Raw genomic sequence first — 115,343 nt, 5'->3', positions numbered from 1 at the left:
AACCACACCATTAGAAATATTGGCAGGAAAATGGTTTGCTGGAACAAAATAATCCCATTTGCTTTTAGCTATATCATATCCCGTATTTAATTTAACGCTTAAATCTGGAAAGAAATGCAGGTTATAATCCAATTGAATATTTCCAATACTTCTAACACTTGTTGTTCTATCGCTAACCTGTTCAAGTTTTGAAACCGGATTGTTATGACCATGTAAAACGGCTGGATTTGATGCAAATTCTTCATATTGCCAATACCCACCATAAATAGAATTTGGATCTCTAACCGACTGTGTAGGGTCAAAATTTACCGCAGTATAAATAGCCGATTCATCTGCTTTTCTCTCTTGTTGACTTATCCCTTTAATATTTAAATTTACTTTAAGGTGATTGTCTAAAAATGTAGGATTAACATTTAAAGTAATGGTATTTCTTTTAAAATTCCCCGTTTTAAGTGTACCATCTTGATCTAAATGACCAAATGAAACGCGATAAGGAAGACTTTTTAATCCGCCACTAAAACTTATGGAATTATCTGTTGTTAAGGCATTTTGATAAATTTCATCTTGCCAATCAGTATTCGCTGTTCCTAAATTAAAATCGGCAACAGGAACTCCCGAAACCAACGAGGCTTTTTGAGCTACCTGTCTGTATTGATCGCCCGTTAAAACACGCTGCTTGTACAAATTAGTTGAAACAGACGCTTTTGTTGTAAAAGACACTTTTAAAGCGCCACTTTTACCATTTTTGGTGGTAATAATGATGACACCATTTGAACCTCTTGAACCATAAATAGCAGCAGCCGAAGCATCTTTAAGCACACTAAAAGAAGCAATGTCGTCTGGATTTAAGGAACTTAAAGCACCAGGGCCGTCAGACAATCCAATAGGAACACCATCTATAACAAAAAGCGGGGTGTTAGATGCACTTAATGAAGCGCCACCTCTTAACAAAAAGGAACTTCCCGCACCTGGTTTTCCACTTATGGGCGTTATTTGAACCCCAGGAACTTTATTTGCAATAAGTTGTTCTGCATTGGTTACAAATCCCTTTTGAAATTCTTTTGAATCTATTTGGGTCACAGCACCCGTTAAATCCTTTTTTCTTGTAGATCCGTAACCTATTAACACAACCTCATCTAGTGCTTGTGCATCTTCTGCCATCGCGACATTTATAAGAGCATTATTTACAGTTTTTTCAATGGAAACAAACCCAACATAAGAGTAAACAACAATGGCTCCTTTAGCAGCTGTAATTTGGTAATTTCCATCAAAATCGGTTGTAGCCCCATTATTGGTTCCTTTAACAACAATATTAACTCCTGCCAAAGGTAGCTTTGAGTTAGTATCTGTAACAGTTCCTTTAACAACAATAGATTGTGCATAAAACAAAAAGGGAGTTAAAAATAGTGTTAGAGAACAGCATAATTTATGCAGTGAAAATTTAGAAATTCTCTTTAATTTTTCATTCATACGTTAAAAAGTTTCAGTTTAATTTAGTTTATAGTTTATGGCTTAGAATGTTTGTAACTCTAAGTTGGTTGCAAGTAACCTATCTAACTAAAAAAATGAGGGTGTGAGTTTCATCAGTAGAAGGGGTGAAACTCGTTATTTTTAACAAAATAACACACAATGGTGCTAATATAGCATATGTATTATGTGATTACTTATTATGTGATTGTTTAAGACTTTAAATAATCGGAAGGATTCTTTTTAAACTTTTGTTTGAATAATTTGCTAAAATATTTTCTATCTGAATACCCTACTTTATAACAGGCATTAGAAACAGAATAACCAAATTCAGCTATTAATTTTTTTGCAACAAACAATCTGTATTCTCTAATAAATTCAATATAAGACAAATCTGTTAATGCTTTTATTTTCTTATACATCACAGAATGACTCATGCCTATTTCTTTTGAAATAATTTCGGCAGACAAATTGTTTGATTCCATGTTTTTATCTAAACTAAGGTAGAGCTTCTCTAAAAACATTTGGTCAATAGAATTAATTGCCAATTCTTTAGGTGTTAATATTTTTTCATTTCTGAATTTATTTTGCAAACGTTTTCTATTGGCCAGCAAATTACTTATTCTGGTTTTTAACAGGTCATCGTCAAATGGTTTGGTAACATATTCATCGGCGCCCGTTTCAAATCCTTCCATTTTATTTTTAGGAGATGTTCTTGCCGTTAGAATGATAATGGGTATATGGCTTGTATTAGGGTTTTGTTTTAACTTTTTTGTAAATTCAATACCATCCATAATTGGCATCATAACATCGCTAATTATTAAATCGGGAAATATTTTTAATGCCGATGCTATACCTTCTTCTCCATTAAAAGCTTGAATAATTGTATAATTATCCATTAATATTTCCTTCAAATAATTCTGTATCTCAATATTATCCTCAACAATTAATACAACTGGTTTCTCTTTACCAGATTTCTCCAATTTTACCGAACGTTTATTTTTGTTCTCTTTGGCGGTAGAAATAAATTCTTCTTCAGTTACAATAACATCATTAGAAAAGTGTTTTTTTCCTTTAACTAATTTAATCTCAAAAGTACTTCCCACATCTTTTTTGCTTTCAACATTTATGTCTCCTTTATGGAGATTAATAATCTCTTTAGAAATAGACAACCCAAGTCCAAACCCAGGTTTGTCTGAAGTCTCTGTAGTTTTTTCTTGATAAAATCGATTAAATATTTTTGACAAAAACACATCGCTCATACCAATACCTGAATCCTTTATAAAAATAAAAACGGCCTCTTTATTCTGTTCTATTTTAAGTTCAATTTTCCCTTTATTTTTGGTAAATTTAAAAGCATTGGTAAGAACATTATATATAACCTTTTCTAATTGATTCTTGTCGTACCACAATTCAAGGCTCTCTACTTCAGATTTAAAAGTGTATTTAATATGTCTGTCTGAAGCAATTTCAGAAAAGGATAAGAATATTTCTTTGCAGTATGAAACAATTTCCCCTTTAGTTACTCGTAATTGCATCTGGTTGCTTTCTAACTTTCTAATATCCAGCAGTTCGTTAACCAAACCTAATAGGTTATTACTGCTCTTTTTAATTAAATGGGCAGCATTGGCATCCTTTTTTTCTAAAATGCTTCCTTTATCAAACAAACGGTTGATGGAACTTAAAATAAGCGTTACTGGAGTTCTAATCTCATGAGAAATATTGGTAAAAAATTGTTGTTTTAAGTTATAAAGTTCATTGTCTTTTTCGTGGGTAAGCTTTTCAAATTCAAGATTCGATTTCATTCGTTCCCAAGCAATGGTATATTTTCTAAATAAATAAAACAGCCCCAATAGAATTATTGAATAGATTACAAATGCCCACCATTTTAACCAAAAGGGCTTTAATATCATTAAATTAACCGCCGTATAATTAGCGCTCCAATCACCACCTGTTTCCTTACTTTTTACTTTAAAAATATAATCACCCGGAGATAAATTCGTAAAAGTAGCGGTCCTATCCTTACCAATTTCTCTCCAATCATTATCAAAATTTTCCATTTTAATAGCGTACTCGCAATTTTGTGAATCTGGAAATTCCAATGCTGCAAATTCAAATGTCACTACGTTTTGATTATGCTCAAGTGCAATATCATTTACATAAGGAACAGCCTTTTTTAAAATACCATCTTTACTTATTTCTAATTCCTTATTGAATAATTTAAAATTCGTGATTTTTACAATTGGCTGGTTTTGCTTTATTTGAACAGTATTCGGATTAAATTTTACAACACCCTGTATCCCACCAAAATAAAGAAATCCTAATTCATCCTTAAAAACAGAATTAATATGAAATTCGCCTTTTAAATTTGAAAAAGAATTAAATGTTTTGGTTTTATAGCTATAGTTAAAGATTCCATGCTTAGTGCTAAACCAAATGTTTCTATTATCATCTTCAATAATTCCAGTTATTGTTTGATATTTAATTTTTTCTTCTAATTGAAAACGTTCAATTTTTTTAGACTTCAAATCCATCCTATTCACACCTTCACCAGATGTACCAATCCACAAATAACCGTTGGAGTCTTTTAATAAAGAAAATACATTATTGCTGCTAATAGAGGCGTTGTTAGATTCGCTATGAATAAAATGGGCAAACTTCCTGGTAGTGGTATTTAATAGGTTTACCCCGCCTCCATACGTGCCTATCCATATATTATCACCATCTTCTTCAAGTGCAATTACGTTATCGTTGTTAACCGTATTGTCTTTACCCTTTCCTTCTCTATAAGAAATAAAATTTTCTGTTTTTGTATTGAAATAATTCAGTCCTCCTCCCCAAGTAGCAATCCAAAGATTATTGTTTTTGTCTTCAATAATATCACGAACATCATTAAAACTAATGGAATTCTGGTTTTCAAATTGAAGTTTGTATTGTTTAAAATTTTCTGTTTTATCATTAAATTTTATCAAACCATTAGTAAAAGTTCCTAACCATAAATTACCATCTTCTGTCTCTGTTATTTTTTGAATATATCTACCACCAATAGATGCTTTATTTTTTTCATTATAATATTTAATCTTTTTTGACTCTTGATTATAATCCGTTAATCCATCACCATCTAAACCTAAATAAAGGTGTTTTTTTGTTTTTAGTATTGATAATACAGGGGTAGGATTTACACCTATTATATCGCCATATAGCAATTCGTTTGTCTGTCTTTTGTCTAAAACATTTATACCATTCCAAGCTGTTCCAATCCAGATATTAGAATCGTTGTCATCAATAATTTTATAAATAGTATTTCCAGAAAGAGAGGATTCTAATTGAGAATTATGGGTGTAATTATGAACCGTTGGTTCTTTACCATTAGGGTATTCTATTTCGAATAAACCATTTCCATCTGTTCCTACCCACAAATTATCCTTTTTATCTTTATTTATAGACCTTACAATTTTTATTTCTTCCTTTAAATTAATATTATCTTTAAAATAGTTAGAAAATGTATTCGTTGTTAAATCAATCATTATCAAACCACTCCCATTGGTTCCAATTAAAATTTTATCTGAGTTTAAAGAAGAAATTACATTTATGAAGTCTGAGAGATAAACTTGATTGGATAATATTTTAGTAAACCTTTCTTTACTTTTTTCAAACAAATACAAACCGTTGCCAAAAGTACCAATCCATAAATTATTATTTTTATCCTCAAAAATGCTGGTTATATTAAAACTTTGTGTTTTACTTTTGTCGAATTGGTAAGGGAATGAGGTAAATTTTTGAGTTTCTTTGTTAAGCATACACAACCCTTTTTCTGTTCCTAACCAAATAAATCCGTTTAAATCTTCGATTAAGGCATTAACATGATTAGAAAGTAACGAATTTGGGGTTTTTGGTATGTTTTTAAACGAATGAAACGTATTGTTAGTTGGGTTATAAAAATTTAATCCGCCTCCAAGGGTTGCTATCCACATGGTGCCTTTACTATCAATTAATAAATCAGAAATATCATTTGCGCTAAGGCTACTATTTTGTTTGTTATATATTTTTATGTCTTTGCCATCGTATCTATTAAGCCCGTTGTTGGTGCCAATCCAAACAAAATCATTATTGTTTTTTACAATGCTAGTAACACGCCCATTTGAAAGACCTGCGAATTGATTAATTTTTTTAAAAACGGGTTGCGACTGTGAGGAACAAATTATAATTCCTCCAAAAAAAAGTAAAATAAATTTAAATAAGACTTTCATTGTTAACTTGTAATGCGATAATAATACAACATTAAAAGTAAATAATGTTCATTTTAATGGCTTTTACTGAGCTTACCTTTTCGATTAAGAATATGGAATTGATTCTGAAACTGTTATTGGCCTAGATTAATAATGTCCGTTTTAATTTTTTTTTAGATTAATAAAACGCATAAAAGTATTTTGCTGTAAATAATGAAACCATGCACATAAATACACTTATAACAGATACAATAAATTATAGATCTATTCTAGTAATTGATACTTATTTCCACATAAACAGGCAAGTGATCAGATGGATAATGACAATCTTTAGAATCACTTAAAACGGCATATTTTATCACATTTATATCAGCACTTAAAAAAATAAAATCTATACGACGTGTAACAGGTTTATTAAATTCAAAATTATTAAAGGTGCCTATGGGTCCAAAAACGTTTTTTGCTGCCGTTTTAGAATCCCTTAATGAATTAGTAATAAATTGAATATTTTCATGCGTTTCTTCCATATTAAAATCGCCCATCAATATTACAGGAAAATTTTTAGTATTTAATTCCTGCATCTTTTTTATAATCAAAGCGGCACTATGCTTTTTGGCCTCAACACCTATGTGGTCGAAATGCGTGTTAAATACCCAAAATGTTTTTTTAGTTGATTTATTTTGAAACAACGCATAGGTACAAACACGATTACAAACGGCATCCCAACCCATAGAAACGTTTTCTGGCGTTTGCGATAACCAAAAAGTTGCCGATTTCAATACTTTAAATTGCGCTTCTTTATAAAAAATAGCAGAGAATTCACCAGATTCCTTTCCATCATCACGACCAACACCTACAAAATCATAATCAGCCAAAAGGCTATCTATGTCTTTCATCTGATTAGGCATAGCTTCTTGAACCCCTAAAACATCTGGCTCATAAAACTTTAACTGACTGATAAAGAAATCTTTCCTGTTTGCCCAACTATTAACACCTTCTTTAGGATAATCAAGCTTTATATTATAAGTCATCACAGAAAGTTCTTGTGCACTTAAAGCCATTGCAAAAAAAAGATTTATAAAAATTAACACTTTTTTCACTTCACAAAGATTTAGTCCACATACAGAATTTTACTTTTTTCTGAAATACCATTTTCACTAAATGCTTCAATGCTAAAATAATACGGCGTGTCACGGTCTAAACAACGCATAAAATGTTTATTGGCATCATAAACCAACCACGACTGATATAGTTTATCTGGCGCAATTCCCCAGCGGATGTTATAACCCTGAGCGCCTTTTACAGGAGTCCAGCTAAAGGCTGCATCTCTCCGGTCGGTTTGTCGGTTTATGGAAAACCCTTTTACCTTTTGCGGTACTTTACCAAGGCCCAACCCAAACACCCTAAACTCCGACATTGCAAAGTTTGCACCAGGCACTTCCACATTGTTATAGCGAATATACCTCGCTTTAATGGGTTTATCTAACACGACATAAGCATTGGGAGCATCTATATTGCTATTGCTCCTATCAACTACCATTTGCCAATTTTTACCATCTTCTGATACTTCAATGCTGAAACGATGCCTTAACCCTTCGGTACGCGTATAAATACCGGATTCATGGTCATGAAAATTAAGCTGAAAAGCATAAATATTACCCGGTTTCAGCATTTCAATTTTCATCCATTGCTTGTTGTTATTGGCTTCGGCCACCCAAAACGTTTTCGGATTTTCATCGGTTAAAACTTTCGAAACAATGTCGCCAATAGCATTTTTTTCAAGTGGCAATTCTGTAATTTCTACGTCATCATCATTTGAAGTAAATTTCATAACCTGTGCCAAGGATGATGATACTGTTGCGTTTCCTCTGTATGAAAGCAACATCCAGCCATTATGCCGTCCTGCTTTTGTAGGATGGCCAGAACCAAAACGTGGATAATCTCCATAGTCTGTATTAGTATACATTAATCCTTCATCATCAAAATAGGTAGGAAACATACATAAACGACGTTCCCACTGCGCATTAGATGCCAGTGCCATAGTTGCAAAATGCCAGTATTGCCCATTGGTTTGTTTAACGGTAATGCCATGTCCTGCGCCATTGGTAAAACCACCTGGTTTAAAGCTCATCGGATTATTTTTCATATAAGTAAACGGACCAAGCGGTGTTTCTCCTATATAAGCACCATCTGCATAAACATTAAACTGTGTACCTGGAGCGGCATACTGCAGATAGTATTTTCCGTTGTGCTTCGTCATGGAGGCTCCTTCCATATAACCTTCCTTTAAAGTGGGATGAAAATTATTTTCGCCAAAACGTTCCCATCCATGTGCTTCTTCGTTAAGATTAATCAATTCTTTTTTAACACCTGTTTCCAGAAAACGGTCATCTTTATCAAGCATTTTTACATGTAATGGGTGCACATTAGAAGATCCCCAATAAAGATACGTCTTGCCATCATCATCAATGAATAATTCAGAATCTTGAATGTTAGTAGATATTGATGCTGTTGGAGTCCATGTTCCTTTTTTTGGATCGTCCGTATAAAGTATACTTCCGTAACCAGCAGGATTACCTGCAAAGTATACTAAGGAATCTTTATAATTAAAAGCGGTTGGAGCGTTACTGCCTTCAAAAAACCATTGTTGAGGCTTAATAAATTTCCAATTAATCAAATCGGCAGAGTGCCAATAGCCAAAAGAACGTGTAACGAACATATAGTATTCTCCGCGGAATTCAATTACAGCAGGGTCGGCTCCAGAACGGTACGATTTATTTTTGCTCGAATTGTAAACCATATAGGTATAGTCTATATCTAAGGGATTACAATAAGTTTGAAGTGACTTTTTTGAATTTGCATTGTCTTCATTTAAAAGACTATCAACATTATTTTGGCCATTTGAATTCCATGACAAAAAAAAGACTAAAAATATGGGTGTTAAAATAAGTTTCATTTTTACAAGTTTAATTGTGTTCATATTTTGTTCCAGTGATCCCACGTAATTTTTCAAATTGTTTGTAAGCTCTATCAACAGATTGTTTCGGAGCTTGTTCAAATTCCTTATCGGTTACTTTATATTTTTCTTGCAAGGCGCTTAGTTTTTCATGAAGTTTCGCTTTAATTTTTTTATACTCAGAATCGTTTATTACATTTTTAAGTTCTTCCGGATCCTTTTCTAAATCATACAATTCCCATTCGTCAATATCATCATAAACATGTATTAACTTATACCGCTTTGTTCTAACTCCATACATTTTTTTCACCATATGAAATGCTGGATAATCATAATAGTGATAATATATAGCATCTCTAAAATCTCCATAATCTTGTTGTTGCCCAAACAAAGGTCGTAGTGATTTTCCTTGCATATCTTTCGGAATTTCGACGCTTGCAAAATCTAAAAAGGTTTCAGCAAAATCGATATTCTGTGTTAAAGCATTAACTACCGTACCTTTTTTTATCCCTTTTGGGTACTTCATTACCATAGGCATACTTAATGACTCTTCATACATAAAACGTTTATCAAACCAGCCTTTTTCACCTAAATAAAACCCTTGATCGGTAGTATAAACAATTATGGTATTCTCAGATAAACCATTAGCTTCTAAATAATCAAGAATTCTTCCAACACCTTCATCAACAGACGCTATCGTTGATAAATATTCTTGCAAATAGCGTTGTCCTTTCCATTCTGCTAATGCTTTTCCAGAAAGATCTGCATCGTGCATAGCATCATTTTTTGGTTGATAAGCTTTATCCCAGATGGCTCGTTGTGCTTTAGTCATTCTATCAAAATCGGTAGTCCAAGGGTTGTGCGCCAATTCATTACTACCTTTTTCTTTGGTCATTTTAAGGTCATGGCCTTCATACATATCTTTATAAATAGTTTGAAGTTGCATTTTTGAAGCCGTAGAGCCTTTGTGCGACGTAAAATAACTTTCAGGTAACGGAAATTGAACCCCGTCATACTTATTTAAATGGCGAAGTGCTGGCATCCAATTTCTATGAGGTGCTTTATGGTGTACCATAAGCATAAATGGTTGTTTAGAGTTCTTTACTTTTCCTAAATATTTTATAGCATCTTCTGTAATAATATCGGTAGCATAACCTTCTATCCTAGTTGTATCTATATGCTGTGTTTGCTTGTTTATCCTAATAAAATCCGGATTGTAATAATTGCCTTGGTCAGTTAAAATATGCCAATAATCAAAACCCTGAGGCAAGCCATCTAAATGCCATTTACCAATCATTCCCGTATTGTAACCCGCTTTTTGAAGTAGTTTTGGAAAGGTTTGCTGACTGCCATCAAATTTGTCTCCATTCATTCTAAATCCGTTAACATGACTAAACTTACCCGTTAAAACCACAGCCCTACTCGGACCACAAATAGAATTGGTGCAAAAGTTATTTTTAAACAAAGCGCCTTCATTGGCTATTCTATCAATATTTGGTGTTGGTGCTAACTTACTTATTGGATGGCCATATGCACTAATGGCCTGTGTTGCATGGTCATCGGCCATAATGTAAATAATATTAGGCCGTTTGGTTTCTTGTGTCTTGTTCTTTTGTATTGGTTTTTGTCCACAAGATTGAAACATAATGGCAATACAACATATGTAGAATAATGGCTTCATAATGTTTTAGTTTGAATAATTTTCGTTTGAATAACCTCATCGTGCAACACGGTTTTATCGAAAAAAGCGAAAATTTTGTCCAGTTGTGAAAAAGGAATTGCCGAAATTTCATGACGACCACCTTTAACAACATTAAAATAATATGAAGTTTCAAATTGCATCAATTTTTCTGCAATAATTGAAGCTCCGTCAAGTATTAAATATCCGGGTTTCGAAATCTCACAATAATGGTGGGAAGCACTGCCATAAGGTACTAATTGGTCATCTGTTCCATGAAAAAGCACTGTTGGCACTGCATTATTTTTGGTTATATAATTTGCATTTACCACGGCACCAGCAAATGCCATGGCTCCTGCAAACTTCACATTTTTATATTGTTGCAAATCATCTGAAAAATATTCCCGCATAAAGACAGCATTTAAAATACCCTCGGCTCCTGCACTACTGCCGCCAGCAATAATTTTAGTTCTATCAATATTTAGCTCTTTGGAATGTTCAACAACATATTTTGCGGCATCCAAATAATCTATGGCTGCCTGTTGAAAGGTTTCTAATTTTTCTTCTTTGGGACAATTACACCCAAAACCTGTTTCTGTCTCCTTCCGAAGCAATCGGTATGATATGGAAATGCCTATATAATTTTGGTTTTTTGCTACATATTCTACTAACCGCATATCGTCAATATAATCACGAGAGCCAATTGCAAATCCACCCCCATGCATCCAAAGTAAAACCGGAAGACTATCCGATGGTTTTAAATTTTGGGGCGTATACACATCTAGTTTTAGCGTGTCATTGACCTTAATGGCGTACGTATAAGTTGTCTTGCTTTGTGCAGAAAGCTTAAAAGCAAAAATTAACACAATAACTATAATCGAATTTTTCATTTAATGTTGTTTTTCAATTAAAATACCACTTATAACAGGATTCCCTTCGATTGGCTTCAAATTAATAATTAAGTCTTCATTTTCAACAATTTTTATAATTGATGTTAGTGTAATTCCATATTTTTCAGGATATTCTTTAGCCATATTAAACTCTTTATGTATTAAAACATCATTAATATAAATATCAAAAACCCTTTGGCCTTTATTTTGAATAGGCGTATCTGAACCTGATAAATTATAAATATTTTCAACAGGTTTGATATTTGGTTCTACAAAAAACAAACTGATTTTATAAGTCCCCTCTGGAATATCTGCTTTATAGGAAGTACAACCTTCTAACATTGTTTGAAACAATGGGTCTGAAGTTGTGTTTTTGATGTTATTGGGAATACCTTGGTTCTTATCCTTAGTCATTCCAAAAGGCTTGCCATCAAAATAACCAAACCATCCTTTTTGATAAACTTGATCTGGAACGAATGTTAACTTTTGAGTTTCATCTCTAAAATAGAAATGAGAACCAAGATTGATTCCGAAACGGTCAAAATCTTTAAAATTGAGCGCATTTATGTTTAGTACTTCAATTGACTTTTCATGAGAAACGTCTGCCGAAACCACTTTAATTAAGTTAATTCCGTTTTTAAAAAGAAAACAAACTGTTGTATAACCGTTTTCAATAGTTACATCCTCCAATTTTTGCCCATTAAGAAATACTGACAGCCTTTTTTGATTAGAAAATATTTGAACCGGATACGGTTGATCATCCATAACTGTCAATCCCGACAAATAATCGCTAGAAATATGAATAAAAGGCTCTTTTTTATCTAGGACCGATTTATACCAATAATAAATTTCCTTAGGTGTTCGATCATATTGCACCAAACCTTTTTGATTAACATGTGGGATGGGGTCGCCACGAAATTCAGAGCCAAAATCGGCAAAATTCCAAGCGGCCATTCCCGTCATAAATGGCCTGTTCATTATTTGCTCGTAATAGGATTGATGTAACTTTGCTTGATAATCCCAAGAAAAATCAAACTTTTTAGGTGTTCTGGTAAAAATCCTAACGTCAGCCCCCGGACCATATTCTGAAAGTAATAACGAGCGATTTGGATAGCGTTCATGTTGATTGTCCAGAAAAACTCCCAAATCTGGAATATCCTTATCGTACCAACCAAAATAGAGATTCCAACCAAAAATCTTTGGTAAATCAGCTATTCCTGTTTCATTGTATACCTCGTTTAAATGACCAGCCATAACCGTGATATGATTTGGTGCTAATCTTCTTGTTAAAACCTCCAAATCATTTGCTAATTTCAATGTTGTAGTTTTTAACTGCTGTTTACTATCCTCAGAAGATTTATTATCGAAAGCCAATCGTAAAAAAATTTCATTCATATATCCTATCATGGCTACAGACGGATAGTTATAATACTGTTTAATATGCTCTTTTTGCATATCTAAACTGGTCGTAAAAAAAGCTTCGGTATCTGTTACTTTATTAACAACTGGTATTTCTGTCCAAACCATAATGCCTAATTTATCACACATATCATACAATTCGCGAGCATGCGGGTAGTGGGCAAACCTTAAAAAGTTTCCACCCATATTCTTAATAATTTCTATGTCTTTTTTTTGAAGCTCAATAGCTACGGCGTTACCAAAACCATTAAAATCCTGATGCCTGTTTACACCTACTAACTTTATAGGCTTACCATTTAAAAAAAAACCTTTTTCGGCATCTACACCTATCCAACGGAAACCTATATTTGCTAATTTAGAATCTAAAACAACTCCTTGTTCATTTGTTAAAACTAATTGCAAATGATACAAATAGGGGATTTCGGGCGACCATAATTTGGGGTTGTAAACTTCTGGTAGTTTTATTTTAAATTCATTGGATGTTTCAGCAGGCAACTTTAGTAATTCGGTTCTAGTTTTTACCAAATTTCCTTCTGCATCCAATAAATCTAAACGCAATTTGGTTTTTAAATTTATTGTAGCTCTATTATTCAAAATACAAGTAACTGTCACTCCTGCTTTTTCTTCGGAAACATTATAATAGTTTACATAAAACCCATCGGAAGCGAAATCGTCTAAACTAAAATGTTGTTTGGAAATCGAAATAAATTCTACATCCCTATAAATACCGCCGTAAAAGGTAAAATCAGCATCTAAAGGCGGAATGTTTTCGTTATGTGAATTATCAACAGTCACTTCAATTAAATTATATGCATCATAATTTATAAATTCTGAAACGTCAAAATTGAACGCTGTGTATCCACCTTTATGGTTACCAATAAGTTTTCCATTTACAAAAACAGTTGCTTCTTGGTTTACTGCATTAAATTTTAAATAGTGTATTCTGCCCTTTTCTTCGGAAGATAGATACACTTTCTTTTTATAATAGCCTAAACCACGCCTATATCCGGGTACGTCATCAAAAGCATCGTTAATATTCCATGTATGAGGAAGGTTTACAGTTTCCCATTGTGTTTCATTTTCCGAAAATTGCCAACCTGAATTGATGATAGTATTTTGCGCAAAATTTTCAAGTGAAAAAACAACACAAAATAGGCTAATGGCAATGTGCTTTACTTTATATAAAATATTTGATTTCAAAATATTATATTTTTAAAACCTACAAGGTTACAAAGCCTTACAGGTTATTGACTATTAATCATTCAAGTGTGAATGTGTGTTTAAATTTAAAGTCAGAACTTGGAGTTATGGCAATTTCAAATTCTCCTGGTTCTACGGTATAGTTCCCCTCACTGTTATAGAATTTTAAATCTTCAGCTGTTATGGTAAAATTCACCACTTTACTTTCTCCCTTTTTCAAAAATATTTTTTGAAAGCCTTTGAGTTCTTTTACGGGCCTAGTTACACTGCCAACTTTATCATGAATGTATAATTGCACAATTTCATGGCCACCTCTATTTCCTGTGTTTGAAATTGTAGCTGAGGCTTTAATTTCTCCGGTAAAACGTAATGTACTTGAAGATAATTCCAAATCAGAATACTTAAAAGTGGTATAACTCAAACCATGACCAAAAACAAATAATGGAGAATTTGGAGAATCGATATAGTTGCTTTTATAATCCTCGGTTGGGTTGTTATCAGGAATTGGTCTTCCAGTGTTCTTCATGTTGTAATAAATAGGTACTTGACCAACATTTCTTGGAAAAGTCACTGTTAATTTACCCGATGGATTGTGTGTGCCAAATAAAACATCAGCTACTCCGGCACCACCCATGGTTCCTGGAAACCACACTTCCAGAATGGAATCAACCAAATTAACTTCATCAGATAAATTAATAGGACGACCATTCATTAAAACCAAAACAATTTTTTTATTTGGGTTGGCTTCACGAATTGTCTCAATTAATTTAGGTTGAATACCAGGAATTTTCAAATTGGTTCTTGATGCTGCTTCACCACTCATATGATGACCTTCTCCCATAACCAATACAATAACATCTGCTTTTTTAGATATATTGATAGCTTCAGAAAAACCAGATTCGTCATCATTTAAAATATCACAACCTTTGGCATAGAGCATTTGATGTGATTTTAAGTATTCTGAAACACCCTCAAACACACTAACCGCTTGTCCTTTACGATCGCCTTGGGCTGCCCAATTCCCTAAAATATCGTATTCATCTTTAACCATTGGACCAATAAAGGCAATTGATTTTGTGCTTTTTGAAAATGGCAAAACTTGATCTTTATTTTGTAACAATACCGATGAGGCTGCTGCTATTTCTCTAGCTTTTGCTAAAAACTCTGGTTTATATTTGGTTTCGGTTTCACGCTTTTTATCAATATATCTATAAGGATCGTCAAACAACCCTAACTTGAATTTTGCTAATAAAATTCGTCTGCAAGCTTCATTAATAGTGGTTTCATCAACTTTCCCTTGTTCTGCCAATTTTTTTAAATACTTTCGGTAAACACTTCCCATCATATCCATATCTACACCCGTATTCATACCAATTCTAGCAGCATCTAAACTGTCTTTAGCGAACCCATGAGGAATCATTTCATTAATAGATGTATAATCTGAAACTACAAATCCTTTAAAACCCCATTCATCCTGTAAAATATCACGTAGCGTAAACTTATTACCTGAAGTAGGTACACCATTCAATTCGTTAAATGCAGACATGAATGTTTCGACCCCAACATCAACCGTTGCTTTAAATGGAGGTAAATACACGTTTCGCAATTCGCCCTCATCCATATTAACGGTATGATAATCACGTCCTGCCTGTGCTGCACCATAACCCACAAAATGCTTCGCACATGCCAAAATAGTGTTGTGTTTTGACAAATCGTCTCCTTGAAATCCTTTTACATAAGCCTTGGCTATTTGACTCACTAAATAAACATCTTCTCCAGCACCCTCTGAAACGCGTCCCCAACGTGGATCGCGAGCAATGTCCACCATAGGAGCAAACGTCCAATGCAAACCTTCTGCCGAAGCTTCTTCTGCAGCTATTCTAGAACTTTCTTCAATCATTTTCAAGTCCCAACTAGCAGACATCCCTAGGTTAATTGGAAAAATGGTACGATGACCATGAATAACATCATAACCAAACAATAATGGAATACCTAAACGGGTTTCTTCAACTGCTACTTTTTGTAAATCGTAAGTACCTTTTACCGTAAATGCATTTAACATAGCGCCCATATTACCTTCTCGGATATATTTGCCGTTGTTAGTTCCAATAATTGGCCCTGTTTGATCCCAACTACCTCCATACATAACTGTTTGACCTATTTTTTCCTGAAGTGTCATTAGCTTCATTAGAGAATCTACTTTAGCTTCATAGTTTTGCGAAAACGAAAAACTTGAAATAAATAAAATAGCTAAAGAGCTAATATTGAAACTGAATTTCATGGTTTCGATTAATTAGTTAATTCAAACTCTGTCATCATTTTAGTATCTGAATTTGTTCCTACAAAAACACGAAACGTTCCTGGTTCAGCCACAAAATCCAAATTAGAATTATAAAATTTCAAATCATTTTCAGTTAATTTAAAAGTAACCGTTTTGGTTTCTCCTTTCTTAATTTCAACTTTTTGAAATCCTTTTAGTTCTTTTACGGGTCTAGTAACAGAACCTACTACATCCCTTACATATAACTGAACCACTTCCTTTCCATCGAAACCTCCTGAATTTGTTACCTCAACAGAAACTTCAATAGTTCCTTGAGCATCTATATTTGTGGTATTTAATTTTAAATTGGCATAATTAAAAGTGGTATAGCTTAAACCATAACCAAATGGGTATAACGGTTCGTTACGAACATCTAAATAATTTGATTTGAATTTTTCGAACTTACCTTCGCTATTTCCTAATGGTCTTCCAGTATTTTTATGGTTGTAAAAAATGGGTACTTGACCCACATTCATAGGAAATGTTGCTGTTAATTTTCCTGATGGATTTACATCGCCAAATAATACATCTGAAATAGCCAAACCTGCTTCAGTACCAGGAAACCAAGCATTTAAAATAGCTGGAACGTTCTTGTTCTCTTCAGTAATAGCCAATGGTCTGCCTGTGAATAGCACCAAAACTACTGGTTTACCTGTTTTTAGTAAAGCATTCAACAAATCTTTTTGTACCTGAGGAATTTGTAAATTTGTTCTGCTACTACTTTCTCCACTCATCTCTGAAGATTCGCCCAAAGCAGCAATAATTACATCTGATTTTGAAGCAATTGCTAATGCTTCATCCATTAATTGCTTATCAGTTCTTCCATCCCTTGGAATGTCCCTTCCAAACATGGTAGCGCGCTTTTCAAATTCTAAATCATGATCTAGATTACTCCCTTTGGCATATAATACATTTACTTGATCGCCTGCAACGGTTTTTAAACCATCTAGAAACGCATTGGCATTTCCAAGCTTTGTTGCCACACTCCAGGTACCTGGCATATTTTCCTTTGAATTTGCTAAAGGTCCTATAAGCGCAATAGTCCCCGATTTTTTTAAAGGTAAAATCTCATTCTCGTTTTTTAAAAGCACTATAGATTCTGAAGCAACTTTACGAGAAAAATCCCTATGTTCTTTAGTATAAATCTCAGTTTTTGCTCTGTCGTCATTACAGTATTTAAAAGGATCATCAAACAAACCTAATTGGAACTTTACAGTTAAAATTCGCTTTACTGCAGCGTCAATGGTGGCTATTTTTACCTTTCCTTCATCTAAAGAATTTTTAAGCGTTGTTAATAAACCTTCACCCACCATATCCATATCTACTCCTGCATTAAGAGCAAGTGCCGACACTTCTTGCAAATCGCCCAAACCGTGTTCGGTCATTTCATTTATGCCTGTATAATCAGTAACTACAAAGCCATTAAAATTCCAATCTTTTCTTAGCAAATCTGTAAGCAACCAATGATTTCCTGTGGCAGGAACACCATCTATTTCATTAAAAGCTGCCATTACCGAACCAACGCCGGCATCTATAGCTGCTTTATAAGGTGGCAAATACTCATTATACATTCTAATTTTACTCATGTCTACGGTATTGTAATCTCTACCGGCTTCTGGCGCACCATACAATGCAAAGTGTTTCACACAAGATAAGATAGTATTATTATTGGTTAAATCGTCTCCTTGATACCCTTTTACCATGGCTGTTGCTATCTGGCTTCCTAAATAAACATCTTCCCCAGAACCTTCTGAAACACGCCCCCATCTTGGGTCTCGGGATATATCGACCATAGGAGAAAATGTCCAATTAATACCATCTGCACTTGCTTCAATAGCAGCAATTCTTGCGGTTTTTTCTATCAAGGGCATATCCCAAGAACAGGATAATCCTAAAGGGATTGGAAATGTTGTTTCGTAACCGTGAATAACATCCATTCCAAAAATTAATGGAATTTTCAATCGGCTTTTCTCAACTGCTATTTTTTGAATATCTCTAATACTTGCTACCGTTTTGATATTGAAAAGACCACCAACCAGTCCTTTTTCAATTTTACCTCCTATATCAGAATTTGTTGCTTGACCTGTTGTAAATTGTCCCGCACTTGGTAAATTTAATTGGCCAATTTTCTCCTCAATCGTCATTAAGCTTAGAATAGAATCTACTTTAGCTTCAAATGGGTTATGATTTGAAGAAGTATTAGACTTATTTTGGTTTGAATTACATGCTACAATTAATGTGGCAGTAATGCCCAAAAAGACATATTTTATGTTCATTAAGTATTTCATTTTTTATAGTTTTGATTTTGAAAAAAGCCAAGTTAATAGCTCTGGTTCCGAAAAAGCTGAATCCCAACTGTTGTGGTTGTCGTCTGCATATAAAGTGAAGTTTGGCTTTCCTCCTGCTTCTAAATACGCAGAAACCATACTTATTGATAATTGCGGATCTACCACATCATCTTTTGCACCATGAAACACCCATAGCTCTGTTTTGTTCGCATAGTCCTTTACCGTTTCAGGATTACCACCTCCACAAATTGCAAAAGCCGCTGCATAGGTATCTGGTTTTCTATAGAGCATTTCGAAAGTACCCATGCCACCCATTGACAAACCACCAATATATACTTTTTCGGTATTAACAAATGGTTTTTTCAAGTAGTCTTCCATTAAAAGCATTACTAAATTTAAAGCTTTTGTGGGCGATGTATTTAATGGATAAACCAATGAAATAGGCTTTGTACTTCTGTCTATTGTTGCGTTAGACCAATAATCGTTTTGTGGACATTGTGGAAAAACAACTATGGCTGGAAATGCGCCTCTATGCATCTCGTCCGTAAACAATTTACTCCCGTGTGCAAGCTGTTTTGTATTATCATTCCCTCTTTCACCTGCACCATGAAGAAATAACACAACAGGATATTGCTTAGATTCCGAAAAATCTTTTGGTAGTAGTACACGATACCTAAGGGTGTCTTTATCTTTTACAAAAAATGCTTCATTGTATAGTTTTTGATGCTGCGCCATTAATACGCTACTTGCAAGCAATAGCAATACTGTAACTAACTTCATATTTTTAGAATACATCATGTTATAGTGTTTTAACATTATTAAATACAAACTCGTGCTCTGGTTCTGTTTTGTAAGTATCCAACCAAGGCGAATACGTTTTAACAGAAATCGTTTTCTCTTTTTTATCCACTTTAATAATTCTCAAATAACCTGAATCTCCCTTTTCAACACCTTTGACATTTTTTTGATAGTTGGCAAGCATCTGAAACACCTCTGTACCATAATCATTTTTTGATACTAATTTACCAACTCCAGACCCTAAAATATGTCCAGAAAAAACCATCAAGATATTTTTATTGGTTTTAATAAGTTTTTCCCAAAGTTGACCGCCATCATTTACTGCATCATCTCCTGTTGCAGCACCAACACCATATTTTTGGGGTAAGTACCAATCATCACCATCATGCAAGCTACTATCATTGTATAAATAGGCGTGTGTATTGATTATTATTTTATGGTTTGGATGTTTTTTGATTAATGCATTTGCCCATTGAATGGTTTTATTTCTAGGACCAAATTCCAATGAAAAGACTAACCATTTTTCATCAATTAGGTGGTACTCAGCGCATGAGTTATCAATGCTATTCTTAGGAAACGTAGCAATGGTTTTGGAATTAGCAACGTACTCATTAATTGGAAAAAAAGTATTGGCCAACGAGGTATTTCTAGTATCGGCAAATTTACCTGCACCACTGCCCATATCATGGTTACCTAGTGCCAAACAATAAGGTATTTTACCATCCAATAATGAAAAACCTTTTTTAGCAATATGCCATTCTTCAACAGAATTATTCTGAGTAATATCCCCAACGTGCAATACAAATGAAAACCGGTTATTTTGGCTACAAACCCACTCCATTTGCTTCATATAAACTTCAGGAAATTCCTCAACATAAGTTTGTGTATCTGGAAGTACAACAAATTCAAATGCATCCTGAGCTTTACAAGAAAACTGTATTATGATTGTTAGAATTAAAAAACAAGAAAATACTTTCATTCAATCTCCATTTTAATAATTAAACCCCAGTTTATTTAAACCGTTTTTAACATCGGTATTTTGCATAAATAAGCTCCATAATAGTCCTGTTCTATGATTTTCAATCATAATAATTTGAGGACCTTGGTCAATGGCTAAATAAGCATCGGCAACCCAATAGTTGAATTGAGGACTAAAAGCATCATAAAACCCCGCAGGACCAAGAAGTTTTTCTTTCTTCTGATAAAGAAAATGCATGACACTCAGTGATTCTGAAGATGTATAGGGAATGGAACTGATGGCCGCTGTTGGCGAAATAACCCCAATATCATTCGAAGGGCTATGTGCCGAATAACCTATAGAACCATCTGTATTTCTAGAATAACTAGCTGTTAACCCCCAACAATTTGCACCATAGTCTACATAATTTTTAGGATTCGACACGCAATATTGACGGTTTATTTTGGTATGATTTACAGCCAAATTCCAATAGTTACAGTACTGGTCGGTTAAATTTTTAGGATTAAGTCCTAAAAACGAATAGTGACTAAAAAATAAAGGACCGCCAAAATTAGAACCGCCAGCATGTTTTAAAACTAATGGCAAGCCATATTGAGTAGTTGAAGACACAATATTTCCATTAGACGCCCAACCATTCTCGTACACTGCTTTAGATATGGTATAATTTGGTGAAGCAGCAGCCAAAACATACGTAATTAAGGTTTCATTATATCCTGTTAGTCTCAAATTAATATCAAAACCATAATTAGGACTCCAATGCCAGTACAATGCATTTTTATTTTGGGTATACCAATTCCACTCGACGCCTTTCCATAAAATATCAGCTTTTTGGGCCGTTTCTTTTTCAGAATCCGAACCATTTTTAAGATATTCTTTTACACAAATTAATCCTTGAGCTAAAAAAGCAGTTTCAACTAAATCGCCTCCATTATCTTTGGCACTAAAAGGCAATACATTGCCTGTGCTTCCATCTATCCAATGTGGCCATGCCCCATGAAAACGATTGGCATTTTCTAAAAAAGTTAAAATTTTATTTAACCGTGCTACACCGGCTTCTCTAGCGACATAACCTCGTTCAATTCCTACCAAAATGGCCATGAGTCCAAAACCCGTACCACCAGTAGTTACAACATTTTGATTTAAAGTTGGATTTTTAGGATGGTATCGTTCTTTTGCCGCACCAGAATTAGTATTTGCAAAATCCCAAAAGTATTTAAAGGTCTCTTTTTGTGTCAAGTCCAACATTTCCGTATCTGATAATGGTTCTACCATTGATTCATTGGACTCAGGAATATAAGGTTCTTGATACCCTGGTCCATCATCTGAACCACATGAAACCAAGAAAAGCACAGGGATTATTATATAATAAAATCTAAACATTTATAAACATTTTAATTAGTGGACGTGATAGTAAAACCTAGTTTTTCTAAACCATTTTTCACATCTTCGTTTGCCATAAAAAGTTTCCACAGAAGTCCAGTTCTATAATTTTCAATCATAACTGGTATTGGTCCTTGATCAATGGCCAAATACCTTGGTAAAAACCAATCATACTCTAAACTAAACGCATCATAAGGGCCGTATTTACCTATTAAAGAATCATGGTCTTTATACATTTTCTTAAGCATTTGCATACTTTCCTTTGGCGTATATGGAAAAGAAGACAGAGCTGCTGTTGGTGCTATAACCCCCAAATCGTTACCAGGACGGTGTCCTTTATATCCTTTAGTAGAATAACTAGAAGTTAGTCCCCACAAACTATCTCCATAACCTTTATAGTTTTTAGGATTATCTACCGCATATTTATAATGAATTTTTGCTTGATTATGAACAAGTTTCCAATAATCGGCATATTTATCAGACAAGCCTTTTGGATTTAATCCAACATAGGAATAATGCGCCCAAAAAAGTGGCCCAACTGGAGATTCGTCATGTTCATAATAATTTAGCACTAAATCTTCACCATAGAATTTTTCAGAAGACACAATTTCACCATCCTTTGCCCAACCTTTGTGATACACCGAAGGCTTTATAGGATGTGTTGGAGATGCAGCCGCCAATACATACATGATTAAACATTCGTTATAACCGCCTACTGGAAAGTCCATATCCCATCCAAATTCTGGGGACCAATGCCAATAAAGCACGTCTTCGCCATTTTTAGTGTACCAATCCCACTCTACCTCTTTCCATAATTTATCAATTTTAGCAACAAGGGTTTGTTCTTGTTCATTCCCTTTTTTATAGTATTCTGAAACTGTTAACAGGCCTTGGACTAAAAATGCGGTTTCTACCAAATCACCCCCATTATCTTTTTTACTAAAAGGTACCGTTTTTCCGGTTTCGCCATTTAACCAATGTGGCCAAACGCCATGAAACCTATCGGCTTTATCAAGAAAATCAACAATTTTATCAAATCGAGCAAAGGCTTCATTTTTATCAATAAAACCTCTTTCAATACCAACTAAAATAGCCATAAGACCAAATCCGCTACCACCTGTGGTTACGGTGTTTTTAGGTGATGTTGGATAAATATCATCCATATGCAAACGCTCTCTTGCTAAACCAGAATTAGGTTCGGCGCCTTCCCAAAAATAATTGATGGTTTGCTTTTGGATGGAATCCAAAATAATTTCATCAGATAATTCAGCATGCTGTTTTTCATTTTCTGAATTTTTAACTTGATTATTTTTGGAAATACAACTGAAAACAATGATGGTTAAAAAGTATATATGTAGTAGCCTCATTTGCAAAAAATTTAAAAAAGTTATAACGCCATCTATCATTTAAGATGATTGGCATGATGGATTAAAAGTCAGCTGCATCAAATAATTTGGTACAGCTGATCTAATACAAACAAACTAAACAACTCAAAAAAATAATGGCTAGGCAACAATGCTAGCCATATTTTTTAATTCATAAGTGCTTGGATTTCTGTTTGGGAAAGCACCTTGTTGTAAAATGCCAATGCATCCATAGAACTTAAATCGGACTTATGATTAAAAATCAAATATCTTGGTGCTCCAGACATGATGGACATGATATCACAACCTGTCCAGTCTAAACCTGTTAAATTGGTCTCTATTTCAAGCACACCATCCATATAAATCATAGCTTTTGTTTGGGATATTGTAAAAGCAATATGAACCCATCCTGAACTATTATTTAATCGTCTTGCAGCAACTGCAGTAGTACGACCAGTTCCATTACCAACATTCAACCTTATGCTTTGGTCGGCGCCTCCTTCTCTAAATAATCTAAATCCGAAATTTAAATTTCCTGGTCCATTAGTAGGAAGAGGAGAAGAAAGATCTGGTGCGCTAACTGTTAATATCCCCGCACGATTGGTGCCCGGATTATTCAAATTATACCAAAAAGTTCCGCTAAACTCGTTTCCTAAAAGGTCTGCTGTTGGGAATGTTAAATATGCATCAACTGCACCAACATAGGCATTGCTACCTTCTTTTGACGCTGTAGTAAACGTTGGTGTTCCAACAACTGTAGCATCCGTTTTGCTATTGGTTTCAATATAACTACCATTGAAAGGCATATTGAATGTTTTACTGCCATGTGCAACCAACCTAGTAACATCATCTTGAGTTAATGCTTTATTGAACAGACGTAACTCATCCATATAACTCAAGTCTGATTTATGACCCCATTCTGTAAAACGTGGTACACCTGACATGATGGACATGACATCACAGCCAGCCCAATCTACACCTGCAAAGGTTCCTTGTTTTACAACTTGACCATTAATATAAACCACGCATTCGGTTCCTGAAATTGTAAATGCCAAATGTATCCAATCTGTTGTTACGGTAGGATCAATTCTTGCGGCCGCACCTCCATCAAACCAGGAATCCCCAGTACCATTGCCAACATTCAACTTGAAGGTTTGGGCTGTACCGTTGCCTTCCCTAAAAAATCTAAATCCACTTTTACGATTGTTTTGTTTATCTGCCGCTTTTCCGTCATCAGGTGGTCCAATAACCAAAATACCTCCAGCAGTTGGTGCGGCATTTACTTTATACCAAAAGGAAGCACTAAACTCGTTGCCCAATAATCCAGCAGTTGGAAATGTTAAATAAGAGTCTGTAGCACCTGCATAGGCATTACTTCCTACTTTGGCATCTGTAGCAAACCCTGGTGCCCCTACTTCTGTAGCTCCGTTTCCACTAATGGCCTCTGAGAAATCTCCATCAAAAGCCATATAAAATGATTCGCCTTCAAAAACAGGCTCGTAAGGTGGTGTATCTACTTTTTCAAATGTTGTGGTCTGTGTCGCGACCACATTGTTGGTATCGGTAGCAGTAATTGTTAATGTATGATTCCCTGTGGATACCTCTTTTGTTAAATCATCAACAATAACCAGTTTACTATCTGCAAACTCATTCATATTTGCAATCTCAGCATCATCTAATTTCACAGTAATATTTGCAATACCAAGATCGTCCTCTACTTGAAATTTAATTGTTATGGATGCTATTGGGTCTTTTGATCTAACCACCGTAGCGCCGTTAGGGCTTGGCGTTGAAAGCGTAATTACAGGGCCATCATAAAGAAAATCACTAAATTCGGGCTGTTCTAGGTTTTGGCAACCAAAAGTTATTATTGCCATAAATACTAAACCTAAATATTTCAAAGTTGTATTTTTCATCTTTCTATACTTTATTAATTAATAATTAGGATTCTGAACAATAACGCCCCCTGATTGATCTATAGCATCTTGAGGAATAGGAAACAAAGCGTGCTTTGGTAAATAACCCAATCCACTTAATACTGTTGAAGCATCGCCCCAGCGCACTAAATCGTAAAATCTGTATTCTTCTAATGCAAATTCCACTCGTCTTTCTTGTTTGATAGCATCTCTTATTTCACCCTGACCTGTGGCAGTAGTATTGGGAAGGCCTGCTCTTGAACGAATTTGATTGATGTAACCAACAACTTCAGATTGTGGAGCTAAACCAGATTCATTACCAGCTTCTGCAGCCATGAGAATAATATCAGCGTATCTTATAATTTTAATATTTTCCCAGCGGTTTCCATTAATTGCTAAAGTGGTGCGAATACTTTTCATGGTATAGGCTTTTTTGTTCCAATATGGTTGTGCTAAAACACTTGGATGAGCAGGTAATACGCCACCACCAAATCCGCCATCGTCTTGACCCGACTCCAGTAGCGTATTAGCTTTTCTCTTATCTCCAGCTTCAAATGCATTGACAAGATTTGTAGTAGGCACATTAAATCCCCATCCTAAATTCCATTCTCCTGTACCTCTAACACCTTGAGATATGAAGTAATTGGTATTGAATGATTCTCCGTTTTCGGTTACTGTTTGCTGAATTTCAAAAATAGATTCAACACCGTTATTACCAACTCTTTCAAACAAATTAACCAAATTAGGTTCTATTGAATATACTTGAGAGTCTATAATCTCTTTGCACTTGTTGTAAGCGTTAGACCAATCATTTTGATAAAGATATAGTTTAGCTAATAATGATTTTGCAAAACCAGAACTAGATCTTCCTGGGAAACCTATCCAACTTTGTGGTAGGTTTGCTTCTGCAATTAAAAGGTCGTTTTTAATAAAGGTATCAATATCTGCAATAGTTGATTTTGGTGCAAAAGCATCAGAAGGCACATCAATAGTAGCTGTAATTATAGGTACCTCGCCATAATCTCTACGCAACTCAAAATACATTAATGCACGTATGGCTCTTGCTTCTCCATCGTTTGCAAGACTTCCAGGGTCTGTTAAGCCTTCTTCTTGAATATTATTTATTACTTCATTACAAGCAAAAATAACTTCATAATGTCCATTCCACCATATATTATTCAATCCAATGGTTGGGATATATTGAAAATCATTAAATGCGGTGCCAAAGGCAGCACCATCACCTGTAGTACTTCCCTTTTGAGAATCGTCTGATCTGATACTTCCAAACCAGAATCGTTCCCAGCCACCAACTCTATTTAATAAGGAGTAAACTCCAAACATGGCAGCTTCTTGTCCGCCAACTCCTAGCTCTTCATTATTGGCAACTTCTCCCAATGGTAACCTGTCTAAAAAATCATCTTGACAAGAAAAAGGGATTGCTAATAAGGCAACTAATGAAAATATTTTTAATTTTCTAATAAGCTTTATATTTTTCATACTATTTTTTTTAAAAGGTTAAACTTAGTCCAAGAGTTGATATTACTGGTATTGGGTAGCCACCACCGTCAACCCCAAAAGATGTTGGTGATCCGCCAGCTTCTGGAGTAAAACCAGATGCTTTGGTCCATGTAAATAAATTCTGAACGTTTGCATACAACTTTAATTGCTGTATTTTTAACTTTTCAAGTATATTACTGTTAATACTGTAATTTAATTGAATATTTCGAATTCTAATATAACTACCATCTTCAATCATGTATGTAGAAGGCAATCTGTTATAATTTGTTGAGAATAATCTTGGTTCCCAGTTTGATGACCCAGAACCATTCCATCTATCTTGAAGGTCTGTTCTAAAGTTAAATTGCGCAAACGAATTTCCGTTACCCCAATTACGATATATTTCATTACCATAAACACCTTGAAAATCTATATTTAAAGAAACATTTTTATATTTTAAATTGGCATAAAAACCGTATGTAAAGTCTGGAGTTGGATTACCAATTAAAGTTCTATCTGCTGGCGTTATCTCACCGTCATCGTTAACGTCTCTGAATTTAAAATCGCCAGGTGCATAAGCACCTAATCTACTAGGAGGCAATGAAGCAATATCTGCATTTGATTGGTATAAGCCATCTACAATATAGCCATAAAAGCTCCCTATTGGTTGCCCTGTTACGGTTCTTGAAGCGGTTCCGTTTGCGAATATAGGTGCGTCTTCAAAAGTTGATAATACTTTGTTGTCGATTGTAGTAAGGTTACCACCAATTGAATAACTAAAATCATCATTAATTTCGCCATCCCAAGACATTTCAAACTCCAAACCTTTATTTTCTATTTCACCGAAGTTATCAAAAAATGTTTGTACACCAGTGTCGACAAATACTAATAGATTTTCGGTTTTTCTATTGTAATAGTTGGCGTTTAACATTAATCTATTAGCAAACCATCTAGACTCAAAACCAGTTTCCCACATTCTTACAGTTTCCCATTGTAGGTTTGGATTTTCTTCAAACTTTTGAACAAAGCCAGGTATAACTTCATTACCAAAAACAGCAGTAGCACCTTGGCTTACCCCTGGATAATATGGGTAATTGGTTCCTCCGGGTAAGGCTTGGTTACCTAAAACCCCAGTTGAGCCTTTAATCTTTAAATAGCTTAAACCTTTAATATTATCCATAAAGTCTTCTTGAGTAGCTACCCAACCAGCACCAATAGACCAAAAATCCTGCGCTCTGTTCTCTGGTGAAAGTTGCGAGGTTGCATCTCTACGGTAAGACATATTTAATAAATATTTGCTATCATAATTATAAATGGCTCTAGATAAAAATGAAGAGGTTGCTCTTTCGGATTGACTTGAATTTGACGTTCTAGTAGATGGATCACCGTAGGGAAATACATTTAAGTACCAAAACCGTTGATTATCTGGAATGATACCTGCGGATGAGCCTGGATCATGTTGCACACTTCCAGAAATGCTTTCTGATGCAAATTGTGTAGTTGTAAAACCTGCCACTGCATTTATATCGTGTTTACCATATTCTTTCGCAAATGAAAGAATGTAATCTTGTTGAAAATTAAACACTGTACTACTAGATTGATTTACCCTTGTAAGTTGATTGCCATTAAAGTTGTCAATTTCATCTGTTTCAGACACATATATTGGTACAATTGGCGTGTAAGATCTAGATCTAAAGTTGTTATAATCACCATATATTGTTGCTTTAAAATTGAAATCCTTTAAAAAATCGATTTCGGCAAACATACTTCCTACAAAACGATAACGCTGAGGAATACTCTTGTTTTTTGTAACCTCTGCAACTAAAAGTGGATTGCCTATTTGTGGCCCACCAATTTGTGCTGGTAACTGATTGTATAAACCATTAAATTCTGGTCTAGCATCAAAATGAATAGGGTCTACAATAGGTGTCGCATTTAATGAAGAGCTAAAGCTACCTGTATTAGGAAGCTTATCTTGAAGACCATTAATGGTCAACCCCATTTTGAAATTATCTGTTAAATTATATTCATTATTTAAGTTAAAAGTAATTCTTTGTAATTCTTCGTCTTTAATTAAACCTTCTTCCATACGGTAACCCAAACCAAAAGATAGTTTGTTTTTTTCAGTAGCGTTTTGTATGCTTAAATTACTGGTTTGTATAAATGCTGATTTATTTGAAATACGTTCTACCCAATTGGTATTACCTGTAAATTTATCATAATGAGAAAATGGAGCAGCACCTTCATTTACAAGTTGCTCATCATAAAGTTCTCTAAAAAGAGTAGCATCAGCCAAATCTGGTGCACCTACAATATTTTTAACACCAATCGACGAGTTGAAATTAACTTTAAACTCACCCTTTTTAGCAGTTTTGGTTGTAATAATAATGACCCCATTAGCACCCCTAACACCAAAAACAGCTAGTGATGACGCGTCTTTTAATACTTCAATAGATTCTATATCATTTGGGTTCACAAAGTCTATATTGTCGGCAAATATACCATCAATTACAAATAAAGGACCTACATCGTATCTACTACTTGTACCTCTAATTCTAATATCAGGAGCTTGCCCTACTTGTCCAGAGTTTACCACACTTAAGCCAGCTACTTTACCTTGTATGGATGCAATAGGGTTGGTAGCTGGCTTATCAGCAACCTCATCCCCTTTTATACTTACAATGGAACCTGTAAGATCACGTTTCTTTGCAGTACCATACCCAACTACTACTACCTCGTCAAGCGTAGCAATGTCCGTAACCATAGATACATTAATAGTTTTTTGGTCACCAATAGTTATGCTAACCGTTTTTAGTCCAACAGAGCTAAACTCAAGGATCTCTCCTCTATTAACTTGTATTGTATAGTTACCATCAAAATCGGTACTAACTCCCCTACTCGTTCCTTTAACAATAACATTAACACCCGGAACAGGCATATTATCCTCAGAATTTGTAACAACGCCCGAAACGGTTAAATTTTGAGCGAAGCCACTAACTGAAAATAGAAAAAATAATAGTAAAATAATTTTTGCTTTCATATGGTTTTAGTTTAATATTTAGTTAGGTACAAGATAAAACCTATTATCACTTTTGAAGCAAAAGCGTTTACGCTTTAAATACGCCATTGAAGATCAAAAGGCTTAATTAGCTTTAATTGACGTATGTTAATTTAATAATAAAGTGAGTTAAATGCAAGTCAAAAACACCACATGACGTAGTAATGACGTAAAAATAATTATGAATAACGTATTTTTTGAAGTAGATTATTCCAGATTTGTCAAATAATCGGACACAGAAATATCATTTTCTAAATCCAGCTTCTTTTTTAACCTGTATCTATGTGTTTCTAAACCTCTTACAGATACATTCATTAAAGGTGCAATTTCTTTATTTGATAAATTCATTTTGATGTAAGCACAAATTTTTAAATCTCTTGGAGTTAAATTGGAATGCTTTGATTTTAAACTCTTAAAAAAATCTTCATGTACTTGGTTAAAATTGTATTCGAAAACTTTCCATTCATCTTTATGAGCTATAGAACTATCAACTTTATTTAATATTTTTTTAAAAGCATATTGATTGTCAAAACCTTCTTTATTATTAGCCAACTCCTTCTTAATATCTTGTAGGGTTTCATTCTTTTTAACCAATGCCAAAGCGGTATTAGCTAATTGCTTACTTTTTAATTTAACTTCATTTTTTAGAGCCTCGTTTTTTAATTGAACTATTCTTTTTTCATTCTCTAAACTTTTCTCTCTAACAATTTCTTGTTGTTCTTTGGCGTACTTTATTTTTAATAATCTTTGTTCTCTATTTATTTTTTGTTTATTATAATAATAAAACATCCCCATACTAATTGCTATAAGGATCAAATAAATGACAATGCCAATAGTATCTTTATACCAAGGCGGCAGTACGTTTAATTGAATTTTAGAAACTTCTGAAGACTTTCCTAGGTTGTTTTTGGTTCGTAACAGTATTGTATATATTCCGTCTTTTAGACTTGATAGTTCTAATTTATTTTTTTCTAACCTTTTCCATTTAGTTGGATCAAGTTCTACTATAGAATACTCAAAAAAATGATTACTTGATTTCGGCGATGATACAGAAACTCCGAAACTACTATTCAACTTTAATGGAATCTTTTTATTTACTTCGAAATCTATTAATCCTTTGTCAATTTCAATATAATCTATTGATGGTTTATATAATTTTATTTTAGAATCTGTTTTACTATCAATAAGCATAAAACCATTATTCAAATTCAATGCAAATATGGAGTCGTTGATCTTTGAAACATTTTCGTTACCTACAATTAGTCTGTTTTCAAAATAGTTATTTGCTAGTGATATTTCCTTTTCATTATCAAGTAAAGATTTAAAACTAATAGCATCATTAGTCGTTTTTAACACTAATTGGTTAACATCTTCTTCAGATATTACATAAGAATTTCTACCAAAGCTTTTATTTAATAAATCATATGGAACAATAGTATCTAATATTGATTCATATTTTAACCAGCCATCATTTGTTTTAAAACAGATATCGTTTTTAATTTTATAAACCCTAATATTAAAATCGGAAAAAAAACCTTTGGTATTATAATTTTTAATATTAGTAATGGTATCGTAATTTTTATCGAATTTAATTTTATACAAACCTTTATAGGCATGAGCAGCCCAAGCTGTATTTTGATTTTCAAAAACCAAATATCTAATGGGTATTGTAGTTTCTCCTAAATGTTTAGATTTCCAAGTGTTATTTTCTTTTTTTAATCGCACTAATCCAGTATAGGTACCTTGAATATATGTGTTGTTTTGTTCTGGAACCTTTTTAATAACCCAACCTCCTGTAACAGACGACACTAATTTTAAAGCATAGTCTTTTACCAAAAAAGTACCCTCATTGTGCCCACAAAATAGTTCCCCTTCAATTTCCTTTAAATTCCACACTTGTCCTTGAGAGCCTTTTATAAATTGTAAATTATTTCTTTTATCCAAATAAAATAAACCTGTGTTACTGCCCAAATAAATGACATCTTCAAACTTAAGAACATCGTACACGGCACCCAAGCGCCCAGATACATCATTAAAAAAGAGGTTGTTATTATTTAAATCAACACAAGCAATACCATTATCTAAGCCCAACCATAATTTATTATCGCTATCTAAATATTGGCTTAAAACAGTATTGTTAATTAGTCCATTTTCTTTATTTATATGAAAAATTACTTTTCCTTCATTATTTGTGAAATAAATACCATCTTTAATAGTCCCAAAGGCCATATTGCCCTTATTCAATAAAGAAAAACCATTTAACAAATGCTGCTTTATAACATCATTAATTTCAAAATCTACAGGTTTCAATATATTGTTTTCATAAATCAAACAACCTTTAATCGATGTTATTAAAAGTAAACTTCCTTTATAATTAGTAATGAACAAGACTTTAGTGTTGTCTAAAATCTTATCCATAATTTTCAAGACTAATTCATTGTTTTTTAACTCATAAATACCATTACGAAGCGTTGCCACATATAATTTATCATCAACTACACTACATGAAATAACAATAGATTTTGGTTTTATCTTTTTAATTTCACCATTAAACATGTATATATATATGTTTAAAAAAGACCTAAAAGCAATACCTTCTTTAAATGGCAAGATCTGCCAAATTTCCTCATTTGGTGAAATTTTTTCTTTTATTGAATCGCTTATAGAAGTATAAATTAATGTGCCTTTAGAATTCTTTCTCCAATATCCAAATTCCTCATAAGACCCTGTGTATATTAATTCTTTATAGGCTAAAACAGATCGAATGGTAGTTTTATTTGGCAGCTCCATAAAATCCCATTTAATGCCATCATATTCTAACAACCCGTTATTATTAGCTACATATAGCATGCCATTTTCTGCTCTTGACACTCCCCAGTTTTGATTCCCTGCGTTATATTCAGATAAAGAATAATTTTGAAAATAAGGAGTAAATTGAGCTATTAATGTTTGCGACATCAACACTATACCGAAAAATAAAAAAGAAAATTTGAAATGTTTTATGAGCATATTCTGGAGTATGAAAACAACTTACTGATAGTACTAATAAAATATGTTGTTACTAACAAAAATAATGAAATTAAAACCAAATTTATTTAATTAGTAAATAGCTTTTGAAAATTAATGGCTTCTTAAACCTAATCCCTAAGCAGGATTTGAACTTTTAAAAAATCTAGCCCAGTTTTATCTAATCTTTGATACCGGAATTAATTGTCAAATTTATTGTTACAAGTTCAATAGAAATAGCTTACACTAAACTAGCGCATTGGTATAAACCAGTAGAAGGATCCGGATTTAAAGCCTTCAATACAATTGCCAACACCATACAAATAAACTATCGTTCAATTTTAAATTACTTTATCAACAGAAATACAAATGCTTCAACGGAATCTTTCAATGCCAAAATAAAAGCCTATAGAGCGCAATTCAGAGGTGTTAAAAATGTAGAATTCTTTCTTTTTAGGTTAACTAAAATTTTTTCTCAAACACAATAATTGGGATTGATCCATTATTCTGTACCCATCGAAATAAAAAAAGGGTCTCAATCTCTTGAAACCCTTGTTATTCCTAGTAGCGGGAACTGGACTCGAACCAGTGACCTTCGGGTTATGAGCTTAAAACTTAGTATTGTTAAAATCAAGCAAAATCATTTAAAATCAATTATTTATAAACTAATAAATATTTTTCATATTAGATTAAAATCATCCAAAATCAAATTATTCTGTACTTATTCTGTACTAGTTTTTAGTATCTTTGTTTTTTCTAAAAAGATAATTATGGCAAGTATCAAAATTGTATTGCGTAAAAATATGATGAAAAAGGACGGCAGTATTCCTTTGGCTATTAGAATTAGCGAAAACTACAAAACTAACTATAAATGGATCGGCCAATATGTTTTTGAAAAGGATTGGGATAAAGTTACAGGGAAAGCCAAGAGAACCCATCCAAATCATAAAAAGCTAAACAACTTTTTGATGAAGAAATTGATAGAGGTTAATGATTTGTATTTTGATTCTAAAGATGAAAGGATAACACCTAAACAGGCTAAACAAAAATTGAAAGGACCAGGTGGTTCTAAATCATTCTTTACAGTTGCAGCGGAAAGGGTTAAGAGTAAATATGATCGCGGAACTTTTTCAGTAGCTAAGTCAGAGCTTTCTATTTTATATAATATTGAAGAGTTTCTTATTCTTAAATCTACTTTACCCAAGAGTGACTCAATTGAGGCAATAAAACAAAGAAGAAAGGACAGAATAAGTAGAGCAATGAAATCTGAATACTCTTTTATAGATGGCATAACTCATTTTAAGACAAATAAGACTTTGAAGTTTCGCGATATAGACCAAGCATTTTTAGAGCGGTATAAAACTTTCTGTTCCGCCTACTTAAATCAGAAAACAAGAACCATATCGAATCAACTAATATTTATCAGAACCCTTTTTAATATTGCTATCAAAGAAGGAACTGTAGCTTCAAAATTTTATCCTTTTGCAGGTGAAAAAGAAAAGATAAAAATTGGTTCGGGTAACAAAATAGGCCTAACAACAAATGAAATTGAGAGAATAGAATCTCTGCACTTTCAGCCTCAATCATCAATTTGGCACACACACAATGTTTGGCTAATTGCTTTTTACTTTGCAGGTATACGCATATCTGATATAGTCAAATTAAGGTGGTCGGATTTCAAGGATAACCGACTTTATTATGTGATGAATAAAAACGAAAAAGCCCTAAGTCTTAAAATACCCGATAAAGCTAATATCATTTTAAGTTTTTATAGAAATAACCAAAAGGAAAATGACGGATATGTATTTCCCTTTTTAAAAGGTGCCAATAATAAAAATGCAGAAGATATTTTTATTAAGACTAGAAATGCCACAAAATTATTTAATAAATATTTAAAACGAATTGCTATAGAATGTGACATCGACAAGAATTTATCAAATCACATTGCTCGTCACAGTTTTGGAAATATTGCAGGAGATAAAATCCACCCTTTAATGCTACAAAAATTATATCGCCACAGCGATTTAAAGACTACTCTAAACTATCAAGCTAATTTTATTAATAGGGATGCTGATGATGCCTTAGATAGCGTAATAAATTTTTGAAAGTAAAGTTTTATTTAAACAAATCACTGACTATGTTGATTAGGTGACTTAAAACGGTAGAAACTTTAATAAATATCAGATTCAAAATTTCAGCTACGCTAATTGAGATTTTAAAATTCAATAAAAAAAGGTAATTCAAAACAAGATTTTATCTTTTCTATAATGAGAGAAGAACCAAACAGTATTTGAAGATGTAGGTAGTTTAAGAGCAAAATATAATGATAAACTTAAAAATTGCTGTTTATTCAATATTGATCAAACTTTATCTTCTTATGTTTCTCGTCATAGTTTTGCAACTAATGCCATGCTTCAAAATGTTCCATTACAGGCAATTTCTTCGATGCTTGGATAAGTAAGCTGAATACAACTCAAATCTATCTTAAATCGCTTCCAAATGAAATTTTAGACAGATACAACGAAAGATTAACTCTCAGTTTTTTAAATGATAAGTACTAAATCCCGATAAAGAATTAAACCAATGATTTAGCGCTTAACCAAATCCAACAGGGTAGTCCAAAATTTGGCCAACCCCATGATTGTTTTGAAGAAATTTGATTAATAAAATTTGCATCGTTTTGGTGTTTTGATATTTTTTTTAATTTTTAAGAACATTGAAATAAATTTTTAAAATTTTTTGTTTTTTAAAGTTTGTTTATGTTTTATACTGTTTGTATATGTTTATTTATACGTACCAGTGCTTGTCCAGCACTTGTCCAGCACTTGTCCAAATTTTGGTACAGCATCGGTACACTACTTGTCCCAATATTGGTCAACCTCCTTTAATTTTATTTGCTCTAATTTGAGCATTTTTAACATCTTAAACATTATTGCTTTTTCTAAAATTATCAAAATCGATTTTGTCCAACTTTAGTTTCAAAATGTCATTTCCAAAATGCCGCTTTTCGTGATTAATTTTATTAAGAAAATTTGTCATAAGTTTTCTAAACTTAAAATTTTCATCTTTTATGCGCTCATACTCCTTTTTGTAATATAATAACTCTTCATTTTCTGCTATGAGTTTTGGCTGACCAAATCCAAAATCATCCTCCACTTCTTTTTCAATAGACGCGGTTTCTTCAAAAAGGGATTGCAAGATGGCCGTAGTGGGTTTGTGGTGTAATTTTTCAATATTCTTAATGATGGCAATCACCGCATTGGAACGTTTGATAATTTGTCCTTTTAGCATGGCAATGGTATCTCCCAAATTATCTTCCGGTGATATTCCATTGATTTCAAAAAAGTCCACCATGTGATGCAAGGTCATGGACTGCGATTTGGAAATGGTTCTGCAATAATTTCTAAAACGTTTAGCCACCGAAGTTTTGATCTTGATGGTTTCAAATTTCTCTTTTTCATAACCTTTGTCCATTTTTTAGTAAAAAATATGTTGATTTTACTGGGTTGCGACGGTTTTTTAGTAAAAAAACATTAAAGTGTCATTAAATTAAAAATCTTCAATCCCACTGATAGCAAGGGATTGAACTAAATATAGAATTATGTAACATCGCATCGCGTGTTACCCTCTTGCTCTTCCTTTTTCGTCCCGCAGGGATCAAAATTCTCAAACAACTTAAGGTATAAAAACCAAGTTACTTTTTCTTTATGCCCGCTCTTTTAAAGATATTGTATTGTTTTTTGAAACACAAACGAGGATTGGTTTCAAATGGTTGGTTTTAGTTGCAAAACTTATGATTTGCAATACATCTTTGGATTTGGACGTCAGATTTTCAAAAAGTGGCTCGTGAAAACAAAAAAATAAGACCCTTTGAAATTCTTCAAAAAGGTCTCATTTTGGTGTGTTCCTATTTAGTTTCAATCATATGTTAAACACACTTTAGAGCATTTTATACCTTCTAGGATTTAAGAAGTATGACTTGTAGATGCAAAAAACATATATTAGTTGCTTTAATCAAAGGTTAAATTTTATTTGCTATCGCAATTTTTTTAATCAGAAAACCTATGATTTTTGAGGAAACAACTATGGGCTTATGTGAACTATTGATCTTATTTTTTTAAATATTAGACAACATAGGGTTACTTTTATACTTTTATTAACTCTTATTTTGAGGTGTCTTCAATTACGACTGCTGGTTTTAACACAGTTGTTTTCTCTGCTGGAACATTAGCAATTGGATTCAATAAACCATAATCATGAATCACTCCAACTAGTTGTATATAGTTTCCAATTTAGTTGCTCAATCGATTTTTGAAGCATTGTTTCTGCATCTTCAATGTTTTGATAAGTTAACTCCGTTAACTCTAATATCAATTTGTCTGTTTTTATTTTCATTTTAACTTATTTATTAAAAGTCATTTTTTCTCCATCGATGGGAATCAATAATTGTGAATCAGAAATACCTTTCTGGTTTGCAAATGTTCTTAAATGCAACCTACTTATTGTTGCAAGATCAAGCGATTCCATATGAGTCGCTACAATTTGAGCATATGGTGCAAATTCGCACACAGCTACGGTTTGCTTTTCGTCCATAATGACAGGTTCTTCATCTCTAACCCAAACGGCACCACATGAGTGTGTGACAATAATACTTGGTTGTAACTTCTCAATTATTTTTTGCACTTCATTATACCATACGGTATCTCCCATCCAATACAATGTCGGTTCATCCTTATGCTGGAAAATATAACCTGACACATTACCCATCATGAATAGTCGATCGCCATGACCATGCTGTCCAGTTGTACGAGTGATGGTAATGTCATCTAAAGTCCATTCGGTTTCAAGAGCTTGAATATCAGTAAATCCTTTATAAGTCATTGCCTTGACATCTTCAGGCTGACAAAGGATCTGTTGTGATTTTGGTATCACTTTCTCCGCTTTTTCATCAAAATGATCTGGATGCAGATGTGAAACCAAAACAGTATTAACACCATTCAGTATTTCTTTAATACTTATCGGCAAATTGGTTGTTGGGTTTTTGGAAATACCTGCAAATGTCGGCTGTGAATATTTTTCACCCAAATACGGGTCAATTAAAAACACCATCCCACCATAATCTAATTTAAGGGTTGCATTTCTTATGAGTTGTAGTTCCATAATTTTAAAGTTTTAAAATTCATTGCTTTTTGTCTGGCACATCATAATTGCCTTATAGAATGATTTCACCGAACGTGTGATTTCTTCTGGCGTCGTAGCCCAAGAACACACACTAACTCGAATCACTTTATTCCCAAACCAAACAGAACCTCCAGCCCAACACTCTCTCAATTCTTGTACATTTTTTAAAACTTGTTCCGTTATAGCATCCGATTCACATCTCACAATGACTTGGTTAAAGACAATGTCATTGTCAATTGTAAATCCTTGACTCAATTTAATTTCGGTCGCAAATTGTTTTGCTCTTTCATGCATATTCAAAATCATTTCATCAATGCCATTTTTACCCAAGTATTTAAGTGTTGCCCACAATTCAATGATTCGCGCTCTTCGCGACATCTCTGGTGTGTAAAACATCCCATCGCGTTCGGCGCTTTGAATGATGTAACTTCCAGTCATGTGTAATGCCGCAGTCATCGCTTCACTATCTTCACACATTACGATGCCACAATCATAAGGCGTATTCAAGGTTTTGTGCCCATCCACTGCCCAAGAATTGGCTTTTTCAATTCCTTTTGTAAGATGCTTTAATTGACTCACTGCTTGTGCCCACAATCCAAATGCACCATCAATATGTACCCATGCACCAGCTATTTGGGCTTTTGAGCATATGGAATCAAAATCATCAAAGGCTCCACTATTCACGTTTCCAGCTTGTAAGATGACTATGGTACCACAATCCAAGTCTGGAATTTCATCTACTTTCATTCTACCTTGAGAATCACCATCCACCCATTCAATAGCATCCTGCCCTAAACCGAGAATCCCAATAGCTTTTAAAACCGTAGAATGGGCGTGCCTTCCAGCAACAATTCTAATTTTGGGAGCATTCATCAATCCTTGTTTATTAACATCCCAGTTTTGATTTTTTAAAATTCTATAACGAGCTGCAGCTAAACCACATAGATTGGCAGAAGAAGTGCCGCTTACAAATCCAGCCGAGGTTCTTGTAGGCAAATTAAATAAATCTATTAACCATTTTTCGACTACAGATTCCAGTTTTGAACCTATTGGAGACAATACGTGCATTGCTGGAGCTTGGTCCCAATAAGTTGCCAAATGTTTTGCTGCCAAACCAATTGGCAACGCGCTACCCGTGACAAAACCAAAATACCTACCTCCTAAAGTGGCAACGGTTGCTGGTTTTCCATACGTATTTAATTGCCTTAAAACAGCTTCAGAACTTGTTGATGATTCGGGTAATTCTTCATCAAAATTCGAAAGATTAAGTAAGGCCTCTTTAGTTGGAAACACGTTTCTGTCAAAGACCTCATCGAGATACTCAAATGCATAATGTTGCGCATTGTAGAGTAGCGTTTTATCCTTCATTTCTAAAAACAATTTTGATTGAATACTTGGTTTCATGATATCAATTTGTTAAAAGTTTACCATATTGTAATAATCCAATTTGTCCATAAAGGCCAATGTGATAAAAACACTGTCTATTAATCCATGAATCAGAATCGTTATCCACAGATTATAATTATATTTTACATAGACCGCTCCGAAAATAATCCCAAAAACGAAGGTTGTTAGTAACCCACTCAAGCCTTGATAGGCATGAGGAAGAGAAAACAAAAGTGCAGATATTAATATCATCGATACCGTTTTGTGCTTATATTCAGGAAGGATGTGTTTGAATTGCATAAACATAAATCCTCTAAATAAAAGTTCTTCACCAATCGCTGCACTAATCCAAATAAACAATAGATATTTTAGGTATTTCGAAGAATCGTGAGCAATGGATTGAAATATGGAATAGTCAGGGCTTTCATTTGCTATCCAATTGATGATGGGCTGAATTATAAAACTAAATATTGGTTCTATGATGACGAAAAGTAATAAAGCAGAACCTATTATTTTTAAAATTCCCAAATCAGTTTTAAACCCAACTTCCGACCATGAATGATGTTTCCAGTATGTGAAAATCAAAATTGTGACTATGATTATAATAAAAGTATAAGGGAAGACCGTCCATGGGTTAAACATCAATCCGTAAGCAATGATTAATTGCAGTAGTGCAAAGAGTGTCTCCTTTTTATGGTTTAACCTTGATAATTTTAGAATGGTTTTCATTTTAATAATGGATAATTATATTTTACTTCATTTTTTAGTGAAATAATTAATGTAAATCATAATGACTCGTTTTTTAGTAATTAACTCTTCTTACTTCACAATTATAACACCCTGGACTAGCATTATGTATATGAATGTATTCTATTTTCGTGTTCTCAAAAATCTGTTCAATTATCTTTTTCGTATCCAACCCTTTTTCGGTTTTCGCAACTTTCATAAAGCCTTTTTTGTCGTAACCTCTAAAAGACAGGAGTCTATGATTTAGCATTACTGGAATTTCATTGTATTGAAACTCTTTCGTCTCGATTCCTTTTCGGACAAAAATGGGCCCTCTAGATTTATAAGGAGAATTTGTTTTATGAAATTCATAAGACACTAAAATTACCTCCTCTCCAATTTCAGCATCTTCCAAACTTACACGACAAGGATACCCAGGCTTTTCATTAACAATCATTCGTTTTATACTTTGTTTTTCCAATTCTATATCAGATTTTTCAAAAAGTGATATAAATTCTTGATGATTTAATGCGTTAATTTTGAATTTCATGTTTTTGTTATTTAATTAGTTATTATAGGTTTAAAGGCATATTAGTTTGTTATATCATGAGAATACTTTTGTGGAAAAATATAATTCCATTTACCAACTATCCCTGTAACTGAAACTTCACCCATTGGCAAAACATTATTACTAAAATCTGCTGTAGAATATGTAGTAACAATAGCACCTAAATTATTTTGCTTTATCACTTGATTCCCTTCAAATACTTGTTGTCCATTTGCACTTTCAAAATAAACACCTACTAGTTTAACTCGTTTACCTTGATAATTCCCAGTATTGAGTTGTTCAATTGTTATTAGTTCAGGTTGTACAACTAAATTTTCAGCATATTTAGCTACTTGTGAGATATTAATATAATCCATTATATATTCACCATTAACAACCCTACCTGTTCCATTTTTTATATTAACTCTTACTTTATCACCTAACTTATAAGTATTTGCTGTAATAAATCGAATCATTATTCCGCTAGTGTTATCTTGTATATAAACCGCTTTTTCGTCAATTACATTTTTGTCTGAAGTAATTATACCTTCAATAAAATAATCAGTTGGTACAAACCAATCGTTTTGATTTTGACTAAAATTTGATTTTAATTCTGCAATTGTGTTTGTTGCACCTGGCTGAAAATCGTCTTCAATTATAGTCGCTGTAAACTCATTATTTTCACCGATTTCTAATGTTTCTGATGTCTCAATTATTTCAAATAAAATGTTGCGATTGTCTAAAATCATATTATCATTTATAGGAATAATTTTAAAGCTAGTGCTTTGTGCATTTTGATTGAACGTTAGATGTATACTATTATCAACTGCTTCAGGAATTGTATAAAAATGCGTTCCATAATTTATACCTGCCGGTGATATAATTTTTATTTTGGCAACTGACCCATTCGGGACTGAACTTGTTGTATTTAACATAACCGATAAACCCTCATTGTTATTCTCATTTATTTGACCTATTGAGGTGTTAAAGTTTAGCTTGTTAGCCCAATTGATTTGTGCTTCAAAAGTTACTTGAGTGTTATTTGTACTACCAATTGAAAACCCAGTAGTTGAATTGCTTAACTTTAGGTTAAGTGTTTTTTCAATTGAATAGTTTTCATTGGTCTTATATATAATAAGATTTGTTGATTGAGTATTAATTAATAGCTCAATTAATACTTTTCCGTTTGAAACTTCTGGAATCGTGATATAATCAGAACCATAAGTTGCATTACCTGATAACTCGATTGTAATAAAACCATCTATAAATGCTTTTGGCTCAAGCTTTAAAGGAATAATAACAGAGTCCATTTGTGGTGTAATAGTATAGTTTTCTTGAATAAAGGAAACTTTTGATGTAGCTCCTGAATTCCCTCCAGAGTTATTGTCATCGTCTTTACTACAACTTAAGATTGTAATAGATAATAAAATTAAAAATAATAGGCGATTAAAATTCATTGTTTTCATAATGTTCGTTTTTTTGATTTTTAATTTTTGATGGTTGATTAAGACTGTTTTTGCAATTATTTGTTACAGTTCTTTAAATATTTATTTGCAGATATTACGTTGAATTTATTTGGAATAATTATTCTAGATTAAAAAAGTAATTTGAAGTATAAGTATGATAAACCATTAGCTCAATATGAACTAATGGTTTATCTAACTAATTGTTCGCTTTTTGATTATACTGTTTTTTCTGCTGTAAATCCAGCGTCATTAACTGCAGCAATTATTTCAGTTTCGTCCATATTACTTGATGTAACAGTTAATGTCTTCTTAAGAGTAAAAAGATCTACTTCCCAATTCCCTTTTCCTAATTTCTCATCCAATGTAGGTGTTGCTTTTGTGATACATCCACTACATTTAATATTTGTTTTAAATTTTAAATTTTCCATGATCTAATTTATTTAATAATTAATAATTGAGTTTTATACCTTCAAAGTTTTTACATAAAAAACAGAAATGAACACTGCAAAACCACTAATAAATGATGCAGCAAGAAATGCTACTCTAAAGCCTAAAATCAATGATTCTTGCGATGTAGTATTTAATACTTCTGCGGAATGGGAAATAGCAGCAGCTATAGCAACTATAATGGCCAATCCTAATGCTGATCCTATCTGATAGCTTGTGTTAACCAGCCCTGAAGCAAGTCCGGAGTCTTCTTGCTTTGCCCCTGAAATTGAAGCAATAGTACCTGGTATATAGGCTAAAGACATTCCAATAGCGCCTAAAAGAGATGCTGGCAACACATGGATTGTAAAGTTTCCATTTTCTGGTACCATACTAAAGAGTATGAGCGATAGGGTTAAAAAAATCAAACCGAGAATTAAATTAGGTTTAAATCCAAATTTTTGAACCAACTTACCTGAGAACCCCACCATTAAAATCATAATGGTAATGGTCATTGGTAATAATGCTAATCCGCTGTGAAAAGCCGAATAATTAAGCACTTGTTGTAAATATAAATTCAAGTAAAACCATAACGGAATCCATGCACCTGCTAATAAAGCCATGACCACATTACCTGCCGAAAGGTTAGGTGTTTTAAAAATCGACAATGGTAATAATGGTTGCTCTTTTTTCTTTTGAATAATGAGAAATAACGCAAAGAGGATAATTGAAACACCAAATAAGCCAAATGTTGATAATGATGTCCATCCATTTGATTCTGCGGTAACAATTGCATATACAATGAGCATTAAAGATACAGTTGCCAAAATAGATCCTAATAAATCCACTTTTCCAGCACGTTTTTCTCCTTTGAGTAGATAGCGTGGAGTTGTTAAAAGTACAATCAAGCCAATAGGAATGTTGATATAAAAAATCCATTCCCATGATATCCATTGTGTAATAACGCCTCCTAAAAACACCCCTGCAGATCCACCAGCCGCTGCCGCTGCACCCCAAAAACCTAAAGCCTTACCTATTTCTTTCGGGTCTATGAACATGGTAAAGACCATCGTTAAGGCTGAAGGGGCTATTAAGGCAGAACCAATTCCTTGTAATGCTCTCGCCACATTCAATGACACATCAGACCAAGCCAAACCAGCAAATAAGGATGCCAAGGTTAGTATGGCAAAACCAGTCGTAAATAGTTTTCGTGCTCCAAAAATGTCGGAAAGTTTTCCTCCTAACAATAAGAAGCCTCCGAAGGCGATAACATAAGCATTAAACACCCACTGTAGCCCTGATTGCGTATACCCTAAATCAGCTTTTATAGCTGGTAAAGCAACACCAATTATTGAGGTATCCATGATGACAATAAACTGTGCCACACATAGTATAAATAAGGCAGCCCATCGCAATGGATAGCTCCCTGCATCATTTGTTGTTTTATTTTTATTTGTTTTCATAATCATTTTATTTATAACAAAACTATAGGATGTTACCTAGATAAGTTTTGCACAATTTTGTGTGTTTTTAATAAAATTTATTGAATTGAAAAATTAAGTTTACCCACTGCTCTTTGAAGCTCGGTTTTGTTTATTTTAAGATTGTAAATAGCATATAAAAAATTTATTTGAGATGTGGTCAACGCGAGTTCTGCGTCAGTAACTTCCAATTTTGAACCTATGCCATTACTATATCTATTTGTATTCATTACATAGTTAACTTCGGCAGCCTCCACAGTTCTTTTTTGAGTTTCATACTGCAGTTTGGCATGATTCCAATCGCTTATAATGGTAGCCAATTCGAGTTTAACAGCATCGTACAAATCTTCTATTTTAATTTTTTCCTGTTCTAATTTTAATTGACTTTGTTTAACTTTTGAAGAAGTTCGACCTCCATTGAAAATAGGAATGGACAGATTTGCACCAACAAAGGTTGTATTGTGCCAAGTTTGATTACTTAATTTCATATCATCAGCTTGAGATTGTATCTGATATTGACCAATTAATGAAACTTCTGGATGTCTAGTTGCTTTAATTGCTGCTAGCCTTTTCTCTTCCAGTTCAATGCTTAGCTTTTGAATTGCAATATCTTGCCGACTCAATTCTTCAACCACGATATCGTCATCCATAACATCAATCGCTTCACTATTTTCAGCCACTAACAAACTGTCTATGAGGTCAATTTCATTTTGTTCATCCCAACCAATTAATTGTTTCAATTGTGTTTTGGATATCTCAATTCTGCTCTTTTGATACGCGACCGAGGTTTTCAAATTTTCAACAACGATGTAACTACTTAAAGTATCTGTTTTCAACCCTTTGCCTTGTAAATAAAGTGACTTAGCATCTTTTAGAGCTTTTTCATTTCTATTAAGACTTTTTTCTAAGAGCACTAATTGATTTTGATTTAGTAATACTTGATAGTAAATTTTAGTGATTTCTTGAATAAGTTGGCTCTCAACATCAGCTGTTTTTTCCTGTTCAATTTTTTCTTCAACTAAAGAGGCTTTTAATGCTTCTTTAGTTCTTTTTGAAAAAAGTGTTTGGTTCAAAGAGACTACGCCATTATATTGCTGAAGCCCTCCTACACTCACATCTTGGACAGCGTTATTGGTTCCAGCAAAACTTCCTGGAAGGAAAATAACCTGACGATCAAAATATTTAGAAACATTTCCATTAAAGGCTAGGTTGGGTAAAAATTCACCTCTAGCTTCTTTTACAGCTTGTTTCGCTCTTAACTCTTGAAGATTTTGAATTTTCAAGACTTTGTTACCTTGAGCAGACAACGCAATGGCTTCCTCTAAACTTATGGTTTTTTGAGCATGTGCTTTAATTCCTGTAAAAAAGACTAACAGGAGCATCACTGCTTTAATTATATGTGTTTTCATTGTAAACGATTTTAGGTTTATGACTAATTTCTAATGAAGGATGTTCTTCTTCAATGACCTCCTGATGCGCTTTAGCGCTTGATAAATAAGAATAGACTGCAGGAATAATAAATAGTGTTAGTATTCCAGCGAAAATCAAACCGCCAGCAATGACAATCCCTAAAGATTGACGACTATTAAAGGTTAATGCTATTGGCAATGCTCCAAAAATCATGGCCAATGAAGTCATTAAAATTGGTCTGAAGCGTTGTACAGCTGCTTGTGTAGCGGCTTCAAATTTTGAAAGTCCTTTTGCTTTTAAATCATTGGCGAACTCTACGATTAGAATACCGTTTTTAGTAATTAGTCCCACAAGTGTGATAATACCAATTTGGCTAAAAACATTCAAGCTTTGATCAAACCAATACAGGCTCAAAATAGCTCCTGTAACTGCCATTGGCACAGTTAGCATTATAATTAATGGATCTCTCAAACTTTCAAATTGAGCTGCCAGAATCATATAAATAATAAGAAGTGCTAATATTAGAGTAAACAGAATATTGCCTTGACTTTCTTCATAATCTCGGGCTTGACCTGCTAAACTTGTTTTAAAAGTTTCACCTAAAACATCATTTTTAATAATCTCCATTTCTTTAATACCTTCTTCAAGACTCACTCCTGGTGCAAGCGCTGCTGAAATGGTTGCAGAAGTGTATTGATCGTAACGGTAAATGGCTGCAGGACTAATCCCTTCATCCATAGTCACTAAATTATCCAACGATATCATTTGTCCATTAGAAGACCGCACATTGATGCTGCGTAAATCACTGATGTCGTTACGCTGTTGTTTTTCAACTTGACCAATCACTTCATACTGTCTGTCATTTCTCAAGAAATAGCCATATCGTTGTCCTGATAAGGATAGCTGTAACGCACGTGATACTTCTTGAATAGACACTCCCATTAAGGCTGCTTTTTGTCTGTCAATATTTATTTTTACTTCTGGTTTATTCATTTTTAAATCGGAGTCCACAAACATTAATTTTGGACTCTGGCGAGCCGCTTGTAAAAATTTAGGAAGCACTTTATTAAGACTATCTAAACTTTGTGTTTGTAGAACAAACTGAACTGGCATTCCGCCTCCGTATCGCGTACCAATAGTAGGTGGCATATAGGGGAAGAGTAAGAAATCTCTAAAGTTTCCTGATGCTGCTCCATATTGATTGTACAACTCTTGAGCAGACATTTTCCTTTCTTTAGGATCGTTTAAGTAAATACTTTGTACTGCAACATTTACTGGAGCAGGTGCTGGAATAAATGAAATCGCCACCATTGAGTAGGTTTGGTATAAACCATCGGTAGATTCGTTCACATATTTACCAACTTCGGTCATCCCTTTTTTCATATAGTCAAAGGATACACCTTCAGGTGCTACTGCGATAAGGCTTATGTTTGAACGATCTTCAAGTGGTGCCAATTCTGAAGGCAGGGATTTTCCAACTACATAAATTAACGCACCTGCGAAAACCAAAAACACCCAAGCCATCCAACGGTTTTTCATAAATACCGTCAATAATCTTTCGTAACCATTATTTAATCTTATAAAAAATGGCTCTGTAGTTCTATATAACCAATTTGGTTTATCTTGTTTCTTCAGGAGGTAAGCACTCAACATAGGCGATAATGTTAATGCTACGAACGCTGAAACCAATACGGAACCAGACACTACAATCGCAAATTCTTTAAACAATTGACCGCTAATTCCACCCATAAAAATGATTGGTGTAAATACAGCTGCTAATGTTATAGTGGTTGAAATGACGGCAAAATATATTTCTTTAGATCCTTTAAAGGCTGCTTGTATTGGTGTCATGCCTTCTTCTACTTTTTTATAGATGTTTTCCAACACCACGATGGCATCATCTACCACCAAACCAATGGCAAGCACTAATCCCAAAAGTGTTAATACGTTTATTGAAAATCCTGCCAAATACATGATGAAAAATGCCGATAGAATCGATACAGGAATTGCCAAAACCGGAATAATAGTTGAACGCCAATCTCTTAAAAACAAGAATATAATGAGCACTACTAATCCGAAGGCAATGAATAATGTCTCCTCAACTTCTTTGATTGACTCTCTAACAGGTTTTGTAAAATCAAAACCAACAATTAATCGGTATTCTTTAGGAACTTCTTGTCGTAATTGATCAAGTCTTTGGTAGAACTCGTCAACCACCTCGATGGCATTGGCACCTCTTTGAATTTGAATGGCAATACCCACGCCTATTCTATTGGAATTATTCGTTCCGTTGATAATAGCTGTACGTTCATTCATTTCACCTAATTCAGCAAAACCAATATCTTTAAGTTTAATAATGGTATGTCCATCTTGCTTAATAATCATATTATTAAACTCTTCGGCAGTGGTTAATCGCCCGATAGATCGTACACTTAATTCATTATTATCGCCTTCAATTCTACCGGATGGTAAATCAATATTCTCTCTCAATAACGCTTGTCGAATATCTTCAGGTGTTAATTGAAATGCTGCCAGTTTGATGGGGTCAAAACGCAATCTCATTGCATATTTATGCTCGCCTACAACAGCAACACGATTAATTCCAGGAATGGATTGAATACGATCTTTAATGATGGTTGAAGCTAAATGACTCACTTCTTTGATGTCTTTTGTATCACTTTCTACTTCGAGAAATGCAACCAAATTATCAGGTGAGGATGCCTTTTCGACAATGGGTGGATCTACATCTGCAGGTATTTGATTTTTAGATTTTGATACTTTATCTCGCACATCGTTTAGTGCATCTTCCAAATCAATATCTCTATTAAATTCTACCGTAATGATACTTACTTGCTCACGAGATTCGGACGAAATGGTTCGTAGCCCATTGGCTTCTGCAATAGACTCTTCCATTGGTTTCGTGATTTTCGAAGCAATTACATCTGGACTTGCGCCAGGATAAAAGGTCACGACTGAAATCACAGGAGGTTCGGTTAGAGGAAATTCTCTAACACCTAAATTCATCCAGCCTACTAGTCCCATAATGACAATTAAGGCAGAAAACACGCCTGCCAAAACGGGCTTTTTTATACTTAATGATGGTAAATTCATGATCTTTTTTTTAGTTTGATTCAATAACAGCAACAACAGGTGTGCCTTCTCCCAATCGAAGAATATTGGAAATGATTACCTTATCCCCGTCTTTTATACCTGAAAGAATTGTTACTTCATTTTCAGTTCTATTTCCGATTTTGACAGGAATAGTTTTAGCTCTGTCGTTATCCAACACATACACGTTATAGCCATTCTCACCTGGAATAAGTGCTTGTGATGGTATCTTAATACCTTTTGCACCAGTTTCTACAGTTGAGAAATTGATTTTTGCTGACATGCCTCCCTTAAATTCATTTTGAGAATTATCCGCAACAGCTTGTACCATTAAACTTCTATTCTGATTGTCTAAACCAGAATTACTAGCTGATATAGTTGCCTTGTATGACTTATTGGAAAGTTGAGTGGTAAATGTTACAATTTTTCCTTTATTAACTTGCAATAAGTACTTTTCAGGTACTGAAAAATTGATTTTTATTTTAGATTGATCTTGAAGATTAACTAATTCTAATCCAGGATATACATAAGCTCCTAAATCGACTTTTGAAATGCCAATTTTACCTGAAAATGGTGCTCTGATTTCAGTTTTACTTATCTGAAAATTTAAGAATTCCACTTGGGCGTGTAACGACTGAAGTTTGGTTTCAATGTCGTCATATTCTTGCTGACGAATGGCTTCAGTTTTTAACAAGCTAGCATAACGTTGCTCGTTTAATTGGGCTAATTTCAATTCTGCGAAAAGCTCTTTTTGTTTCGCTCTAATGTCAGCATCATTTAGTTTATAAAGTAGCTGACCTTTTGAAACATGATCACCATCCTTAAAAGCTATTTTGGTGATTTTTTGAGATACTTCGCTTACAATGGCAACCTCTTGAATTGGTAATAAGGTGCCTACAAGATTTTCCTCTTGATTTAGTTCTAATTCTTTAGCTTCAATAACATCTACCGGAAGTTTCGCAACTTCCATAGAGGTTTCATTGGCGGCTAAATTTGCATCACTATTTTTTGAACAAGAAACTATAGTTATAATTAAAATGCTCAACAAAAGTGAATTCCATAAGTTGATTTTTTGTTTCATAATACGTTGATTTATAGATTAATATTATGGATCAAAATTAGCTAGGAAGCCTATTTTATTTATTGCACATTTACATCAATTAGTTCTAAAATTTTTAGTGGTATTTTAAATGAAAAGGCACTCATTTGAGTGCCTTAACAAGTTGCTATTAATCCTATATTTAGAAGAGGGTTTAGTTGGGTTCTATATCTCTATTCGTGATAAAAAATTAAGTTTATAGTTGATCGATAGCTTTTCTTTTATTTTCTTTTATTTTCTTAAAATGAGATGGTGTTAATCCTGTAATTTTTTTAAATTGAGTGGACAGATGTTGAACGTTTACATAGCCTAACTTATCGGAAATCTCGCTTAATGATAATTCATTATATACAAGTAATTCCTTGGCTCTTTCAATTCGTTGGAGAATGATATATTTTTCTATAGTCACTCCTTGAGTTAAGGAAAAAATAGAACTTATATAACTATAATCAATTTGTAGTTTTTCGCTTATGATACTAGAGAAGTTTTGCTTGATATTGATATTGTCATAATTATGTATCAACTCAATAATGGTGTTTTTTACCTTTTCTACAAGCACTGTTTTGTGATCATCTAATACCTCAAAACCGTGTTTTCGCATTTGATTTTTAAACGCATTTAATTGCTCCTCATTTAATGCCTCTTTAATCTCAAATTCTCCCATCGTAATAGTGTCAGGAGTTATATTGAGACTATTGAGTTCATTGTTAACTACTAATATGCATCTTGGGCATACCATATTTTTTACAGACAGTTTCATAATGTGATTATTTATTATTAATTAAAAAGATTGGTCAGGAAGCCTTTTCTTTATTTCTTCTGAAGTAGTAAAAAATCGAATTATAACACCTTCAGACAAGTTCCATTCTAATAGTATTTTACTTGTTGTGTCATAAGGATTATCATTCCAATCTATGAGATAACAGCCCAATGTTGGTTTTTCTGTTTTAACCTTTTTCGAAGTTTCTACAATCTTGTGATATGTTGCATTACTTATCAGGTTATTCCTGTAGCCATTTAAAACTGACCACATTGAATCATTTAATCTTGAGCTGTGTTCATAAAAACCAAAACTGCGATACCTTGCGATAAACTCTGATTGATTTTCTAAATATCCCTTTTTAGTTGTGATAGTACATCCAATAAAAAGAGTTAATATGATTAAATAGGCTATTGTTTTCATGATTAATGCGATAATCTCTATTTTATATTAAACTGCATGTTAGCCAATTCTCATGCCATTTTCAACGGTCCGTTCAGGGATTAAAAGTATCACCTCTTTATTTTTTCCTACACCTCCAAGAATTAAGCATTCGCTCATGATGTTGGCAATTTGTTTGGGCGGAAAGTTAACTACAGCTACCACTTGTTTGCCGATAAGTTCTTGAGGCTTGTAAAGCGCTGTTATTTGTGCGGAAGTTTTTCTTTTCCCAAACTCACCAAAGTCAACAATCATTTTATATGCCGGATTTTTTACTTCCTCAAAAATATGGGCTTCAAGTATGGTTCCAACTCTCATTTCAACTTTAAGGAATTCATTCCAAGTTAAATTTGTGCTTTCAGAAGTATTCATTTTAAAAATAAATTAAGGTTAGTAAGTAAAAGTTAAACCGGCTCCAAACCCCATATCGCTATCATAATGTGACGATGCCGAGATGTATTTAGTAAGTATGTACTTCGCTCCAAAATTATACTCAAAGTCCGTATTATACATCCCCCAAAGACGTAATCGCTTTGTTACTGGAATATCTTCGCGTTTAAGTTGAACTCTCACATAACCTGTATGGTCCACAGACACATCTGATTTTATAAAAAATGGCAAGGTGTATTCTAAACCTAAATGGGCAACACCTCGTTTATTTTTGGTGCTTTTTTGGTTGAATAAATTCGTTTCGGTCTCATGATTTTCTCTATATCGCCAATCCCAACCTGCATATAAAAATAGAAACTGATTTTTATCCATGTAGCGTCCAAAATGACTTTCGGTTTCATAACCGTCTTTAGCATTCAATCCCAAACGCCAATCTGCTTCAAACTTCCACCGGGTATTCATAAACCATAGTTCACCGTCGCTTCCATTACTTTCTAGACTAATTTCTGAACCAAAATAAAATCGTCGGTCATCATTATACACTTTTCTCAATGCCTTTTTTGGGTTTGGTAATTGTCGATTGGGAGGCGTGTTTTCATAAGTAAAAATCCGTCCCATGCCCGACATCATATGATATAAAATATGACAATGAAAATACCAGTCTCCGTATTCTTCAGAAGCATTAAACTCTATGGTATCGGTTTCCATGGGCATGATATCAATCACGTTTTTAAGTGGCGCATAATCTTCTTGACCATTAATAACCCTAAAAAAATGACCGTGTAAATGCATGGGGTGTCGCATCATGGAATTATTGGTAATAACAATACGAATGTTCTCTCCCGCTTTTATTTTTATTTTATCACTTTCGGATATGGTTTTATTGTTTAAGGTCCAAACATACCGATTCATATTCCCCGTTAACTCAAAATGTAATGTTCGAAAAGGCACATCTGGTAACACCGTTTTTACAGGGGACCTTAACATGGCATAATTAAGTGTAACGGGCATTTCGGTATCTCCTGAATCTACAATTTCGGGATACATCACTGTATTCATGTCCATTTGCTGCAGGCTCATATTCATCCCCATATCGTTCATGTTTCCACCAAGTGTCATCATGTCGTTCATCATTTTCATACCCTCAAAGTATTTCAAACGAGGCAATGGCGTTACTTGTTTTTTCTCGCCTCGACCAAGCCAAAACGATGCATAGCCTGTTCTATCTTCAGCTGTGGCAGTAAACTCGTAGCTTGTATTATTTTCTGGAATGGTAACTAACACATCATATATTTCTGAAACTCCAATTATTAACCGGTCTACTTCAACGGGTTCAACATCTACACCATCGGTAGCCACAACAGTAATTTTTCCACCTGCATAATTTAACCAGAAATAGGTGGATGCACTTCCGTTAATAACGCGTAACCGAATCGTGTCTCCTGCTTTGTAGTTGGCATGTTGGTCCTTTAATCCATTTATCAAAAACTGTTCATAATACACATCGCTCACATCCATGGCGTGCATACGTTTCCATTCGTTGGTGAGTTTTGTTGTAAAATAACCTTCTTTAACTGCTTCAGAATAACTTTGAACGGCATTCTTTTTAATCATATACCAATCAGTCGCATTGTGCAACGAGCGCTCTATTTGATGCGGATTTTCGTCACTCCAATCACTCAATAGAACGACCTCTTCATTTATTGGTTTTTCATTAGGTTTATGAATGACTATGGCACCATACATGCCTATTTGTTCTTGTAGCATGGTATGGGAATGGTACCAATAGGTGCCGCTTTGCTTAATAGGAAATTTATAAATATGTGTTGTATGTGATTTTATAGGTGCCGTTGTTAAATAGGGTACGCCATCTTGTTCATTGGGAAGTAACAACCCATGCCAATGGATTGAGGTTTCATGATGCATTTTATTATGCACATGAATTTCTGCAATATCTCCTTCTGTAAAATATAAAGTAGGAGCAGGCAATTGTCCATTTATGGCAATGGCCTTTTTTTCTTTACCTGTATAATTTACAATGGTATCCTTTACATAAAGGTCGTATCTAACAATTTTTTGGGCATATGTGGATATGCCCAAAAAAAGGAATGAAAATATTAGAAGAATAGGTTTCATTGGTATTAATTTTTAGGTTCGGATTCGCTTCCACAGCTTAACATCTTTGATCCGTAATATGGGTTTTTAATCTCTTTATTAAAACTTAACCAATAGGCTTTTTTCATAGGACAATATTGATAATAAATAGTGCCATTTATTTGAGCATCTGGCTTAACTAAGTCCCATAGTATGGTTGACACTTTTGAAAAGGCTTCACGTTGCTTTTCAATATCATTCGCTTTTACAATCTTTTCCAAGGCTTCAGATAAAGGCTTCAAATCCTTTATATTACTATCGTTATCCAGTGATTTTGATAATTCAATAGCCTTTAAACTCACTTGTTTGCTATCACTTTTTACCAATGCATCTTTCAATTTGATGTAATGATCTAATATAACTGGCACATTGTTTTGTGGCGTTATAAATACTTTAGCTAAAGTCATGACTAAAACGATTACTATTGTTTTCATACTTTATGTTTTAACAATGTGCATGTTTATTTTCTGTTTCTGTATGATGAAATAAGTTCATGTCATCTTCAGAAATATCAGTAACATAATATCCAGCCTTTTCTATAATGGTTATTACATCCAAAACAGAAGTTTCGATTGGAAGCGTTAAACTAGCTTCTCCAGGTTTCGTAGTGATTGACGAAGCATCAGAAATTGTGCTCAAGGCATTGTTCACGCGCATCTGGCAATGTGAACTTTGCATGTTCGGAATTTGAATTTTTAAAGTTTTCATTTTTTTATGTTTTTAATTGTTATTAATCAAATGTTAATTAGAATTCTAAGTCTGCTACTAAATCAAACTCATCATAGATGACCTTATCTTTTAAACCATCAAAAAAGCTTTTAGATGCATAACGTACATCGTATTTTAATCTGTCAACTTTTAAAGCCGCAGTTGCCTTGCTGCCATAAATAGAAATAGTAAAAGTAATAGGGTTTGTTTTTCCTTTAATGGTTAAATCACCCGTTACAGTATAAGAATTTTTACCTGTAGCATGAACATCTTTAAAAATTAAAACAGCTGTTGGATGGGTGTCAACACCAAAAAAGTCATCCGATTTTAAGTGTCCGTCTAGCTTTCCTTTATATTCTCCCTGTAAATCTGTGGTGCTAATAGTTGTCATGTCTATTACAAATTCGCCACCAGATAATTTTTCATCTTCAAAAGTTAGAAAGGCAGACTTAATAGCAATGGTTCCTTCGTGAGAACCCGTTACTTTATAACCTTTCCAAACTATTTTACTACTTGCTACTTTAATTTCTTTTTTCACTTTTTCAATAGGTTTAAAAGAAAATGTAGTCAAAACTACTACTGCAATTATTGTCAAATTTTTCATTGTGTTTTTCATTTTTTTATGTTTTTAATATTATTTATAATGTAAAATTCCTAATTATCAACCCATTAATTATTGTATTATTATGGGTTAATTTTGTAATATTTACAGTTTTATTTTTTCAGTTTTAACAGTAAACTGTTACCAACAACACTTACACTACTAAAGGCCATTGCTGCACCTGCAATCATTGGGTTTAATAAAAACCCATTTATTGGATAAAGGATTCCCGCCGCTATTGGAATGCCTATAATGTTATAAATAAAGGCCCAAAATAGGTTTTGGCGTATCGCTTTAACCGTTTGTTTTGACAGCTTTATTGCCATTGGTATTTTATTCAAGTCGGATGAAATGATAGTCATTTTTGCCACATCCATAGCAATATCACTGCCTTTGCCCATGGCGATACTAACATTTGCTTGTGCCAAGGCAGCACTATCATTAATGCCATCGCCAACCATCGCCACTATCTTTCCTTCGCTTTGTAATGACTTTACAAAGGCTGCTTTTTGTTCAGGCATCACTTCGGCTTTAAAATGGGCAATACCAGTTTGAGCTGCTATCGCTTTTGCGGTGGATTCATTATCACCAGTGAGCATATAAACTTCAATACCAAGATGCTTTAATTGTTTAATTGCTTCCAACGAGGTGTCTTTAATTTTATCGGCTATTGCCAATACTGCCAATGCTTCTTTTGAATTTGCAAACCAAATTACGGTTTTAGCTTCGTCACTCCATTGGTTGGCCATTTCTAATAATTGATCAGAAATTTGAATCGATTGTTCGTTAAGAAGCTTTTGATTTCCAACATAGTAAGTAACATCATTGGCGCTTGCTTTCGCACCTCTACCTGTAATACTTTCAAAATTTGAAATAGCAATAGAGGACGCATTATCTAGGTGTTGGATCACCGCTTCTGCCAACGGATGCTCCGATTGTTTTTCGATGCTATAGAGCACTTGTCTTGTGTTATCATTATTATCAAGCCAATGCATATTTGTAACAACAGGTTTTCCTTCTGTAATGGTACCCGTTTTATCTAAAATAATGGCATTTACATTTTTGGTTAGCTCTAAACTTTCGGCGTCTTTTATTAAAATGCCTTTTTCAGCACCTTTACCAACACCTACCATAATGGCTGTAGGAGTCGCCAATCCAAGTGCACAAGGGCATGCAATAACCAACACCGTTACTAGGGCAATTAAACCTTGGGTAAATCCATTATCACCACCAAACGTCAACCAAGAGACAAAAGCTATAATAGCAATACCTATGACTATGGGAACAAAAATACCTGCAATTTTATCGACCAATTTTTGAACAGGGGCTTTACTTCCTTGTGCATCTTGAACCATTTTAATGATTTGTGCTAACATGGTTTCAGCACCAACTTTTTCAGCTTTAAATTGAAAACTTCCTTTTTGATTGATGGTTCCTGCAAATACTTTATCATCTTCATTCTTTAAAACAGGAACAGGTTCGCCACTCAACATACTTTCATCTACATAAGAATGTCCTTTAATCAAAGTCCCATCAACCGCTATTTTTTCACCGGGTTTTACTAATATCACATCGTTTGCATTCACTTTATCAATTGGCGTATCTATATGATTTCCATCTGCATCAACGACTGTCACCGATTTTGGTTGTAATCCCATTAGTTTTTTGATTGCCGTGGAGGTGTTTCCTTTTGCTTTTTCTTCCAAAAGCTTACCTAATAATATAAAGGCTATTACCACTGCTGCCGTTTCAAAATAGACATGAGCATGCATACCTCTTACATGCCAGAAGTCAGCAAACAAGGTATTGAATACACTAAAAACATAAGCGACCCCAGTACTTAAGGCAACCAACGTATCCATGTTGGTGGATCGGTGTTTAGCTTGCTTATAAGCATTAATGTAAAAGTCTTTTCCAAACAATAAAATAACTGGTGTTGATAATATCCACATGATATAATTGGCATAAGGCATATCCATATAGAACATCCCTATGGTTACTACTGGTATAGAAAATAGTACCGCTTTTATTGTTCTCCATTTTAATTGGTTGAACTTCTTTTCATGCAATTCTTCCAATGTTTGGGTCACATTTTCATTGGTTTCAGTTAATAAATCATAACCAATGGATTGAACGGCTGTTTTTAAATCTTCTGGAGTAATTGTGTCAGGAAGATATTCAACAGTTACGGTCGCAGTAGCAAAATTGACAGAGGCATTTACAACACCATCTAAATACTTTATAATGCTTTCCACACTAACCGCACATGCAGCACAAGTCATTTCTAAAACAGGAAATGTACTTTTAATGGTTGTAACCTCATAACCTAAATCACGTATTGTTTTTACGGCATCAGGTATGGCAGTACTAATTTTAGAAGATTCTATTACTGCTCTGTGATTATTTACTTCTACTTTATGAAATTGAAGATTCTTTACTTGTTTTAACCCATTATCTACAATTAGGGCACAATGTTCGCTTTCAACTCCTTCTAAAGGAATGTACATTGTTTTTGTTGCTATAGTTGCCATAATATTTGTATTTTAAATTACAATACAAAATTGGGTTCTTTAGCTTAAAATTTTATTGCATTTTTTTGGGAAAAACTTATAAGATTACACCTCATCTAACGGTTTACGCTTATTAGATTTAATATCTTTAAAATGTCTTGGGGTTAATCCCGTAATTTTTTTGAATTGATTACTTAAATGGCTAACAGTGGAATAATTAAGCAGATATGAAATTTCATTTAATGTTAACTCACCGTATACCAGTAGTTCTTTAACCCTTTCTATTTTTTGAGCTATAAAGTATTTTTCTATAGTTGTTCCTTCAACTTCTGAAAACAGATTGGTTATATAGTTATAATCATGATTTAAATGGTTAGTTAGATAAGTTGACAGGTTAGTTTTAATGTCATTATCTTGTTGATGTACGAGTTCAACTATTAAAGTTTTAATTTTTTCAATGATTTTGCTTTTCTTATCGTCAATAATGCTAAACCCATATTGTTCCAATTCTGTAGCGATAAGCTGTTTCTCCTCCGTTGAAATATCATCAAGTAATTTAACTTCACCCAAATTCACATATTCGGTCTTTAAATCCAATTTTTCGAATACGGATTTAACAACCATGATACATCGGTTACAAACCATGTTTTTTATATAGAGATTCACACTTAAATTATTACAATAGTTAGTGTTAAATTTGAATTCGCTTTGTTATTCATTTAATGATTCACTATAACTAAAGTAATGAATTTTTATGTATTTTAATTGAAAGTAATCAGTTTTCAAAAATAGCAACAGCTCTTACAGGAGAGCCTGTTCCTCCTCTAATTTTCAAGGGCAAAGCAATAAATCTAAAACGTCCGTTGTTAATTAAAAGATGAAGATTAATCATGTTTTCGTAATGGGTAAATCCTAATTCTCCACATATTTTGTGAACTTCCTTGTTTGAAACATTAGGAACACCTGGTGACATGGTTTCGACTCCAAAAGCAGCTATTCCAATATTTCCTAACCAACGAGTAGCTTCTGCAGTTAACCCTGGTCCATTACCCCAATTATTGGTTCCATAATACTTCCTGTAATGGTCAGTATATAATAAGACTGTATCTCCTTTTTTAATTTCCAAATTGGCTACTAAACAAGCTTCTTTAATATCTGAAGTTGTAATTAACGCTTTTAGCTCTTTATTAGAAAAATCTAAACAAATACCTTCTGTATAAAACATAGTAAGTGGCATGGTATCTATAGATTGCCCTTTATTTTCAATTGACATGTGGTTTAAAGCATCTACATGAGTACCTGTATGTTCTCCTAGTTCTAATTTATATACGCTTGGTGTGACAGTGTTATAATCAATTAAATTATCCCATTCTTCATGAGTGGCGTGCACAGTCATTTTAACTTCGGGTAGACCTTTATATACAGGCATTCCTGAATATATTTCTTGGCTTAAGTCTATTATTTGTGTCATATTTATTACTGCTTTTCTGGCATTTTATTTTTTATAATTCCAAAATAGTATGCCCATGTGATAAATAATAGCTGCATGGGAATTCTAAAATAAAGATAATAAACACCATGCTGCATTCCACCTAATTCCACTTCTTTTATGCTTCCTATTATGTTTGCTGGTAATATTGCAATAAAGAATAGCATTAGCATGACACTTGTGAACTTTGAAAGTTTCTGAATTAATAACCCGATTGAAGCTGCGATTTCAAGGCAACCTGTTAGATATACAAATCCCATTTTGAATGGAACAATGTTTGGTATCATTTCTATCATTAAATCAGTTTTAATGAAGTGAGCTATTCCTGTAAATATAAGCATAACTGCTAATGAGACCCTTCCAATAAAAGATAAACTAAATCGCTCTTTTAAGAGTGATTTGTTTAATATTAGTGCGAAAACGAAACAAACTACTAGTATTACAAGAGGTGCCATTTGCTTACAATTTATAATAATATTTTGATGTTAAAATTTTAAATTAGCATCATTTACATTGTTAATTACATTCGTTATTCTTCAATTTCAATAACCTTCTAGTGTTAATTAATAAGTCCCACAGTGATAAATCCTTTTTTGCATCCCTTTCCAATAGTTTCTCTGACATTTTAATTATCTCTTTATTTGCAGTAAGATAATTTCCAGAATTATACATTGGTTTTGGGTCATACTCTATTAATAATTGGGCCGCTTTAGCAGCCTTTTCACCCTTCATCTTATCCACTAAATAGATGGCCATATCTATTCCTGCTGATACACCTGCAGCTGTAATATACTTTCCTTCTTCAATTACCCTATCTCTTGTGGGTATTGCCCCAAATTCAGCAAGTAAGTTAATGGATTTCCAATGTGAAGTTGTTTTTTTTCCTTTCAATAATCCTGTTGCTGCCAAAATAATGGATCCTGTGCAAACGGTTACCGTTTTTTGGGTAGATTTATTTATTTTAATTATCCAATTCAAGACCTTATCATCTTTCATTTCCCTCAAAAATGCAATTGTAGAACCAGGTATTAAGAGTATATCGGCTTTTGATATTTCATCAATTCCATATTTTGAATTTAAGTGAACAAAATGACTATCTGCCATAATTTCTCCTTTTTGCTTTGAAACAAATTTGATATTTGCGCCTTCTATATGCCTCAAAATTTCATATGGACCTATAGCATCTAGCATTGTCATCCCATTATATATATAAATAATTATTTCCATTTTAATGCTATTTTAGAAGTTCATAAGTACTCAATTGAGTAATATATATTTATAGATTAAACGCCTATATCCTTAAATACTATTCTTGACTTAGGCCTAATATTTGTGTCATATTCATTTTTGTATTTATGAAGTAAGAGTACATCATTATTATAATTTACTTCACACCATTGATGTTTTGCAAGAATTTCCATTGGAATAGTTACAGTTTCCTGCTTATACTCTTTAAATCCATAGCGCTCATAATTTTTCTTTAAGTGTGAAAAAGGCAAACACCAAATGTTGTTTTGATTAAGGGTGTTTTTTTCTAAAAGAAATGTAATTATTTCTTGCGAAATATTTAGCCCTCGAAATTCATCAAAGACATAGATACCGCCTAGCTCTAGATTATTATTATCAATACTAATTAGTCTGCCCAAACCACAGATGATATTATCACATTCGGCAATTACTATCAACTCATTTTCAAAATTAGACTCAATAAAATTGATTTCTTTATACTTTGAATTAATCCAATTGACCTCCTCTTCTCTTGCTTTTCTAACCTCTATGATCATTTCCAATTATGCTTGTATTTTAAACTTATCTAAATCAGACACCTTTTAAAAAGCCTATAATAACTAGTTAACCCAAAAAAAATTCCATCTCATATTGATCAATAGTATTTTTAAGACCAAATTTTTCTAGATAATAGATTTTGCTCACTAATTGTTCATCAACATTATTAATTTTGATTGTTTTAGAAATACTCCTTATTGCTGAAAATAAACGATTCCAGGATTCATCTGTATCAATAATTACTTCCAACTGGGGGATATAGCCATTTTCTCGATTGATAATAAAAAAAGATTCAACTTGACTGCCATTCATGACTTGAAAAGCATTAAAATTTCCTCGTCTAACAGATTCTATTTGGTTTTCCCACGAATATAATTTTTGGTTTGAAGTAAGGTCAAAGTTGAAATCTTGGATATTGACTTCTTTTACTTCATATAAATAATCATCTTTTTTGATGATTTCCCCTGCAAAACATTTGTAACCTTTTGTAATATCGAAGCCAATACTAGTATAAGCTCTTATCGCAAAACTATTTTCTTTAATAACTTCTAACTGACATTTTGTAACTCCGCTAAACATTAGATCTGGAATAGCAAATTCGTAAATTGCTTTTGTTATTTTTTTTCCTCTGTATCCAGGAACAACACCGGTTCCTAAATTAAAGGCCGTTAAGTGATTATGTCTATTTTCTATACCATGTAAAATAAAGCCTACTAGTTCATTATTATCAAACATTCCATACGAAAGGGAGTAATTAAGATTAGACATTTCCCATCGTTGTTTAAAGTAGTCTTTATCTTTTGGGAATTCGACATAGTAATTTTTAAATGATTCCAAAAAGCAATTGACAATGACTTCCATTGGTGTTTTACTTAAATTATTGATTTCCATAGATTATTTATTTCTTCTTTATTGACAATATTTATTGCATCTACTTTAAACTGTTAATCAATTAAAATATAATTTTCAAAGATCAGAGCTAGTATACTTTTAAGATTTGCATTATTTCAATTATATGTTATATAATTTTGAAAAATACAAGTATTGATCTATTCATATTCAAATAAATTACTGCATCCGACTTAATATTATAAAATTTATTCTTTTACGACGTCCAATTTATTTCAACATCAAAAAATATTCTTATGGGAAATAACTGTATACTTCTGCGTCCAGACTGTAAAAAACGGTTAAAGTAAACCACTGAAAACGGAATTTTTTAATCCACTTCAAAACTCATTTCAGCCTAAGATATAGAAGAATTTGCAATAATTTTTGCTATGCTTACTTTTACCCGCTGTAGGTGGCTCACTATGTCCGCCCTATCCATATAAGAAACCCTATATTATTATAAATAATGGAGAACTTATAAAACATTACAGCATGTCAAAAAATAGCAACTGACTCTTTGACCGACATCTATAAATATATCCATTAAATTGAAAAAATAAAAACGTGAATTGCTCTCAAATGAATTGTTTTGAGCGTTAATTATATGATTTTAAAAATAGTGTAAAGATTAAACGCTAGATCTTAATTTTAAAAAGAAAGTATTGTATTAAAAATTTAAAAGCTCATGTAAATCAATTTCCAAAGCTACAGATACTTCATATAAGGAAAATATAGTTGAATTGACTTTACCATTCTCAATTTTTTCAATAGCCTGCCTATCCTTAGCACAAAGTCGCGCTAAATCTGACTGATTTAAGCCTTTTCTAGTTCTTAATTCGACAATTCTATTACCAATCTTTTTACTCAATAGATCCTTATTCATATTACAAATGTCAACTTATTATACCACATTTTTGTCATATTTTAAGTTGACAAATAATAATTTTTACTATATTTGTCATATAATGATATGACGTAATTAAAAAATAAAATTATGTTACAAAATGTAAAAAAATCACCAAAATTCTATTTAGAATCGGAACTTATAGAAATATTGAAAACATTACTACCATTACATTCTGTATATGTTATAGGTGTAAATAAGGAGAAAAATAATAGATCTGTTTTTTTATCTCCAGCATGTATCCATAAACAAAAAACCATCATCTATACCTTATTGATTATAGGCTACAAACCTATGTCCAAGGGATTGGGTGAATTTATGGATGGTATATACAACCAAATGCAGGAACGTTGTAAAGTTTGTGCCATATATTACACTTTATCAAATGCGACCAAACAATTGGATTATGGCAATAATTTTTTATTAAAGACCATCTTCCAAACGCCTTGTATTTATAGAGCTGATGATACCCTTTTAAGATTCAAAAAATATCAATTATTGATCCATCCAAAGGTCTATGAAGGCATTCAAAAAATTTGGGAGGTTAGAATGAAACGTGCATCTTATCTGCTGTCAATTTTGGATAGTATTGAGCCCACAGAGGATGTCACTTCCAGATTGATGACCATGCACTATGCCATGGAGCAAATATGCTTAGGATTGCTATATGCGTTTTGGGAGTTTAAGCCACAGCATTACTCATTGTCTTATATGTTGGATCTTTGTAGCCATTTTACCAACTTGCCTCAAACTATGTTTCCAAAAGAGACTTATGGACTGCATCGCATGCATTATATCCTATGTAATGTCCAAAATATCATACGCTTTAAGACAAACAATGAATTCTCAGATAGAGATTCTGACAAAGCCTATAATCGATGTGAACAATTTTTCGAAAAGGCTATGGACATCGGAAATAAACAAATGGAAGAACTTAAAAAAATCCATTACCATACCTATAAAACAGATTAACACTATAATTTGAAGCTCATGAAAGATAAAAAAAAGAAATTAAAAGCAATAAAAAAGTTGATGGGTCAATTTTCTGGCGTACAAAAAGAAACCTATGGAAACAGGATTAGTAAAACCATAAATTTTGAAGTAGCGGATAATGAAGATATCACAAGTTCCATTTCAGCACTTTTAGAAGTTTGCTATTACGCATTAGATGGGAATGGTGGTTTTGTATCGCCTAAACATGAAAACAAAACGCAAATATCAAGTGTAAGTAAAGTGTTAGAAATAATCATAGACCTATTACCTCATGATCAAATGTTTTGTCTGCACAGGATAGAACAGCTTCTATCTGAACAACAAAACGTCAAACAAAACAAAAAGGTTTAAAATAGGTCATAATTAATTATTAAACTATAAAATCATTTACTTATTATATCTTGAGCGTTTTTCTTTTCTTTTTTAATCTTAAGCAAAAATAACAATGAAAAAGAAAAAGGAACACCATGAAAAGGCATAATAGCATCCTTTCCATATCATTTACTTCCCATAGCGCCCTCGCTGTTACCTTTTCCAAACTACTACAACTTAAAATTTGGAGCTCATAAAGATTTATAAAAAGAGCGAAGTATGAGCCTGATTATGCAATCTGTTGAGAAACAAATTTTATAACTTTCTTTGGAAAAGTAACAAGCTCTTTGGAATAAATAGGGTGCCATTTCTAAATTTCAATAAAAATTCTAAATTGCGGGTTGGCTAAAAATATTGGTTATGGCCTTTTAGGTTTTATAAATAGCATGTCTAAAATGCCATAACTAATATTGCGGAGAACTGTAAGCTTTTATTTTTTTTAGAATGAAGCTTTTTTGCTGAGTGAAAGAAAAAATATGTGCTGGAAGTGGGGCGTTTGAAAAAGTTATAAATCACTATACGCAAGCAACTACTTGAGCAGACATTATCAACAGTAAAATTGGAGGAGTAATTATCAATAATATATACCAACCATATATATTCCAGTAATAACTTAACCTTATTGTATTTTTGTTTAGGTGCTTAACTTTATCTGGGTTTGTTTTTTTCATGTAATCAATATTTGCCGTCAAAAATCTTTTGTAATCAATATCTGAATGATCCTTTAGTTTTTAAAAAAACACCCATATGTAAAATCAACTAAATACTGCGACTATACTGAGAAATGTTCAATTTTGTAGATCTCTAGGTTTTTAAAACTATTACTATCTAAAAACTTCATTTCTTTTAATATCAAAAGATATCAAATGAAAATAAATAAAATACGTAATTGGGAATCGCGTTATTCTGTACTTATTCTGTACTATATGAAATAAAAAAAAGGGTCTCAATCTCTTGAAACCCTTGTTATTCCTAGTAGCGGGAACTGGACTCGAACCAGTGACCTTCGGGTTATGAGCCCGACGAGCTACCTACTGCTCTATCCCGCGATATTAACACCTAAAAACAATTTACTTAGCTTTTAACTTTCGGTTCATAATGCCGACCAAATTGTTTCGGATTGCAAATATACAACCCTTTTTAATTCCTGCAAGAATAAAATTAAAAAATATCATTGCTCTATGCTATCTGCTTGAAAATCTATTAATTCGAAAGCACTAAATTGTACCGAAAGCTGTATTGGATTACAACAAACCTCACAATCTTCTATATATACTTGCTTAGAAACCGAATTATCTAACATCATAGAAATAGATTCCCAACAATACGGACAAGTAAAATAGTGTTCTAACATAACTCTATAAAATTAAAACAAAAACAGCCAACTTAAAAGTTGGCTGTTTTTGTTTTTCAAACTAAGAAATATATTTAATCTTTTTCAATATCCAATATCGCAGTAGAGTTTTGCATTTCCATTTGCATAAGGCTCGGCAAATTATTACCGGAAAAACTTGTGTATTCTTGATTCAAATTATTATCACTAACCATGATAGTATTTAAATTCTTTAAATTCATAAACTCTAATGGCAAATTACCTGAAAGTTGGTTAGTAGATAATATCAACTCTTCCAATTGGGTTAATTGTGCTATTTCTACAGGTATTTCCCCTTCTAATTTGTTATCCATCAAACTTAACTTTTGAAGTTTAGACAAGGCATAAATACCATTAGGAATGGTTCCTGTTAAAAAATTACTGCCTAACAAAAGCTCTTTTAAGTTTGTTAAACCCAGTAAAGCTTGCGGAATATTACCTTCAAACTTGTTGCTGTACAATTTTAATGACTCCAACTTTTTTAATTCACCTAATTCAGATGGAATGTTGCCTTCAAATTGGTTCATAAATAATTCTAAAGAAGCCAGTTCTTTTAAATTCTTTATTGAAGACGGAAGTGTACCCGTTAATTTATTAAAACCTAAATTAATCTTTTTTAAGTAAATTAGGTTTCCTAATTCTTGTGGCAAATCACCTTGAAGGTTATTAAACTGTAAATTGATTTCAACAACTTTACCATTTTCAACTTTTACGCCATACCAAGAATCAACAGAAGCATTTAAATTCCATGTGGAATTCCATTCGCTACCATTAGTAGCATTATAAAGTGCCATTAAAGCATCCTTTTCATTTAAAGAAACATCTGCAAATGAGTATGCAGTTATAAAAAAAGAAAGAACTATAAGTTTTAAAGTCTTCATGGTTGAATAAATTTGGGATTAATTCTGATACGAATGTACTACACAAGCCGACTAAAAACTATTTTATTCGATGAAATACGTATTTTTTTAACAAATACAAATCGATGAACGGCATTTCACAAAACTATTTTCAATTTATTTTACATAAAATTGAACTTTTAAAACGATACATTTAACAATTCCCCACTTAATTGAAGCAATTGTAACTCAGCTAATTTTGCATCATATTTTGCCCTATTTCTACTCAATTCTGCATTTAGAAGATTTAATTGAGCTTGTCTAAATTCAATGGAATTTACCTGTCCTATTTTAAACTTTTCTTCAGTACGATTAAAATTGTTTTGAGAAGTTATAATGTTAGCCTCTTGAATCTTGAATATATTTAATTTATTCTGGTAATCGTCCCATGCATTATTAAAATCTCGCTCTAGCGAAATCAATAATTGTTCTTTTTGTAACTGCTGATTTTCTAAATTGATTTTAGCATTCTTCACCCTAGTAATAGTACTACCGCCATCAAATAAATTCCAAGACAAATTCAACCCACCTGAAACACCTGTACTGGTTGAAACCGCAACAAACGAAGCGGCATTGTTGTTGTTTTTATTCCAGCCATAAGTTCCTGATAAACCCACGGTGGGAAGGTATGCCGATTTTCCTGATTTTATATCAAAACCACTAATAGCTATATTTTTATCAATTTGCAATAATGCCGTGTTTCTTGTCTTTGCTTTTTGAAAAAGCGCTTCTTTATCAAACAAAACATCAAAACCAACTTGAGTATCTACACTAAAATCTGCAGTTAAAGTATTACCCAAAACTACATTCAAATCACGTTTTACATTTATTAACTGCTGTTTTGTATTAATAACGTTAATACTATCATTATTAATATCAACTTCTGCATTAAGCACTCCTAATTTGGTACTTTGCCCATAATCGAACTGGTATTGCGCACGCATTAATCGATCTTTTGAAATCGCTAAAGACTGATCTAAAGCTAAAGCGTTTTCTGACAATTCTGCTACATTATAATAAACAGTGAACAATTGATATATAGTATTTTCAATGGTTTCTCTCGCTTCCAATTCAGTTAATTGATAAAGCTGCTTAAGTTGCTTATAATCATAGCTTCTTCCCAACCCATCAAACAATATATAGTTTAGGTTTATAGATGCATTATATCGCGAGCTTTCTGCACCATTTAAAACCGTTGTATTTCCGTTAGAGAACTCAGCTTCTGTATTATCAATGCTAAATGTTGTCCCCGCATTCCCGGTTAAAGTTGGCAAATAACCTGAATTTAAAATACCAACATTATTTTTCGCAATTTCTAATTGATTGTTTGCTAGTTTAATGCCGTAGTTATTTTCTAAAGCCAAAGAGACTGCTTCATTTGGTGTTATTGTTTTTTGTTGCGTCCATACATTGGAAACAACAAACAACATTATTAATATAAAACTTCTACACTTCATGCTCTTCCTTTTGTTCTTTAATGGCGCGCTCAACTTCTTCTTTAGTTACTTTATTACCGGTACTTAGCCATTTTGCGTTTTTCTTAATATCATTACTAAATGACAAAAATAAAGGCAAAAGCAGTAAGGTTAAAATAGTGGCATAAGCAATACCAAAAGAAATAGAAATTGCCATTGGTTTTAAAAATTGTGCTTGACGGCTTTTTTCCAATAATAAAGGTGCTAAACCAGCAATAGTAGTTAGCGATGTTAGGAAGATGGCTCTAAAACGCGATTTACCTGCATCCATAAGCGCATTATCAAAGGTCATCCCTTCCTTTAAATTGGAATTAAACTTACCTATTAATACCAAGCCATCGTTTACCATAATTCCCACTAAGGCAATAATACCTAATAAGGATAAAATATTAACTGGGAATCCTAATAACCAATGCCCCCAAGCAACTGCCGTTAAACTAAAAGGCACTAATATTATTAACAAAAAAGGCTGACTGTAACTTCTAAACGTAAATGCAATGGTTATATAAATTAATAACAAGATGGGTATTCCTGCGTTTTTTAATGATTTTGATAATTTAACAGCTTCGCGATTTTGACCTTCAAAAGAAGCTGAAATGGTTGGATATTTTGATTGAATTTGTGGAAGAATAGTTGCTTTAATATCATCTAAAATATCGGTAGCACTATTACTTGGATTCTTCAAATCTGCCGAAACTTGAATTTCTCGTCGCCCTTCTAAGTGATTAATAGCGACATCGCCTCTTTCTATAGAATAAACCGCTATATCCCTTAATGTAACCCGTTCACCAGAAGGTGTTACAATACGCATATCATCCAAATCATTAATAGACTCTCTATTGCTTCTATCGTATCGAACCCAAACTCTAATTTCGTCTTGCCCTCTTTGAAAGCGTTGTGCTTGTACACCAAAAAACCCTGCACGTATTTGATTCATAACCGATCGTAAATCTAACCCCAACAAATAAGCATTCTCCTTTAATTCTAAACGGATCTCCTTTATTCCTGCTGGGTCGTTATCGGCTACATCTTTTAACAGGGAATTGCTTTCCAATACTTCTTTAAGTTCTTTCTTTGCTGCTTTTAGCTCTGAAATATTATTACTTAATAAGGAAACTGAAACTGGATTTCCACCAAAATTTCCACCTGAACCAAATATTAAGCGTTCTGTACCAATAACTGGCCCTACCAATTCTCTTAATCGATTAGCGACTAAGTTAGAGCTTATAACATCCGGCCGCTCTTCTCCTGGCAATAAATTAATTTGAAGCCTTGCACTCGACGAACTGCTTAAAGTTAAAATAGTATTCTCAAAAAGTTCTTTATCCGTTTCTTTTAAATATTCTTCGGTAAACTCTTTATTTACAATAAATGCTTTTTCTTCGATCATTGAAATAATGGAATCCGTCACCTTAACATTGGTACCGTTAGGCATATTTAACTCAATTGAAACGGCATCACTTGCTATAGAAGGAAATAAAGTGACGCCAATAATACCGCCACCAACAGAGCCAAATGTTAGTATAAGAAGTGCTACAAAAATGCCAAGAGCAAGAAATTTAAATTTTAATGCAAATGAAATTGTAGGGCTATAAACTTTATCTCTTAAAAAGCTCATAATCTTATCTCCCACCCTGTTTATCTCTCTCATTTTAGCGAAAAACTGCTTTATTTTTGAAGGATTTTCTTCTACTACAGGCTTTCTAAGCGCTTTTGAATGTGCTAAATGAGCCGGAAGTATAATTAATGCTTCAATTAACGATATCGCTAAAGTTAAAATAACAATGATTGCTACTTCTCCAAAAAACTCACCAATTCTACTATCTAAAAATAAGAATAGTGAAAATGCCAAAAGGGTTGTGACAATTGCTGATACTACTGGTGGAATTACTTCCATTGTACCATCAATAGCAGCTTGAATAGGTGTTTTTCCTTTTTCGTAGTGCTGGTAAATATTTTCACCAATAACAATCCCATCATCAACTAAAATACCTATAACGATAATCATTCCGAAAAGAGATAATACATTTATGGTCACATCAAATTGTCCTGCAAAAATAAACATGCCTAAAAACGAAATAGGCAATCCAAACGCCACCCAAAAAGCAACACGTGTATTTAAAAACAGTGACAAAAACAGCAATACCAAAAGCATTCCTATAATGGCATTTTCAGTCAATAATTCTGTACGCTGATTTAATGTAATTGACAAATCCCTAACAACATCCAAATGAACATTATTATATTTTTCATTATAGTCTTCAATATACTGTTTTACTTTATCTGCCGAAGACACCAAGTCTTCATTATTGGTGCTTGTAATGGAGATGTTAACCGAAAGTTGCTGGTTAAAATAACTGGCATTGGGTGTTTCCTCAAAGCGGTCTCGAATGATGGCAACATCTTTTAACCTGATTGTTTTTCCATCATTTGAAGCCTTCACAACAATATTTGAAAGTTCGTCACCATAATAATTCCGGTTATTTGCCCGTATTAAATATTCTTCAGCATCTGTTTTAATATTTCCACCCGTTACTAATATATTCGATTGACTTACGGCCTGAGCCACATCATTAAACGTTAAATTATAGGTAAGTAAATCAATTTCATTTACGGCTATTTCAATTTCTTCCTTGGGATAACCTGAGGTTTCTACCTGCGAAATACCATCAATGGTCCGCAAATCGTTTTCAATTTGTCTTGCAATTTGCTTTAATGTGGCAAGCGGAATATCTTTTCCGCTTACAGCAAAAGAAATTGTTTCTCTAACCTCTTCTCGCTTTGCAACAATTAAGGGTTCCATGCCAGTAGGGAAAGAAGGCACTCTATCAACGGCATTCTTAACCTCCAAAAGCATAAAATCAATATTTTCTCCTTTTTGAATTTCAACAGTAATAGTACCACTGTTTTCCCTGGACACCGAAGTAACTCTATCAACCCCTTTTAATCCTTTTAAATTATCTTCTATTTGAAGCACTATGCCCTCTTCAATTTCTTGAGGTGAAGCTCCAGGATAGGCAATACTTATGTTTATTATTTTAGAATCTGTTAGTGGAAAAAATGACGACTTCAATGATAATAAACCAATAATACCAAAAGCAAAAAAAGCGATGATAAAAATATTTACAGCAACATGATATCTTATAAAATAGGCTATTAATTTTCTCATTAGTTACAAGTTTGCTTCGGCTTCAAAAGATTTTACTAACATGCCCGCATAAGCTCCCGGAACTGGTTTTTTAAGCAAAATTGTTCCATTGGGCAACCCCTGTAAAACGACTTTGGTTTCAGAAAAATAAACAGGCGTTACAGGCATAGTATCTAATAATCCATCTTTAATTACAAAAACTTGTTGGTCATCCAATAATAAATTCCTATCAACCTCAATAGCATCTTGAACAGTGTCCCCATCAATATTTGCTTCTAAATAAATGCCTTCTTTTAAGTCTGGGTTTTTAACATCAATATAGGCTGTAATAGTTTGTGTGGTTTGATCAACACTTCCATTTACCCTCGAAATTATACCTTGATAGCTTTCCGTCTTATTTAAATTACTCAACTCTACAGTTTCACCAACTTTTAATAAATTCGCATACGATTTACTTACGTTCACTTCCATTTCATATTCAGAAGGGTCGATAAATTCACCAAGTTTTTGACCATTTCTAATTAAGGTGCCTTCGGTTACTAAAGCTTCGGTTAAAATACCAGAAAAAGGGGCGGTTATTATATATTTTGATAAGCGTTGTTCTAAATTTTTCAAATTGTAATAATTTGAAACAATACCGCGCCCTGTAATAAAATAGTTTTCCTTTTCTGAAGACATTTCAGGTAATTTAAGAGCGGTTTTATTTAAATCGAATGCATTAAGATAATTTTGCCATTTTTGATAAACTTCTGGAAAATCAAGTCTTAAATCGGGCATAATGGCCGCAATGGAATTATATAAATTGCTTTTTGAAGATTGTACATTGGCATAATGTTCAGAAGCATCTATCCGGATTAAAGATTGGCCAGCACTATATTTCTGCCCCGGTTTAAACAATATACTGCCTGATTTAAAAATCCCTTGAACTTCAGAATAAATCTCAACACGACGCTTTGCTACCAAACTGCCATTTGCAGGTATTTTAACCTGAACTCCCCCATTTTTAACAGTATCAACAAATACTGTTTTCACCACCTTTTCTTGAACAGGTTTGGGTTTATCTTTACTAGCTATTAGAAATTTTGCAAGAAAAATGGAGGCTATAATTAATAGCACTCCAAGTACAGAAAGTATAATTTTACGCATTTACTTAACATTGTTGGTGTAGTGCGTAAATTTACCTAATAAGTAGTGTTGAAAAGTTAAAAAAACCTTAAAACTTAAGAATCGTGGGCTTCAATCTCTAATTGAATATCTTCCCATTTATCCATGGAATTTTGTAAATCGAGCTTTAGCTTTTGATACTTATCAAAGAAATTGGGTTTAGAAGTCACCATTTCATAATTGGTTTCAAGTTCTAAATCAATCTTTTTAATATCGCGCTCTAACCTATTAATTTCAGCCTCCACGTTGCTTAATCTATTGTTTAAAGATTTTAGCTTCTTTTGGTCGTCGTAAGATTGTTGTTTCTTTTCCTTAGGCGTTTCTTTAACTACAGTTCGTTTCTCAACTTCACGTAAGCTTTCAACATTGCGTTGTTCTAAATAGTAATCTATATCACCTAAGTATTCTTTTAGTTTATGGTCTTTAAACTCATAAACTTTGTTGGTTAAACCTTGAAGGAAATCACGATCATGAGATACTAAAATCAGCGTACCTCCAAACTTTTTCAATGCATCCTTCAACACATTTTTAGATTTGATATCTAAGTGATTTGTAGGCTCATCCATGATCAATACATTAAATGGTTGCAGCATTAATTTTGCCAACGCCAAACGGTTACGTTCGCCTCCAGAAAGTACACGCACGTATTTTTCAGCTTCATCACCTCTAAATAAAAACGAGCCTAAAATATCACGAACTTTGCTTCTGTTGGTTTCATTAGCAGCATCAATCATGGTGTCTAAAACCGTTTTGTTGCCATCTAAATACTCTGCTTGATTTTGAGCGAAATAACCAATTTGAACGTTATGCCCTAATTTTAAATGTCCATCGTACTTTATATCGCCCACCATAATTTTGGCCAAGGTAGATTTACCTTGTCCGTTTTGCCCAACAAAAGCCGTTTTACTATCGCGTTCTATCAACAAACTCACGTTTTTCAACACTTGGTTGTTGCTGTAGCTTTTAGAAATTTTCTCAATTTCTACAACCACTTTTCCTGGAGTTATGGACACTGGGAAATTAAGCGTCATGACGCTGTTGTCATCTTCATCTACCTCAATTCTATCAATCTTATCCAGTTTTTTAATAAGTGATTGTGCCATAGTGGCTTTTGATGCTTTGGCTCGAAACTTTTCGATAAGCTTTTCGGTTTGTTCTATTTGTTTTTGCTGATTTTTTTGAGAAGCTAATTGTTGCGTTCTCAATTCTTCGCGCAATACCAAATACTTTGAATATGGCTTTGGATAATCGTAAATTCTACCCAAAGAAATTTCAATAGTTCTATTGGTTACGTTATCTAAAAACATTTTATCATGCGATACAATGGCAACGGCCCCTGCATAGTTTTTCAAAAAACCTTCTAACCATATAATAGATTCAATATCCAAATGGTTTGTAGGCTCATCCAATAGTAATATATCATTATTTTGAAGTAATAATTTTGCAAGTTCAATACGCATGCGCCATCCACCAGAAAAAGTATCGGTTAGTTTTCCAAAATCCTCACGTTTAAAACCTAAGCCTTGAAGAATCTTCTCTGTATCTCCTTGGTAATTATAACCTCCTAAAATTTCGTATTGATGTTGAAGCTCATTAATATCAACCATTAATTGGTGGTAACCTTCACTTTCATAATCGGTACGTTCTGCCATTTGGGTATTAACGGCATCCATTTTAGCTTCTAATTGTTTAATTTCTGTAAACGCTTCGTAAGCTTCTTCAAGTACAGTTCTCCCTAAAACAAAATCAATATCCTGTTTTAAAAAGCCAATTTTAAGCTCTTTATCTGCAGCAATTTGCCCAGTATCTGGCTCCATTTCTTTCGATAAAATTTTAAGCATGGTTGATTTTCCTGCACCATTTTTACCAATAAGCCCAACCCTATCGCCATTAACCAGTTTAAATGTAATATCTTCAAACAAGTATTCGCCTTGAAATGAAATCGATAAATTGTGAATGTTCATCATAGAAATGTAACTTTTGCTACAGAATTTAAATTATTAAAACCGTATTTTTGTTCTGTAATTGCAGATGCAAAAGTACATTAAATTATATGTTTAAAAAAGGCTCAAAATTATATAGTATTTTAACAGGAACTTGTCCAAAATGTCATGAAGAATCCATGTTCAAAAACAAGAATCCGTACATCCTTTCCGAAGCGTTAAGCATGCACGAAACATGTAGTAATTGTGGGACGAAATATAAAATTGAACCTTCGTTTTTTTACGGTTCTATGTATGTTAGTTACCCAGTAGGCATTGCTTTTGCTACTGCCGCTTTTGTAATTTCATTCTTTGTTTTTAAAGCGAACATTAATGTTGTATTTATCTCCATAATTGCAACTCTTATTATTTTTATGCCAATAATTTTAAGGCTATCCAGAAATATTTGGATCAACTTTTTTATGCACTACGATAAAACACTAGCTAAGAAAAAATCCAATTAACAATTAACAAAATTAAAAAGCGATTATAATAAGTATTCATAAATCGTTAATCAAAAACACAACCTACTTATATGTTACCACAAGGGGTCGGGTACCCGTTACAAGCACTCGCTCCCTGGCACAGTTAATACGATATGCTATATTAAAACTAAAATCGAGCAATATCAATTTCCTTTTCCAAAGGCCTACCGTTTTCAATAAAATTATAAAGCTGTTGCCCTACATAAGGCCCAATCATAACCCCACGCGTGCCCAAACCGTTTAAAACAAACATGTTTTTATACTTAGTATGCTGACCAACCAACGGACGTCTATCTTTTACCGTTGGGCGTATTCCCGCTACTTGATTCACTACTTCGAATTCACAAGTAATTAGTTTTTTAAGCTTAGTTTCAAGTTCTTCTTTAGCTACATCTGTAACTTCTGCACTTAAATCTTTCCATTCGTAAGTGGCGCCAACAATATACAAATCGCCTCCCAACGGAATTAAAAACACCCCTGCCTTTAAAACATAGTCCATTTTTAAATCGGGAGCATGTATGGTTAATAATTCGCCTTTTGCTGGCACCAATGGTAAGTCTTTAAAAAACGGATTTTGTTTTACACCAAAACCTTCAGCAAACACAATATGTTTTGCTTTTATGCTTTCATATTGAACAGTATCTGCTTCCATCTTTAAATCATTATAGTTAAAAACAGATTCAACAAATAAACCATGACGCAATAAGTATTTTTTATAAGCTTCTATTAATGTTTTCACATCTATACGACCGGTTTCTAACACTTCACCATACCCAAAAGCAGCGTCAATGAACGGGTTGTAGTTTTTAATTATTTTTGAAGAAAGGTATTCAGAAAGTATCGGCTTATCAGAAGCCATAAACCAATCATTTTGTTCTTCTAGAGATGCAAATTTTCGATATACTGGAATTTTACAATCTAACTCCAAACCCAATTTTACTTCTAAATTAGCATACATAGGTAATGCTAAATCAAGTTGCTCTTTACATTTCCAAACAGGCGTAAAGCGCTTTAAAACTACAGGATTATACAAACCTCCGGCAACAGTTGATGATTGTTGCGATGCATTATCAAAAACCACAAACGTTTTATTGTTGGCCCTCAATTGCTCACAAAAACTAATGCCTGCTAACCCACTTCCTACTACTATATAATCTACTTCCTTCATGTTGCGAAGATAGTAAGATTTGTAGGTTTTATAGGTTTCGACTGCGCTCAACCTGACATATTGTTTATAAAAAAAGCCCACTTTAAAAGCGGGCTTTTTTATTTATTATAAGATGATTCCAATTAATATGTCCACATATCTAATTCAAAATCTCTAATTTTCTCTTTAATTCTTTCAGACTCAAGTAATTGCATTAAAGCATTATCTGATATGTATTCTGTAACAGCTCTATCGCCTTGTACATTTTCTTCTTTGTAAATATAAGCTTGAAAACGTCTTGCATTCAACACATGATCGAATGAAAATGGCATTGAACTGTTTTTATTATTAAACGATTTAGCTTCGTGTAACACCCCTCTAGCATCAGGGAAAAACACCCAAAATAATTCTACTAAATCTGGATTTTCAGAATCTATAAAGTTAACGTCTGGAGCTACTGGAGCAATTCCTAACAATCTGTATTTCATTTCAGCTTGACGCTTATCGAAATACCAAAGCCCTTTAATATGATATTCTGTTATATCTGCAGCAGTAATATCTCTTCTATTAATATACTCTGCTGATAATTCTTCACCTGCATTTAGTTGTTCAACACCCAATTCGGTAGTATCAACTTTTACTAATGCTGCTTCAATATCTTTTAAAGTACGCTTTGTTTTAAAATAAGAATCATCATAAATGTTTTTAATTTTACCATTTTTAATGTTCTTCATAAGCACATCATATAAACAACGTCTGTCACTACCAATATTATTAGTATCTATTGGATAATACAGTGGAAAGTTAGCACGTTCGTCTAAAATAACTTTTTCCCAAACCATCTTAGAAAAAAGAATATCCCTGTCGTCTACATAACCATATTCTAATGGTTTATCATTATCTATGGCCTTTTGAGCAGCTGTTCTAACCCCAATTTCTTGAGGACTTTTAGCGTTTAGTATATTGGCTTGAGCAAATACGCTTGACACTGTAAAAACAGCTGTTACGGTTAATAAAAAACTTTTTAAATTCATGTGCTTATCTTTATTGTTATTTCAATGGTAACATGTGACATCCTTATTTCTTTTTCCAACTAACCTTTAGTCTATTTCAATAAGGATGTTTTATCTTATTATACATTTTTAATCACTAGAGAATTAACAAAATGCCTATTATAAAGATATTAATTTGTAAGCTCTATAATGATTGGAGACACTTTTTTAAGTATCACGCTAACACCACTAGCTTTAGCTTCAATATCGAATATTTGAACATCTGTTCCTCTTTTAGCTTTAAGTAATGCTGATTTAGCTCTACTATCTAGCTTATTTCCATTTACATCAATGGTTGGTTGACCAGGTACTTTAAATTTAAACCCAGTTACGTTTAATGGTAATTCGAAATCGAAATCATCAAACTTAGCTCCTACGGTTGAAATTTCAAGAGCGTTACGTTGCATTTGTATAGCACCATCTTCACCTCTTATAGTTCCTGTTGGTTTTGGTAAATCCTTAATTCTGAATGTTGCTTTATCACCAACAGTTTGCCCGTCAATTTTACCAGTAACATTAATTGTAACTTCTCTACCTTGAATTCTTGTAGCATCCATTACGTACTTGCTACCGCTCACTTTACTTAAACCTTGTGCAGAAGCATTTACATTGTTATCTGCAATACCAGCAAAAGAGATCGTCATTGGGTTTTGTACGCCACGGTAAACCACGTTCATTTTATCGGCTGAAATAGTTGCTGCATTTGGTTTAGCTACGGTTGCGAATGAAGATTTTACTGGAACAGCTAATTCTGAACCATCTTGAGCAAAATATAAGTTACCTTCTATTTTGTGCTCACCTACACCACCAGTACCTATTTTCAATTTCACCTTACCATCTTCAATCGAATATTGGCTTGCATCAAGCTTTCTACCATCCAATGTTAATTCTACTCTACTAGGTTTTGTAGAAGCATCTTTACGCCCTAATACAATTTGACCATCAAACTGCTCCCCATTAAAGTAAGCTGATTTTGAAGTTTCCATTAAGGTTGTATAGTTTGTCATAGACACCTCGCTAGCAAGCGTACCTTGTAACATGGTTGATAGCACTTCCGATTCAGTCGTTTTGATATCTGCTTGAAGTTGTGTCATTTTAGTTAATGATGCCACTAAAGGAAATCCTTTGTAATGATAACTTAACCATTCTTGCTTAATACCATCTCTATTGGTAACTTTATCTGTGCTAAATTTTTCTTTTACATCTTTAACAACATTTTGCATACCTTTTTCATTGCCTAAAATTTTTGCAACACCGTCTCTAAAAGCTGCCATTTGAGATAAAAACTCTTCACCTTCTGGTTTTAATTTTTCACCTTTAAAGAAGTTTTGGTCAAGGTAATCGCCCTTATCCATAACTTCGTAATCGGTAGGATCATCAATATTAGCTACCATTTTTCCTTTTAATTCTTCTAAGTAAGAATCAAACTTTGTTGCCAAAACATCAATTTTTGCTGCTTTAGATTTTAAAGACACATACTTTTCGGGTTGGTCTTCAGCTTTTTGTTCTAAACTAGCCATGAAAGCATTATTTCTTTCACTTGTAGCTTGATTAGACTCGGTAAGCTTTTCGTTCATTAATCCGAATGCTGAAAGCACTTCCTTAGACATATTTAATGCTAGCATTGCTATAAATATTAAATACATCAGATTAATCATTTTCTGTCTGGGTGATAAATTTCCTCCTGCCATGTCTAATTAGGTTTTTGGTTAATTATTAAAATTTGGGATTAACTCCTAATTAGTTTTTGTTCATAGCAGACAGCATACCACCGTATACGCCATTTAATGATGATAAGTTAGATGCTAAAGATTTCATTTGTTCTTTCAATTGAGCCGCATTTTCAACAGACTCCTCATTAATTGTCGCTTGTTTGCTAATGCTTTCTAACTGCACTTTATATAAACTGTTTAAAGATTCCATTTGAGCTGCTGCCAATGATAATTCTTCACCATATTTTTTAGAAGCTTCAATAGAATTTGCGCTAGATGACATGTTTTTTGCTGCCCCTTCAAAGTTTTTAATACTTTCTCCTAAACTTGCCATTAATTCACCATCAATTTTTGCGTCTTTTAATAACTCGTCTAATTTTTTTGATAACAAACCTTGTGGGTTTTCGCTTTTTTCTTTTTTACTTGTTTCTCCTCCAGCTAATTCTGGGTACACTAAAGACCAATCTAATTCGCTATCTACTGGTTCGAATGCAGATAATGCAAAAATAATTGCTTCGGTAACAAGACCTAATGTTAACATAGCGTTACCTGTAATAGGCCCAAACTCCATGTGAGTAATTTTGAAAAGCGCTCCAATAATTACAATTGCCGCTCCTAATCCGTAAGCCATATTCATGAACTTTTTACTTGCTTTTGACTGTGCCATAATTTTCGATTTTTAATTTAAGTAAATACTTAAGTAGGTTAATTAATAGGTTAAATTTATTATTGATTTGATTAATTTTTTAATTGGTTTTACTTCTTTTTTCCAGTTACTTGTGTCCCCATGTAATCTTGAACTGTTCTAAAACCAATGTAGCTTCTTGCAGAATCTGCATATTCGTAATCTCTTGAGCTTACCTGTAAAAAGTATGCCACATCTTTCCAAGACCCTCCTCTAACAATCTTACGTTGATTGTTTTTGTCATTAACACTTGGGTTAATGGTTGATGTATATTCATAAGACGACGGATCGTATGAAGCGTTTACCCACTCTGCTACGTTACCTGCCATATTATATAGGTTGTAATCATTTGGTTCGTAAGACTTCGCTTCTACTGTGTATAATGCTTGGTCTGCTGCATAATCACCTCTTACAGGTTTAAAGTTTGCCATAAAACAGCCTCTATCACTTTTTGTATAAGGACCACCCCATGGATATGTTGCAGCTTGCAGACCTCCACGAGCAGCATATTCCCACTCGGCCTCAGATGGTAATCTAAAAGTATTTACCATTGCTGCACCTTTTCTAGATTTTTGATATGAGTTTTTCTTAATGGTTCTCCACTCACAAAACGCTTTAGCCTGTTTCCATGTTACTCCTACTACAGGATACTCACTATAAGCATCATGCCAAAAGTAGTCGTTATGCATTGGCTCATTATAAGAATAAGCGAAATCTCTTATCCAAACTGCTGTATCTGGATACACCTCTACTTCTTCTTTCATTATAGCGTCACTACGCTTAATACCTCTATTTCTTGCTACCTCTTGGATATCCATATAGCTGTACTGAAACTTGAACTTTTTAACATCCCATGTACGTTGCCCGTTATAAGAATCCTCTAACGGCAAATACATCGTATCCATTACTTCAGTATAATATTCATCTGGATAATCAGACGTATCAAAAATTAAATCAATATCGCGATTAATCTTTCTTCCCTCATACCCTGTTGGACCTAAACCTGTATAGTTTTCGAACATGTATTTTTCGTAAACTGACATATTAGCTGTATCTGCATCTTTGAAAGCAAATTCGCCAATACCACCATCTTCAGGCACTTTTCCAACCTCATCGGCCAAAACAGCCAACTTCATTCTAATAATAGAATCTCTTACCCAATTAACAAATTCGCGGTATTCGCTATTTGTTATTTCTGTAGCATCCATATAAAAGGCTCTTACGGTTGCGGTTTTTGCAGGAGCATCTTGTACACCGGCTAAATCGTCATCACCTTTACCCATTATAAATGCGCCACCAGGAATAAGTTCCATTCCATAAGGCTTTTCTGGGTGCCATTTTTTTCCTTTAACACCAACTAACTCGCCCTTGTCATTTGAGCCACAACTAGCTAGCATTGTTATTACTGCGGTTAATAATATAAACTTCTTCATATCCATAGAAAACTCGAGGTTAATTATTTAAGCTTCATTTTGAGAGCGTAAACATATTTATATATTTTTTAAAAAACAACTTTTTTAAAGAAAAAAATACATTTCATCGTAAAAAAATAACATTTTACCGATGAAATGTACACTTCAGCAGTTATTAGTGTTAAACACAATTCTTTTGAAACGCTTTATACCAGCGATCTGGCACCTTATTGTTGCATGCATCTAGATAATCTAGATGCATGCAAGGTAATAACGTATGTCTCTTTAATTTATTATTAATTTCTGTTAAAAAAGGAATTTCAATCCACCATCTGCCCGTTTTATTACTTTTATAAAACACCAACTCTTGTGAATCTACCAAGGTTATAAATTTTTGATAGTTACTATCATCTGTAAAATCATCATCTTTCACCCTAAAATTAACACCTTCAATAAAATACCAAAGCATTTGAGACATGAGCATACACGTCATATCATCATCTTTTGATGGCTTATACTCGTAAATACCAAATGAACTCACCTTATTACTTATACCCGCATAACGGGCTATAGCACAAATCTCCTTTCCATCTAATCCGTTTGGTGAAAACTTTTGATTTAAACTAACTTCTGAACCTTTTACAGCACTTAAATCGATACTTACAATATTAGCATCTCGCATTACAGGTTCTACTAAAGTAATATCTTTTGAAACCGAACCCAATCTGTAAGATTCAAAATAAAGACTATCCATTAAATCTTTTTCTTCTTGCGAATTAAAATACGTTTGAAAGCCAATAGTAGCATAATTAAAAAGATTGTAAGGCTGATCTAAAATTATTTTACCTACAAAACTGTCGTTTTTTATTGGCTTTGTAGAATCTCCCAAATCGAACTTGCAATCTACATTTACAATGTTTACCATGGGCATAATAGTATCGTAAGCTCTGTAATTTGGATACGTAAGATCTTGGGTGCCACCTATAATAATAGGTATAATATTTTTTTTAATTAAAATAGCAATGGTGGTTTTTAAAGCAAAATAGGTATCTTCAACACTTTCTCCTTTGTTAATATCACCTAAATCGGCCATTGTGGTATGCCAACTTCCTGGAAAAAGACTATAAAAGGTTTTTCGAATTTCGTTTAACTGAAATTCTTCACCTATATAATTAACATCATTTCTATTTTCAAGAACGCCTAGAATAGCAATATTAACACCTTCTAAATCTGGAATTCCCTTTTGCGCAGAATGAATTCTAATTTTTCTACCTAATGCTTGCAAAGAAAGCAACTCGTTATGAGCCAAAACCACATCTGAAACAGGTGAAAGAAAATTAAAATTCATTTAAAATGTACTGTTTTATATAAAGTGTTGACTTTTTCAATTTGCATGATTACAAATATCATAAGAAATAGTGACTTATTGCATGCGGTTAACATAAAAATAATCTGCTAAAAATTAAAAATCAATAATTCAAGATGCAACTTTTTATCTTTTGTTTAATACCTTAACAATTATTTTTTCTTAGCAGTAGGCTTCTTTTTAACCGCCTTTTTCTTTGGTGCTTTGGCTTCTATTAGTGCTTTTGCTTCTTCTAAAGTCATTTTGGAGACATCTACAGATTTATCTAACTCTACTTTTATTTTTCCTTTAAGCACATTGTGTCTTCCCCAACGGGCTTTTTCAACACGAATACCTTCATCTTCCCAATTATGGATAACCTTATCTATCTCTTTTTGGATTTTGGTTTCAATAAGTTCAACAATATCATTATCAGATAGATTATCCCAATCGTATTTATTGTTCACATTAATGAACATATTGTTCCATTTGATAAAGGGTCCAAAACGTCCTTTTCCTTTTTGAACAGGTAATTTTTTGTACGTGTAAATAGGAGCATCGGCCTCCTCTTTTTCTTTAATTAAAATAGTGGCGTCATCTAACTCAACGCTTAAAGGATCCACACCTTTTGGCAAAGAAACAAATACGTCTCCAAACTTAACATAAGGTCCGAAACGCCCATTATTTACCTCAACCTCTTCACCTTTATAAGTGCCAAGATTTTTAGGCAATTGAAATAAATCCATTGCTTCTTCGTAAGTAATGGAGTTTAATTGTTGGTCTGGACTTAAACTTGCGAATTGTGGTTTGTCTTCATCATCAGGTGTTCCTATTTGTACCATAGGACCAAATTTACCTAAACGCACACTTACTTGTTTTCCGGTTTTTGGGTCGGTTCCCAGAACACGTTCACCAGATTCTCTATCGGCATTTTCCTGAACATCTTCTACTTGTGGATGAAAGTCTTTATAAAATTCTTTCATCATTTTAATCCAATTTTCTTTCCCTTCAGCAATGTTATCAAAGTCTTCTTCAACTTTAGCCGTGAAGTTATAATCTAAAATATGTTCAAAATGATTCACCAAAAAGTCAGTTACAATCATACCTATATCGGTAGGCACTAATTTTCCTTTATCAGAACCTACTTTTTCGGTAAGTGTTTTGTCTTTTACTACACCTTTTTTTAATGTAAGCTGTGAGTATTCGCGTTCTACTCCATCGATAGCTCCTTTTTCAACATAGTTTCTATTTTGAATGGTTGAAATAGTTGGCGCATAAGTAGAAGGGCGTCCTATACCCAATTCTTCTAACTGCTTCACCAAAGAAGCTTCGGTATATCTGTAAGGCGGACGCGTATAACGCTCGGTAGCTGTTATATAATTATTAAGCAGCGCTTCATTGGTTTTCATAGCAGGAAGCATACCTTCTTGCTCAACATCCTCATCATCAGTACTTTCCAAATACACTTTTAAAAAACCATCAAATGTGATAACCTCTCCATTGGCGGTAAAAGTCTCGTTATGTGTAGACGCTGCAATTTTAACATTGGTACGTTCCAATTCCGCTTCACTCATTTGCGATGCAATGGCACGTTTCCAAATTAAATCGTATAAGCGGGCTTGATCTCTATCGATATCTACGGAATGGAGCGCAAAATCGGTAGGACGTATAGCCTCATGCGCTTCTTGTGCACCTTTAGCCTTACCTGTATAATTTCTTGTTTTACTATATTTTGAACCGTAAGCACTTTCAATTTCTGCTTTGGCGCCTTTTTTAGCTTCGTCTGATAAATTAACGCTATCCGTTCTCATATAAGTAATTAAACCCGCTTCGTATAGGCGCTGTGCCATCGTCATGGTTTTACTTACTGAAAAATAAAGTTTACGGGATGCTTCTTGTTGTAATGTAGATGTGGTAAAGGGTGCAGCTGGTGATTTTTTAGCTGGTTTTTTCTCTAAATCTGAAACTTTAAAAGTTGCTTTTGCATTTTTTTCTAAGAATTTTTGAGCTTCTTCTTTAGTTGAAAATGTTTTAGGCAATTTCGCTTTGAATGTTTGCCCTTCCTCATTTGAAAATTCGGCATCAATTCTATACGATGCTTCCGCTGTAAAATTTTGAATATCGCGTTCGCGTTCTACAATTAATCTAACAGAAACCGATTGTACACGACCCGCAGATAAACCTCCTTTTACTTTACGCCAAAGTACTGGAGATAATTCATATCCTACAATTCTATCTAGTACACGGCGTGCTTGTTGTGCATCAACCAAATCGTAATCGATTCCTCTTGGGTTTTCAATCGCTTTTTGAATGGCTGTTTTAGTAATTTCATGAAAAACAATACGTTTCGTTTTGTTTTTATCCAATTTTAAAGTTTCTGCTAGATGCCATGCAATCGCTTCTCCCTCTCGATCTTCATCACTTGCTAACCAAACCATATCGGCATTTTTAGCTAAGTCTTTTAGTTTTTTTACAACTGCCTTTTTATCTTTTGAAACTTCATATTTTGGTTTAAAATCCCCCTCTACATTCACACCCAATTCCTTTGAAGGAAGATCTGCTATATGCCCAAAGCTAGACTCTACCTTAAAATCTTTTCCTAAAAATTTTTCGATAGTTTTTGCCTTTGCAGGTGACTCTACAATTACTAAATTCTTCGCCATACTTGATTTTTTCTAGCTACAAATGTATATGAAAAAAAGTTTATCTGCCTAATTTTAGGGATTATCTGTTTTCTATTTAAATAAAAAAGCCTGTTTTTAGATTGCAAAAAACAGGCTTTTTAAAGAGATTTACTATTTATTCGTAAGACATCCCATAACCTTGATTGTCTTCTTTTTTATCGAAACCTACAGAATCTTTATATATAAAGTACACTGGTAAATATGAAAATGATGAAGTAACGTAAATACCTATGCAACACATTAACACACCTACAATTCCTGCCAATAAGCTAGATATAAATATCAATCCGAAAGTTAGCAACCATTTTTTATTTCCTAGCCTAAATCCTGCTTTCACTATTTCAGAAGTTGATAAATCCGGATTAAACGCAAATATCACATTCATTAAAGTTACTGGAATCATCACATAAAAAACTGGTAGAACACATAGCAACATTGCTAAAATTGTAATTCCGAAAGTAGCCAAAGACAGCTTTACCACTTTTCCTAAATATGGCTTCTTTAAATAGTAGAAATAATCATCGGCACCCATTTCTTCTAAATCTTTTAACTTACAAATCCTAAAAAATGAAGCTTTCATACCAAAACCAATTACCATGGCAAAAAATGAAAACACAAGTACGAATATGAAAAACGGAATCATAAGAAATGGACTGAAATCCCCCATGTTTTCCATGTTTTGAAATGATTGCGGGTCAATCAACCCCATTCCTAACATTGGTAAATACATTATTAAATAAAAAGGCACCATTAAAAGCATCGTCAATAACAACATGACTAATCCTTGCACCCATACTTTTTTAAATAATTCGATAGATTGGTTAAAAATAGTACCGAAATCTAAACTTTTGGCTTTATCTATTTTTTCTAATAAACTATTAATTGTATTCATTTGCTTCAAATATTGGTTAGTTTTAATCAAAGTAAATGCTTTCCTGCATATTTTCAAAATTTAATAAATTTTTAAATATGACACTTTGTCACAAAACATAAATAAATTGTATCTTTGCATGCTTATTGAAAATACGTGTTTCAGCAACCTATGGAAAAGATAATAGACGAAAATAAACAAGGTGAATTATTAGTCCTTGAACAAAAAGAAGGTAACAGGCGTAAACTTTTTATTGAAAGTTACGGTTGCGCTATGAATTTTAGTGATAGCGAGATTGTGGCTTCAATTTTAACAAATCAAGGTTATAACACCACACAAAATCTAGAAGATGCCGATTTAGTTTTGGTAAATACATGCTCTATTCGTGATAAAGCTGAACAAACAGTACGCAAACGTTTAGAAAAATACAACGCTGTAAAACGCGACCATAACCCAAAAATGAAAGTGGGTGTTTTAGGATGTATGGCTGAACGCTTAAAAACAAAGTTTCTTGAAGAAGAAAAAATTGTTGATTTAGTTGTTGGTCCTGATGCCTATAAAGATTTACCAAACCTATTAGCCGAAGTTGATGAAGGTCATGATGCCATCAACGTTATTCTTTCAAAAGAAGAAACTTATGGTGATATTTCACCGGTGCGTTTAAACAGCAATGGTGTAACTGCTTTTGTATCTATAACGCGTGGTTGTGATAATATGTGCACCTTTTGTGTAGTACCTTTTACCCGTGGACGCGAGCGCAGTAGAGAACCTCAAAGTATTTTAGAAGAAATTAACGATTTAGCAAAAAAAGGATACAAAGAAGTAACGCTTTTGGGTCAAAATGTAGATAGTTACCTTTGGTATGGTGGCGGTCTGAAAAAGGATTTTGATAAAGCAACCGATTTACAAAGAGCAACGGCTGTTAATTTCGCTAATTTATTAGACTTATGCGCTAAAGCACAACCTAAAATGCGTATTCGTTTTTCCACGTCCAACCCACAAGATTTAACGATGGATGTGGTTGAAACCATGGCAAAACACCAAAACATCTGTAACCATATTCATTTACCAGTACAAAGTGGTAGCAACCGCATTTTAAAAGAAATGAACCGTTTGCACACACGCGAAGAATACATGCAATTAATAGACAATATTAAACGTGTTATTCCAGATTGTGCCATAAGTCAAGATATGATTGTTGGTTTTCCTACCGAAACTGAGGCCGATTTTCAAGATACTATATCGTTAATGGAATATGTGAAATATGATTTTGGATACATGTTTACGTATTCAGAGCGTCCAGGAACTTTAGCTGAACGTAAAATGGAAGACGACGTTCCTGAACCAGATAAAAAACGAAGACTTGCCGAAATAGTTGAACTTCAACAAGAACATAGCGGTTTTAGAACCAGACAAAACTTAAACACGGTTGTTGAAGTTCTTATTGAAAAAGAATCCAAAAAATCTGATGTACATTGGTCTGGAAGAACCCAACAAAGTTTGGTAACAGTTTTCCCTAAAGGCGACTATAAAATTGGCGATTTTGTAAACGTACAAGTTAACGATTGCACCAGTGCTACCCTTATAGGTGAAGCTATTGGGTATTCAATTAACAATTAATAACAATAAAAATGTCTCCTCGAGCGCAGTCGAGAGGTCTTAAGAGGTCTCGACTGCGCTCGACCAGACTAAACAACTTTAAATGGAATCAATTCAAGCTATAAAACAACGATTTGGTATTATTGGCAATTCGCCTGCACTAAATCGCGCCATAGAAAAAGCGATTCAAGTATCACCAACCGATATTTCGGTTTTGGTCACTGGTGAAAGCGGTGTTGGTAAAGAAAGTATTCCGAAAATAATACATCAATTATCTCACAGAAAGCACAATAAATACATTGCGGTAAACTGCGGTGCTATTCCCGAAGGCACGATAGACAGTGAACTTTTCGGTCATGAAAAAGGGGCGTTTACAGGCGCTTCACAAACCAGGGAAGGCTACTTTGAAGTAGCCGATGGTGGCACTATTTTTTTAGATGAAGTTGGAGAACTTCCTCTTACCACACAAGTACGTTTATTACGTGTTTTGGAAAATGGCGAGTTTCTAAAAGTAGGTTCTAGTAAAGTACAAAAAACCAATGTACGCATTGTAGCGGCTACCAACGTAAACATGTTTGAAGCCATTGAGAAAGAAAAATTTCGTGAAGATTTATATTACCGTTTAAGTACGGTAGATATTCATTTACCCCCTTTACGCGACAGGCAAGAAGATATTCATTTATTGTTTAGAAAATTCGCCAGCGATTTTGCTTTAAAGTACAAAATGCCGACCATCAAATTAACCGATGCCGCCATACAAACGCTTTTAAAACACCGTTGGGGCGGCAATGTGCGCCAGTTACGAAACATCGCAGAGCAACTTTCAGTTTTAGAACAAAACAGAACCATTTCAGCTGAAATCCTAAAAAGTTATTTACCTGCAACAGGCAGCAATTTACCTGCTGTTATTAAAACATCGAAGTCTGAAAGTGATTTTAGTAGTGAACGTGAAATTCTCTACAAAGTATTGTTCGATATGAAAAGCGACTTAAACGATTTAAAGAAGCTTACTTTAGAACTTATGAAAAATGGCAACACTAAAGATGTTGAAAAAAACAATGAAAGTTTAATTCAAAAAATTTATGGTGATGACGAAGATGATGCCGAATACGAAGAAGATACTATAGAAAACAACGAGGTGCTCTCCATACCAGAACACAGCGCAAACCATACAACTCCTGAAACTTTAGACAAGTATCATTTTGCTGAAGAAATTGAAGAAGAAGAAACCTTATCGTTACAAGACAAAGAATTAGAATTAATAAAAAAATCGCTTGAACGCCACAGCGGAAAGCGTAAATTAGCAGCAGCCGAATTAGGTATTAGTGAACGTACTTTGTACAGAAAAATAAAACAATACGATCTTTAAATAAGTTTTCAGTCGCAGTTAACAAACAAATTAAACAAATAGACGTTTTACAATTATGAAAACAAATTTTACACTGAGCAAGCCTGCACTGAGCGCAGACGAAGTGAAGTGTTTTAATTAATATGAAAAAAACAATAATTTACGTTTCTCTTTTCGCCTTTAGTTTTTTACTTTTTGGCTGTGGTATTTATTCATTCACAGGCGCATCGGTGCCGGCAAATGTAAAAACCTACCAAGTAAACCGTTTTGAAAACAATGCACTTTTAGTAGAGCCTGGTTTAGAACGTGACTTTAAATTAGCCTTAGAAGATTTAATTCAAAACCAAACTAATTTAAACTTAGTGCAATCTAACGGCGACTTGGTTTACGAAGGAGAAATAACCGATTACCGCATTTCGCCAACTACAGCAACCTCACAAAACACAGCAGCACAAAATAGATTGACCATAAGTGTGAAAGTTCGTTTTTTTAACAGAAAAAAAGAAGATGATGATTTAGAACAATCCTTTTCGTTTTTTTACGATTATGCGGGAAGCGCCCAACTAATTGGAACTACTAAAGCAACAGCACACGAAGAAATTTTTGAACGTTTAACCCAAGATATTTTTAATGCTACTTTAGCAAAATGGTAGATGGATGTTGGGTTTTTGGTTTTAGGTGTTGAGTACTTGGTATTGAAAATTAAAATTTTAAACTAGCTTTGAAACTATAAACTTTAAATCTCTGTAACTTTGAAGCTTTGAACAAAAAATGAACAACACCGATTTTACATACATACTTCAGCATCCGCAAAGCATCACGCACCAGCAAACCGAGGCTGTAAAATCTATTATTGATGAATTTCCTTATTTTCAATCGGCACGTGCCCTATATCTTAAAGGTTTAAAGAACGAAAGCAGTTTTAAATACAATCAAGAACTTAAAACCACTGCTGCTTATACCGCAGACCGTAGCATTTTATTTGATTTTATAACTTCAGATGTATTTGTTCAAAATGAAATTTCAGAATTCATCAAACAAAACACAGCACATTTAAAAGATATTGAAATTGACATTGAGGACATTTCAGTAAATAAAAGTGTAAAAATTGACGATGCCTTAAAGCAACAAATCATAGCAACCATTGGGGTTTTAGACCCTTCTCTGTTTAAACCCAAAGAGGAACAAACACAGAAAACAACCGATTTTATTTTAGATGAATCTGAAAGTATTGAAATTGTTTACAAAAAAACAGAAACTCAAGAATCCTCTGATACCGATATATTAAAACTAGGGAAGCCACTTGATTTTGATAAAAAGGAAACACATTCTTTTAATGAATGGTTGAATTTAACACGTCTGCAACCTATTGAAAGGAATGATCATGCTGTTGCAGAAGAACCCAAAGCACCAGAAACCACTTCAAACACAGATAAACTTAAAAAGTTTGAGCTTATTGAAGAATTCATCAATAAAAACCCAAAAATAAATCCTACAACATTTTTGCCTTCAAAAGTAAATCTTGCCGAAGCGCAAATGATACAACCCGAAGCCTTAATGACCGAGACTTTGGCACGAATTTATGTTGAGCAAAAAAACTATAAAAAAGCAATTCAATCTTATAAAATTTTAAGTTTGAAATATCCAGAAAAAAGTAGTTTCTTTGCAAACCAAATTAAGGCAGTAGAACAATTACAAGAACAAAATAACAAGAAATAATGAGTACGTTTACAATATTTTTAGCATTAATAGTTGTGGTAGCATTTTTACTAATCGTAGTAATTATGGTTCAAAACCCTAAAGGTGGCGGATTATCTTCATCTTTTGGTGGCGGTGGCACACAACAATTAGGCGGTGTAAAAAAGACAACCGACTTTTTAGATAAAAGCACATGGACATTAGCAACTTTATTGCTAATATTAATTTTATTATCTAACGTTGCTATTAACAGAGGTGGTGAAAGCGCAGACTCTAAGGCTTTAGACCTAGATGCTACAACATCACAACCTTTACCAACACCAGCACAACCTGCGAACAATACTGCTCCTGCAGAATAATTTGCACTATTATAAAACAAAAAATGCCAACTTTAACCAAGTTGGCATTTTTTGTTGCTGTAAGTTTGTCAGTTACCAACCATTGGCACACTTTTAGAATAGTAAATACCCGTTAACATTAATTTTTTAAACTTAAAAATATATTACAAATGGCATTAAACATTAAACCATTAGCAGACCGCGTTCTTATTGAACCTGCTCCTGCTGAAACTAAAACAGCATCAGGAATTATCATTCCAGATAACGCTAAAGAAAAACCACAAAAAGGAACAGTTGTTGCTGCTGGAAAAGGCACTAAAGACGAGCCTATTACCGTAAAAATTGGCGACACTGTTTTGTATGGTAAATATGCTGGTACCGAACTTAAATTAGAAGGTAAAGATTATTTAATGATGCGCGAGAGCGACATATTAGCTATTATCTAAAAGCGATACGCAATAGGCTTTAAGCTATAAGCATGAGAGATTTTAAAAAGTATCATATTTGGAATTTGGGTCATGAATTAACATTAGAAATTTACTCTATGACTAATTCGTTTCCAAAAGAAGAAATTTACGGTTTAACCTCTCAAATAAGAAGATCTTCAGCCTCCATACCTACAAATATTTCAGAAGGTTGTGGCAGAGATTCAGATTTAGAATTCAATAGATTTCTAACGATAGCATTAGGGTCGGCAAGCGAAACCGAATACTTAATCATTTTAGCAAAAGACTTAGGTTATATAGAAGATAATCAAGCTAATGCACTAATTGAAAAAGTAAACGTAATTAAAAGTAAAACACATCAATTAAAACAAAAAATTAAAATAGCTTAAGGCATAAAGCCTAAAGCATAAAGCAAAACAATATGGCAAAAGATATAAAATTTGATATTGAAGCACGCGACGGTTTAAAACGTGGTGTTGATGCATTAGCAAATGCAGTAAAAGTAACTTTAGGCCCAAAAGGTCGTAACGTTATTATTGGTAAATCTTTCGGAGCACCACAAGTAACTAAAGATGGTGTATCTGTAGCGAAAGAAATTGAATTAAAAGACGCTCTTGAAAACATGGGCGCTCAAATGGTTAAAGAAGTGGCTTCTAAAACCAACGATTTGGCTGGTGATGGTACTACTACCGCTACCGTTTTAGCACAAGCCATCGTAAAAGAAGGTTTAAAAAACGTTGCTGCGGGCGCAAATCCAATGGATTTAAAACGTGGTATTGACAAAGCGGTTGAAGCGATTGTGAAAGACCTTGAAAAACAATCAAAGAAAGTTGGTAACTCTTCTGAAATGATAAAACAAGTAGCGTCTATTTCTGCTAATAACGATGAAACCATTGGTGATTTAATCGCTAAAGCTTTCAGTAAAGTTGGTAAAGAGGGTGTTATCACCGTTGAAGAAGCCAAAGGTATGGATACCTATGTAGATGTTGTTGAAGGGATGCAATTCGATAGAGGTTACTTATCGCCTTACTTCGTAACTGATACCGATAAAATGATTGTAGATTTAGACAATCCATACATTTTATTATTCGACAAAAAGATTTCAAACTTACAAGAAATCCTTCCCATATTAGAACCAGTTGCACAATCTGGAAGACCTTTATTAATTGTTGCTGAAGATGTTGATGGTCAAGCCTTGGCTACTTTAGTGGTAAACAAATTACGTGGCGGATTAAAAATTGCTGCTGTAAAAGCGCCTGGATTTGGCGACAGACGTAAAGCTATGTTAGAAGATATCGCAATCTTAACTGGTGGCACCGTTATTTCTGAAGAAAGAGGATTTACTTTAGAAAATGCCGATTTAAGCATGTTAGGTACTGCTGAAACGGTGACTGTTGATAAAGACAATACAACTATTGTAAACGGTTCTGGTGATGCTAAAGACATTAAAGCACGTGTAAACCAAATTAAAGCTCAAATAGAAACAACTACAAGCGATTACGATAAAGAAAAACTGCAAGAACGTTTAGCTAAATTAGCTGGTGGTGTTGCTGTTCTTTATGTTGGTGCTGCTTCTGAAGTTGAAATGAAAGAGAAAAAAGACCGTGTGGATGATGCATTACACGCTACAAGAGCTGCCGTAGAAGAAGGTATTGTTGCTGGTGGTGGTGTTGCTTTGGTAAGAGCTAAATCGGTTTTAGAAAAAATAACTACTGAAAACCTTGATGAAACAACTGGTATTCAAATTGTAGCACGAGCTATTGAATCTCCTTTACGTACTATTGTTGAAAATGCAGGTGGCGAAGGAAGCGTAGTGGTTTCAAAAGTTATGGAAGGCAAAGGATCGTTTGGTTACGATGCGAAGTCTGAAACGTATGTAGATATGTTGAAAGCTGGTATTATCGATCCTAAAAAAGTAACACGTATTGCTTTAGAAAATGCTGCTTCTGTAGCCGGCATGATCTTAACTACCGAGTGTGCTTTAATTGATATTAAAGAAGAATCGGCAGGACACCCTCCAATGGGTGGCGGTATGCCAGGAATGATGTAATGGCGAATCGCCATAGATAATGTTTTAAAAACGCTTCAAAATTAATTTTGGAGCGTTTTTTTTGGGGTTCGTTTAACGTTTATGTGCAAGGAACGTTGCGTGTTTGAGTGCGAGGATTTTCCGAAGGAAATTAGAAGCTAGCAAACGAGCAACTAACATTGGTTTAGGTAAAACTAGCAATTTTTTTATACGGCTTTTCATTTTCTTATAACTGGTCAAAATAAAGTTGAAAATGCCCATTTGGTCTTGTCAAACGGAAAGTGAAATTTTCTAATTTCCATTTACGACCTATCCATTCGTCTTGTTTAAATTCCTCGTCTTTTATTTCTCCTAAATTATCTATATCATTTCCTAATATACTGTTTAATTCTTTGTACAGTCTTTGAATTTCCATTGAGTATACACGGTGATTGCTTGGTCCATTTTGACTTAATAACATAACTATGTTACTATTATCATTTGGAAGTAAAACCATTATCTTATTAAAGAAACCAAAGAAAAAGAAGGGAACAAAATAAGTTCGCAAAACAGCATCGTCCATTATTTCTTCATAATATTCTTCTGATTTAATGATTTCAAATGGTATTGTGAAGTTTACAATCGGATTAGTTATTTGAAGGTATTTTTGGTAATATTCAACAAATTCGGACGGTTTTAAAACAATAGTATTAATGTTTAATTTTTCATAGATAGCTTTTGTTTTAAGAAATGATTTATTATCATTAATTATATAGAAATTACATGTTGATGCGAAAGCTGAATGAAATGCATCTTCAGTTGTGTTTTTAAATGTCTCTTTTCTACCTTTACCAATATTGACTTTATCTTCTTGAAAGCCGTGCATATCAAGTAAGATGTATTCATTGGTAATTTCGTTAAACCATTCAGGTGCATTTTTGGTATTATCAATATATAGGTCAGGTGCAACACCTAATTTTTCATATTTATCATCAATGATTTTATAAGGGTTTTTTGAATTGTAAATTCTATCTCTAATAATGCCAGTTCCTTGTTGTACTGTTTTCCTTAAATCTTTATAACCATCAGATTCATTTAAGTTTAAATTCATTTTACTGAAACTTTGAAAAAATCCTTCCATAGTTGGATTTTTGCTTAAACCTGGAAACATTTGTTCCATCTGTTTTGCACTTTCAGGATTTTCAAATGCTTGTTTAAATGATTCTTCTAATGGGATTGCTTTTAGTAGACTAATTAATGCTTTTCCAATTGGTTTCGTTAACTCATCTTGTTCAAAGATTTTCATTAATCCGTCCAAACTGATATCATTAAATAAATCCTTCTGGTCAATTCTCTGTTGAAAAAGCTCTTCTGGTGGATAGAAATTTAAAACAACCTCTTTGCCTGTATTCATTAGGCATTTGTTTTTTGTGATTTCAGATATGAAACTTAAATCAGATTTAATATAATTATTTTGTTCTTCTGTATCTTTAAAACTTGAGAAAACATCTCCAATGTGTGATGTAGAAAATGGGATAAACAGTTTATCATTATCAGATATTATTTCTTTTAGCTCGCTGTGCTTTCCATTTTTAATTTGTGACAAAACGTTCCAATCGAAATAAATTTTAATCATATGCAGAATGCTTCTTTAGCTTGTTGCCAACTAGAGGATATGAAATCGTTTTAATGTTTTATATCCGAAGTCAAACGAATTTAGTTGAAAATTTTTACATAATCAAGTAGCAACATAAAAAAACTCCAAAGCAATTAACCTTGGAGTTTTCTAATATTTTTTATAAAATCTTCTACCTACCTCCCGGTGGACAATACATTTTCAAATAATTGGTAAACAACGTGTTTAAATGCTTGGTAGTGCCTTCACCTTCTCTAATACCATGGGTACGGTTTGGATAAGGCATAAACTGAAATTGTTTGTTATGCTTTACCAACTCATTAACTAATATTTCAGCATTTTGGTAGTGCACGTTATCATCGCCCGTACCATGAATAACCAATAAGTTGCCCTGTAAATTTTTAGCATAGGTTACTGGCGACCCATCAACATAATCTTCCATGTTTTCTTGTGGTAACCCCATGTAACGTTCTTGATATATATTATCGTAAGTCAACAAATTTGAAATAGCCGCTACCGATATACCTGTTTTGTAAATATCGGGGTATTGAAACATTAAATTTAAAGTAGTAGAACCTCCACCACTCCACCCCCAAACCGCAATACGCTCGGGGTCTACAAAATCCCATTTCAAAATTTCTTTAGCTGCCATGGCTTGGTCTTTAATATTCAACCTACCAATGTTTCTGTAAATACTTTTACGCCATTCACGACCTTTTGGCGACGGTGTCCCTCTATTGTCTAACGAGATGTAGATGTAACCATCATCAGCCATATTGCCTATATAATTTCTATCATTAACAGTTCCATAGGTATCTATAACGGTTGCTCTTCCTGGTTCAGCATACACATAAAACACCACTGGGTATTTTTTTGAAGCATCAAAATTGGTAGGTTTTACCATCCATCCGTCCATTTCTACACCTTCAGCAGTGGCTACTTTTATAAATTCTACTTTCGGTTTTTCTTGTAGTTTAGATAAGTTTGCCTCGATACCATATTGAGCATTAATGGGTTGATGGTTTTGAAACGAAATAATTTCGGAAGCAGGTTTTGTATAATGGTTTGAAAACGAATGAATGGCAAAGGCTCCTGTTGGAGACACATTATAACTGTGCGTACCTTGTAAAGCCTTCGGACTCACCAATTCTAATTTTCCCTTACCATCTAACTTGGTTTTGTACAAATAACTTTGTGTGGCATTGTTGGGCGATGCCATAAAATAAACTATATTGTTTTTATAGTCAATATATTTTAAATCAATAAAATCATACGCTCCATTAGTAATAAGTTTTTCCCTTTTCCCTTCTAAAGACACATTGTACAAATGCCTCCAACCGTCTTTTTCAGTAACCCATAATATATTTTCTCCATCATTCAACCAAATAAAATTATTTGTAAAGTAAACATCATATTTGTAATTTTCTTGAACGTACACATTAATCCATGCGGCATCTTTTTCCTCATAAATCACTTTGGAACTACCTGTTTTAGGTTCAGAAACAAATAATTTACTTTCATTTTGTTTTCTGTTTAACTGTTGAATCAATAATTTTTCGGTTGAAGGAATGAATTCCATACGCACCAAATAGTTTTGGCGTGGATCTCCAGGAATATCCATCCAAGTTGTTTTAGCATTTTCAATATTTACAACCCCAACTTTACAAGATGAAGGCGTTTCACCTGTTTTCGGGTATTCAATAGGAATTATTTTAGAGTAAACAGAATCTGTGTTATTCACCATAAAAAACTTCTTCGTGTCACGAGCATCTATTTGCCAATAGGCTATCGATTTACTGTCTGGACTCCAACGAAATCCATCGCGACAATAAAATTCTTCTTCATAAACCCAATCAAACGTACCGTTAATTAAAGTTGTAGAACCATCTGTGGTCAACGCCTTAATCTTTGAAGTACTCAAATCTTCAACATAAATATTATTTTCGCTCACATAAGCAACCTGCGCTCCATTGGGAGATATTTTAGCAAACATAAGCGACGCTTCCGGCATGGTTTCACCTATTTGCTGTAACGTACCTGTTGCCATATTCAATACCCAATAGTCGCCTTTTGTATTGATACGCCATACACGTTTTGTGTTGGTGAACAATAGCACTTTTTGTTCATCTTGTGAAAATGTAAAATAACTAACCTGAAGCGGCTCGTTTCTACCCGTAGGCGTTAGTTGTTCTTTTGAAAATAAAACTTTAGAATCGTTAGCAGGTAGCGTATATTGAACAACGCCTTCTTTTTGAATTCTATAATACGAACTGCCATCTTTAGACCATATTAACCCGCCACTTTGAGAAAAACTTTGAAAAGAAACTAAAACAAAAATGATTAAAACAATTATTGATTTTAGCCGTACTATGAAATTGAAAATAAGCATAAACACGTGTTTTATTGAATATTCTTCAATATTACTTATTTTAATTCAAATTAATTGCGGTTTATTAAGCGTTTAACAGAATATTAAGACCTAACAATATTTAAATGCAAAAGCCCAAAACTAATGCTTTGGGCTTTTTAAACTTAATAGTTTTTTTGATTATTCCTTATGGTCATCCTTAACAACTTCATCTCTATATTTACAACAAGGATGTACAGAATTATAAGCTTCATCCGTCGCTTTTAAGCCTTTGGTATCATGACCAACTGCTGCCACACTTTTTTGAATGGTTTTTAAATTGGTTTTTCGAGCGTCATAAATTAGTTTTAACTCATGGGTTTTTACATCCCAAACAGCACTTTTTACGCCTTTGGTACCAAAACATGCTTTTTCAATTCTAGATTTACACATTAAACAAACACCATCAACCTCTAAAGAAGCTTTTTCGTTTTTGTTTTGTGCGAATGTGATTGTTGAGACTAATACCGTTAATACAATTATTATTTTTTTCATTTTATTAGTTTTTTGTCATTGCGAGACTTTTTTAAGTCGTGGCAATCTTTAAATTTGAAAATCAATCTATGAGATTACTTCGGTCATGCTTCCCTCGTAATGACGGTTAATTTATTTTTATTTTATTCTATATCGCAACCCTGCGTAATACATACTTCCAAAAATAGGGCCATATACAAAGGTGGTATCAAAATTCGAACCAAAAGGATCATCGACACCAATAATAGGATTGCTTTGTCTTACATTGGTAATGTTTTCACCTCCTAAATATAATTCAAATTTTGGAGAAAACACTTTGGTTACTTGGGCATTTAACGTTGCTAATTTGGGTGTATTTGAAGCTACTTGGTATTGAATTGGATTCGTTTCAGTTGACGAAAAGCGTTGCTCCCCCAACCAATTGAATGTGGCATCAAATTTCCAATTACCTGTTTTCCCTTCAGCTTGGTGTGTTTCGTAAGAAGCATTAGCAAAAAAACGATGTTTTGGTGTTAATGGTTTTTCTAATTCACCTGAATTATACTGGGTTTTTACTTCATAATATTTATAAGCCAATCGTACATCGAAATGTTCAAACGCATTGTAATTCACTTCTGTTTGAAAACTGTTGGCAAAACTTTTTCCATCAAGATTATAAAAATTAACCTCTTCAGGATTTTCATAATCTACCACCACTTGGTTTGTGAAATCGGTTTTGTAAAAATCAAACGTTACATCGGCTTTTCTTCCAAAAAGATTAAAACCTTGCAAGTATGAAACACCATAATTCCAAGCAATTTCAGGATCTAATCCATAAATTTTTCCTGTGGTATTTAAAATATTTATAGCTCTGGAAGTTGAAAACATACTTTGGTTTTCGGCAAAAATATTAGCACTACGTTTTCCACGACCAACAGATGCTCTTAAAGCCGACTTTTCCCAAGGCGTGTAACGGGCATGAATACGCGGCGTAACAAAAGTTCCTAATAAATTATGGTTATCAATTCGAACACCAGCAGTTAAGTTAAGCTTATCCAAACTATCATAATTATATTCAAAAAAAGCACCAACCGACCGCTCGGTTCGTTCATAATCAGAATTCAAGTTTGGAGTGTCTAAAAACTCATCATAATGGTCGTAAGTATAACTCAACCCCGTTTTTATTTTATGTCGGGAATCACTAATTATAGTATTATAAATAACATTGGAGTACAAACTATTATGCAAAATATTGTATTGTTTCAGACCAAAGTAAGAGTCCTGTTTATGACTGCTAAACGCCGTTTGAACCCCCACACTTTGCCAAGGAACTTCTGGGTTTACATAACCCAACTTCGCCGAAACCTCATAACGTCTGGTGTCAATTTCACTTCCCCAAGCATTGGTGGTTAGCCTATCGGTTTTAGGGTTGAAATCCAATTCACCAGTTTGCTTTTCATCGTTTAAAAACTTCAAATTAATAAAACTTATAAAACCTTTTTCAGCATTGGTGTATTGCCAACGGTTCAAAATATTAATTTGGTCGTATTGCGGCATGTCTAAAAAACCATCGTTGTTAACATCGTGCGCTTCATTTAAAGTACTTCCATGTAAATACAAACCTGTGTCCCATTTATCACTCACTTTTGTGTTAATGTGTGTGTTTAATTCTAAACGTCCGCTACTAGCACTATATAAATTAACAAATAGTTTATCATCCATCGATGGTTTAACCAATTCCGCATTTATTTGGCCAGCAATACTTTCGTAGCCGTTTACAACACTTCCCGCACCTTTGGTTATTTGAATACTCTCCACCCAAGTACCAGGGATAAAACTCAATCCAAATGCTTGCGATGCCCCTCTTACTGTTGGTATATTTTCAGTAGCTATTAAAATATACGGACTCGTTAATCCCAACATTTTTATTTGACGCGTACCAGTTACCGCATCGGCAAAATTAACATCAATGGACGGATTGGTTTCAAAACTTTCAGACAAATTACAACATGCCGCTTTCAGCAATTCATCACTACTTACGGTAAACGTATTAGCGGCTTGTAAATATGATTTTGCCGTGGCTTGCTTTCTAGAAGTTACTGTAACTTCATTTAAGTCACTAACAGGTTGCAACCAATGGTGCACCATTTTGGGCTGTGTAATGTTTAAGGTATCCGTTTTAAAACCTACGTAACTAATTACCAATTTTGAGTATTCTAGTTTGTAATCTAAAGTAAATTTTCCATCAATATCGGTTACTGTTCCAACGGTGGTATTTAACCAGTACACATTAGCTCCTACTAAGCCAATGTGCTTGTTTTCTGTATTAGCTTCCATAATCATCCCGCTTATTTTTTCTTGGGAAGTCATAAATAAAGGAAGTATCAATACTATATATATAATGTTTTTCATTTAATTATTTATTTAGGCGTTACCACAAGGGTCGGGCTTTTCGCGCTACACGGTAGCTTGCTTCAATCCCTAACGCAAAAGGCAACACCAATTAGTATTATATCTAACCTATTAGCATAATAATTGCCATAACAATCATAATACTGTTTTCTATAAAAGTTGCTTTCGTCATTGGTAACTTTAACGCAGTACCTAAACAGGCACATTGTATCGATTTTTTATCGAGCAATGTTTTTGTAACGCCAATTGTGGTAATTCCTAAAATAATTAAGGTAACCACCAAAGCAACAGGTATTTGAATTCGCATTAAAAATAGAATTCCAAGCGCCAATTCAATAAACGGATACACCAAACCATATATAGGCATTACTTTAGCCAATGGGTCGTACATTTTAAAACTTTCCGGAAATCCTTTTAAATCCAGCAGTTTAAAAAAGCTAAAAACCACATAGAATAAGCCCATAAAATCGAGCATAAAACTACTACCATTCCAAGGATTATAATTAAGCAAAATAGCTGCTATAGTAATGTAGCCAAATATTAAAAATAATGGCAAAAGCTGTTGTAAATCGCTTTTTGGCATTTCAGCCAAAGGTTTTTGTGCTTGAAAAATATTCTTTTCTGATATAGTATATTTTTCAGGAAGTGCTTTTTGAATGGTTTCGATGTTGATGTGTTTAGCCATTTCAATAACAGCTTCACTTTTTTCTAAATTTACGGTTGCATTAATGACACCATCCATTGCGTTGAGTTTATCTTCAACAGAAGTTCTGCAACCATTACAGGTCATACCTGTAACTGTATATGTATGTTTCATGATTTGTTTGAATTATTAATTTATGTAATGTAAATACAGATGCATTCCTGCTAAGGCAGGAATCTCAAGACATAAATTAATTTATCAAATAATGAAAACTTGGTCTAACACCTGAATGTCGACGACCAAATTTGGTGGAGAATAATCTTTATGAGGAATAATATGTGTTTCTAAACCTTCAAAAAGATTGATAAAAGTATAAGTAAATGTGGTAATGAAAAGTTGTTGAAGAAGGGTTAAATCATCAAAGGTTGAAACCTTCAATTCATCTTGCCCTTTAACAAGTTTAACTTCATCTTTACAACATGTTTTTTTTGTAATGGCTTCCTGTTCCTTTTCAAAAGCTTCCATAACACATTTTTGAGCTTCGGTAAACACCGCAACATCTATTAAAACATCACCACAAAAATGCTTTTCAATAGTAAAAGAAACCGTTGAAAACAGCACAAGCAACGCTAAGAGCACTGAAAAACTTTTATATAAAAATCGCTTTATCACCGCTCAAAAATACAAAAAATTTAAAATGTTGAACTTAACTTTATTAAATGATTAACACTTTACGCTTTTAACTTATTGTAATAAAACGCTGGAAGCAAGAGCATTAAAATGATGGGTTGTATGATAAAACGACGAACATTAAAAAACAAATAATAATCTTCTTGTCTTGGGTTAACCACAAAATACAAGTAAATAGCTATTAAAGCCACAAAAGCCATGGTATAAATAAGCACTGAGAATTTTATAATATTTTTATCTTTAAAAACCACATATAATATTCCTAATGAAATACCACTATTTAGAACATAACGTAATGAGGTAAAAACTGTTACTTTAAAAATTTCACGCCTAGGACTATCAATGTACAAATAATCGTTTTGAAAAAATGTTAAATAGGGATCATAAAACAACTCGTCTTCAAAAACCCGAATTAAAATCAATAATCCGAACAGCACAAAAAGCAGTATATATTTTAAAGTGTTATTCATGACTACCTTTTTAGTTTAGAAAATCGATTTACCCAAAAAACCCATAATAAAAATACCAACCCATAAATAATAGCGGGAAACACAACGGTATGAAAAACATCTTTTTGATTTGGATAATGATACAAACCAATAGTCAACAAAACGATGCGCAATAAATTTACCGAATAAATTAAAACACTGCCTGAAAGCAAATAGAAAAACGTTGTTTTAAATTTGCTTGCAAAGGCAATGATAAACGATACAAATAATATAATTACGCTAATGGAATTGCAGCCTTCAATAACACGAGCTAAATAAATATTGTTTATTATCAGCTTCATGGAAGGTTCATTTGGGTGTGGCAATACTTGCGTGTTATATCCAAAAGAATTTAATAGCGCTTCACTTTGTTTAGCAACTAAGTGCGTCATATAATCAGGATAAAATTTAGACCCATCAGAAAACTGTATGTAAAATTTATAAATTACAGATAGGGCGATGTATACCAACAAAAAAGTAAGCATAAACTTTATAACCAATTTGTATTTTACAAAAAGCGCTTTCAAAAAAACCTATTATATATTTTGGAAGGTTAAAATTATGCAAAGCAAATATATAATTCATCGCTTTTTAAATACTTTTACCTAAATTTTACAATTTATGATTTTTGAAGAACTAAAACCCCAAGTAGAAGTTATTGCCTTAAGCACTAACAAAACAGTAAACGAAAAGCTTTTAAACATTTGCGAACTACTTGAAAAGCATATTAATTATTACAATTGGGTAGGCTTTTATTTTAGAAACGGCAAAAAGGAAGAACTTATTTTAGGCCCCTACGTTGGCGCACCAACCGACCACACCGTCATCCCTTTTGGGAAAGGTATTTGCGGACAAGTAGCCGTTAGCAACCAAAACTTTGTGGTTCCCGATGTAACTGCTCAGGACAATTATATTGCCTGTAGCATTACCGTTAAGGCTGAAATTGTTATTCCAATTTTTGTAAATGGCAAAAACATTGGACAAATTGATATCGATTCTAGCACCCCAGATCCATTTACCGAAGCAGACGAACGGTTTTTAGAGTTTGTTTGTGAGCAAGCTGCTACTTTTCTATAGTAAATTTCAATATTAAAAAATTCAAATACCAAAGCTAAATCGCAAAAGTTCACATCAAAATTTTGGGATTTAGTATTTCATTTTTTTGAATTTAAAAACCTTCGTTGATAATTTTCTGATTTAGTTAAAAAATCATCTTGTTTTTTATTTTATAAACAGTTGTATTTTAGCTGAAATAACTACTTTTGCAACTTATTATTAGATTTAAAAAATGAGCAACGAAAAAACAGTAAAATCAGCATTAATATCCGTATTTAGTAAAGACGGTTTAGAACCAATTGTTAGAAAACTAAACGAGCAAGGTGTAACCATTTATTCTACCGGTGGCACCCAAACATTTATTAACGATTTAGGTATTGATGTGGTTCCTGTAGAAGAAGTAACATCATACCCATCTATTCTTGGTGGTCGTGTAAAAACATTACACCCAAAAGTGTTTGGAGGTATTTTAAACAGACAAAACCATGCCAGTGATATTAAAGAATTAGAGGAATTTGAAATCCCTCAAATTGATGTGGTTATTGTTGATTTATACCCGTTTGAAAAAACAGTAGCTTCAGGCGCAAGTGCACAGGATATTATTGAAAAAATTGACATAGGTGGTATTTCGTTAATTCGTGCTGCTGCTAAAAACTTTGCCGATGTAATTTGTGTGGCATCGGTTGATGATTATGCAGAGTTTTTAGAATTGATTTCTGCAAACAACGGAAGCATTTCAGAGGAAAACAGAAAACGTTTTGCTGGAAAAGCTTTTAATGTATCATCACATTACGATACAGCTATCTTTAATTACTTCAACAAAAACCAGGAAGAAGCCGTTTTAAAAATTAGCGAAACCAATGGTAAAGTGTTGCGTTATGGCGAAAACCCACACCAAAAAGGATTCTTTTTTGGAGATTTTGATGCGTTGTTTACAAAACTGAACGGTAAAGAATTAAGTTATAACAATTTATTGGATGTGGATGCGGCTGTAAATTTGATGCTTGAATTTAAAAATGACGCTCCAACATTTGCTATTTTAAAACATAATAATGCCTGTGGTTTAGCGCAAAGCACCACATTGCATCAAGCATATAAAGATGCTTTAGCGGGCGACCCAGTTTCGGCTTTTGGTGGCGTATTAATTAGTAATAAAGAAATTGACAAAGCTACTGCTGAAGAAATTAGCAGTTTGTTTTGCGAAGTAATAATTGCACCTTCATACAATGCTGAAGCGTTAGAAATACTTAAAGGAAAAAAGAACAGAATTATATTAATTATCCATGACGTAGAAATGCCTAAAACTAACGTAAGAAGTTGTTTAAATGGTATTTTGGTACAGGACAGGAATAATGTTACCGATACCATTGAAGGTTTAACTTATGTGACAAACAATAAACCAACAAAAAACGAGTTAGATGATTTAATGTTTGCTTCGAAAATTTGTAAGCACACAAAATCAAACACCATCGTTTTAGTAAAAAACAAGCAATTATTTGCTGCTGGAACCGGACAAACAAGCCGTGTGGATGCTTTAGAGCAAGCGATCCATAAAGCAAAAACATTTAATTTTGATTTGAATGGTGCTGCCATGGCGAGTGATGCATTTTTTCCGTTTCCAGATTGTGTGGAGATTGCTAAAAATGCGGGTATTACTGCGGTTATTCAACCAGGTGGCTCTATTAAAGACCAATTGAGTATTGATTATTGCAATGAAAATAATGTAGCGATGGTAATGACGGGAACGCGTCATTTTAAACATTAAAAAAATCTGTTAGGTCTTTTGCATAACAGTGGCGCGTTAGGGATTGGAGTGGAAAGCCCACAGCGACGCAGGAGCGAGGACTTGTAACGAAAAGCCCGACCCTTGTGGTAACGCCAAAAATAAAATCGCTAAAACGCATAAAAAGAAATAAGTAGTGACTTTTAAAAAAATAAGAGTCCTATTAAACATTAAAATATTTATTAACTTTTATTACATTTACGGAATCCGTTTATTAAACCTCTAATATCACTTTCAGCTTATGGGCTTTTTTGACTTCCTAACCGAAGAAATTGCAATAGATTTAGGTACTGCAAACACTCTTATTATTCATAACGACAAGGTTGTGGTTGACGCACCTTCCATTGTAGCACGTGATAGAATTTCCGGCAAAATTATTGCCGTTGGACAAGAGGCCAGTTTAATGCAGGGAAAAACGCATGAAAATATCAAAACCATTCGTCCATTAAAAGATGGGGTTATTGCCGATTTTGATGCTTCAGAGCAGATGATAAGTATGTTTATTAAGAACATCCCTGCTTTAAAAAAGAAGTTTTTTACACCTGCACTTCGTATGGTAGTTTGTATTCCTTCGGGCATTACAGAAGTTGAAATGCGTGCAGTAAAAGAAAGTGCGGAGCGCGTAAACGGTAAAGAAGTATATTTAATTCACGAACCTATGGCTGCAGCTATTGGTATTGGAGTTGACATCATGCAACCTAAAGGTAATATGGTGGTGGATATAGGTGGTGGTACTACGGAAATTGCTGTAATTGCATTGGGTGGTATTGTGTGTGATAAATCGGTTAAAATTGCGGGTGACGTCTTTACAAACGACATTGTTTATTATATGCGTACGCAACATAATTTATATGTTGGTGAACGTACTGCGGAAAAAATAAAAATTCAAATTGGTGCTGCTACCGAAGATTTAGATTTACCCCCAGAAGACATGAGCGTTCAAGGGCGTGATTTATTGACCGGTAAGCCTAAACAGGTTTCTATTTCTTTTAGAGAAATAGCAAAAGCGTTAGATAAATCTATTTTACGCATTGAAGATGCCGTTATGGAAACCTTATCGCAAACACCTCCAGAATTAGCTGCCGATATTTATAATACGGGTATTTATTTAGCAGGTGGTGGTTCTATGCTAAGAGGCTTAGACAAACGTTTATCCCAAAAAACAGACCTTCCGGTTTACATAGCCGAAGACCCTTTACGTGCTGTTGTAAGAGGCACTGGTATTACGCTGAAAAATTTAGCTAAATACAAAAGCGTTTTGATTAAATAGGTTTATAAAACATGCAACAGATTATTAATTTTATAATAAGAAACAAAAATTTTTTGTTGTCCTTGTTGCTGTTTTCTATTTCTATGGTTTTCACCATTCAAACACATTCTTATCATAAAAGCAAGTTTATAAACTCGGCTAATTTTTTAACTGGAGGTATTTACAACTCCATTAACAATTTCACGGGGTATTTAAGTTTGAAATCGCAAAACCAAGTGCTGGCTGAAGAAAATAGTCGTTTAAAAATGCTACTGTTTAATTCAGAAAACAAAAAAGATTCTACCTATTTAGATACAGTTACTTATAGCGGTACTTACAAATTTACGTTGGCAAACGTTATTAGAAATACCTATTCTGGAGCTAATAACGTGCTTCTTTTAAACAGGGGGAAAAACGATGGTTTAAAACAAGATTTAGGCGTTATAAGCTCAAAAGGTATTGTTGGTATTGTTGATGGCACTAGCAAGCGTTATGCTACCGTAATTTCTGTACTAAATACCGTTAATAAAATTAGCGCGCAACTTAAGAAAACAAACCATTTTGGCACCTTGTATTGGGACGCAAAATCACCTTACTACATTCAACTTATCGATATTCCTAAAATAGCACCTATTGTAAAAGGTGACACTATTATTACTTCAGGGCGTTCATCCATTTTTCCTAAAGGTATACCAATAGGTATTATACAAGGCTTTAAACTAGATGCCGCGGAAAATTATTATGAAATAGACATTAAGCTGTTTAATGACATGACCAATCTTGAACATGTTTATACCATTGAAAATATTGATGCCGATGAAATTGATCATTTACTAAACACCAGAGTCAATGAGTAACACGGTATTTTTACATATTTCGCGGTTTATTTCATTGGTTTTTTTACAAGTCATACTATTCAACAACATTAACTTTTTAGGTTACATCAACCCATTTATTTACATCATGTTTATAGCGTTGTTTCCTGTAAAAAACAATCGGTTTATTATTATTTTCTTGAGTTTCTTTTTGGGGTTATCCATCGATTTATTTTCAGACACTGGTGGCATCCATGCGGCAGCATGTGTTTTTATAGCCTATATAAGACCCGCAATATTAAAGTTCTCTTTTGGTGTTATATACGAACATCAGACCATAAAATTCAATACCGTTGAATTTGGCGAAAAACTAACTTACCTGACCATACTCACGTTTTTGCATCACTTTGTATTGTTTTTTTTAGAAATGTTTAGTGTTTCTCAAATAATATTAGTGCTTCAAAAAACGTTATTCTCAAGTATTTTTACTATTTTATTAATTCTAATTATAACCATTATTTTTAGTAAAAAAACAAAATGAGACGATTCTTACTTGTTGGTGCAATAGCAGTTGTTGGACTCATATTTATCTTCAGGCTTTTCTACTTACAAATATACAGTGGTGGTATTTTAGATTTATATGAAGACAATGCCATTAGAAAAGTTTACGATTACCCAAAACGTGGTTTTGTTTTCGATAGAAACGGTGAATTATTGGTTTCTAACCAACCCTCATACGACGTGATGTTTATTCCGCGCGAAGTAAAACCTTTAGATACTTTAGAGTTTTGTAGATTATTGAAAATAGACAAAGTTAGGTTTAAAGAAATTTTCGAAAAAGCATACCATTATTCCCCTTGGCTACCTTCAGTTTTTATTCCGCATTTATCAAAAGAAGATTATGCCAGTTTACAAGAAAAAATGCGAAAATTTGAAGGTTTTTATATTCAAAAACGTTCTTTAAGACATTATGAAACTTCTATTGGCGCCAATGTTTTAGGTGATATAGGAGAAGTAAACGATGCCATTATTGCTAGAGACCCCTATTATAAAATGGGCGACCTTATAGGAAAACAAGGCATTGAGACATCTTACGAAAAAACATTACGCGGGGTAAAAGGCATTAAGTTTATTCAAAAGGATAGATTTAACCGAGATTTAGGCCCATACAAAGACGGTATTTATGACACGTTACCAAAACCAGGAAGTGATATTACCATTACCATCGATGCCAAATTACAGGCTTATGGCGAATTACTTATGCAAAATAAGCATGGTGGTATTATTGCTATAGAACCAAGTACAGGTGAGATTTTGACCATGGTTTCAACGCCAACATACAACCCTAATTTATTAGTTGGTCGCCAACGTTCCGTTAATTTCTCAAAATTATATAACGATAGTATCAATAAACCTTTATATGACAGAGGCCTACAAGCCATGTACCCTCCTGGTTCACCATTTAAAATTTTAAATGCACTTATTGGTTTACAGGAAGAAGTGGTTACTACCGAAGATAGATTTTATTGCAACCACGGCTATAGCTACGGTGGCAGAAAAATGGGGTGTCATGGGCACCCAAGCCCTTTAGCAATGAATGGCGGTATTTACAATTCTTGCAACGCCTATTTCGCTAATGTTTACAGAAGGATTATTGACAAAACTAAAAGTCCTGCTACAGGGTTGGATATTTGGAGCAACCATGTAAAAAGCTTCGGCTTAGGCAATTATTTAAATAACGATTTATCGGTTGGGCAACCTGGCAAAATCCCAACTAGTAAAACTTACGACCAAGTTTATGGTAAAAATAGATGGGGGAGCACCTTTAACTTATCAAATTCTATTGGTCAAGGCGAAGTATTAACAACCCCTATTCAATTGGCAAACATGACGGCTGCTATTGCTAACCGCGGTTACTATTACACACCTCATATTATAAAACATATTGAGGGTCACACCATAGATAAAAAGTACACAACACCAAACCATACCACCATAAACAAAGAACATTTTGAACCCATAGTACAAGGCATGTTCGATGTTTATAATTATGGTACGGCTGCAGGTGTTCAGGTAAAAGGCATTGAAATTTGTGGAAAAACAGGTACTGCGGAAAACTTTGTAAAAGTGAATGGGCAACGCATGCAGCTTACAGACCATTCTATATTTATAGCATTTGCACCCAAGGACAATCCTAAAATAGCACTCGCTGTGTTTGTCGAAAATGGGTATTGGGGCGCCCGTTTTGCCGGTAAAATAGCCAGTTTAATGATTGAAAAATACATAAATGACTCTATTACCAGAACGGATATGGAAGATTGGCTTTTAAAACATACTTTAGAGCATGAATATGCGAAACCATATTCTGGAAAACCTTTTGGAATTAACAAAAACACCACTTTAGAAGTTGTAGATGATTCAGAATTTAAAGAACTTAAAGAGCTATTAAATCAAATAAATAGTAAATCAAGAAATCCTGAAGAATTGAAGAAAACCCAAGGTGCAAACTTATAGATGAAACTAAAAAATTTAAAACCTATTGAATAAAAAAAATGGTGGAAGCTAGCAGATATTACAAATTTGATTGGATTACCATTATCCTATTCCTTTTGCTTGTTGGTTTTGGGTGGTTAAATATTGTATCGGCTTCACATATTGGAGACACTATAAATTATTTTGATTTTTCACAGCCTTACGGAAAACAACTCATGTTTATCTTTTTTACCATTGGGCTCATTATTCTTATTTTAGCTATAGAATCTAAATTTTACGAACGTTTTTCCAGTGTTATATACATCATTTCCATGCTATCGCTGGTTGGTTTGTTTGTATTTGGAAAAAGTGTTAACGGTGCTACCTCTTGGTATGGCATTGGTGGTATGACGCTACAACCCAGTGAATTTGCAAAAGCTGCCACAGCACTCGCTGTCGCAAAATATGTAAGTGATTTAAACACCGATATTAAAAAGATTAAAAACCAAATTACCGTTTTTGCTATTATTGCACTTCCTGCCTTATTAGTATTGCTACAAAAAGACGCGGGCAGCACATTGGTTTATGGTTCGTTTATTTTTGTTTTATACAGAGAAGGTCTATCACCAATATATTTGATTATTCTTTTAATGCTTATTGTTATTTGCCTATGTTCCTTAAAGTTTGGAGTCCTTATAACATCTTTAATTATTACGGCTTTTGTTCTAGGGTATCATTTTACCAAACGAAGAAAACCGTTGCTCATTCAACCTATTTCAATTATTATAATAAGTATTTTAATTTCATTTGGTGTCAAATATTTCTACGACAACATCTTACCTTTTCACCAAAAGGACCGAATTACCATATGGTTAAGCCTTGAAAAAGACCCCGTAAAACTACAGCGGATGAAAAAAACCATCGCTTATAACTTAAATGAATCTGAAAAAGCCATTAGCTCTGGAGGTTTAAAAGGGAAAGGGTTTTTAGAAGGCACTAGGACCACTGGTAAATTTGTACCCGAACAGCACACCGATTACATTTTTAGTACCGTAGGTGAAGAATGGGGATTTATTGGTAGCTCAGCCGTTGTTATTGTTTTTATACTACTATTTCTCCGTATTCTGCATTTAGCAGAACTACAACGCTCTCAATTTAGCAGAATGTATGGTTACGGTGTTGCTTCTATATTTTTTATGCATTTTTTTATAAATATAGGTATGGTTATGGGTGTTATCCCTACTATTGGTATTCCGTTGCCCATGTTTAGTTATGGAGGCTCAGGACTTTGGGGATTTGCCATTTTACTATTTATTTTTGTTAAATTAGATTCTGACAGGATTAATCAATGGTAAGTTGATAACCAACACTTTTTATTTCTATTTCTTATGAACCGAAACGCCTTCCTTTTAATAGGTATCGCTACGTTACTTTCAGCTTGCTATGGCGCAAAAAATATATTGGAAAATTCCTTCACGGTTGAACAATCTGAAATGATAATGCATTCAGATTCACTAACACCAATGCGCGTTTTCAAAATAACCAACAAGCAAGATTCTTTATTGCTTAGAACCCAAAGCCACTACATAAAAGCAAACCCAAACGATATTGTTTTACAACGGTTTGTAAACCGCCTTTATGCCACAGTTAGAGACAGCATCTCTTTAGGTGTTGGTATAGCGGCACCACAAGTAGGTATCTTAAAAAATATTATTTGGGTACAACGATTTGATAAAGAAAACTTTCCTTTTGAAGTGTATTTAAACCCTGTAATTAAAACCTATTCCGAAAAAAAACAAACTTTTAGAGAAGGTTGCTTATCCATCCCAAACAGAACGGATACTTTAAACTCTCGTGCTTATTCAATTTTGATTGAATATGAAACGATGGAAGCAGAACATAAAACCGAAACCGTTGAAGGTTTTACCTCCGTTATATTTCAACATGAAATAGACCATTTAAATGGTATCTTGTATTTAGATCATTTGAAAAAAGAAGTCGTTGATGCTAAAAAAGAGAATTAATTAATCTTTTTTAATCTCCAATTTTTCAGCAAAATAATCGCAGAAATCTTTCATGGTTGCGGTCATTTTTTCATCTTGGGTTGCTCTATTAAAGGTATCGCTCATTGCTACCAAGGTTTGATGAAAAAACACTTTCATTTCATCGACAGGCATATCTTTGGTCCATAAATCAATACGCAAAGTTTCTTGGGCGTTAGAATCCCAAACTGCCAGCATTAAAGCCTTGGCTTCTTCGTTGGTTATACCACCATCTTCTGCTGTCCAATACAGTTTCTCTGGTACGCGGTTAGCATCAAGTTCTACGTTTAATTCTATTTTGGATGTAATTGATTTCGACATTATTTTCGTGGTTTAAACTTTGAATTATTAAAAATCTCTTCAGGACTTTTTATCAACATATCTTTTAAAGACACCTCATGTTGCTGCATGTAAGCCCTCACAATTTGCCAACCTATATATTGCCCTAAACGCCCTGGAGATTCTGTATCGATATCTTCTAAATAAAACTTAGAAAAGGGGGCTGGTGTAATAAATCTGCTGGCTAATTTTGCATCGGTGCTAAACAACAGTTCGCGCTCTACAAAATAACGCCAAATATAACTTTCGTTGGCTAAAGCCCAAGCTAATTGCTCTTTAGTGTAACCAATACGCTCTGCTTCGGTTTTAAACGGAATAACTGCATCTTTAAAATAAAGCTGCTTTCCAAAGTAAATCAACTCGTCTAAAAACGTTTTACTTGGTTGTTGGTAAATATATATTTTAGCATATTCAGTAGCCAAATCGACTACTAATTGTTCCTTTTTTAAATCTTCTCTTAAATATTTAGGAATGTTTTCATAAAATTCATGATCGCTCCCCAAATAAGTATCTAATGCAATAGCAACAATAGTATCAGTCACAATAATGCGGTTTCTATAATCTACATCGCTTGTTGTGGTAATAATTCTGGGTGTGCGAAACTCTGGAAAATAATATTTTAAATGATTGAATAACGATTCAATCTCCAATTCGGTTTCATCAATATGCAAAAACGCTTGTTCAACCTCCCTGAATAGAGCTTTTTGCAAGGAATCTTGTGCCTTCTCAATCCAGAAAGAGTCTTGGTACTTTTCTGAAAACATAAACGGATAAGCCTGTTTCAATTTAGACAGATTTTCATTGTTAATATTAGCAAACAACAAATCAAATCTTTCTATTTGGGCATCTAAATTAATCTTTGAAATATCATTTTCTAAACGCCTCTCATTTTTACAAGAAATCGTTGTAAGTACAAGGGTTAAAAAAATTAATACATATTTCATATAAAACTTAAACGCCATAAATTTTTATTAATAGAGTGTTTCGTTTATTTTTGTTTGCAAAGGTACAATACTTGGATTTAAATTCATTTAAAATGCAAACAGAAAAAGTTGTAAATTATATAGTTGACTGGTTAAAAGATTACGCAAAAAAAGCAGGTGTAAATGGTTTCGTAATTGGTATTTCAGGTGGTATAGATTCAGCAGTAACATCTACATTATGTGCCAAAACCGGTTTAAATATATTGTGTATAGAAATGCCAATTCATCAAGCCGAAAGTCATGTAACCAGAGCACAGGAACATATTAAACAATTAAAAGAACGCTTTAGCAACGTAAGCGACACCAGAACTGATTTAACCCCTGTTTTTGAAACTTTTAAAAATGAAGTTGTTTTTGATGGCGACCAAGCCACAGTTGACATGGCATTGGCAAATACCCGAGCGCGTTTACGTATGACAACACTTTACTATTATGCCGGTCTTTATAAACTTTTGGTAGCAGGAACAGGCAATAAAGTTGAAGATTTTGGCGTAGGTTTTTACACAAAATACGGAGATGGCGGTGTCGATTTAAGTCCGATTGCCGATTTAGTAAAATCTGAAGTTTATGAATTAGGAAAATACTTAAACGTACCAGAATCTATTATGAATGCCGCTCCTAGCGACGGTTTATTTGGAGATGCTAGAAGTGATGAAGACCAAATAGGTGCATCGTACCCAGAATTAGAATGGGCCATGAAAATGGATGAAGCTGGCAAACGTGATGAAGACTTCACAGGCAGGGAAAAAATTGCCTTTAATATTTACAAACGCTTCAATACCGCGAATAAACATAAAATGATTCCTATACCCATTTGCGAAATCCCCAATAATATCATGTAATTCTTGCAAATTATTTAATTATTTACTACTTTTACGGCAAGCCTATTCTCTCAACAATACTTATCTCTCTAACCCAATTATTAAAAGTAGGCTTAAAACATTATGATAAAATTATTAATAGCAGACAACCACCCTATTACAAGGAAAGGGCTTGAGGTTCTTTTTTCCGCATCTTCCAACATTAAAATTGTTGCAAGTGTTGATAATGGCGACGCCATTTTAGAATACGTCAAAAAAAATCCTGTAGACATTATTTTAACGGAAGCCGACCTCCCTAAGCTTAATGGGTTAACCGTTTTACGTTATTTAAAAAATGACCATCCAGATGTTAAAACCATTATTTTAAGTGCACAACCTGAAGAAGTGTATGCTGTAAACGCCATTAAAGCGGGTGCTCATGGTTACATACACAAATCGGTTAACGTTATTACCATTAACGAAGCTATTTTAAAAGTTAATGATGGCGGTATTTATTTAAGTAACGATTTAACCCAACAATTAGCTTTTGGCAACCGAGTTAACAAAGGCGGATCTTTCTACAAGAAATTATCAACCAGAGAAGCAGAAGTTTTAAAACTTTTAACTATTGGTAGAAAAAACAAAGAAATTTCTAAAGAATTAAATATCAACGAAAAAACAGTTAGTACTTACAAAGCACGTTTAATGCGTAAATTAAAAGTTACTAATTTAGTTGATTTAGTTAGTCAAGCGAAGCTTAACGAATCGTTGTCATAACACACGATTCAATTTTCTAGACAACAACATTTTTAGACCCGAATAGTCTTTTACTTCTTCAAGTATATTTCTATTCGTGTCTATTTTGTTTTGTAATGTTTCTTCCTGAAATTCTTTAACCTTTTGGTCTATTAAAAAACAACGAAGACTTAATATGGTTTCGCTTACCAATTGTGCCACACTATGTGTTTTTTCTTTGGGAAAAATGTTCATACGCTGCCAATTATCTAAGGCATAACGCTCATCTTCCATTAAAATATGGGTGATTTCATTACCCATTTCTGCATCTACCGTATTTATAAAGTTATTAAGTTCGAACTCTGGATTTTGGTTCAAAGTATCTATAATGGTATAGTACAAGGATTTAAATTGCGGGTTGGTAAATTCCATTTCATCATCCTGAAGATCTAAAAAAACTTTTTCAAACACCTTGGCTTGATGGATAACAGGCTCTAAAACCAACTCACCTTTAGCATTTTCTTTTAAAACTAAATCTTCAAAATCTTCTGTTCTATTGCCATACAGCAACAACACTTCAATTATTTTTCGTTCTAAAACATATTGAACATTAACTTTTTCAACAGGTTGTTCGTGCTTAATAACTTGAAATGCTTTTTGTTCGGTTTTAAACTGCTTATTTTCTTCCTGAAATTCCTTTTTATTAATTTGAGCCAGAGTACTAAACAGTACTTCCTCGCTAATATCCATAATTCGGGCACATTCCTGAATATAGATTTCCTTTTTAATACGGTCTGGAATTTTAGAAATACTATTTACAATATCGCGTACCGTATCTGCTTTTTTTATCGGATCGTTTTTAGATTCTTCAAATAAAACAGAGGCTTTAAACTGAATGAAATCTTTAGCATTATCGGCTAAATACGTAGCCAATTCTTCCAACGTATTTTGTTTGGCAAAACTATCGGGATCTTCACCTTCGGGAAACGTACAAACTTTTACATTCATACCTTGTTCCAAAATTAAATCGATACCTCGTAAAGACGCACGCATACCTGCCGCATCCCCATCAAAAAGCACCGTAATATTTTTAGTAAGCCTATTTATTAATCGTATTTGCTCTGAAGTTAAAGCTGTTCCAGATGAGGATACCACATTTGTTATGCCCGTTTGGTGAAACTGAATCACATCCGTATACCCTTCAACTAAAAAACAATTATCTTCTTTTGCAATACTTTGTTTTGCATGAAAAATACCGTACAGTACATTGCTTTTATGGTAAATTTCACTTTCGGGTGAGTTTACATATTTAGCCGCTTTTTTATCGCTGGTTAAAATACGGCCGCCATAACCCAAAACACGCCCACTCATACTTTTTATTGGGAACATAACACGCCCTTTAAACCTGTCGAAACGTTTTTGATCTTTTACAATGGTAAGTCCTGTTTTTTCTAAAAAATCGATATTATAGCCCTGTTTCAAAGCTTCATCCGTAAAGGCCTGCCATTCATCTAACGAGTAGCCTAAATCGAATTTTTTAATAGTTTCTTCGGTAAAACCTCGTTCTTTAAAATAACTTAAACCAATCGATTTTCCTTGGTCTGTTTTATGAAGTACTTTTTGAAAATAAGTATTAGCAAACTCACTAACCAAATACAAACTTTCACGTTCACTCGCCTTATCCTTTTGCTCGTTACTCTGTTCGGTTTCTTCTATTTCTATATTATACTTTTTAGCTAGGTATTTTATAGCTTCAGGGTAAGTAAAATGTTCGTGCTCCATTAAAAAAGATACCGCAGTACCACCCTTACCTGTTGAAAAGTCTTTCCATATTTGTTTCACGGGCGATACCATAAAACTAGGGGAACGCTCCTCGCTAAAAGGGCTCAAGCCTTTAAAGTTACTGCCCGATTTTTTTAGTTGAACAAAATCGCCAATAACCTCCTCAACGCGAGCGGTTTCAAAAACTAAATCTATGGATGCTGGTGAAATCAATTTTGGAAAATTATTTTTAAAATGTAAATGTAATTATAAACTATTGATTTTTGAAATTTATAATTATTTTGGGTTTGACTTTGTGAGAAAAAAGAACTAACTTCGTTTAACAACCGATAAAGTTCAAAACGGAACTTTATCTTTGCATTACCTTTAATTGCCAATGATAGACACTAAGATTTTAATAAAAAAAGGAATAAGA

General features: G+C 33.5%; 91 protein-coding genes and 1 tRNA gene (1 of these 92 running past the window's edge). 23 read left to right on the top strand and 69 right to left on the bottom strand.

Annotated features, from left to right (window positions below):
• From VP395_RS14705 to VP395_RS14625, 17 genes are all read right to left on the bottom strand, one after another.
• Nucleotides 1-1,470 carry the beginning of a SusC/RagA family TonB-linked outer membrane protein gene (locus VP395_RS14705; RefSeq protein WP_346242783.1) on the bottom strand. 1,509 nt of this gene lie to the left of the window's left edge, so only the first 1,470 of its 2,979 coding nucleotides appear in the window; its start codon is at nt 1,468-1,470; its stop codon lies off the left edge, out of view.
• Nucleotides 1,471-1,679: 209 nt separating this feature from the next.
• Nucleotides 1,680-5,717: a hybrid sensor histidine kinase/response regulator transcription factor gene (locus VP395_RS14700; RefSeq protein ID WP_346242782.1), complete on the bottom strand. Its 4,038-nt coding sequence runs from the start codon at nt 5,715-5,717 to the stop codon at nt 1,680-1,682.
• A gap of 248 nt (nt 5,718-5,965) precedes the next feature.
• Nucleotides 5,966-6,757, bottom strand: a complete 792-nt coding sequence (locus VP395_RS14695) for an endonuclease/exonuclease/phosphatase family protein (RefSeq protein ID WP_346242781.1) — start codon at nt 6,755-6,757, stop codon at nt 5,966-5,968.
• A gap of 50 nt (nt 6,758-6,807) precedes the next feature.
• Complete coding sequence (locus tag VP395_RS14690; protein WP_346242780.1) at nt 6,808-8,652, bottom strand: family 43 glycosylhydrolase; 1,845 nt, start codon at nt 8,650-8,652, stop codon at nt 6,808-6,810.
• Between the two features lie 10 nt (nt 8,653-8,662).
• Nucleotides 8,663-10,333 carry a sulfatase family protein gene (locus VP395_RS14685; RefSeq protein ID WP_379884320.1) on the bottom strand — a complete coding sequence of 557 codons (1,671 nt, stop codon included), beginning with the start codon at nt 10,331-10,333 and terminating at the stop codon, nt 8,663-8,665.
• Complete coding sequence (locus tag VP395_RS14680) at nt 10,330-11,220, bottom strand: alpha/beta hydrolase (RefSeq protein WP_346242779.1); 891 nt, start codon at nt 11,218-11,220, stop codon at nt 10,330-10,332. The genes VP395_RS14685 and VP395_RS14680 overlap by 4 nt, the downstream gene beginning before the upstream one ends.
• Nucleotides 11,221-13,839 carry a glycoside hydrolase family 2 TIM barrel-domain containing protein gene (locus VP395_RS14675; protein WP_346242778.1) on the bottom strand — a complete coding sequence of 873 codons (2,619 nt, stop codon included), beginning with the start codon at nt 13,837-13,839 and terminating at the stop codon, nt 11,221-11,223.
• A 58-nt stretch (nt 13,840-13,897) separates the two neighbouring features.
• Nucleotides 13,898-16,120, bottom strand: coding sequence for a glycoside hydrolase family 3 N-terminal domain-containing protein (locus VP395_RS14670; protein WP_346242777.1), 2,223 nt, complete (start codon nt 16,118-16,120; stop codon nt 13,898-13,900).
• Nucleotides 16,121-16,128: 8 nt separating this feature from the next.
• Nucleotides 16,129-18,447: a beta-glucosidase BglX gene (gene bglX / locus VP395_RS14665; protein WP_346242776.1), complete on the bottom strand. Its 2,319-nt coding sequence runs from the start codon at nt 18,445-18,447 to the stop codon at nt 16,129-16,131.
• Between the two features lie 3 nt (nt 18,448-18,450).
• Nucleotides 18,451-19,227: a carboxylesterase family protein gene (locus VP395_RS14660; protein ID WP_346242775.1), complete on the bottom strand. Its 777-nt coding sequence runs from the start codon at nt 19,225-19,227 to the stop codon at nt 18,451-18,453.
• 19 nt (nt 19,228-19,246) lie between these two features.
• Nucleotides 19,247-20,224: a metallophosphoesterase gene (locus VP395_RS14655; protein ID WP_346242774.1), complete on the bottom strand. Its 978-nt coding sequence runs from the start codon at nt 20,222-20,224 to the stop codon at nt 19,247-19,249.
• A 12-nt stretch (nt 20,225-20,236) separates the two neighbouring features.
• Nucleotides 20,237-21,604, bottom strand: coding sequence for a glucoamylase family protein (locus tag VP395_RS14650; protein ID WP_346242773.1), 1,368 nt, complete (start codon nt 21,602-21,604; stop codon nt 20,237-20,239).
• 11 nt (nt 21,605-21,615) lie between these two features.
• The gene (locus tag VP395_RS14645; protein WP_346242772.1) at nt 21,616-22,971 is read right to left on the bottom strand and encodes a glucoamylase family protein; all 1,356 of its coding nucleotides are present in this window, start codon (nt 22,969-22,971) and stop codon (nt 21,616-21,618) included.
• Between the two features lie 164 nt (nt 22,972-23,135).
• A complete protein-coding gene (locus VP395_RS14640; protein WP_346242771.1) occupies nt 23,136-24,884 on the bottom strand; it encodes a LamG domain-containing protein in 1,749 nt (582 codons plus the stop codon).
• A gap of 18 nt (nt 24,885-24,902) precedes the next feature.
• A complete protein-coding gene (locus tag VP395_RS14635) occupies nt 24,903-26,381 on the bottom strand; it encodes a RagB/SusD family nutrient uptake outer membrane protein (RefSeq protein WP_346242770.1) in 1,479 nt (492 codons plus the stop codon).
• Between the two features lie 10 nt (nt 26,382-26,391).
• Nucleotides 26,392-29,421, bottom strand: coding sequence for a SusC/RagA family TonB-linked outer membrane protein (locus tag VP395_RS14630; RefSeq protein WP_346242769.1), 3,030 nt, complete (start codon nt 29,419-29,421; stop codon nt 26,392-26,394).
• 225 nt (nt 29,422-29,646) lie between these two features.
• Nucleotides 29,647-32,397 carry a helix-turn-helix and ligand-binding sensor domain-containing protein gene (locus tag VP395_RS14625; RefSeq protein ID WP_346242768.1) on the bottom strand — a complete coding sequence of 917 codons (2,751 nt, stop codon included), beginning with the start codon at nt 32,395-32,397 and terminating at the stop codon, nt 29,647-29,649.
• Between the two features lie 236 nt (nt 32,398-32,633).
• Here VP395_RS14625 and VP395_RS14620 point away from each other — a divergent pair, with 236 nt between their 5' ends.
• Together VP395_RS14620 and VP395_RS14615 are read left to right on the top strand one after the other, a co-directional pair.
• Complete coding sequence (locus VP395_RS14620) at nt 32,634-32,933, top strand: transposase (RefSeq protein WP_346242767.1); 300 nt, start codon at nt 32,634-32,636, stop codon at nt 32,931-32,933.
• Nucleotides 32,934-33,215: 282 nt separating this feature from the next.
• Entirely contained in the window at nt 33,216-34,550 is a 1,335-nt protein-coding gene (locus VP395_RS14615) for a tyrosine-type recombinase/integrase (protein ID WP_346242766.1), read from the top strand.
• Between the two features lie 817 nt (nt 34,551-35,367).
• Here the strand turns inward: VP395_RS14615 and VP395_RS14610 are convergent.
• The 26 genes from VP395_RS14610 to VP395_RS14485 all read right to left on the bottom strand — a co-directional run bounded on the left by VP395_RS14610 (nt 35,368) and on the right by VP395_RS14485 (nt 61,887).
• Entirely contained in the window at nt 35,368-35,919 is a 552-nt protein-coding gene (locus VP395_RS14610) for a BfmA/BtgA family mobilization protein (protein WP_346242765.1), read from the bottom strand.
• A gap of 927 nt (nt 35,920-36,846) precedes the next feature.
• Entirely contained in the window at nt 36,847-37,605 is a 759-nt protein-coding gene (locus tag VP395_RS14605) for an MBL fold metallo-hydrolase (RefSeq protein WP_346242764.1), read from the bottom strand.
• 12 nt (nt 37,606-37,617) lie between these two features.
• A complete protein-coding gene (locus VP395_RS14600) occupies nt 37,618-39,030 on the bottom strand; it encodes a pyridoxal phosphate-dependent decarboxylase family protein (RefSeq protein WP_346242763.1) in 1,413 nt (470 codons plus the stop codon).
• 12 nt (nt 39,031-39,042) lie between these two features.
• A complete protein-coding gene (locus VP395_RS14595) occupies nt 39,043-39,597 on the bottom strand; it encodes a CPBP family intramembrane glutamic endopeptidase (RefSeq protein ID WP_346242762.1) in 555 nt (184 codons plus the stop codon).
• A gap of 217 nt (nt 39,598-39,814) precedes the next feature.
• The gene (locus VP395_RS14590; protein WP_346242761.1) at nt 39,815-40,288 is read right to left on the bottom strand and encodes a DUF1203 domain-containing protein; all 474 of its coding nucleotides are present in this window, start codon (nt 40,286-40,288) and stop codon (nt 39,815-39,817) included.
• A 41-nt stretch (nt 40,289-40,329) separates the two neighbouring features.
• On the bottom strand, nt 40,330-41,751 hold the full coding sequence (locus VP395_RS14585) for a DUF5689 domain-containing protein (RefSeq protein ID WP_346242760.1): 1,422 nt from the start codon (nt 41,749-41,751) through the stop codon (nt 40,330-40,332).
• A gap of 215 nt (nt 41,752-41,966) precedes the next feature.
• Nucleotides 41,967-42,179: a heavy-metal-associated domain-containing protein gene (locus tag VP395_RS14580; protein WP_346242759.1), complete on the bottom strand. Its 213-nt coding sequence runs from the start codon at nt 42,177-42,179 to the stop codon at nt 41,967-41,969.
• A 33-nt stretch (nt 42,180-42,212) separates the two neighbouring features.
• The gene (locus tag VP395_RS14575; protein WP_346242758.1) at nt 42,213-43,592 is read right to left on the bottom strand and encodes an MFS transporter; all 1,380 of its coding nucleotides are present in this window, start codon (nt 43,590-43,592) and stop codon (nt 42,213-42,215) included.
• Nucleotides 43,593-43,717: 125 nt separating this feature from the next.
• Nucleotides 43,718-45,067 (bottom strand): TolC family protein, encoded by a 1,350-nt coding sequence (locus VP395_RS14570; RefSeq protein ID WP_346242757.1) that lies wholly within the window; start codon nt 45,065-45,067, stop codon nt 43,718-43,720.
• A complete protein-coding gene (locus VP395_RS14565; protein ID WP_346242756.1) occupies nt 45,048-48,179 on the bottom strand; it encodes an efflux RND transporter permease subunit in 3,132 nt (1,043 codons plus the stop codon). Before VP395_RS14565 ends, VP395_RS14570 begins: the two co-directional genes overlap by 20 nt.
• A 10-nt stretch (nt 48,180-48,189) precedes the next feature.
• Nucleotides 48,190-49,257 (bottom strand): efflux RND transporter periplasmic adaptor subunit, encoded by a 1,068-nt coding sequence (locus VP395_RS14560; RefSeq protein ID WP_346242755.1) that lies wholly within the window; start codon nt 49,255-49,257, stop codon nt 48,190-48,192.
• A gap of 214 nt (nt 49,258-49,471) precedes the next feature.
• Nucleotides 49,472-50,035, bottom strand: coding sequence for a helix-turn-helix domain-containing protein (locus VP395_RS14555; RefSeq protein WP_346242754.1), 564 nt, complete (start codon nt 50,033-50,035; stop codon nt 49,472-49,474).
• A 21-nt stretch (nt 50,036-50,056) separates the two neighbouring features.
• Nucleotides 50,057-50,458 (bottom strand): hypothetical protein, encoded by a 402-nt coding sequence (locus VP395_RS14550; RefSeq protein ID WP_346242753.1) that lies wholly within the window; start codon nt 50,456-50,458, stop codon nt 50,057-50,059.
• Between the two features lie 39 nt (nt 50,459-50,497).
• Nucleotides 50,498-50,848, bottom strand: coding sequence for a tRNA-binding protein (locus VP395_RS14545; RefSeq protein WP_346242752.1), 351 nt, complete (start codon nt 50,846-50,848; stop codon nt 50,498-50,500).
• A gap of 18 nt (nt 50,849-50,866) precedes the next feature.
• A complete protein-coding gene (locus tag VP395_RS14540) occupies nt 50,867-53,002 on the bottom strand; it encodes a multicopper oxidase domain-containing protein (protein WP_346242751.1) in 2,136 nt (711 codons plus the stop codon).
• A 5-nt stretch (nt 53,003-53,007) separates the two neighbouring features.
• Nucleotides 53,008-53,454: a DUF3347 domain-containing protein gene (locus tag VP395_RS14535; protein WP_346242750.1), complete on the bottom strand. Its 447-nt coding sequence runs from the start codon at nt 53,452-53,454 to the stop codon at nt 53,008-53,010.
• 10 nt (nt 53,455-53,464) lie between these two features.
• The gene (locus VP395_RS14530; protein WP_346242749.1) at nt 53,465-53,728 is read right to left on the bottom strand and encodes a heavy-metal-associated domain-containing protein; all 264 of its coding nucleotides are present in this window, start codon (nt 53,726-53,728) and stop codon (nt 53,465-53,467) included.
• A gap of 37 nt (nt 53,729-53,765) precedes the next feature.
• Nucleotides 53,766-54,344, bottom strand: coding sequence for a YceI family protein (locus VP395_RS14525; protein WP_346242747.1), 579 nt, complete (start codon nt 54,342-54,344; stop codon nt 53,766-53,768).
• A gap of 98 nt (nt 54,345-54,442) precedes the next feature.
• Nucleotides 54,443-56,860, bottom strand: coding sequence for a heavy metal translocating P-type ATPase (locus VP395_RS14520; RefSeq protein WP_346242746.1), 2,418 nt, complete (start codon nt 56,858-56,860; stop codon nt 54,443-54,445).
• A gap of 84 nt (nt 56,861-56,944) precedes the next feature.
• Nucleotides 56,945-57,463: a helix-turn-helix domain-containing protein gene (locus tag VP395_RS14515; RefSeq protein WP_346242745.1), complete on the bottom strand. Its 519-nt coding sequence runs from the start codon at nt 57,461-57,463 to the stop codon at nt 56,945-56,947.
• Nucleotides 57,464-57,614: 151 nt separating this feature from the next.
• Nucleotides 57,615-58,310 (bottom strand): cyclase family protein, encoded by a 696-nt coding sequence (locus VP395_RS14510; protein WP_346242744.1) that lies wholly within the window; start codon nt 58,308-58,310, stop codon nt 57,615-57,617.
• A gap of 5 nt (nt 58,311-58,315) precedes the next feature.
• Nucleotides 58,316-58,783, bottom strand: a complete 468-nt coding sequence (locus tag VP395_RS14505) for a DoxX family protein (protein WP_346242743.1) — start codon at nt 58,781-58,783, stop codon at nt 58,316-58,318.
• Nucleotides 58,784-58,844: 61 nt separating this feature from the next.
• The gene (locus VP395_RS14500) at nt 58,845-59,555 is read right to left on the bottom strand and encodes a DJ-1/PfpI family protein (protein ID WP_346242742.1); all 711 of its coding nucleotides are present in this window, start codon (nt 59,553-59,555) and stop codon (nt 58,845-58,847) included.
• Between the two features lie 56 nt (nt 59,556-59,611).
• Nucleotides 59,612-60,112, bottom strand: a complete 501-nt coding sequence (locus tag VP395_RS14495; protein WP_346242807.1) for a GNAT family N-acetyltransferase — start codon at nt 60,110-60,112, stop codon at nt 59,612-59,614.
• A 67-nt stretch (nt 60,113-60,179) separates the two neighbouring features.
• On the bottom strand, nt 60,180-61,004 hold the full coding sequence (locus tag VP395_RS14490; RefSeq protein ID WP_346242741.1) for a GNAT family N-acetyltransferase: 825 nt from the start codon (nt 61,002-61,004) through the stop codon (nt 60,180-60,182).
• A gap of 667 nt (nt 61,005-61,671) precedes the next feature.
• Nucleotides 61,672-61,887 carry a helix-turn-helix domain-containing protein gene (locus VP395_RS14485; protein ID WP_346242740.1) on the bottom strand — a complete coding sequence of 72 codons (216 nt, stop codon included), beginning with the start codon at nt 61,885-61,887 and terminating at the stop codon, nt 61,672-61,674.
• Between the two features lie 111 nt (nt 61,888-61,998).
• Here VP395_RS14485 and VP395_RS14480 point away from each other — a divergent pair, with 111 nt between their 5' ends.
• A complete protein-coding gene (locus VP395_RS14480) occupies nt 61,999-62,880 on the top strand; it encodes a hypothetical protein (RefSeq protein WP_346242739.1) in 882 nt (293 codons plus the stop codon).
• Between the two features lie 18 nt (nt 62,881-62,898).
• Entirely contained in the window at nt 62,899-63,252 is a 354-nt protein-coding gene (locus VP395_RS14475; protein WP_346242738.1) for a hypothetical protein, read from the top strand.
• Nucleotides 63,253-64,249: 997 nt separating this feature from the next.
• On the opposite strand, the gene VP395_RS14470 is transcribed toward VP395_RS14475, so the two are convergent.
• The 7 genes from VP395_RS14470 to VP395_RS14440 all read right to left on the bottom strand — a co-directional run bounded on the left by VP395_RS14470 (nt 64,250) and on the right by VP395_RS14440 (nt 73,298).
• Nucleotides 64,250-64,322: transfer RNA gene (locus VP395_RS14470), tRNA-Met, on the bottom strand.
• Nucleotides 64,323-64,444: 122 nt separating this feature from the next.
• Nucleotides 64,445-64,627 (bottom strand): CPXCG motif-containing cysteine-rich protein, encoded by a 183-nt coding sequence (locus VP395_RS14465; RefSeq protein WP_346242737.1) that lies wholly within the window; start codon nt 64,625-64,627, stop codon nt 64,445-64,447.
• A 74-nt stretch (nt 64,628-64,701) separates the two neighbouring features.
• Nucleotides 64,702-65,526: a Two component regulator three Y domain protein gene (locus VP395_RS14460; protein WP_346242736.1), complete on the bottom strand. Its 825-nt coding sequence runs from the start codon at nt 65,524-65,526 to the stop codon at nt 64,702-64,704.
• 158 nt (nt 65,527-65,684) lie between these two features.
• Nucleotides 65,685-67,001 (bottom strand): TolC family protein, encoded by a 1,317-nt coding sequence (locus tag VP395_RS14455; protein WP_346242735.1) that lies wholly within the window; start codon nt 66,999-67,001, stop codon nt 65,685-65,687.
• A complete protein-coding gene (locus VP395_RS14450) occupies nt 66,991-70,188 on the bottom strand; it encodes an efflux RND transporter permease subunit (RefSeq protein WP_346242734.1) in 3,198 nt (1,065 codons plus the stop codon). Before VP395_RS14450 ends, VP395_RS14455 begins: the two co-directional genes overlap by 11 nt.
• Nucleotides 70,189-70,191: 3 nt before the next feature.
• Entirely contained in the window at nt 70,192-71,313 is a 1,122-nt protein-coding gene (locus VP395_RS14445) for an efflux RND transporter periplasmic adaptor subunit (RefSeq protein WP_346242733.1), read from the bottom strand.
• A 74-nt stretch (nt 71,314-71,387) separates the two neighbouring features.
• Entirely contained in the window at nt 71,388-73,298 is a 1,911-nt protein-coding gene (locus VP395_RS14440; RefSeq protein WP_346242732.1) for an ABC-F family ATP-binding cassette domain-containing protein, read from the bottom strand.
• A gap of 86 nt (nt 73,299-73,384) precedes the next feature.
• On the opposite strand from VP395_RS14440, the gene VP395_RS14435 reads away from it, so the two are divergent.
• Nucleotides 73,385-73,777 (top strand): DUF983 domain-containing protein, encoded by a 393-nt coding sequence (locus VP395_RS14435; protein ID WP_346242731.1) that lies wholly within the window; start codon nt 73,385-73,387, stop codon nt 73,775-73,777.
• A 148-nt stretch (nt 73,778-73,925) separates the two neighbouring features.
• Here VP395_RS14435 and VP395_RS14430 read toward each other — a convergent pair whose 3' ends face one another.
• The 8 genes from VP395_RS14430 to VP395_RS14395 form a co-directional block, all read right to left on the bottom strand.
• Entirely contained in the window at nt 73,926-74,966 is a 1,041-nt protein-coding gene (locus VP395_RS14430) for an NAD(P)/FAD-dependent oxidoreductase (RefSeq protein WP_346242806.1), read from the bottom strand.
• A gap of 122 nt (nt 74,967-75,088) precedes the next feature.
• On the bottom strand, nt 75,089-75,979 hold the full coding sequence (gene porN, locus VP395_RS14425; protein WP_346242730.1) for a type IX secretion system ring subunit PorN/GldN: 891 nt from the start codon (nt 75,977-75,979) through the stop codon (nt 75,089-75,091).
• 149 nt (nt 75,980-76,128) lie between these two features.
• Complete coding sequence (porM, locus tag VP395_RS14420) at nt 76,129-77,688, bottom strand: type IX secretion system motor protein PorM/GldM (RefSeq protein ID WP_346242729.1); 1,560 nt, start codon at nt 77,686-77,688, stop codon at nt 76,129-76,131.
• A 49-nt stretch (nt 77,689-77,737) separates the two neighbouring features.
• A complete protein-coding gene (porL, locus tag VP395_RS14415) occupies nt 77,738-78,376 on the bottom strand; it encodes a type IX secretion system motor protein PorL/GldL (protein WP_346242728.1) in 639 nt (212 codons plus the stop codon).
• Between the two features lie 89 nt (nt 78,377-78,465).
• Nucleotides 78,466-79,827: a T9SS ring complex lipoprotein PorK/GldK gene (gene porK, locus VP395_RS14410; RefSeq protein WP_452299623.1), complete on the bottom strand. Its 1,362-nt coding sequence runs from the start codon at nt 79,825-79,827 to the stop codon at nt 78,466-78,468.
• Between the two features lie 160 nt (nt 79,828-79,987).
• Entirely contained in the window at nt 79,988-81,154 is a 1,167-nt protein-coding gene (locus tag VP395_RS14405; protein WP_346242726.1) for a formimidoylglutamase, read from the bottom strand.
• Nucleotides 81,155-81,324: 170 nt separating this feature from the next.
• A complete protein-coding gene (topA, locus tag VP395_RS14400; RefSeq protein WP_346242725.1) occupies nt 81,325-83,814 on the bottom strand; it encodes a type I DNA topoisomerase in 2,490 nt (829 codons plus the stop codon).
• A gap of 136 nt (nt 83,815-83,950) precedes the next feature.
• On the bottom strand, nt 83,951-84,727 hold the full coding sequence (locus tag VP395_RS14395) for a hypothetical protein (protein ID WP_346242724.1): 777 nt from the start codon (nt 84,725-84,727) through the stop codon (nt 83,951-83,953).
• 150 nt (nt 84,728-84,877) lie between these two features.
• Here VP395_RS14395 and miaB point away from each other — a divergent pair, with 150 nt between their 5' ends.
• The 8 genes from miaB to groL all read left to right on the top strand — a co-directional run bounded on the left by miaB (nt 84,878) and on the right by groL (nt 92,185).
• On the top strand, nt 84,878-86,326 hold the full coding sequence (gene miaB / locus VP395_RS14390) for a tRNA (N6-isopentenyl adenosine(37)-C2)-methylthiotransferase MiaB (protein ID WP_346242723.1): 1,449 nt from the start codon (nt 84,878-84,880) through the stop codon (nt 86,324-86,326).
• Between the two features lie 82 nt (nt 86,327-86,408).
• Nucleotides 86,409-87,674: a sigma-54 interaction domain-containing protein gene (locus VP395_RS14385; RefSeq protein ID WP_346242722.1), complete on the top strand. Its 1,266-nt coding sequence runs from the start codon at nt 86,409-86,411 to the stop codon at nt 87,672-87,674.
• 122 nt (nt 87,675-87,796) lie between these two features.
• Nucleotides 87,797-88,306, top strand: a complete 510-nt coding sequence (gene lptE / locus VP395_RS14380; RefSeq protein WP_346242721.1) for an LPS assembly lipoprotein LptE — start codon at nt 87,797-87,799, stop codon at nt 88,304-88,306.
• 118 nt (nt 88,307-88,424) lie between these two features.
• Nucleotides 88,425-89,372 carry a hypothetical protein gene (locus VP395_RS14375; protein WP_346242720.1) on the top strand — a complete coding sequence of 316 codons (948 nt, stop codon included), beginning with the start codon at nt 88,425-88,427 and terminating at the stop codon, nt 89,370-89,372.
• Nucleotides 89,372-89,710 carry a preprotein translocase subunit SecG gene (secG, locus tag VP395_RS14370; protein ID WP_346242719.1) on the top strand — a complete coding sequence of 113 codons (339 nt, stop codon included), beginning with the start codon at nt 89,372-89,374 and terminating at the stop codon, nt 89,708-89,710. The genes VP395_RS14375 and secG overlap by 1 nt, the downstream gene beginning before the upstream one ends.
• A 149-nt stretch (nt 89,711-89,859) precedes the next feature.
• Nucleotides 89,860-90,135, top strand: coding sequence for a co-chaperone GroES (locus VP395_RS14365; RefSeq protein ID WP_346242718.1), 276 nt, complete (start codon nt 89,860-89,862; stop codon nt 90,133-90,135).
• Nucleotides 90,136-90,167: 32 nt separating this feature from the next.
• Nucleotides 90,168-90,524, top strand: coding sequence for a four helix bundle protein (locus tag VP395_RS14360; protein WP_346242717.1), 357 nt, complete (start codon nt 90,168-90,170; stop codon nt 90,522-90,524).
• Between the two features lie 32 nt (nt 90,525-90,556).
• Complete coding sequence (gene groL / locus VP395_RS14355; RefSeq protein WP_346242716.1) at nt 90,557-92,185, top strand: chaperonin GroEL; 1,629 nt, start codon at nt 90,557-90,559, stop codon at nt 92,183-92,185.
• A gap of 205 nt (nt 92,186-92,390) precedes the next feature.
• Here the strand turns inward: groL and VP395_RS14350 are convergent, their stop codons facing one another.
• The 8 genes from VP395_RS14350 to xrtF all read right to left on the bottom strand — a co-directional run bounded on the left by VP395_RS14350 (nt 92,391) and on the right by xrtF (nt 101,399).
• A complete protein-coding gene (locus VP395_RS14350) occupies nt 92,391-93,779 on the bottom strand; it encodes a hypothetical protein (RefSeq protein WP_346242715.1) in 1,389 nt (462 codons plus the stop codon).
• A 172-nt stretch (nt 93,780-93,951) separates the two neighbouring features.
• Complete coding sequence (locus tag VP395_RS14345; RefSeq protein WP_346242714.1) at nt 93,952-96,168, bottom strand: S9 family peptidase; 2,217 nt, start codon at nt 96,166-96,168, stop codon at nt 93,952-93,954.
• Between the two features lie 159 nt (nt 96,169-96,327).
• Nucleotides 96,328-96,681, bottom strand: a complete 354-nt coding sequence (locus tag VP395_RS14340) for a heavy-metal-associated domain-containing protein (RefSeq protein WP_346242713.1) — start codon at nt 96,679-96,681, stop codon at nt 96,328-96,330.
• Nucleotides 96,682-96,798: 117 nt separating this feature from the next.
• On the bottom strand, nt 96,799-99,051 hold the full coding sequence (locus tag VP395_RS14335; RefSeq protein WP_346242712.1) for a TonB-dependent receptor: 2,253 nt from the start codon (nt 99,049-99,051) through the stop codon (nt 96,799-96,801).
• Between the two features lie 103 nt (nt 99,052-99,154).
• Nucleotides 99,155-99,868: a heavy-metal-associated domain-containing protein gene (locus VP395_RS14330; protein ID WP_346242711.1), complete on the bottom strand. Its 714-nt coding sequence runs from the start codon at nt 99,866-99,868 to the stop codon at nt 99,155-99,157.
• Nucleotides 99,869-99,952: 84 nt separating this feature from the next.
• Nucleotides 99,953-100,366, bottom strand: coding sequence for an HYC_CC_PP family protein (locus VP395_RS14325; RefSeq protein ID WP_428833357.1), 414 nt, complete (start codon nt 100,364-100,366; stop codon nt 99,953-99,955).
• A gap of 59 nt (nt 100,367-100,425) precedes the next feature.
• The gene (locus VP395_RS14320) at nt 100,426-100,854 is read right to left on the bottom strand and encodes an exosortase F system-associated membrane protein (protein WP_346242709.1); all 429 of its coding nucleotides are present in this window, start codon (nt 100,852-100,854) and stop codon (nt 100,426-100,428) included.
• Between the two features lie 2 nt (nt 100,855-100,856).
• Nucleotides 100,857-101,399 (bottom strand): exosortase family protein XrtF, encoded by a 543-nt coding sequence (xrtF, locus tag VP395_RS14315; RefSeq protein ID WP_346242708.1) that lies wholly within the window; start codon nt 101,397-101,399, stop codon nt 100,857-100,859.
• 94 nt (nt 101,400-101,493) lie between these two features.
• Between xrtF and VP395_RS14310 the strand changes: the two genes are divergently transcribed.
• The 8 genes from VP395_RS14310 to def all read left to right on the top strand — a co-directional run bounded on the left by VP395_RS14310 (nt 101,494) and on the right by def (nt 110,271).
• Complete coding sequence (locus VP395_RS14310; RefSeq protein ID WP_346242707.1) at nt 101,494-101,949, top strand: GAF domain-containing protein; 456 nt, start codon at nt 101,494-101,496, stop codon at nt 101,947-101,949.
• 211 nt (nt 101,950-102,160) lie between these two features.
• Nucleotides 102,161-103,693: a bifunctional phosphoribosylaminoimidazolecarboxamide formyltransferase/IMP cyclohydrolase gene (gene purH, locus VP395_RS14305; protein WP_346242706.1), complete on the top strand. Its 1,533-nt coding sequence runs from the start codon at nt 102,161-102,163 to the stop codon at nt 103,691-103,693.
• A 259-nt stretch (nt 103,694-103,952) separates the two neighbouring features.
• A complete protein-coding gene (locus VP395_RS14300; protein ID WP_132217861.1) occupies nt 103,953-104,981 on the top strand; it encodes a rod shape-determining protein in 1,029 nt (342 codons plus the stop codon).
• Between the two features lie 11 nt (nt 104,982-104,992).
• A complete protein-coding gene (mreC, locus tag VP395_RS14295) occupies nt 104,993-105,817 on the top strand; it encodes a rod shape-determining protein MreC (RefSeq protein WP_346242705.1) in 825 nt (274 codons plus the stop codon).
• A complete protein-coding gene (locus tag VP395_RS14290; protein WP_346242704.1) occupies nt 105,810-106,316 on the top strand; it encodes a rod shape-determining protein MreD in 507 nt (168 codons plus the stop codon). Before mreC ends, VP395_RS14290 begins: the two co-directional genes overlap by 8 nt.
• Nucleotides 106,313-108,289 carry a peptidoglycan D,D-transpeptidase FtsI family protein gene (locus VP395_RS14285; protein ID WP_346242703.1) on the top strand — a complete coding sequence of 659 codons (1,977 nt, stop codon included), beginning with the start codon at nt 106,313-106,315 and terminating at the stop codon, nt 108,287-108,289. The genes VP395_RS14290 and VP395_RS14285 overlap by 4 nt, the downstream gene beginning before the upstream one ends.
• A 38-nt stretch (nt 108,290-108,327) precedes the next feature.
• Nucleotides 108,328-109,602: a rod shape-determining protein RodA gene (gene rodA / locus VP395_RS14280; protein WP_346242702.1), complete on the top strand. Its 1,275-nt coding sequence runs from the start codon at nt 108,328-108,330 to the stop codon at nt 109,600-109,602.
• Between the two features lie 33 nt (nt 109,603-109,635).
• Entirely contained in the window at nt 109,636-110,271 is a 636-nt protein-coding gene (gene def / locus VP395_RS14275) for a peptide deformylase (protein WP_346242701.1), read from the top strand.
• Here the strand turns inward: def and gldC are convergent, their stop codons facing one another.
• Nucleotides 110,272-110,610 (bottom strand): gliding motility protein GldC, encoded by a 339-nt coding sequence (gene gldC / locus VP395_RS14270; protein ID WP_346242700.1) that lies wholly within the window; start codon nt 110,608-110,610, stop codon nt 110,272-110,274. It abuts the gene before it with no gap.
• Entirely contained in the window at nt 110,610-111,572 is a 963-nt protein-coding gene (gene gldB, locus VP395_RS14265) for a gliding motility lipoprotein GldB (RefSeq protein WP_379884318.1), read from the bottom strand. Before gldB ends, gldC begins: the two co-directional genes overlap by 1 nt.
• Nucleotides 111,573-111,664: 92 nt before the next feature.
• Between gldB and nadE the strand changes: the two genes are divergently transcribed.
• Nucleotides 111,665-112,453, top strand: a complete 789-nt coding sequence (gene nadE / locus VP395_RS14260) for an NAD(+) synthase (protein ID WP_346242698.1) — start codon at nt 111,665-111,667, stop codon at nt 112,451-112,453.
• 102 nt (nt 112,454-112,555) lie between these two features.
• Nucleotides 112,556-113,188: a response regulator gene (locus VP395_RS14255; RefSeq protein WP_346242697.1), complete on the top strand. Its 633-nt coding sequence runs from the start codon at nt 112,556-112,558 to the stop codon at nt 113,186-113,188.
• On the opposite strand, the gene dnaG is transcribed toward VP395_RS14255, so the two are convergent.
• Nucleotides 113,183-115,141, bottom strand: coding sequence for a DNA primase (gene dnaG / locus VP395_RS14250; protein ID WP_346242696.1), 1,959 nt, complete (start codon nt 115,139-115,141; stop codon nt 113,183-113,185). The genes VP395_RS14255 and dnaG overlap by 6 nt on opposite strands.
• Between the last annotated feature and the right edge of the window lie 202 nt (nt 115,142-115,343).

It is taken from the genome of Mariniflexile soesokkakense, from assembly GCF_039650365.1.
In the GTDB taxonomy this organism is placed as follows: domain Bacteria; phylum Bacteroidota; class Bacteroidia; order Flavobacteriales; family Flavobacteriaceae; genus Mariniflexile; species Mariniflexile soesokkakense.
This window is presented reverse-complemented; position numbering and strand designations above follow the sequence as displayed.

What these genes read in the sequence shown, in the direction of transcription:
- VP395_RS14700 (WP_346242782.1), bottom strand. Translation starts at nt 5,717, where the DNA reads ATGAAAGTCTTATTTAAATTTATTTTACTTTTTTTTGGAGGAATTATA.
- VP395_RS14695 (WP_346242781.1), bottom strand. Translation starts at nt 6,757, where the DNA reads ATGGCTTTAAGTGCACAAGAACTTTCTGTGATGACTTATAATATAAAG.
- VP395_RS14690 (WP_346242780.1), bottom strand. Translation starts at nt 8,652, where the DNA reads ATGAAACTTATTTTAACACCCATATTTTTAGTCTTTTTTTTGTCATGG.
- VP395_RS14685 (WP_379884320.1), bottom strand. Translation starts at nt 10,333, where the DNA reads ATGAAGCCATTATTCTACATATGTTGTATTGCCATTATGTTTCAATCT.
- VP395_RS14680 (WP_346242779.1), bottom strand. Translation starts at nt 11,220, where the DNA reads ATGAAAAATTCGATTATAGTTATTGTGTTAATTTTTGCTTTTAAGCTT.
- VP395_RS14670 (WP_346242777.1), bottom strand. Translation starts at nt 16,120, where the DNA reads ATGAAATTCAGTTTCAATATTAGCTCTTTAGCTATTTTATTTATTTCA.
- bglX (WP_346242776.1), bottom strand. Translation starts at nt 18,447, where the DNA reads ATGAAATACTTAATGAACATAAAATATGTCTTTTTGGGCATTACTGCC.
- VP395_RS14660 (WP_346242775.1), bottom strand. Translation starts at nt 19,227, where the DNA reads ATGAAGTTAGTTACAGTATTGCTATTGCTTGCAAGTAGCGTATTAATG.
- VP395_RS14655 (WP_346242774.1), bottom strand. Translation starts at nt 20,224, where the DNA reads ATGAAAGTATTTTCTTGTTTTTTAATTCTAACAATCATAATACAGTTT.
- VP395_RS14650 (WP_346242773.1), bottom strand. Translation starts at nt 21,604, where the DNA reads ATGTTTAGATTTTATTATATAATAATCCCTGTGCTTTTCTTGGTTTCA.
- VP395_RS14645 (WP_346242772.1), bottom strand. Translation starts at nt 22,971, where the DNA reads ATGAGGCTACTACATATATACTTTTTAACCATCATTGTTTTCAGTTGT.
- VP395_RS14640 (WP_346242771.1), bottom strand. Translation starts at nt 24,884, where the DNA reads ATGAAAAATACAACTTTGAAATATTTAGGTTTAGTATTTATGGCAATA.
- VP395_RS14635 (WP_346242770.1), bottom strand. Translation starts at nt 26,381, where the DNA reads ATGAAAAATATAAAGCTTATTAGAAAATTAAAAATATTTTCATTAGTT.
- VP395_RS14630 (WP_346242769.1), bottom strand. Translation starts at nt 29,421, where the DNA reads ATGAAAGCAAAAATTATTTTACTATTATTTTTTCTATTTTCAGTTAGT.
- VP395_RS14625 (WP_346242768.1), bottom strand. Translation starts at nt 32,397, where the DNA reads ATGTCGCAAACATTAATAGCTCAATTTACTCCTTATTTTCAAAATTAT.
- VP395_RS14615 (WP_346242766.1), top strand. Translation starts at nt 33,216, where the DNA reads ATGGCAAGTATCAAAATTGTATTGCGTAAAAATATGATGAAAAAGGAC.
- VP395_RS14610 (WP_346242765.1), bottom strand. Translation starts at nt 35,919, where the DNA reads ATGGACAAAGGTTATGAAAAAGAGAAATTTGAAACCATCAAGATCAAA.
- VP395_RS14605 (WP_346242764.1), bottom strand. Translation starts at nt 37,605, where the DNA reads ATGGAACTACAACTCATAAGAAATGCAACCCTTAAATTAGATTATGGT.
- VP395_RS14600 (WP_346242763.1), bottom strand. Translation starts at nt 39,030, where the DNA reads ATGAAACCAAGTATTCAATCAAAATTGTTTTTAGAAATGAAGGATAAA.
- VP395_RS14590 (WP_346242761.1), bottom strand. Translation starts at nt 40,288, where the DNA reads ATGAAATTCAAAATTAACGCATTAAATCATCAAGAATTTATATCACTT.
- VP395_RS14585 (WP_346242760.1), bottom strand. Translation starts at nt 41,751, where the DNA reads ATGAAAACAATGAATTTTAATCGCCTATTATTTTTAATTTTATTATCT.
- VP395_RS14580 (WP_346242759.1), bottom strand. Translation starts at nt 42,179, where the DNA reads ATGGAAAATTTAAAATTTAAAACAAATATTAAATGTAGTGGATGTATC.
- VP395_RS14570 (WP_346242757.1), bottom strand. Translation starts at nt 45,067, where the DNA reads ATGAAAACACATATAATTAAAGCAGTGATGCTCCTGTTAGTCTTTTTT.
- VP395_RS14565 (WP_346242756.1), bottom strand. Translation starts at nt 48,179, where the DNA reads ATGAATTTACCATCATTAAGTATAAAAAAGCCCGTTTTGGCAGGCGTG.
- VP395_RS14560 (WP_346242755.1), bottom strand. Translation starts at nt 49,257, where the DNA reads ATGAAACAAAAAATCAACTTATGGAATTCACTTTTGTTGAGCATTTTA.
- VP395_RS14555 (WP_346242754.1), bottom strand. Translation starts at nt 50,035, where the DNA reads ATGAAACTGTCTGTAAAAAATATGGTATGCCCAAGATGCATATTAGTA.
- VP395_RS14550 (WP_346242753.1), bottom strand. Translation starts at nt 50,458, where the DNA reads ATGAAAACAATAGCCTATTTAATCATATTAACTCTTTTTATTGGATGT.
- VP395_RS14545 (WP_346242752.1), bottom strand. Translation starts at nt 50,848, where the DNA reads ATGAATACTTCTGAAAGCACAAATTTAACTTGGAATGAATTCCTTAAA.
- VP395_RS14540 (WP_346242751.1), bottom strand. Translation starts at nt 53,002, where the DNA reads ATGAAACCTATTCTTCTAATATTTTCATTCCTTTTTTTGGGCATATCC.
- VP395_RS14535 (WP_346242750.1), bottom strand. Translation starts at nt 53,454, where the DNA reads ATGAAAACAATAGTAATCGTTTTAGTCATGACTTTAGCTAAAGTATTT.
- VP395_RS14530 (WP_346242749.1), bottom strand. Translation starts at nt 53,728, where the DNA reads ATGAAAACTTTAAAAATTCAAATTCCGAACATGCAAAGTTCACATTGC.
- VP395_RS14525 (WP_346242747.1), bottom strand. Translation starts at nt 54,344, where the DNA reads ATGAAAAACACAATGAAAAATTTGACAATAATTGCAGTAGTAGTTTTG.
- VP395_RS14520 (WP_346242746.1), bottom strand. Translation starts at nt 56,860, where the DNA reads ATGGCAACTATAGCAACAAAAACAATGTACATTCCTTTAGAAGGAGTT.
- VP395_RS14515 (WP_346242745.1), bottom strand. Translation starts at nt 57,463, where the DNA reads ATGGTTGTTAAATCCGTATTCGAAAAATTGGATTTAAAGACCGAATAT.
- VP395_RS14510 (WP_346242744.1), bottom strand. Translation starts at nt 58,310, where the DNA reads ATGACACAAATAATAGACTTAAGCCAAGAAATATATTCAGGAATGCCT.
- VP395_RS14505 (WP_346242743.1), bottom strand. Translation starts at nt 58,783, where the DNA reads ATGGCACCTCTTGTAATACTAGTAGTTTGTTTCGTTTTCGCACTAATA.
- VP395_RS14500 (WP_346242742.1), bottom strand. Translation starts at nt 59,555, where the DNA reads ATGGAAATAATTATTTATATATATAATGGGATGACAATGCTAGATGCT.
- VP395_RS14495 (WP_346242807.1), bottom strand. Translation starts at nt 60,112, where the DNA reads ATGATCATAGAGGTTAGAAAAGCAAGAGAAGAGGAGGTCAATTGGATT.
- VP395_RS14490 (WP_346242741.1), bottom strand. Translation starts at nt 61,004, where the DNA reads ATGGAAATCAATAATTTAAGTAAAACACCAATGGAAGTCATTGTCAAT.
- VP395_RS14485 (WP_346242740.1), bottom strand. Translation starts at nt 61,887, where the DNA reads ATGAATAAGGATCTATTGAGTAAAAAGATTGGTAATAGAATTGTCGAA.
- VP395_RS14480 (WP_346242739.1), top strand. Translation starts at nt 61,999, where the DNA reads ATGTTACAAAATGTAAAAAAATCACCAAAATTCTATTTAGAATCGGAA.
- VP395_RS14475 (WP_346242738.1), top strand. Translation starts at nt 62,899, where the DNA reads ATGAAAGATAAAAAAAAGAAATTAAAAGCAATAAAAAAGTTGATGGGT.
- VP395_RS14465 (WP_346242737.1), bottom strand. Translation starts at nt 64,627, where the DNA reads ATGTTAGAACACTATTTTACTTGTCCGTATTGTTGGGAATCTATTTCT.
- VP395_RS14460 (WP_346242736.1), bottom strand. Translation starts at nt 65,526, where the DNA reads ATGAAGACTTTAAAACTTATAGTTCTTTCTTTTTTTATAACTGCATAC.
- VP395_RS14455 (WP_346242735.1), bottom strand. Translation starts at nt 67,001, where the DNA reads ATGAAGTGTAGAAGTTTTATATTAATAATGTTGTTTGTTGTTTCCAAT.
- VP395_RS14450 (WP_346242734.1), bottom strand. Translation starts at nt 70,188, where the DNA reads ATGAGAAAATTAATAGCCTATTTTATAAGATATCATGTTGCTGTAAAT.
- VP395_RS14445 (WP_346242733.1), bottom strand. Translation starts at nt 71,313, where the DNA reads ATGCGTAAAATTATACTTTCTGTACTTGGAGTGCTATTAATTATAGCC.
- VP395_RS14440 (WP_346242732.1), bottom strand. Translation starts at nt 73,298, where the DNA reads ATGATGAACATTCACAATTTATCGATTTCATTTCAAGGCGAATACTTG.
- VP395_RS14435 (WP_346242731.1), top strand. Translation starts at nt 73,385, where the DNA reads ATGTTTAAAAAAGGCTCAAAATTATATAGTATTTTAACAGGAACTTGT.
- VP395_RS14430 (WP_346242806.1), bottom strand. Translation starts at nt 74,966, where the DNA reads ATGAAGGAAGTAGATTATATAGTAGTAGGAAGTGGGTTAGCAGGCATT.
- porN (WP_346242730.1), bottom strand. Translation starts at nt 75,979, where the DNA reads ATGAATTTAAAAAGTTTTTTATTAACCGTAACAGCTGTTTTTACAGTG.
- porM (WP_346242729.1), bottom strand. Translation starts at nt 77,688, where the DNA reads ATGGCAGGAGGAAATTTATCACCCAGACAGAAAATGATTAATCTGATG.
- porL (WP_346242728.1), bottom strand. Translation starts at nt 78,376, where the DNA reads ATGGCACAGTCAAAAGCAAGTAAAAAGTTCATGAATATGGCTTACGGA.
- porK (WP_452299623.1), bottom strand. Translation starts at nt 79,827, where the DNA reads ATGAAGAAGTTTATATTATTAACCGCAGTAATAACAATGCTAGCTAGT.
- VP395_RS14405 (WP_346242726.1), bottom strand. Translation starts at nt 81,154, where the DNA reads ATGAATTTTAATTTTCTTTCACCTGTTTCAGATGTGGTTTTGGCTCAT.
- topA (WP_346242725.1), bottom strand. Translation starts at nt 83,814, where the DNA reads ATGGCGAAGAATTTAGTAATTGTAGAGTCACCTGCAAAGGCAAAAACT.
- VP395_RS14395 (WP_346242724.1), bottom strand. Translation starts at nt 84,727, where the DNA reads ATGAATACAATTAATAGTTTATTAGAAAAAATAGATAAAGCCAAAAGT.
- miaB (WP_346242723.1), top strand. Translation starts at nt 84,878, where the DNA reads ATGGAAAAGATAATAGACGAAAATAAACAAGGTGAATTATTAGTCCTT.
- VP395_RS14385 (WP_346242722.1), top strand. Translation starts at nt 86,409, where the DNA reads ATGGAATCAATTCAAGCTATAAAACAACGATTTGGTATTATTGGCAAT.
- lptE (WP_346242721.1), top strand. Translation starts at nt 87,797, where the DNA reads ATGAAAAAAACAATAATTTACGTTTCTCTTTTCGCCTTTAGTTTTTTA.
- VP395_RS14375 (WP_346242720.1), top strand. Translation starts at nt 88,425, where the DNA reads ATGAACAACACCGATTTTACATACATACTTCAGCATCCGCAAAGCATC.
- secG (WP_346242719.1), top strand. Translation starts at nt 89,372, where the DNA reads ATGAGTACGTTTACAATATTTTTAGCATTAATAGTTGTGGTAGCATTT.
- VP395_RS14365 (WP_346242718.1), top strand. Translation starts at nt 89,860, where the DNA reads ATGGCATTAAACATTAAACCATTAGCAGACCGCGTTCTTATTGAACCT.
- VP395_RS14360 (WP_346242717.1), top strand. Translation starts at nt 90,168, where the DNA reads ATGAGAGATTTTAAAAAGTATCATATTTGGAATTTGGGTCATGAATTA.
- groL (WP_346242716.1), top strand. Translation starts at nt 90,557, where the DNA reads ATGGCAAAAGATATAAAATTTGATATTGAAGCACGCGACGGTTTAAAA.
- VP395_RS14350 (WP_346242715.1), bottom strand. Translation starts at nt 93,779, where the DNA reads ATGATTAAAATTTATTTCGATTGGAACGTTTTGTCACAAATTAAAAAT.
- VP395_RS14345 (WP_346242714.1), bottom strand. Translation starts at nt 96,168, where the DNA reads ATGCTTATTTTCAATTTCATAGTACGGCTAAAATCAATAATTGTTTTA.
- VP395_RS14340 (WP_346242713.1), bottom strand. Translation starts at nt 96,681, where the DNA reads ATGAAAAAAATAATAATTGTATTAACGGTATTAGTCTCAACAATCACA.
- VP395_RS14335 (WP_346242712.1), bottom strand. Translation starts at nt 99,051, where the DNA reads ATGAAAAACATTATATATATAGTATTGATACTTCCTTTATTTATGACT.
- VP395_RS14330 (WP_346242711.1), bottom strand. Translation starts at nt 99,868, where the DNA reads ATGAAACATACATATACAGTTACAGGTATGACCTGTAATGGTTGCAGA.
- VP395_RS14320 (WP_346242709.1), bottom strand. Translation starts at nt 100,854, where the DNA reads ATGAATAACACTTTAAAATATATACTGCTTTTTGTGCTGTTCGGATTA.
- VP395_RS14310 (WP_346242707.1), top strand. Translation starts at nt 101,494, where the DNA reads ATGATTTTTGAAGAACTAAAACCCCAAGTAGAAGTTATTGCCTTAAGC.
- purH (WP_346242706.1), top strand. Translation starts at nt 102,161, where the DNA reads ATGAGCAACGAAAAAACAGTAAAATCAGCATTAATATCCGTATTTAGT.
- VP395_RS14300 (WP_132217861.1), top strand. Translation starts at nt 103,953, where the DNA reads ATGGGCTTTTTTGACTTCCTAACCGAAGAAATTGCAATAGATTTAGGT.
- mreC (WP_346242705.1), top strand. Translation starts at nt 104,993, where the DNA reads ATGCAACAGATTATTAATTTTATAATAAGAAACAAAAATTTTTTGTTG.
- VP395_RS14290 (WP_346242704.1), top strand. Translation starts at nt 105,810, where the DNA reads ATGAGTAACACGGTATTTTTACATATTTCGCGGTTTATTTCATTGGTT.
- VP395_RS14285 (WP_346242703.1), top strand. Translation starts at nt 106,313, where the DNA reads ATGAGACGATTCTTACTTGTTGGTGCAATAGCAGTTGTTGGACTCATA.
- rodA (WP_346242702.1), top strand. Translation starts at nt 108,328, where the DNA reads ATGGTGGAAGCTAGCAGATATTACAAATTTGATTGGATTACCATTATC.
- def (WP_346242701.1), top strand. Translation starts at nt 109,636, where the DNA reads ATGAACCGAAACGCCTTCCTTTTAATAGGTATCGCTACGTTACTTTCA.
- gldC (WP_346242700.1), bottom strand. Translation starts at nt 110,610, where the DNA reads ATGTCGAAATCAATTACATCCAAAATAGAATTAAACGTAGAACTTGAT.
- gldB (WP_379884318.1), bottom strand. Translation starts at nt 111,572, where the DNA reads ATGAAATATGTATTAATTTTTTTAACCCTTGTACTTACAACGATTTCT.
- nadE (WP_346242698.1), top strand. Translation starts at nt 111,665, where the DNA reads ATGCAAACAGAAAAAGTTGTAAATTATATAGTTGACTGGTTAAAAGAT.
- VP395_RS14255 (WP_346242697.1), top strand. Translation starts at nt 112,556, where the DNA reads ATGATAAAATTATTAATAGCAGACAACCACCCTATTACAAGGAAAGGG.